The organism is Gottfriedia sp. S16(2024) (assembly GCF_050473765.1).
Taxonomy (GTDB): Bacteria; Bacillota; Bacilli; order Bacillales; family Bacillaceae_G; genus Gottfriedia.
Window position 1 is genome coordinate 1,553,530 of record NZ_JBFLUO010000001.1, and the last position, 115,343, is coordinate 1,668,872.

The following is a 115,343-nucleotide window of genomic DNA, read 5'->3' on the forward strand; positions in this document are numbered from 1 at the left end:
ATGGTAAATGGTACAAAGTGACTTATAGTTCAAAAACTGGTTGGGTAAGTGGTACTTATTTAAAGGAATATTATAAATATACTACTCAAGCGACTGCATATTATTTTACAAATAAAACTACTAAACTATATCCAACGCCTGATACCAAAAAAGCTGCAGTATATTCTGTAGTTGTTAATAATGGGTTTTATAGTACTCAAAATATTGTAAATAGCATTGGCCAAACATGGTTCCGCGTTAGTTACAATGGCAAAACATTGTATGTAAATAGCGCAGATGTTACGAAAAGTGCTGTAGCTACATTTGCCCAAACAAAATATAAAGCAATTAAAAATACAAGTTTATATCAAACATATGGTATATCATCTAAAGCGCTATCAAGTATTCCGGCTGGTACGGTTATTTCATCATCAAAACGTGTTGGTAACTGGTATATCGTCACGCTTAATGGTAAAACGGGATATGTTTATATTAATAACTTTACAAAAGTAAATGAAATAAAATATGAAACAACAAGTACTGCATATTATTTTACGAAAGCAGTCACGAACTTATACGCAACTCCAGATGCAACTAAACCTGTAGTAACTACAGTTAGTGGAGATAATGGCTTTGCTTCAACTCAAAAAGCAACAGATGTAGTAGGGAAGCTCTGGTATCGAATTAATTACAAAGGACAAAATCTTTATGTTAAGAGTGAAGATGTAACTGCAAATAGCTTTACAACGTTTACCACTACGAAATATAAAGCACTTAATGCAACATATTTATATGATTCGTTCGGTAATGCATCAAAACAGCTTATTCAAATTCCAAAAGATACAGTTATCCTGATTAGCAAAAAAATTGGTAATTGGTATAGTGTGACTTATAACGGTGTAAGTGGATATGTTCATATTAGCAACTTTACAAAAGTAAATGAAATAAAATATGAAACAACAAGTACTGCATACTATTTTACAAAAGCAGTCACGAACTTATACGCAACTCCAGATGCAACTAAACCTGTAGTAACAACAGTTAGTGGAGATAATGGCTTTGCTTCAACTCAAAAAGCAACAGATGTAGTAGGGAAGCTCTGGTATCGAATTAATTACAATGGACAAAATCTTTATGTTAAGAGTGAAGATGTAGCTGCAAATAGCTTTACAACACTTACTACTACGAATTATAAAGCACTTAATACAACATATTTATATGAATTGTTCGGCAATGAATCAAAACAGCTTATTCAAATTCCAAAAGATACAGTTATCCCGATTAGCAAAAAAATTGGTAATTGGTATAGTGTGTCTTATAAAGGTGTAAGTGGATATGTAAAAGCAGTGGATTTCGGAAAAAGTGATGTCGTGACAATAACTAATATAACAGATACGACATATATTACGACTTCAGAATTAAATATGCGTCAAACGTATGATGCTTCTTCATCATTACTTACAGTAATACCGGTTAATATGGTTTTAATTGCGACTGATAAAGCTTCTAACAATTGGTATAAAGTTAGTTACAATGGTAAAACGGGATATGTATCTGGATCATATATCAAGCAAGTAAAGACTGGTGACCCAATGACATCAAGAGATAGCTACCAGTTTATCGATCTGCGTACACCTTCGCCTGTAACTGCTGCGCAAATTAATACCTATATTGCTAGTAATGTGAAAAGCGGAGCTAAGAGTATACTGACTAATCAAGGACAATTATTTATTAATGCTGGAAATAAATATGGTGTAAATGCACTTTATTTAGCAGCACATGCCATTCATGAAAGTGGATTTGGTACTTCTCAAATTTCATTAGGAAAAAATAACTTATTTGGCTTTGGTTCATATGATGCAACACCATACATAGCATCATACAAATTTATGAGTGTACAAGAAAATATAGAGTATATTGCACGCTCAATTAAGTCTACCTATTTAAATCCAAGTAACTGGAAATATCATGGTGCATATCTTGGATTTAGTACTAAAGATATGAGTAATGTAAGAATAGATGCAGCGAGTGAAGGGATGAATTTTTATTACGCGACTGATCCAAACTGGGGTAATTTGATTGCGCAACATATGCAAAAAATTCTACCGTTTGATAAAGCGTATTATGATAAAGCTCAACCGAATACTACGATTCCGGGCAGTCCATCTACCCCTGTTGGTAGTGATGTATTCCCTGCTAATATCCAAGCAGTTGCAAAAGGAAACATTGATCTATACACTGCAAAGGGAGATGCGGCTAAAGTGAAATCGATCTCAGCTGGTACCGCCTTCCTTCTTCTTGAAAAAACAAATGATTATTGGATTAAATTATCAATTGATGGAAATGTTTTTTGGACAAACAGTATCAAGTTAAATGCCTATAGTCAAACTTTATCTGTTAAAAACTTAGGTAGAACAACAGATGCTTTAAACGTGCGCTCATCTGCAACTACAGCTGTAAGCAATATAATTAGTACGTTGAACCTTAATACTTATGTAAGTATTGTTACAAATACAGATGGTACTTTAACAATGGATAGTACAAAAAAATGGTATAAAATCCAATTAGCGGACGGAAGCTTTGGATGGGTATCTTCAAGTTATGTTAGACAAGAATTAAAATAAAAAAGTGACTCCTCGTGAGTCACTTTTTTACTAGTTTAATTGAGTAACAATTTTTAAGATAAATATGTTTATATGTTACAATGAAAAATAGAAAATTATTTAACTAGATTGGGGAGGAGTAAAATTTTGAAATCAACAATGTTAAAAGTAGGTTTATTAACGACGCTTTCCATTGGCTTAGTTGCTGGAAAAGCATCAGCAGCAACGGATTGGTCCATGAAATGTTTACCAATGGGCGCAATTAAACAAAATGTAAATCCATCTAATCAACAAATTAACTGTTTATTAACGAATGCAGCATTAAGTAAGAATATTCCACCTGAGGTTGTAAAATCAATTGCAATGAAAGAATCATCATGGAGACAATTTGATGAAAAAGGACAACCGGTTGTTTCTACAGATAATGGATTTGGAATTATGCAAGTGACGGATTCAAACATTGATACAGAGAAATTGAAAAGTGACATCGTATATAATATTGAAACTGGTGTTAATATTTTAGACCAGAAGTACAAATTATCGTCATTACCAAAAATAAAAGATGCAGGAAGAGAAATTATTGAAAACTGGTATTTTCCTGTAATGGCGTATAACGGTACAATGCCTGTGAATAGTCCGTTAAAAAGAAATGATGACCATTTAATCATAAGGAACTTGGAAACTTATCAAGATAAAGTATTTAACATCATTGAAGACCAAAGTTTATTAGGAAGTACAAAACTTGCTAAATATCCATTTGCATATGATGATTTTACTTATGATCCAAAACTAAACGAAAGTATAAAATTTAATAAGCCGGTTTATACAATGACAAGTGGATTACATGAGTCTGCTTATTTATTGAAAAAAGGCGATATCGTTAAAGTAACAATGGCTGGCACAAAGCTAAGAACTCAACCGAATACTTCATCTTCATATACAGCTCAACCTTTAAATCAGGTATTTGTTATTAATGGAGAATTTAAATACACTGAACCAAATAGTAGCTTAAATCATTTTGTATGGTTCCCAGTAAAATCAACTGATGGGAAAAAATCAGGTTATATCGCTTCTTCATATATTGCCAAAAAGAAAGATTTTGTAGCTCCAATCGTAACTGGGGTAAAAAATAATATTTCATATAATAAAGACGTAAAAATTACCTTTGATGAAGGTACTGCTTTATTAAATGGTGCAGGATTTAAAAATGGTCAAATAGTTAGTAAACAAGGCAAATACACTTTAGTTGTGAAAGATGAGGAAAGTAACACAACTACAATCACCTTTACAATTGATAAAACAAAACCTACAACACCAACAATGAGTACAGTTTCAGATCAATCAACTACTGTTACGGGAACGGCAGAAGCAGGTTCTACAGTTAAACTATACATTAATGGTAAGTTTCAAAAAAGCACAACAGCCGCATCAAATAAAAGCTATAAGTTTACAATTTCAAAGCAAAAAAGTGGTTCGACAGTTAGTGTAACTGCTACGGATAAAGCTGGAAATGTAAGTGCAACAAAGTCTTTAAAAGTATTAGATAAAACACCACCAGCTCTTCCAGTTGTTAATAATGTTACTTCAAAATCAAAAACTGTAACAGGAAGTGCTGAGAAAAATGCTTCAGTGAAGGTTTATCGAGGAAGTACATTAATAGGTCAAAGCTCCGTTAATTCTAGTGGTAAATTTTCTGTGTCAATAAAAGTACAGAAAGCAAACACGTATTTAAAGGTTTATGTCATTGATAAATCAGGAAACAAAAGTGTTCGTACGATTAAAGTTATAAAATAGCAAAAAGCGATGCAATAAGGTTTTTTCTTATTGCATTGTTTTTTTTTGATTTTTCAAGTTCTTATGGAAAGAGTAAATATATTTGTTACAAACTTTGAATTAATTGTTTCATTTCTAATGCTCGATAAATTAGAGACGAGCATCTGCTTTTTCATAATCTATTTAGGATGAATGCAATTTGTTTTTAATATGTGGATAACTTGTTAATAAAATTAGTATTTATCGACAGGAAGAAATGTTTAACATTTTTCATTTTGAAAGAATTTTGTCGTATCTTAATATTTCTTAGCTGCTTGTATTAATTTATAAACAAGTGGTTTGTGGATAAGTATTATATGTTATCCACAAATTGTTAATAAACTTCAGAAATTGTGGGTAATTTTCGGAATTTAAAGTGTTTTTTTACCTTAACAATTATTTAATGATTAATACAACTTATTATTAAAGAAATTAAAAGGCCTTTTCCCAAATGAGAAAAGGCCTTTTGTTAAATTATTCTTATTTTTAATTAAGAGAATTCTGAACTTGTCTTATATTACTTAACGAGCACCTTCACCAGTCAAGACAACTTTAATTGTTTTAAACATAATTCGAATGTCCAAAATGATTGATTGATGTTCTATATAATGTAAATCCAAGACTAACTTCTCTTTCGGTGTTAATTCATACCCGCCATTCACTTGTGCCCAACCAGTTAACCCTGGTTTGACTGTTAAGCGATTAGTGAAGCCTGGTACTTCGTGATTAAATTTGACTAAAAAAAACGCTCTTTCAGGTCTAGGACCAACAAGACTCATATCTCCACGTAAGACATTGACAAACTGCGGTAATTCGTCGATACGAGTTTTTCGAAGGAAGTGACCAAGTTTTGTAATGCGAGGATCATCCGTACTAGCCCATTGTGGTCCATTTATCTCTGCATCCATACGCATTGTTCTTAACTTATAAATATTAAAAATCTTCCCATTTAATCCAACTCGTTCTTGTATGAAAAGAGCAGGGCCAGGAGAATCAATTTTTATTAAAGCAATAAAGAACAATACAAATGGTAAAGAAATAACAAACGCGAGCGACGCAAAGACAATATCCAATGTTCTTTTTATAAATGAATAAAAAATACTTTTCTTTTTTAATGACTCAAGTTGTTGAATGGAATATCGGCTTTCAACCTTTTGTTGAGTATTCTGTAAGGCCATTTAAACACCCCAGTTTATAATTTAGGCCCATCCTTGCAAGTGCATTGCAACATGTCCTAATGTATAACGTTTACGTTGTATAACATCATAACAATTATAAATGTTCGCAGAAAAAAATCAAATTAATTTTATGTTACAGGCTTATTACTCCACATAAAAAGTTCACAAGGGTACCTTACACTTGTAGTGTGTGCAAGAATGATTTATTAATCGGCATTACATTAATTAGTAATAGATCAAGTTTTTGTCCAGGTCGACTTTTTAGTTATTATTATTTTAGCATAAAGTAAGTGGAAAAATACGTCGCTTTGAATAGCACTTTTCCAAAGAAATCAAAACCCCATATAGATGTCTCCATACTTAAATGCACTATCATACGTTATTGTAAGAAAATAACTAAATAAAATCATCTGATATAAGAACAAAAGAGGATTTTACTACCTTTTAATTACCTTTGTTTTGTAATTGGGTATGTAATAACAATATTTTGATGATTCTCCTTATAATTTATTATGAATAAATTTAGGTTTTTTATCCTTACTTTAAATCATAAGTAATCCTATTTTTATTTTCTTCCAAAAATCAACTCCCTCTTTTGTAATTGCCCAAAATTTTTAAACTTATGTCAAACATTCGTTTAGCACTTTTCATCGCTGTTCTATTTGGCTTTGAATTAAGTTAACGCAATTTATAATTTATAAAGTCTCATAAAGGACTATATATAATTTTCAGAGTGGAGTGTCCCTTTTAATTTTATGATGGTAAATAAAATGCTCTTATTAACCGCAGTTTTAATCACCGCATTATTAAACTTATTACCGCAGAAGAAATATGATTCTAATATTTTTTGAACGTTTAGATAATCTTCTTCCTCGAAAAAAGCGTAAGCCGAATAAACTTTTGTATAAAACTTTAAATAGTAAATGAAAAAACAAATATTAGTGGGGACATGACTAGATATGATTAAAGATGAAATGGATATCACTTAGTTTTCAATATGGTTAAATTTAATTTAAATTGAGTAGAAATCTCTTGATGTGGAAGCAGTAGATGATATAAATTTTTTTATGCATAGCGGATAGACAGTTTGAAATTCGTATGAATAAGAAAACTATACTTCTGTATGAAATGATTAGATCAAATCGGCTGATCATATTGTAGTTGCTTAAAGTTTCCTACTAGATAATTAAGCATTATTACTAATGTTACTGTATAAAATCTTGTCAGTAAATACTTACTTTTGAAGAATGTTAGTGTTTTTTAAGGAATGGAATGAATAATTGTAGTAATATATTGAAGTGAGTCGAAATTTTTGTTTAATTTAGTCGAAAGGTTAGGTGTTAAATGCTAGCGAATTATTTCACGGTTTGTGGCTTTGGTAGTCATGAGATTGAGATTGAAAAATCGAAATTTATTTGTTACATAAATGAAGCGAAAACTGAAGTTGATGCGCAACGATTCATTTCAGAAATTAAAAAAAAGCATTTTGATGCATCCCATAATTGCTCAGCTTATTTAATCGGTGAAAACGATGAAATTCAAAAAGCCAATGATGATGGTGAACCGAGTGGTACGGCTGGGGTTCCAATGTTAGAAGTTTTGAAAAAGAGAGGATTAAAAGATACTGTTGTTGTTGTAACAAGGTATTTTGGCGGTAAAAAGCTTGGAGCAGGAGGATTAATTCGTGCATATGGACAGGCAGTCAGTGAAGGGTTAAACGCTGTTGGAATTGTTGAGCGCTCATTAGTAAAAGTAATGAACATAAAGATTAATTATAAATTGTTAGGTAAAGTAGAGTTCGCTTTACGTAACTCACATTATCATTTAGAAAATGTTAACCACATGGAAGATGTAAACTTTGAACTTTGGATTAAGATTGATGAAGTAGATATCTTCAAAAACTGGATGATTGAGTTAACAAATGGTAGTTGCCATATAAATGAAAGTATTGTTAAATACATGTAGTAGTTTAGCTATTATAAATAGTGAATTTTTGACTAATTTCAAATAGAACAATCATACTAACTTTAAAGGAGGTCTCTTCGAACGTATGAATCAGAATCATTCTCGAAAAATGGCCAAGAAAAGAAGAAAGAAAAAGAGAGGCTTAATTGGTAGGCTATTATTACTTGTCATTGTAGTAGCCTTAGTGTTTGTAGGATATAAAGGCGTTAGAACATATCTAGAATTAAATAAAGCAACAAAAGGAGAAGACATTTCTTCAAACTTAAGAAGTGAAAAAGTTGCAATATCGAAAGATCCAATATCGATTCTCTTCTTAGGGATTGAGAACTATTCAACTGGTGGAAAGGGTGGACGAACTGACTCGATGATTCTTGCTACCTTTAATCCAAAAGAAGAGACAATTAAAACAATGAGTATTCCTCGTGATACATATGTAAGTATCCCTGGACATGCAGATAAAACTAAAATAAACCATGCATATTCATATGGCGGTTTACAATTAACAGTTGATACTGTTGAGCAATTCTTAAATGTACCAATTGATTATTACGTTACTGTCGACTTTAATGGATTTAAAAACATAGTTGACGCTGTTGGTGGAATAGATGTTGATGTACCTTTTGACTTCTGGGAAAATACAGATACTACACCAAGGAAAAAGGTTTACTTTACAAAAGGTATGATGCATTTAGATGGACAACAGGCATTAGCGTATTCACGTATGCGTAAACGTGATCCTCGTGGTGATTTTGGGCGTGAAGAAAGACAACAGCAAGTAATTAAAGCGATCTTAAATGAAATAAAATCACCTGAAACAATCATGAAAATGGATCAATATGCGAAAGTGTTCAGCAAAAATATTAGTACGAACATGAAAATGAGCGGTGGTATTTCACTTGCGAAGCATTTACCTAATATCTCTGAAAATGACTTAGAAACAATAAAACTAAAAGGTCACGACGATACGATTCACGGTATTTACTATTATGTTCCTGAAGAGGAGAGTGTAAGCGAAATTACTAGCAAATTCCGTGTTCACTTAGGTTTAGAAAAACCACCTGCAAAAAATACAACTAATACAATTAATTCAGATAGTAGTTCTGAAAATGAAAATAGTACCAATCAATAAATAGGCAAAAAGCTGATTCTTTTACGGGAATCAGCTTTTTTATTGGGTCAATCGTAATATATTTGTAACACTTGTTAACATTGTGTTAAGGATGTTATAGAAGGGTATGTATTTTTTTAAAAATATAATAAAATACCAATATGTATTGGAAAAATAAGGGTTGAATCGGAAAATATAAAAATTTTTGCTTATTTCAAATTTTTGTACAATTATAATCCTAATTACATTATAATATTAAATATACATAAATTTATTAGTCATTTAGTAATAGACTAATGGGGGAAAAGGTGAATGACAGCTAGGAAAATGGACAATCAGACACTAGACGAAATCATGGATAATATGCTCTCATCTGTTATAGATAGTAAGTCCCATGTGTTTGGAATTGTTGAAGATACTCGCTCTGAATACGAGACATTAAGAGTAGAGCTTGAAGAAGTAAAATTACAAGTAGTAGAGAAGATTGAAAATACGGTTAGATTAGACTTATTAGCACGAGCGGCACGCCAAAAATTAACTGAAGTAGATGGGGATTATACTAGATATACTGAATTTCAAGTAAAGGCAGTATATGAAACAGCCCAAAATATCCAGGAACAGCATTTTCTTTCATTAAAAGAAGAAAAAGTTCTAAACCATCGTAGAAAAGAATTAGAATATAAACTTCAGATTTTGTTAGAGAAACTACAAAAAGCCGAATTGTTAGTTGCCCGTATTTCAATTGTTTTAAACTACCTTAATACAGACTTTAAGCAAGTTAGTCATTTACTTGAAGATGTAAAACAAAAACAAGAATTTGGATTTCAATTGATACAAGCTCAGGAAGAAGAGCGCATAAAGTTATCACGTGAAATACATGATGGGCCTGCCCAAACGTTGGCTAGTATATTAATGCAATCAGATTTTTTAATTAAAACATATCGCCAAAGACCAGAAGAGGATGCAAGAAAGGAATTAGGTGATATAAAGGAACAAGTCCGTTGTGCGCTAGGGGAAGTAAGAAGAATTATATACGATCTACGCCCAGTGGCATTAGATGATTTAGGATTAGTTCCAGCCCTTAATAAATATTTAAAATCGCTTGAGTCGTATAAGCATATTGAAATTAAATTTGAATATTGCGGTCAAAGCAAAAAAAGACTTAATTCAAAAATAGAAGTTGCGATCTTTAGAATCGTCCAAGAGGCAGTTCAAAACGCATGTAAGCATGCTAATCCATCAACAATTTTTGTTAGATTAGAGTTTTTAAGAAATAAAATTAATGTTTTAGTACAGGATGATGGAGTTGGTTTTCCTGTTGAAGGTGGCCAAAGCGAAAACTCTTTTGGATTAATAGGAATGAAAGAACGCGTTGAGTTACTAAATGGTGATTTTAAAATCGAATCAATACTAGAAGTAGGTACGACAATTAGCATTACTTTAGATGTAGAAATAGAGAATGAGTTAGAAATGGTATTTCAAAATGAAACGTCTGAAAATTTTTAAAAGTAAAATTTTATTTCATGTTTTTGGATATTTGCGTCCAAACCACCCGTAAAACATGTTAGAATATACTATAATTTAGAAAAAAATACCAATTTATACAAATTTCGATAGATTAGCAAACTAGAACAAATAAACAGAGGAGTAATGAAATGAAAACTAGAATTGCAATTGTAGATGATCATAAACTGTTTCGTGAAGGAATTAAGAGAATCCTAGATTTTGAAGAGAGTTTTGATGTTGTTGCTGAAGGTTCAGACGGTACAGAGGTCGTAGGTATCATGGATCAACATCAAGTAGATGTATTAATTGTTGATATAAACATGCCGACAATGAACGGAGTAACTGCTACAAAAGCATTACTAGAAAAATATCCTGATGCAAAAGTAATCATTTTGTCAATTCATGATGATGAATCATATGTAACTCATGTCCTAAAGGTGGGTGCAAGAGGCTATTTATTAAAAGAAATGGACTCAGATACACTAATTGAAGCGATTAAAGTCGTTACAAAAGGTGGATGTTATTTACATCCGAAGATTACTCACAACCTAGTAGAAGAATTTAGAAGACTATCACTTAAGGAACAGTTATTTAAATCTCGTGAAGTAGAAGTACGCCGTCCATTACATTTACTTACTAGAAGAGAATGTGAAGTACTTCAAATGTTAGCAGATGGTAAAAGTAACCGTGCTATAGGTGAAGCTCTCTTCATTAGTGAAAAAACCGTCAAAAACCATGTAAGTAATATTCTGCAAAAGCTAGAAGTAAATGACCGTACTCATGCTGTAGTAACGGCAATTCGTAACGCTTGGGTTGAAGTGAAATAGTTGCAAAAACAGAGTATCGGATGATCGGTACTCTGTTTTATTTTTTAGACAAAGTACAATTAATTTGTTTTTTTACTTTTAGTCTGAAACATGGAATCAATAAAATGCCCACTTTTTCTTTTCAATAAATAGGCTTTTAAGTATAATAAGTCTTTCTAAGTCTAACTGAATTGTCGAATTGGCTCAGAGTAAAGAGAATGAAATACAATGATTTTACTTAATTAGTTGTGTAAAATTAAACCATTAAATACATAGATAAACGTTACTATATATAATAAGAAAGGATATGACAATGAGAACTGCAATTGTTACAGATAGTACATCTTATATCCCAAAGGAAGTAAGAGATTCTTTAGATATACATATGTTACCCCTTAATGTAATCTTCGGAGATGCGTCCTACCAAGAAGAAGTTGAAATTACAGCCGAACAATTTTTCCTCAAGGTCCGTGAACAAAAGGAGCTTCCAAAAACTTCACAGCCTGCATACGGCACGATAATTGAAAAATTTGAACAGCTATCAAAAGAATATGAGGCTGTTGTTGCAATCACTTTATCAAGTGGAATTAGTGGAACATATCAGAGTATTGTATCAGCTGGTTCAATGATTGATAACTTAGAAGTAGTCGCTTATGATTCAGAAATTAGCTGCATGGTCCAAGGGTTTTATGTCATTGAGGCTGCAAAAATGGCAAAGGAGGGTGCTGGACCAACTGAAATCATTGAGCGTTTAGATGAAATAAAAAAATCTGCAAATGCTTACTTCATGGTTTTTGATTTAGATCACCTACAACGCGGTGGAAGACTTTCTAGTGCACAAGCATTTGTAGGAAGTTTGCTTCAAGTAAAGCCAATTCTAACATTTGTAGACAAAAAAATTGTAGCCTTTGAAAAAATCCGAACTGAAAAAAAGGCAATGAAACGAATTACAGATTTATTTGGCGAAGTTGCATCAAAAGGCGAAAAAATGAAAGCAGTCGTTATTCACTCAAGTCGTGAAGAAGATGCAAAAAAATTAGCCCAACAACTTAGTGAAACATATCCGAATGTTGAATTAGAAACTTCATATTTTGGCCCAGTAATTGGAACGCATCTTGGTGAAGGTGCCTTAGGGTTGGGTTGGTATGTTGTTTGAGAAGGAGCTCCTTTGATTAGGGGCTTTTTTTGTTTTGTGCTGTGAAAATTTGTTATCGTAATGATTTTGGTATGCTTAACAAATGTAAAAGACACAAATTATTTATATAGCTGACAAGAAATTTTCACTAGTGTTCATGCTATTAGTGACTGATTGAATGTAATATTGAAAGATGCCCATATTGGGCAATTACTAAAAGAAAGTAGGTTAATAAATGGACAAATTTTACGGTAGAAAACTCCAACTTCTCCCCTCAACAAATCATCAGGATATCCCTCCAACCAGTCTAGTCATTCAAGCGGTTCAAAAAGTTAAAACTCGTTATCAATGCTTCCGTTGTGGTAATCAAAATCAACACTTTTTCGCTACTCACTTTTGTGCAAAATGTTCATCACTGTGTACATATTGTCGAAAATGTATCATTATGGGAAAAATGTCGACATGTACAGAGCTAGTCATTAATGAAGTTGATATGAAATTAGATTCATCAATTACTGGACTCGAATGGGATGGAAAACTTTCACCTCAGCAAAAAGAAGCATCTATTAAAGTAGTTGAAGCTGTGAACGAAAATCAGAATTTGCTACTTTGGGCAGTTTGTGGTGCAGGAAAAACAGAAATGTTGTTTGAAGGGATTGAAGCTGCACTTCAGCAAGGTAAATTCGTTTGTATTACAACTCCTAGAGTTGACGTTGTTTTAGAGCTAGCGACTAGATTCAGACAAGCCTTCCCTACTATTTCAATTTCAGTACTTTATGGAGGTAGTGAAGAGATATGGGATGGAAATAGGATAACAATTTGTACAGTACATCAGTTAATGAAATTTAGGCGTACCTTCCACTTATTAATTATCGATGAAGTTGATGCTTTTCCTTATAATATTGAAACACATTTGCACTGGGTTGCAAATGAATCAAGAACAATTAAAGGTTCTACAGTACAAATGACTGCTACCCCCTCTAGTGAACAACAACTACTTGCACTTAAAGATAAAATCAAAAATGTAATGGTCCCCGCAAGATACCATAGGCAACCCCTACCAGTACCGAGCTTTGAATGGATTGGTAACTGGCGTAAAACGATCCGCAAATCACAAGAACTTCCAACTTCTTTAGAAAAATGGATAAAATTATTTATTCAAAAAAGCTGCCCAATCTTTTTGTTTGTCCCTACAATTAATGAATGTATTTTTATAGAAGAGGCTGTTAAAAAGATAACAATTAAATCAGCATCAGTTCATAGTCAAGATCCTCAAAGACATGAAAAAGTAAGTGCTTTTCGAAATGGTGATACTCAAGTTTTAATCACAACGACAATTTTAGAGAGAGGCGTTACGATTTCGAATAGCCAAATTGCGGTAATAGGCGCTGATGAAGAGATCTTTACTGAAAGTGCACTAGTTCAAATTGCAGGGCGTGCTGGTAGGCATATTAAATATGCAAATGGAGAAGTTATCTTTTTTCACAATGGAATTAGCGAAGAAATGGTCAAAGCTAAAAAGCAGATACTTCTAATGAATCATTTAGGTTTCGAGAAAGGTTGGTTGGATCATAAGTGATTTGTGTATATTGTGGTGTTCGATTTATTGAGAAGTTCTCCTTGCATAAATTGTTTTTTCAAAGCAATGAATCAGTTTGTTCACAATGTCTAGCGAAATTTAAAAGAATTATTGGTCCTGTTTGTGAAATTTGTTGTGGTTATATTATGGAGAATCAAAAGCATTGTAAAAATTGTATAGAGTATATGAGGTTAAAGCCAGATATGCCGTTAATTATTAATAAGTCGATATTTCATTACACAAATGAAATAAAAGAATGGCTCAATAATTTTAAATTTTTTGGTGATGTTCAATTAGCATCTATATTTGCAAGTGATTTGAGGGAATACTATGAAAATTCTTACGAAAATTATAAAATAGTTCCAATACCTCTAAGTGATGCGAGACTAAAGGAAAGAGGTTTTAATCAAGTTGAAGTACTCGCACAATACGCAGGTTTAAACTTAACAAATTGTTTAGAAAGAATTCATACTGAAAAACAAAGTAAGTTAAACCGTTATGAGAGACTAAGCCGAGAACAAGTTTTTTCTTATTGTGGTGAGGAAAAATTCGATAACGAATCGATCGTAATACTTGATGATGTGTATACAACTGGTAAAACGGTACAAGATGCCGCAACAATATTGTTACAAAATGGTGCCACGGAAGTACATTCACTCACTTTGATTCGGGCATAAAACTAGGTAACTTGTCATGTATAAAAGGACTTAATTTTACCACTAGTTTTACCGATATAAATAGTGGTCATTGGGCAGAATAAAACAAAAATATAATTAATAATAAAGTGACGAGGTATAAAACGATTAGCGATGAGGTGAGAAAAGTGAAGGGTAATGCATCTGATGAGGATAAAGTTCATTTACATCAATACAACATAGAAAAAATCGAACTAAATAAACGAGAACAAGAAGGAAAAATAGAAATCTCCCCTCAAGCGAAGGATAATCTAATCGCCAATCAGATAATCGCAAAACGTGATGAACGTATACAGCAATTAAAAAAACAAATTGACGAGGGAACATACAAAGTTCAACCAATGAAAGTGGCTGAAAAAATGCTTAGTTATTTTAATAAGAAATAAAGATAAAACAAAAGACTAAAAAAAGAGATAAATTAAGAAGTTAAGCATTAAACTAGTTGGATCAAGGCCAACAATCGAATCGGGCTGTACTAAAATGGTTAACTATATAAGAAGAAAATAGGGAAGAACTTAGCAGATAGGTTAAGTTCTTTCTGTATGTTGGTAAGGAAATTAAAAAGGATTTTCATACAAAACGAAAGCTTCTATTATTTGAGTCGTAAAGTTTTTAAAGTGGCTTTTCATTTTATTGTATTTTAAATTGATTTGGAGGAAAGTTAATATTAATTATTTTGTCAAAACCTTAATAAATTTATGGAAAGATTTTCTTAATATATCACACAATTTTTTCTAATAATGTGATAAACTCAAATGGTTTAGTTTTTAACTTTTTATGTAGAGGTGCACATATGTTATCGATTTTAAAACGATACTTAATTGGTAAACCACTTAAGTCAACAGAGTTAAGTGAACAAAAGTTATCGAATACGAAGGCCTTGGCGATCCTATCGTCAGATGCGCTTTCTTCAGTAGCATACGGTCCAGAGCAGATTCTGATCGTTTTAACTACGGTTGGAGCGGTAGCGTATTGGTATTCGGTTCCGATTGGTATAGGCGTTCTGATTTTATTATTAGCATTAATTTTATCTTATCGCCAAATTATTTTTAGTTATCCACATGGTGGAGGCGCTTATGTCGTATCTAAACAAAACCTTGGTGTTATTCCAGGTTTAGTTGCCGGTGGATCTTTGCTAGTTGACTATATCTTGACAGTAGCGGTTAGTGTGTCAGCAGGAACGGACGCGATTACGTCCGCCTTTCCAGTTTTGCACGCTCATACAGTCTTTATTGCTGTTATTCTAGTTATATGTATTACAATTTTAAACTTACGTGGACTAACTGAATCTGCTTCGATCTTAGCATATCCAGTTTATTTATTCGTTGTAGCACTTGTTATTATCATTATCGTAGGTTTATATAATGTCTTTACAGGCCATGCGCCACAAACAGCGCATTCAGCTATTGGTACGGTTGTTCCAGGGATTTCGCTCTTTATTCTTTTAAAAGCATTTTCATCTGGTTGCTCAGCCTTAACTGGTGTAGAAGCAATTTCAAATGCAATTCCGAACTTTAAAGTACCTTCAGATAAAAATGCGGCAAAAACACTATTGTTGATGGGTTTGATTTTAGCAGTACTATTTTCGGGAGTTATGTTTTTAGCTTACTGGTATGGAATTGTACCAAATGCAGAAGAAACAGTTATGTCCCAATTAGGTTCCGATATTTTCGGACGAAATATAATCTATTTCTTTATACAAGGGACAACGGCGCTAATCCTTGTATTAGCAGCTAATACAGGATTTTCTGCATTCCCATTACTAGCTTATAACTTAGCAAGTGATAAATTTATGCCAAGAATGTACTTACTTCGAGGAGATCGTCTAGGATATTCAAATGGTATTATTACACTTGGTGTAGCTTCAATTTTATTAATTATTGCTTTCCAAGGTAAAACAGAAGCGTTAATTCCATTATATGCTGTTGGTGTATTTGTACCATTTACACTTTCTCAAACAGGTATGGTAATTAAATGGATTAGAGAAAAACCGGCTGGCTGGTTGCCGAAATTAACTGCCAACTTTGTTGGGGCATTTATCTCAGCAACAGTTTCGATTATTTTCTTAACGACTAAGTTAAATCAAGTTTGGTCAATATTTGTTTTTTTACCTATAATTGTTATTCTTTTCTTAAGAATTCGTAAGCACTATGAAGCAGTAGGTGACCAATTAAGATTAAATAATGATATTCCTGAAAAAATTAGTGGAAATATTATGGTTGTTCCCGTTGCTGGGATCACAAAAGTAGTTGAACGTACAATGCAATATGCTCAAGGTATTGCGGATGAAGTTTATGCTGTTTACATTTCTTTTGATAAAGAAAGTGAAGAGCAAATGAGAGAAAAATGGGAAGCTTGGAATCCTAACGTAAAACTCATTGTTGCTCACTCAGAGTATCGAGAAATTACTAGACCACTTTTAAAAGTAATAGATGAAATGGAAGCTAAAGCTCATGAGCAAGGCTTTGAAATTACAGTTTTAATACCACAGTTTATTACGAGAAAAAATTGGCATAATGTTTTACATAATCAATCAAGCTTGTTACTACGAGCGTATTTACTTCATAAACGAAGCGTTATTGTAACTACTGTACCATATAGATTTAAGGTGTAGGGTCAGAGGTTATGAAGAAGGAAAAACTTTAGTAGGAAAAATGATATAAATTTTCGTTTCATAAAACAGGAAAATAATAATAGGGCAGGTCAGAAGGTAAGCGAATATGATAGGTAAGGGAATAGTTAGAATTTTTCGTTATTTGTCGAATTCGTGAAAAAAAAGGCGATAAGCTACTTTTGACTTGTCCTAGTTTTATGATGTATAGTTGAATTGTGGAGAAGATTCACAAGTTTTCGACTGAAGGGAATGGATTTGAATGCAAGGTAAAGTAAAATGGTTTAATGCAGAAAAAGGTTTTGGATTTATCGAGCGTGAAGATGGAGACGATGTATTCGTACATTTCTCAGCTATCAACGCAGAAGGATACAAATCTTTAGAAGAAGGCCAAGCAGTTAGCTTCGAAATCGTTGAAGGTAACCGTGGACCTCAAGCTGCTAATGTTACTAAAATCTAATTTATCCGTTAATAAGTAAATATTTGCTTATATAGATTCGGAACACAAAGGCTTACTCATTTGAGTAAGCCTTTGTTTGTTTTAAATTATTATAAAAAATAATCTGATCTAAACCAAAAAAGTTCAATAAATGGACACAGAGATTTCTCATATTTGACAAAAATTTCAAGGAGGAAATTGAGATAGAAGTGTAGAATATAAATATGACAGCTTTCATTATTTGGAGCTTGATGAAGGAGGAAACCCATATGATGCTAAACATCCGAGGCGAAAATATTGAAATTACTCCAGCGATTCGTGATTACGTAGATAAAAAATTATCGCGATTTGATCGTTATTTTGACGAAGAGTTAACGGCGAGAGTTAATGCTAAAGTATTCCACGACAAGCAAAGAATTGAAGTAACTATTCCTGGAACGTATATGTTATTACGTGCAGAAGAAGAGCATGCAGATTTGTATGCAGCTGTCGATTTAGTTATTGATAAACTAGATCGTCAAATTAGAAAACATAAAACGAAAGTAAATCGTAAGTTAAGAGAAAAAGGTTCATTAAAATTCATGTTTGCACCATCTACTACTGAATCAGCTGTTGCAGTAGAAGAGCACGAAAATGATATTGAGTTAGTTCGAACAAAGCAATTTGATTTAAAACCTATGGATGCAGAAGAAGCAGTGCTACAAATGAATATGTTAGGTCATAACTTCTTTGTATTCTTAAACGGTGAAACGAATAAAACGAACATCGTTTACGCTAGAAAAGATGGTCGTTACGGTTTAATTGAAGCCAAATAAAATTAATAAAAATAATAATAAAAGGACTGAGCTGAAGAATTAGCTTAGTCCTTTTTTGGTCTTATTTACTTATTTTCAAAAAAATTAATTAATTCTAATAGAACAATCTCGACATAAGGTTGTCACTTATCTTCATTTAATGATAAAATTAGAAATAGTATCTACTAACTTAATGACATTTTAGTTTATGACTTTATAATAGAGGAGCGTTACGAATGCTTGGAATGATAAAAAAGGTTTTTGATCTTAATCAGCGACAATTAAATAAAATGCAAAAACAAGTTGATCAAGTTTTATCTTTACAGGATCAGTATACAAAATTATCTGATGATGAACTTAGAGGTAAAACATTTGAATTTAAAGAGCGTATACAAAAAGGTGAAACTCTTGATGATATTTTAGTTGAAGCGTTTGCCGTTGTTCGTGAAGGTGCTACTCGTGTGCTTGGTATGACTCCATATCCTGTACAGTTATTAGGTGGAATTTCTTTACATGAAGGTAATATCTCAGAAATGAAAACAGGGGAAGGTAAAACTTTAACTTCTACTTTACCTGTTTACTTAAATGCTTTAAGTAGCGAAGGTGTTCACGTTGTTACGGTCAATGAATACTTAGCTAGTCGTGATGCGCGTGAAATGGGTCAATTGTATGAGTTCTTAGGACTTACTGTTGGTCTAAATCTAAATAGTATGGAACCAGATGAAAAGCGTGAGGCATATGCTTGTGATATTACGTATAGTACAAATAATGAATTAGGATTTGACTATTTACGTGATAACATGGTTGTATACGCTGAACAACGAGTACAACGTCCACTAAACTATGCTATTATCGATGAGGTTGACTCAATTTTAATTGACGAAGCACGTACTCCGTTAATTATTTCTGGACAAGCAAAACAGTCTGCACAATCTTATATTGCAGCGAATGCATTTGTTGGAATGCTTAAACTAGACAAAGATTATACGTACGATGTAAAAACGAAATCTGTTTTATTAACTGAAGATGGTATTTCTCGTGCAGAGAAAGCTTTTGGCGTAGATAACCTATTTGATTTGAAAAATGTTAACTTAAACCATCATATTACTCAGGCATTACGTGCTCATGTTACGATGACTCATGATGTAGATTATGTAGTTCAAGATGGTGAAATTGTGATCGTTGACCAATTTACTGGTCGTTTGATGAAAGGTCGCCGATACAGTGAAGGTCTTCACCAAGCGATTGAAGCGAAAGAAGGATTAAAAATCCAAAACGAAAGTATGACGCTTGCGACAATTACTTTCCAAAACTACTTCCGTATGTATAAAAAGCTTTCTGGTATGACTGGTACAGCAAAAACTGAGGAAGAAGAGTTCCGTAATATTTATAATATGAATGTTCTAGTTATTCCTACGAACCGCCCAATCGCTCGTATGGATAAACCAGATTTAGTATATAAAACAATGGGTGGAAAATTTAATGCTGTAGTTGATGAAATCGTTGAGCGTCACAAAGCTGGACAACCAGTTCTAGTTGGTACAGTAGCGATCGAGACTTCAGAGTTAATATCTCAATTGTTAAAACGTAAAGGTGTTAAACACGAAGTATTAAATGCGAAGAACCATGAACGTGAGGCTGATATTATCGCATTGGCTGGTCACCGTGGCGCAGTTACTATTGCGACAAACATGGCTGGTCGTGGTACAGATATTAAATTAGGTGAAGGTATTCGTGAGCTTGGTGGATTAGCTGTTATTGGTACTGAGCGACATGAAAGCCGTCGTATTGATAATCAGTTACGTGGTCGTTCTGGTCGTCAAGGAGACCCTGGTGTGACAACTTTCTATTTATCAATGGAAGATGAATTAATGCGTCGTTTCGGTTCAGAAAATTTATCAGTTATGATGGACCGTTTAGGTTTAGATGATTCTCAACCGATTGAAAGTAAAATGGTTTCTCGTGCAGTTGAATCCGCACAAAAACGAGTAGAAGGTAATAACTTTGATGCTCGTAAACAATTACTTCAATACGATGATGTATTACGTCAACAACGTGAAGTTATTTATGCTCAACGTTCTGAAGTTATTGATTCAGATGATTTACAACCAATCGTTAAAAATATGATTGAAGGTACTATTAACAGAGTAGTTCAAGCTCATACTCCAAACGAGCAGCTTCAAGAAGAGTGGAATGTAGAAGGAATCATTGATTTCTTAGAAGCAAACTTATTAAATGAAGATGAAATTACAGTTGAACAATTACGTGTAATTGAACCAGATGAAATGGTTGAATTAATTCAAAAAACAGTATTCGAACGTTACGAAGAAAAACAGGTAGCTTTACCAATTGAACAAATGCGTGAGTTTGAAAAAGTTGTATTATTACGTACAGTTGATAACAAATGGATGGCTCATATCGATTCAATGGATCAACTTCGTGAAGGAATCCATTTACGTGCATATGCACAAATTGATCCACTACGTGAATATCAAATGGAAGGCTTCGCAATGTTTGAAGAGATGATTGCTTCTATTGAAGAAGAAGTATCTCGCATTATTATGAAAGCTGAAATTGAAGCTGACGTAGAGCGTGAAGCTGTACAAGGCGATGCAATTCATGTAAGTAATGATGGTGATGGTGAAGTAAAGAAAAAACCAATCGTAAAAGGCGAAGAGACTGGTCGTAATGAAGATTGTCCTTGTGGATCAGGTAAGAAGTATAAAAACTGCCACGGTAAAGGAATCTAATAAAATAGAAACTATATGAAAAGGGGCAAGGGCAAGTAGTTATTAAAAGAGAAGAGTAACTTTCAAAGGTTATTCTCACTTTACTACTTGTCTTTACCACCTTTTTATTGTTCGTAAAATTTAAACGAGGTGTTATGTAATGGAATTAGTAGAAGTAAAGCAAGAACTAGAAAAGATGGCGAAACGCCTTCAAGCATTTAGGGGGTCTCTTTGACGTCGAAACAAAACAGGCAAGACTAGATGAGCTTGAAGCATTTATGTCAGAGCCAGATTTTTGGGATGATCAAAAAGCTGCACAAGTAGTAATTAGTGAAGTAAATGGTTTAAAAGAGGTTATTAATGAATTCAATGATTTAAATGATGGATATGAGAATCTTGAAGTAACATATGAGTTAGTTAAAGAAGAAAATGACGATGAACTATTTGAAGAACTAATAACTGAAGTAAAATCTTTAACTGGAAAACTAAATGATTTCGAACTTCAATTATTATTAAGCGAGCCATATGATAAAAATAATGCAATTCTTGAGCTTCACCCAGGAGCAGGTGGAACCGAGTCTCAAGATTGGGGTTCAATGTTATTACGTATGTATACTAGATGGGCTGAAAAACGTGGATTTAAAGTCGAAACTTTAGATTATCTACCTGGTGATGAGGCTGGTATTAAGAGTGTAACTTTAGCGATTAAAGGTCATAATGCATATGGCTATTTAAAAGCAGAAAAAGGCGTTCATCGTTTAGTGCGTATATCACCATTCGATTCATCAGGTCGCCGTCATACTTCTTTCGTTTCTTGTGAAATAATGCCTGAGTTTAATGAAGAAATTGAAATCGATATTCGTACAGAGGATTTAAAAATTGATACGTATCGTGCAAGTGGAGCGGGTGGTCAGCATATTAATACAACTGACTCAGCAGTACGTATTACACACGTACCAACTAACACAGTAGTAACATGTCAAACAGAGCGTTCACAAATTAAGAACCGTGAACATGCAATGAAAATGTTAAAAGCAAAACTATATCAACGTAAAATAGAAGAGCAACAAGCTCAATTAGATGAAATTCGTGGAGAACAAAAAGAAATTGGCTGGGGAAGTCAAATTCGTTCATATGTTTTCCACCCATACTCAATGGTTAAAGACCACCGAACAAACACAGAGGTTGGTAATGTACATGCAGTAATGGATGGAGATCTTGATCCATTTATTGATGCTTACTTACGTTCTAAGATTTAATGTTGAAAAATGGGCTGATAAGATTGGGGGAAACTTCTTTCTTACCAGCCCTAATCTTTGAGGACAAAAGAGGTATATTTAATCATTTAGTTAGTCTGTAAATCCATCTTTTAACCTAAAACATCTTCTATCAGACTGCCCGCCAAACGCTTGCAATTAGTCTGAACATCAATTTTTTTGGACTTTGTCTAAACGGACATCTTCTAAATTAGGAGATGTTATTCTTTTGAGCTTTTTTACTTAGGGGGTAGTAAGGGTTTTACCTTACTAATGTGAGGGAGTTACATGAATCATATTTATTTTTAAGGTGTTTTACAAATGGAAGAAAGTAAATTTTGTTTATATGTAATTAAATCTTATTGTTTTTTTCATAATAAAAAATAGAGAGAGTATCCGATAAAAAGGATATAAAATAGAAAAGTTGTCTGTTAGTGAGAAATATTTGAGGGGGATAAGTTTGAAAAAGGTCAGATATTCTACTGCTCTAACTGTAGGGTGGGGAAAAACGTTTTTTGAGTACTTTTTTGTATTAGTTGGTTCTGCAATTATTGCTATCGCGTTTTGTGTGTTTTTATTACCAAATCATATTGCTTCTGGTGGAGTAAGTGGTATTTCGACGATTTTAAAGAGTACGATGGGATTTAATCCTGCATTTGTACAATGGGCATTTAATATACCTTTATTTATTGCAGGGGTATTTTTCTTAGGTAGACAATTTGGGGCTAAAACATTAGTTGGAACTATTTTTATTCCACTTGTTGTTTATTTAGTTGATTTATACAATATTAAACCAGCAACTGATAATCCACTTTTAGCATCAATTTTTGGTGGACTATTTATTGGTTTAGGTCTAGGAATCGTGTTCCGAGGGAAAGCTTCTACTGGTGGAACAGATTTAGCAGCTCAAATTGTTCATAAATATACTGGTTTATCACTTGGGATTTGTGTAGCATTTATTGACGGATTAATTGTTCTTACATCTGCAATTGTTTTTAATCTTGAAAGCGGTATGTATGCACTGATTGCACTTTTTGTTACGAGTAAAACAATCGATTTAGTTCAAATTGGCCTTGCTAGATCAAAAATGGCACTAATCATTACTTCAGAAGTGGAGCCTGTAACAACAGCAATAGTTCACGAATTAGATCGTGGAGTAACAAAGCTAACTGGTGTTGGTGGATATACAAATGAAGACCGTTTAGTATTAATGTGTGTACTTGATCAATCTGAATTTTCTTCTCTTCGTGATATCGTTCGGTCAGTTGATCGAAATGCTTTCATTACAGTCGTAGATGCAACAGAAGTTCTTGGAGAAGGTTTCACAAATTTGACATAAAAAGGTAAAATAAATATTTTTATTAGTAGTAGACTATAGTTATGGGATTTTTAAAGGGGCGATGATTTTTGTGAAAAAGCTACTTCTTGCTTTTATAACTGGTGGTATGCTGTTAACGATTACAGCGTGTGGTTCAAATAATAATACAAGTAAAAAGAATGATTCAGGTGAGCCGGTATCGGTTGCAAGTGGGGAAAAGTTGTTTAAACAAAGCTGTGCTAGCTGCCATGGTGGAGAACTTGAAGGTGTAATTGGACCAAGCTTAAAAAAGGTCGGAGCGAAATACTCTGAAAAAGAAATAGAAAATATCATTCATGATGGTAGAGGTTCAATGCCTAGTGGAGTTGTTCAAGGAAATGACGCGAAAAGTGTAGCGAAATGGCTTGCAACTAAAAAATAAAATGTTTTAAATTCTATAGAAAAAAATTAAAGAAACGGACAATTTTCTGTTAATTAGAAAAGGTCTGTTTCTTTTCATTTTAGTTACATTTTTCCATAATTTGTTAAACAAGCTCGTGAAACGTTCGGAAATAATCCTGTCTATTATTAAAATGTAACATAAATTTATCAATTTTGACATTTTTTAAGTGGTATAATAGAGGAGCTTAGCTGAATTTATCGAAATATGTAAATAGCAGGCGAAATAATAAGATCAAGTAAAGTTAAGTATAATTTCATCCAGAGTGGATCTTATATAGTTTGATAGAAGAAAACGGAACAAAAAATTAAGGAGAATGTCATGATTGAGTTAAAAGATGTTTATAAGACTTATCCTAATGGTGTTCTTGCGGTAGATGGTATTAATGTAAAAATTCGCCAAGGTGAATTTGTGTATGTCGTGGGACCAAGTGGTGCCGGGAAGTCGACATTCATTAAAATGATGTACCGTGAAGAAAAACCATCAAAGGGTGCGATCTTAATTAATGGAATGGATTTAAGCCATATGAAGGATAAAAAAGTTCCTTTATTACGTAGAAATATTGGGGTAGTTTTCCAAGACTATAAATTGTTACCGACTTTATCAGTTTATGAAAATATTGCATTTGCACTTGAAGTTATTGAAGAAAATCCGAAAACAATCAAGAAAAGAGTTATGGAAGTACTTGAACTTGTTAAATTAAAACATAAAGCGCGATTCTTACCAACAGAGCTTTCTGGTGGTGAACAGCAACGTGTTTCGATTGCCCGTTCTATTGTAAATAAACCACAAGTAGTGATCGCCGATGAGCCAACGGGTAACTTAGACCCTGAAACTACATGGGAGATTATGGACATATTTAAAGAAATCAATGATAGTGGAACAACTGTTGTAATGGCAACTCATAATAAAGATATTGTAAATACGATTAAGCGACGTGTAATTGCAATTGAAGCTGGAAAAATTGTACGCGACCAAGCGAGAGGAGTGTACGGTTATGAAAGCTAGAACTGCAAAAAGACATGTTCGTGAGGGACTACGTAGTTTAAAACGAAATGGTTGGATGACGTTTGCATCGATAAGTGCTGTAGCAGTTACTTTAATGCTTGTTGGTGTATTTTTAACCGTAATTATGAATGTAAACCATATTGGTACAACTCTAGAAAAAGATGTAGAAGTACGTGTTTTAGTGGATTTAACAGCAAACAAAGAGCAACAAGCTACTTTAAAAGAAGAAATCAAAAAATTAGATCATGTAACGACTGTTAAGTTTTCGTCGAAAGATCAAGAACTAAACAATCTAATTAAAAGTATGGGAGAAGATGGGAAAGCATTCCAACTGTTTGAACAGCAAAATCCATTAAATGATACGTATATTGTTAAAACAGATTCTCCAGAACAAATCGCACCAGTAGCCAAAAAAATTGAAGGCTTAAAATATATTGATGAAGTAATTTATGGTAAAAAACAAGTTCAAAAATTATTTAATGCAGTTTCGGTAGGGCGTAATATCGGTTTAGTACTGATTTTCGGTCTATTATTTACTGCGATGTTCTTAATCTCTAATACTATCAAAATAACAATCATGGCAAGACGACGTGAAATTGAGATTATGAGATTGGTAGGGGCAACTAATAACTTTATTCGTTGGCCGTTCTTATTAGAAGGTTTACTGTTAGGTGTGTTAGGATCCGTTATTCCAATTGTTTTACTATTAACAGGCTATAAAGTCATTTATAATATGCTAATGCCAAAATTAGCAGGAACAATGTTTACATTATTACCATTTTCACCGTTTGTGTACCAGCTATCTGCGATTTTAATAGGTATTGGTGCAGTAATCGGGATGTGGGGTTCTGTTATGTCAATTCGTAAGTTTTTACGTAAATAAGATTAAATTTTTCATTTATAGTTTTAATAGAGTAATACGATTGATAAGCTCTAGTTCCCAATTTAACGTCTGTCTGAGTTGATACAGGTACTAGGGCTTTTCTATATACATAAGGAGGGATCTTAGATGAATAAGAGAAAATCAACGAAAGTAATAACGATTATGTTATGCAGTACTTTCATCATCGGTGCTATCCCATCCGTTTCTTTTGCTGAAAGTAAATACCAAACTGAAATTGACCGCATTAAAAAGAAGCGTAGTGAGGTTAAGGATAAGACGGACGCAACAAACAACAAAATTGCTGATATAAAGCATGACCAGCATGAAGTTGTTGCGGAGCTTGAAAAACTTGATGCTCAAATGAAACTGACTAAACAAAAAGTTAACCAAACTGAAGATGCAGTTAGTGATGGGAAAAAGCAAATTTCAAAACTAAAGGAAGAAATTAAGTTTATTGAAGAACGTATTAAATCTCGTGAAGAATTATTGAAAAACCGTATGCGTTCTCTTCAAAAGTCCGGTGGAATGGTATCCTATATTGATGTCATTTTAGGTGCTAATAGTTTCGGAGATTTAATTCAACGAATGACTGCCGTACAAATTATTATGAAGGCTGACGAGGACATTATTAACAAGCAAAACTTGGACTTAAAAGAAGTTAGTGCTAAAAAAGATGATTTGACTATAAAGCAAGAAAAAATCGAAAGAGATTTAACGAACTTAAAGAGTCTAAATAATCAACTAGCAAGTCAGGTTAGCGAAAAGAACAAATTAATGGCTTCATTAAAAGCTAAAGAAAGCGAAGCTCATGCAGATGTTTTAGATTTAAAGGAACAAGATGAATTACTAGCAAGTCAGCAGGCTGCAATGCAAAAAGCGCTTGAAATCGCTAAGAAACAAGCTGCTGAAAGAGCTGCCGCAGAAGCTAAACGTAAAGCGGAGGCTAAACGTAAAGCAGAAGCTGCTGCAAAAAGTAAAAAATCATCTACTAGTACAAACCATTCAAGTGGATCTGAAAGCTCTAGTAGTTCAACTAATGCTAGTAATTCAGATAGTACTGGTAGTTCTGATAATACACCAACCGTGTCTAGTGGTAACTTTACAAGACCAGCAAACGGTTATATCTCTTCTGGATTTGGACAGCGTTCATTTGAGGGTGGAGAGTTCCATGAAGGTGTTGATATTGCTTCAGCGGGAAGTGTACCAGTTGTAGCGGCAGCTGATGGAGTTGTAATTCGTGCTTATGTCTCATCTTCTTATGGAAATTGTGTATTTATAACGCATAATATTGATGGACAAGTATGGACAACTGTATATGCTCACTTGGATAGTTTTAATGTATCAACTGGACAAACTGTTTCAAAAGGTATGCAAATTGGTTATATGGGAAATTCTGGTCATTCTACGGGACAGCATTTACACTTTGAATTACATAAAGGTGAATGGAATTATGCTAAATCAAATGCAGTAGATCCTATGAAATATATTAATTTTTAATTTACTAAAAACCTATCCTAAATTATTAGGATAGGTTTTTTTCTTTGTTTTTTGTGATTATTGAATACAAATAAAACAGATGAATAGTCGCAAATAAAACTGTGGAATGGCAAATAAAAATGGAGAATCGCAATTAAAATTTCCAAAACGCAAATAAAGCCAACTAAACTATTAAAAAGAACACATATTATCATAAAAAACTAATAAAATGGTTCGATTTGGAATGCTTAATGTTGAGTTATAGATGAATTTTAGTATTTATATGGCTCTTTTACGTTGAATTTATTAAATCAGCACCTTTTTTAATATAAGAACGGCAAGTCATACCTACATAGTGAAGAATTAATTAAATCAATTAATAGTTTATAATAATTATAATTTGATATTGATTTTCATTATAAGTCAGCTTATTATATAATTATTACTAGATTATAATTATTCTAATTAAGGAGAAATGATATGACAAATAACCGATTAACAACAAATCAAGGCGTGCCAATTGGAGATAATCAAAATTCACTTACAGCGGGACGTAGAGGTCCAACTTTATTAGAGGATTATCAATTAATTGAAAAACTAGCTCATTTTGATCGTGAAAGAGTACCTGAGCGTGTTGTGCATGCACGTGGAGCTGGAGCACACGGTGTTTTCATTACTAAAAATAGTATGAAAAAATATACGAGAGCTAAGTTTTTACAAGATGCCGGAACAGAAACACCAGTATTTGCTCGTTTCTCAACAGTTATTCATGGATTACATTCTCCTGAAACATTACGTGATCCTCGAGGATTTGCTGTAAAATTTTATACCGAAGATGGTAACTATGATTTTGTGGGTAACAATCTTCCTATATTCTTTATTCGCGATGCAATGAAATTCCCTGATATGGTTCATTCATTAAAGCCAGATCCTAGGACCAATCTACAAACACCTAACAGATACTGGGATTTTATGTCTCTAACACCCGAGTCAACAAATATGTTATTACATGTATTTTCTGATGAAGGTATTCCAGCGAACTATCGTCAAATGAGAGGTTCAAGTGTTCACGCATATAAATGGATAAATGAATATGGTAATACTGTTTATGTAAAACTTCGTTGGGTACCAAAGCAAGGAATTGAAAATCTTTCAATGGAAGAAGCCAGTGAAGTTCAAGGTAAAGATTTTAACCATGCAAGTCGAGATTTATATGATTCAATTGAAGACGGGGATTTTCCAGAATGGGACTTATATGTTCAAGTATTAAATCCAGCAGATATGGATGATTTCGACTTTGATCCTTTAGACCCAACAAAAGATTGGTTTGAAGATGTGATTCCTCGACAATTTGTTGGAACGATGGTCCTTAATCGAAACCCTGAAAATATATTTGCGGAAACTGAATCAGTGGGATTTAATCCAGGCGTGTTAGTTCCTGGTATATTACCATCTGAGGACAAGTTACTACAAGGAAGATTATTCTCTTATTCAGATACCCAAAGATATCGTATTGGGGCAAATTATTTACAACTTCCAATTAACTGTCCTTTTGCGAAAGTAGCGAATGGTCAACGTGATGGACATATGCCTTTTGGTCAGCAAACACATCAAATTAACTTTGAGCCAAATAGCTACTCGGATACGCCAAAAGAGGATACAGATTATGTTGAAGTAGCTCAGCCATTAAGTGGTGTTTCTGAGCGGAAAAAAATAGAAAAAACAAATGACTTCGGCCAAGCAGGAGAAGTATGGAATAGATATAGTAGAGCGGAGCAGGATGCTGTTATTAAAAATATTAGTGCTGATCTAGCAGATGTAGATGAAAAAATTAAGCTGCGTGCAGTTTGTAACTTCTATCGTGCAGATGCAAAATTAGGTGAGAGACTTGCTAGCATGATAGGTATTAATCTAACGCCATACTTACAGCATCTACCAAAATAAATTAAACTCTTCTAATAAAAATTTATTAAATCGTGTTCTACTTGCAAACATAAGTGATACAGGCTTATCATATAATAGAACAGAAATAGCATCGCACGTCTGTGTGATGCTTTTTCAGGTACATACACTATTTAATAGATTGGTACGTTCTTAAGGAACGAAAAATAGGAGGTTCTGCATGAATCGTAAAACAACGGCTCTACTTGCGACAGCAACATTTGTTGTTGGTTTGGGGGTAGGAAAATTTACATTTGATGATGGTACAAGTACAATCGTTTCTAAATTCTCTGAGAGTAAAGAAGTAAAAGCTTCTGAAGATGAAAATATTGCTAAAATACAAAAAGCATACGAAATTATTGCAAATCAATATGTGAAAAAAATTGATCCTGATAAATTAACTGAAGGTGCAATCCAAGGGATGGTAACAACTTTAGATGATCCGTTCTCTACTTATATGGATGGAAGGACAGCCAAACAGTTCCATGAATCATTAGGTTCATCTTTCCAAGGAATTGGGGCAGAAGTTTCTAAAGATGGTGACAAACTAATAATTGTATCTCCAATTAAGAACTCTCCTGCGGAAAAGGCTGGCCTGAAACCAAAGGATGAGATTTTATCAGTTGATGGTAAGAGCGTAAAAGGTTTATCTCAATATGATGCGGTGTTAAAAATCCGTGGTAAAAAAGGAACAAATGTTACGATTGAAATACAACGTCCAGGAGTTCCGGACCCAATTAAATTTACAATTAAACGTGATGATATTCCAATGTATACAGTGTTTAGTTCGGTGAAAGACGTAAACAACGAAAAAATCGGTTATATTCATATCACTTCATTTAATGAAAAAACGGCAGACGAGTTTAAGAAAGAATTGAAAAAACTAGAAGATCAAAATATTCAAGGTTTAACAATTGACGTTCGAGGAAATCCTGGCGGGTACCTACAAGCTGTAGAAGGCGTTTTAGGAGAATTAGTTGTAAAAAGTGAGCCATATTTACAAGTTGAAAATAGAAATGGCCAACGTGAGAAGTATTATACTAAATTAAATAAAGCGAAACCATATCCAATTGATGTATTAATTGATAAAGGAAGTGCATCTGCGGCTGAAATTTTAGCAGCGGCATTAAGTGAAGCAGGACATTATGAATTAATTGGTGAAAAATCTTATGGTAAAGGTACTGTACAATCCACATTAGATTTCAAAGATGGTAGTAATATTAAGTTAACGCAATTTAAATGGTTAACTCCAGATGGTACTTGGATTCACAAAAAAGGTATTAAACCAGATGTTGCTGTGAAACAACCTGATTATTTCTACGCAACACCAATTGATAAAAAGAAAACATTTAAATTCGATGACAATGATGAAAATATTAAACAAGCGCAAATCATGTTAAAAGGATTAGGATACGACCCAGGCCGTAAAGATGGATATTTCAGCAAGCAAACAGAGACAGTTGTTAAGAACTTCCAAAAAGCTGTTGGGATTACTGTTAACGGTAAAATTGATCCTCTAACTTCAGAAAAACTTGAATCATCATTAATTGATAAAATTAAAGATGAAAAGAATGATCTACAGTTAGAAAAAGCTTTAGATATGGTAGCTCAATAATAATACACAGAGAGGACAATTTTGAATTGTCCTCTTTGTATAGACAGAGTTCTAAGATTTGGTGGTCAATCTGAGAGAAGGAAATTTATTTCGCCCTCATTTGACATAATTCCCGGGAAATAGATTTGAAATTACAATCCATGCAGGAGTTTTAGTTTAGTATGTCGAAAGTACACTTTATGGAGAAGTGTGCTTTTTTTATTGTTTTGCAGCATATTCTCTTTGAAAAAATATCAATAAACCGATAACATAAGAATATCAATCTATTATATAAAAAAGGTGGTGAATGTTATGTGGTCAAATTTATTATCTGAACTCTTAGTTGGATTAGGTAAGCTATTTTTAAATCCATTTACTTATATATTTTTCATCGCATCAATTTTCTGTGGTAATTTACGTGTAAAACGAGAACGTAAGCATTTTTCAGTTCGAAATTTTAATGTAACGTTCGAGTGGAAAACTTCACTTTGGAATGGATTATTGATCGGATTAATTCTTTCAGTTATAACATTGGTAGTTGGAATTAGTATTCCGATTGAAATGGTTTATTTACTAAGTGTGTTAACGATTATTTGTGCACTAATTTTACAATTCAGATGGATGTCTCCTGCTTATCTTTTTGGACTAGCATTAGTTGCTCTTCCGTTTCTTAATAGAGGGCAAGATTCATTACCTTTTTTGAAAAACTTTATACCAAATGATTTGAATGCCATGCTTCCTGCTATAACAATTCTATTGGCTTTACTTTTATTGGCTGAAGGAATTTTAGTTCAACGTAATGCCGCAAATCATACAACTCCTTTATTTATTGAGAGTAAACGTGGTAAAAGAGTAGGGGCACATGAGGCAAATAGATTATGGATGGTACCATTATTTTTACTAATACCAAGTGGTTCGATCGTTAGTGACTATTCATGGTGGCCGACACTTGCTTTAGGTGATAGTGGTTATTCAATTCTTTTTGTACCATTTGGGATTGGATTTTACCAGTTAATTCAAGGAATGCTACCAAAGGAATCAGTTAAAACTGTGGGTAAACAAATAGTAGCTTTAGCAATTATAGTTTGTGTAGGTGGAATATTAAGTTATTTTATTGGATTTGTAGCATTCATAGCTGTAGCTATCGCAGTAGTGGGACGAGAAGCTATAAACTATATTCATAAAAATAGAGATATTAATACACCATCATACTTTACAGTTAAATCAACTGGCCTAATTGTTTTAGGGATTTTACCAAATTCTGTAGCAGATAAAATGAACATTAAAGTAGGCGAAAGCATTACAAAAGTAAATGGACAAAATGTCTCTACTGTTAATGAGTTTTATGAAGCACTACAAATTAACCGCGCGTACTGTAAATTAGAAGTAGTTGATTTCAATTCTGAAATTCGTATAACTCAATCTTCAGTCTATGAAGGTGAACACCATGAGTTGGGGTTTTTATTCCCAGAAGAAGAATCTAAATATAGTGGACAGGTCGGATAAGAGTAGTAAGATAAAAGCTTTCATTTCCACAATATAAAATCAAAAGGAACATATTCATATCTTGAATATGTTCCTTTTTTATTTCTATTCTTTATTCCGGTTTGTGGGCCTTATGTAGTGGTATTTTTATAGGTATCATGTCATGTTTTTGATTATGTTAAGAGACCTATTGCTCGTGTGAATGGAATCTAGCATTCTATAAAAGTAGCCATTAAAGAAAAAGGTTGTTTCCTTTTCTAAATCTTATTTAGCCCTTTTAAATTTTGTCACATTAGTAGGCGACAAATACGAATATTCATTTCATTGTATTGATACTGTAAGCGTTTTATCATTTATATATAAGCTTCACAGGGGAGGTAAAATATTGAATACAGAAAAAAATAACATAAAAGTAAAAATACAAAGCTTTGGTAGTTTTCTAAGCGGTATGGTAATGCCAAACATTGGTGCGTTTATTGCATGGGGATTAATAACAGCACTGTTTATACCTACTGGATGGTTACCTAATGCAAAGTTGGCGGTATTAGTAAGTCCAATGATTACTTATTTATTACCATTGCTAATTGGTTTTACTGGCGGAAGAATGGTCCATGATATTCGAGGTGGAGTTGTTGGTGCTATTGCAACAATGGGGGTAATTGTTGGTGCAGAGATGCCGATGTTCCTAGGCGCTATGATTATGGGACCACTTGGTGGTTTGGCTATTAAGAAATTTGACCAAGCTATACAAGGAAAAGTTAAGTCAGGATTTGAGATGTTAGTTAATAATTTCTCAGCGGGTATTTTAGGAGCAATTTTAGCAATAATTGGTTTAATAGGGGTTAATCCAGTTGTATCGACACTAACAGAAGTGTTAGCTAACGGTGTAGATATGATGGTAAAAGCAAATGTCATTCCATTGGCAAACATATTTATTGAACCAGCAAAAATCTTATTTTTAAACAATGCGATCAACCACGGAATTTTAAGTCCAATTGGTCTTGAACAAGCAAAATCAGCTGGAAAGTCACTTTTATTCTTACTAGAAGCCAATCCAGGACCAGGTTTAGGTGTACTATTAGCATATACAATCTTCGGAAAAGGTACAGCTAAACAAACAGCACCAGGAGCTGTGATTATCCATTTCTTAGGTGGGATTCACGAGATTTATTTCCCATACATCCTAATGAGACCTTTATTAATCCTTTCAGTTATTGCTGGCGGTGTGGCCGGTACATTTACTTTCAATATATTAGGCGCAGGTCTAGTAGCAGCAGCCTCTCCAGGAAGTATTATTGCAATATTAGCAATGGCTCCAAAAGGAGGATACTTACCGATTCTTGCAGGAGTATTTGTTGCAACAGCCGTTTCATTTATTGTTTCAGCTGTAGTTCTAAAATCATCTAAGTCAGTTGCATCGGATGATGATTTAGAAAGAGCAGCTCAAAAAACACAAGATTTAAAAGGTAAAGAAAGTAAAGTAGCTAGTCTATTACAGACTGAAAAAGAAGTAGCTAGTTCTCTTGGTATTGATAAAGAAGTAAAGAAGATTATTTTTGCATGTGATGCCGGTATGGGATCTAGTGCCATGGGAGCATCAATATTACGCAAAAAAGTAAAAACAGCGGGAATAGAATTAGAGATTACGAATGTAGCAATTAATAATTTGCCAAATGATGTAGATGTTGTAATAACTCATAAAGATTTAACTGATCGAGCAAAGGCAAAAGTACCGAATGCAGTTCATATCTCCGTAGAGAACTTCTTAAACAGTCCAAAGTATGATGAATTAGTGAATTCTTTATTAAAATAATAAAAATTTAAAGAGGTATATATGTATATATCAGCAAGAGAAAGAGAAATCATTAATTTGTTGTTGGATCATCCAAATGGAATCAATGTTCAAGAAATTGCAGAGAACTTAAATGTTAGCAGCCGAACTGTGCAACGGGAACTAAAAGGAGTCGAAAGCATTGCCTTGGCTCATAGTCTTTTCTTAAAAAAGATATTGGGTGTCGGAATGTATATTGAAGGGAAACCTGAGCAAAAAAATGAGCTTCAAATTGCAATATTAAAAAGTGGGCAAGAGTTTACTCAAAAAGAAAGACAGGAGTTAATTCTATGTTCCTTATTAAAAGAACCGGAGTCTATTAAACTAAGCTCACTAGCAAATGATTTGCATGTTACCGTTGCAACAGTTAGTAACGATCTTAATAAAGTAGAAGAATGGTTAAAAGACTTCAATTTGGAGCTAATGAGAAAGAAAGGGTACGGCATTGCTTTACTAGGTTCAGAACGAAAAAAAAGAAAAGCCCTAGGACATCTAATTGCACAGCAATTAAATGAATATGAGTTTTTATCTGTAGTAGAAGATGAGCATGAGTCAACGAATAGTTTCTCAAATGGATTATTAGAAATAATAAAACTCGAAAAACTCACCATGATTGGAAAAATGATTCGGGATATTGAGCAACAATTACCTTATTCTCTAGCTGATAGTGCATTTATGACATTTACGATTCACTTATCTTTAGCGATCGAAAGAATTATTGAAGGCGAAGTAGTACAAATGGATCAACAGGTTCTCGAGGAATTAAGTACCTCTAAAGAATTTAATATCGCAGGTCAGATTGTTAATGAATTAGAAGAAGTGTTCAAAGTTAATATTCCAAATGTTGAAAAAGGGTATATTACGATGCATTTATTAGGTGCAAGGCAACGTAAAGAGAAAAATGATTGGCTAGAAGAGAGCAGTACGGAAATCGTTGTAGGCTCAAAAAAGTTAATCAATTATGTATCTAAAGAACTTGAAATAAATTTTGAAGAAGACCAAGCATTATTTGAGGGACTAATTACTCATATTGAACCAGCAATCTATCGAATTCAAAAAAAACTAGATGCAAATAATCCTTTAGCAGGCCAAATTCAAGAGGATTATCCTGCAATGTTTAAGATCATTCAAGAAGGATTAAAAGAAGCTTTTCCATCGATTGTTTTTCCAACTGAGGAAATCGCTTATCTTGTCCTACATTTTGGTTCATCTCAAGTAATCTATGATAACAGTAAAGAAGTTAGAGCGCTTGTATTATGTTCAAGTGGGATTGGTTCTTCTAAAATGTTAGCGAGTCGAATCAAAAAAGAGATAAAAGAAATAACAGATATCGAAGTATCGTCTTTAGCAAACTTAAGAAATATTCAAATTGAACAATATGACATTATTTTATCTACAGTTGAGATGCCGGGATTTTCCAAAAAATATATTACCGTTAATCCTTTATTGCCAAAGAAAGAGGCTGAGCAGATTCGTGATGAAATAAAACGCAACTCTCTTACTACAGAAGCAACATTACTAGGAAAGCTCCATAGCAAAAAGTTTCAAAAGCAGATCAAGCTAGAAACGCCAGAATTAATTAAACAAAATCTTGAAGTAGTTCATCAGTACTCTGAAACTGTACTTCATATTTTGAATACTTTTGAGACAATTTCATTACCGTTTATTCCAACTTCTTCTATTTTATTATTGGAAGTATGCAAACAAGCAAATGTTAGAGGATTAATAGGTGATTATTTTGAGGTGACTAATCAACTCGCAGAAAGAGAAAAGAAGGGTGGCCTAGGGATACCAGGTACTAGCATAGCATTGTATCATTGTCGGTCAGAATATGTTATGCAACCAGTGTTTTTATCCTTTTTGCTTCATGAGCCAATGGTAGTCAAGGCAATGGACCACAAGTCAATAAAAATTAATACATTATTATTATTACTAGCTCCAGTTGAAATGCAGACAGGTCAGTTAGAGGTGTTGAGCACTATTAGTTCAACAATTATTGAAGATGAAGAATCAACTCGGATCTTTACATCTAATAACTATACAAATATATATAACAAATTAAGCTATGCATTATATGAAAATTTACAAAAAAGATTTAAGAATTGAGGGATTAATAAATGATTCAGACAGTATTACCAACAGATAATGTTTTATTAAATGTAGATGTAAAAACAAAGGTTGAAGCTATTTGTTTAGCAGGAAATCTTTTAGTAAAAAACGGTTATGTAAAAGAAAATTATATTGAAAAGATGATTGAAAGAGAAGAGTCTTTAACAACTTATATGGGGAACTTTATCGCGATTCCACACGGAACTGAGGAGTCAAAACAAGAGGTAATCTCATCTGGTATTTCGATTCTTCAAATTCCTAACGGAGTAGACTTTGGGAACGGAAATATTGTAAAGGTAGTATTCGGTATTGCCGGAAAAGATAATGAGCATCTTGAGCTTTTATCTCAAATTGCGATTCTTTGTTCAGAGGAAGAAAATGTACATAAATTAGTCGCAGCCACATCAAAAGAGGAACTAATTTTAATGTTTAGCGAGGAGGAGTAAGATGTTAGCTGTACACTTTGGCGCAGGAAATATTGGAAGAGGATTTATCGGACAATTATTACACAAGGCAGGATATGAGATTTGCTTCGTTGATGTAAACGAAGAGATTATTAATGAGCTGAATGAAAAGAAATCGTATGCTGTCATGTTAGCAGATCGTACCCAAGAAAAAATAAAGATAACAAATGTAAGAGGTATTAATAGTCTGAAAGATCCTCTGGAAGTAGCAAAAGTAATCGCACAGGCTGACATTGTAACAACAGCGGTAGGTCCATCAATTCTTCCTAAAATAGCAAAGCTAATTGCAGATGGATTAGTTGAAAGGGCTAAGAATTCAGATAAAGCGTTAAATATCATTGCATGTGAAAATATGATAGGTGGAAGTACTTTTTTAAGAGAAGAAGTTTATTTAAACATGACATTATCTCAGAAGAAAAAAACTGAACAGTCGGTCAGTTTTCCAGATGCTGCAGTAGATCGAATCGTACCGATTCAAAGTCATGAAGATAAATTATTAGTAGCAGTAGAACCATTTTATGAGTGGGTAATTGACCAATCAAATATGATAGGTGAAGTTCCAACAATTGATGGTGTAACTTATGTAGAGGATTTACTTCCATATATTGAAAGAAAACTATTTACCGTAAACACTGGTCACGCGGCGACTGCATATTTAGGCAATTTCTACGGATATAAAACGATTAAGGAAGCAATTTCTGATGAGAATATTAGAAGTATTGTTAATTCTATTTTAGATGAAACAGGAAAGTTATTAGTTAAAAAATATAACTTTGACTTAGAACAACATAACGCCTATATTAAAAAAATAATAGGTAGATTCGATAATGAATATATTTCAGATGAATTATCCCGTGTTGCTCGTTCTCCAATACGTAAATTAGGAGCAAATGACCGTTTTATTAAGCCAGCAAGAGAGTTAATAAACTTTGGAATAACACCTAACTATTTAGTTAAAGCAATTGCAGTTGCTCTATTCTATAAAAATAATGATGATCATGAAGCAGTTGAACTACAAAGCTTCCTCCAAGAGCACACTGTGGAAGAGTTGCTTGTTAAATATTCGGAATTATCAGATTTCATAGGGTTAATTAATTTAATTGTTGATGAATTCAATCAGTTAGAGAAGGACTTACTTGTACATTAATTTTACTAGAATGATAGACTAACTAAAATTCATTGTAAGGGACAGATTCAATAGAATCAGTCCCTTAATCTATTCTGTCTTACCCGTTTTAACTAATTACCATTAATAAACATTTCTCCAGCTTGAACTGCTCTCTCATATTGCTTAGTCTTAACATAGTACGAGTAGAGCAACTTAGCATACTTACTTGAATGTGTGACATGATGGTGTTCCTTAAAGAAAGGAAATGCAGTTTGTTCCATGAAATTATAATATTCATCAAAATTTTCGTTAAAACGTAAAATTAAAAGCTTAAAGAGAATTCTATATAAATCATTTGTAGCTTTTTCTGAAAGAGCAAGTCCTTCATATGCTTCTTCTAGCAATTCATTTGTAGATAGGAGCTTTCCTTCCCCAGCATTATCTAAATAGTTGTATAAACGATTCAAATATGGCAATGATTGTTTATCAGCTTCTTCAATGGATTTTTTATAAAAGATATGTGCATTTTTAAAGTCTTGCTTCCAAAAATACATTAGACCTAAATTATGTAAGATCATTCCACTCTTATCCAAAAGTCCTAAAGCTTCGCTATGCTCAATTAAACTTTCATACCTATTTACAATCTCTTCAAAATCTAGTTGTGCGCTGTCTTTTAATTGTACTAGCATTAATGATTCTGCCAAAATTGCTCTTGCGTAATTATTTGTTTTATTAAAATATCTAAATGCCTTTTCACCGTAGAAATATGCCATTACTTTAGACCGAGTCCAATGATAGGCTGAACCGAGATGATAGTAATATTCTTTATTTCCATATTCCTCTATATTGACCTTCTTTAATTCTTGTAGTGCAATTTGTCTATTTAGATTTCCAAGTCGTGTATATTGATTTAAATAATAGATCCCTCTAACGTGATGGAATAGGTTCCTTTCATATGCCGACATAGGAGGAGAATCTTTTTTGATCTGTTTAATAATGCGATCTGCTTTATCTGTATTTTTACTTAAAATAAAGTAGCGGGCTAATAATAGCTGATAATAGGTAGCATAGTTGGATGCGTTAATATAGTGAATACTTTCTAATTCTTCTTTAATTATTATGACATCCTTCATTCGCTCTAATATGATTGCATTATGCCATTTTTGTAATTTCTTTTCGATATCTTGAACAGTGGCTATCTCATTTTTAATGTCAATCTGAAGACGTTGAGAGAACAGTTGAATAATTTCTTCAGAATAACGGGTTTCCCCTCTTTCTATTCTACTTACATGGGTAGCGGTACAAATGTCTTTTCCTAATTCCTCTTGGGTTAGTCCTGCTTTTTTACGATAAAATTTAATGATTTCTCCTTCAAGCATATGTTCTCTCCTTTTCAAATCCCAGTTGCCTTACTATGAAGTTTTTTGCGAGCATAAATCTAAGAAACTAGAAAGTACAAAGACTTTGAAATACCTACTAATTTATTATAACTAGAATTTTTTAAAGTCAAATACTTTCAATTCAAATTAAAAATAACACAAAATTCATAGCAAAATTTCATGCTTTTTTAATATTTAATGAAATTTCCTTTCAAATTTCAATAGTTTTTAGGAAAAAAAACCTACAAAATGACCAAAATTTCGATAAAAATTAACACAATATGCTTTTTTCCTAAATGCTATTACTATTGAAATAGTAAGAATTTTTTAACTATAAAGATAAAAATGGGGGATGAAGTCTATGAAGGTAACAACATTAGCAAAGCACTCGGCAGTACTTGCCCTTTCAACGAGTCTGCTTATTGCACCTTTTAGTGCAAAGTCATACATAACGGCAAAAGCAGCAACTTCTAAAGCAGAAGAAATTTTAGCTTCAATTACTAAAGAGCAAAGAGAAGCATTAAAACAACTAGAATTGAACAATCAAGAGGGGCTTCAAGGCTTTCAAGAAAGTGAACTGAATTCTGATAAAAACATCTCTGTCATCGTTCAGTTTAATTCAGATCCAAGTAATGTTGCAGTATTAGAGGCAGCAGTTGATGGAAAGTCATTAACAAAATCATCAGCACAAGCACAAGTTGACAAAGAGCACAAAGTTTTTAAAGAAGATGTAGGCAAATTTGTTAAGGGTAAGGAAAAGAAAAACGCTCCTGTTATTACAAAAACGTATAAAACAGCATTTAATGGTGCAGCGATTACACTTCCTGCAAACCAAGTAAAAGAACTTTTAAAATCAGATGCTGTTAAAACGATATATAAAGATATAGCTTTTAATGTAGATCCAATTAAAGAGGATGTTCCAACAGATGTTGCTAGTAAAACAACTACATCAGTAGATAGTATTCCATATTTAAAAGTGGACAAGCTACATAAAGAAGGAATAACAGGTAAAGGTGTTAAAGTAGGGGTTCTAGATACTGGTATTGACTATAATCACCCTGATTTAAAAGACGCTTTTAAAGGCGGATACGATTTTGTAGATAATGATAATGATCCAATGGAAGCTACTTACAAAGACTGGCAGGCTTCAAACCAACCTGAAAGTAATGGTAATGGCACTTACTATACAGAGCATGGTACGCATGTATCGGGAACAATTGTTGGACAAAATAAAAATGATAGTGAAGTTTCGGTAGAAGGAGTTGCTCCAGATGCGGATCTATATATGTACCGTGTGCTTGGTCCATACGGAAGCGGATCATCTGAAAATGTAATTGCAGGTATTGATAAAGCAGTTCAAGATGGTATGGATGTTATTAACCTTTCATTAGGGGCGGGAATTAACGATCCGTATTATCCAACTAGTACGGCAATAAATTATGCTGTACTAAATGGCGTAACAGCGGTGGTTTCAGCAGGTAACAGTGGACCTAATGCTTATACTTTAGGATCACCAGGTACGGCAGCATTTGCTTTAACAGTAGGAGCGAGTGATGTACCAACGACAATTTCAACATTTGAAGGAAAAGTAGAAGGCGGATGGTCAACTGATCTTATAAGTATGGCTAGGAGCTTCGCTGATAACTTTAATAGTTTAGAAGGAAAATCTCTTGAACTAGTAGATGTTGGATTAGGAACATTAGATGATTACAAAAATAAAAATGTAGCAGGAAAAATTGCTTTCGTTCAGCGTGGAAACTTTGCTCTAGTAGATAAAGTGAAGTTTGCAAAACAAAATGGAGCAAAAGCTGTCATTATGTACAACAATGTTGATGGCCATGTTGGATATAACTTAGGTGAATCAATGGAATATATTCCTGCATTCTCAATGACAAAGAAAGCAGGAGAAGAATTAAAGGCCAAAATTGCAAATGGAAATACAACGTTCACTTTTACAAATTTAAAGGAAAAGTCTACTGAAGGTGATAAGCTAGCAGACTTCAGCTCAAGAGGACCAGTTAATGGAAACTACCAAATGAAGCCTGAAATCACATCACCTGGTGTGAGTGTTCTATCTACAGTTCCTTCTTATATTGCAAATCATGATACACCAGAAGACTATAAATACGCATATCAAAGAATGGATGGAACATCTATGGCATCACCATTTGCAGCTGGTGTGGCGGCCTTATTAATCGGACAAAATCCAAACCTTGAGCCAGCAGACGTTAAATCAATTCTGATGAACACTGCTGATCAACTTAATGGAGACTATAGCGTTTTTGAAGTAGGAGCAGGTCGCGTAGATCCATATCAAGCTCTTCACACTCAAACAGAAATAAAGGTACAAGATGAAACATTAATTCCAGTTGGTGATAAATTATTAAAAGCAGAGAATGAAACAGGTGGGTTAAGTTTCGGTAGACAATTTATTAAAGATAATTCTCAATTGAAATTAAAGAAAGATATTGAATTTACAAACAATAGTAATAAAAATCAAACATTCGATGTCAAGGTTGTAGATAACGCACAAGGAGCAAACGGATTAGAAGAGAATGGCGTAGTAGTAGATTTAGGTGACTCAATTAAAATTAATCCAAATTCTGCTAAAACAGTAAAAGCAACACTAACTGTGCCTTCTACAGCTAAAAAAGGTTTTTATGAAGGGTACATTTTAATCACTAATAGCTCAAATAAATCAGAGCAATACCGTATCCCATTTAGTTTCAAAAAATCAGATGAAGGCTTTGACACGCTTAGCATATCATCGCATGCGATCTCTCCATTATTTTATGGAACATATGACGCGTTTAAAACATCAGCAACATCGTTAAAGTTCAATTTAGGTTCTCCAGTTAACACGTTAGATGTTGTATTACAAGACGGTAATACAAATGAAGACTTAGGACTTGTTGGCACGCTTAATATGAAAAGTGCAACGTCAGATGTCGACTACTTTATACAACAAGCATTTACTGGATCATATTACAAGTTTACAGGTGATAAAAAACAACCTGTATCATCAGAGATGAGTCAGGCTAAACCTGGACATTATAAACTGAAATTTATTACAACATTACCAAATGGTAAACAGAAAGTTAATTATGACGATATCTTTATTGATATTGACACACCAACAGTAAAAAGTTCCCTAGATGGAGATTCACCTTTTATTGAGTATAAGCCAGGACAAGAGACTTACCCTTTTGAAATGGAGGTAAAAGATGCTGCTTTAACAGATATGCAACAAGCTGGTATTGATGTAGACGAAACATCAAACTTTGCAGTATATACGTATGGATTTCCTATTCCTAACGGTCCAATCCATATGGACAAGAACGGCAAGTGGGTTGATGAAGTACAAATGGATGAAAGTACACAATCACTGTCATTCAACTTAATTGGGTATGATGCTGCTGGAAATCAAGCAAATTGGAAAGAATACTACTTTGTTAAAGAAGGTACACCAGTTGCATATGCTAAGCATAACGTACAACTAGCTAGATCAGGAGATATTCTATCTGCATCTTTAGTTCTAGACAACGTACAAGGTGTAAAAGAAGCAACCTGGAATTTTGATGATGCTGGGGCTGTAGGTATTCCTTTCGTAAATCTTGTAGAGGCGTCTTTAACTAATAAATTTAAGGATAAAGCAGAAATTCAAGTAACTGGTAATAAAGTTAAAGTGAAGTTTAAAGAAGCAATGGTATTCGATCGCTCTGAAGTAATAAACGTAAAAGTAAAAGTACAAGATCAAGTTTTTTATCCAATCGGATATATTAACCCATCAGCTACTATCGTAGATGCTAATGGTCAAACCGTGAAGTTATTAAACGCAGGTAAACGATTCCAATTAAAACCAAAATTTAACCGTGTTCAAGGAAATATAATTCCTGAAGGGTATCTAGTGCAAGTAGAGGGTCAAGTACCTTATTTAGGATCTCGTGACTGGACAAAAGTAGGAGCAACATTAAAAGTAACAAATGGTGCTTATAGTTTAGATGCTACTAATTTGATTAGTAGAGGTAAATTTAATCTTGAACCACTTGCATTAAGCAAAGATGCCTATACATTTGAAATAAATGTTCCAGGTCACTTTATTACGAAGAAATCTCAAAAATTCGGTTTTGAATACAACAGCGTATTATATGGGAAATCAGAAACAACTAACATTAATTTAGTTGGTGGAGATGTTAACCAAGATAACGTAATCGATGTACAAGATGCACTTTATGTTCAAACTTACTGGGGAACAAACAAGCGAAGTGCTGATATCAATTTTGATGGTACTGTAGACGCAAAAGATTTCGCTTTTATTGAGAAAAATTACTTGCAGAAAAATCCATCAGTACAAAATGCACCAACACCGAAAACGATCTATAAAAACCAAACGTTAGAAACGATTAAGAGTCAATTAGGCTTATAATCTTAAAACCCAAAGAAGCTGCTATTAATATTACTTAATAGTAGTTTCTTTTTTTTTTTGAGAATAAACTCAAACTTTTTATTGGGCAAAAAAAGACTAATTCAATTAAATTGAATCAGTCTTTTTTAAATTCACCATTCATTTGGTTCATAATTTAATTCTCTAAACAACTGAGTTTTTTCTTTCTTAGATAAGTCTCTCCATTGACCCATTGGTAGATTGCCTAGATTAATATTCATAATTCGAGTTCTTTGCAATCGGTATACTTCATATCCAAGTGCCTCACACATGCGACGAATTTGACGGTTTAAGCCTTGTGTTAAAATGATTTGGAAATCAAATTTTGAAAGCTGTTTTACCTCACATGGTAATGTTTTTGTACCTAATATTTTTACCCCTTCAGACATTTTGGTTAAAAAGTCAGGAGTTATTGGTTTATCTACTGATACAATATATTCTTTTTCATGCCTATTTTCAGCTCGTAAAATTTCATTTACAATATCTCCATCATTTGTAAGGAGAATCAAACCCTCAGAGTCTTTATCAAGTCTTCCAATATTAAAGATACGTAATGGGTGGTTTACGAGATCAACAATATTGCCTTTAACACCTTTTTCAGTTGTACTCGTTATACCAACTGGCTTGTTTAAGGCTATATAAACATGGTTTCGAGCTAATCTAATATGTTCACCATTTACAATTACCTCATCGCCAGGTTCAACTTGGTCACCGACTTTGGCTACTCTACCATTTAATTTTACTCTACCTTCACTAATTAATTTGTCAGCTCCACGTCTCGAAGCCTTTCCAGACTCACTAATAAATTTATTTAAACGAATGTTAAACAACTCCTTAAATTCTAAATTATACTTTCAGAATAACATAGATAGCTTTTTAATGAGAATACCATTCGACTATTACTAAAAAGTACTTTTAAATAATTGTTGTTTACTACTATTTTATCCACATTCTTTGTATTATTTTCTAAATTATATAACAAAAATGTTTTTTATTGACAGACTGTAGGTCAGGTCGTATGATAGAAAAAATATATTAATATTTTCTCATATAAACTTGAAAATAAGGTTCAAGAGTTTCTACCTAGCGCCCGTAAACTGCTAGACTATGAGGAAGAGCTCTGGATTTTTGTTTTCTTTACATTGTAAAACTGCCTGCTTTTTCTCATGAAAAGCGGGCAGTTTTTTTTATTTTAATATAATAAAGGAGTCATCACATGTTTCAACTTAAAGAACGAAATACTTCAGTTAAAATTGAAGTATTAGCTGGTTTAACTACATTTTTAACTTTGGCGTACATCATTATTGTCAACCCTATGATTTTAAAGGATGCAGGTGTACCGTTTAACCAGGCATTTTTAGCTACTATTTTAGCGACGATTATTGGTACTTTAACAATGTCATTAATAGCAAATTATCCAATCGTTATTGCACCTGCAATGGGATTAAATGCCTATTTTACTTATTCTGTAATTGGAGGACATAATCTTCCTTATTCAGTCGGTTTTTCTGCTGTTTTTATTACCGGAATTTTATTTTTACTACTTTCTTTAACATCCTTCCGAACAAAATTAATACAAGCCATTCCTGCTAACTTAAAGCATGCAATCGCTGCTGGAATTGGTTTGTTTATTACTTTTATTGGTTTACGTTTATCAGGTATTGTCGCAGATCATCCTACTAATCTAGTTCAAATTGGTGATTTTAGTTCTCCTAAGGTCGCACTTACATTGATCGGTTTATTAATAACAATTGTATTTATGGCACTTAACTTAAATGGCGCATTATTTCTAGGGATGATTACGACAGGTTTAATTGCATATTTTACAGGTCAGTTAAATTTTGCAAATGGTTTTGTTGCGATGCCTCATTTACCAAAAGGAATTTTAGTATACAACCCAATTGATTCCATCAAAGACATTATTGAATATGGACTTTATAGTGTAATTTTTTCATTCTTACTCGTCATGTTATTCGATACAACAGGCGCTTTACTAGCAATCGTTAAACAAGCAGGTCTTATCAAAAATGGTAAGTTAAAAAAGGGTGGAAGTGCATTCTCTGCTGATTCAATTGGAACAATTGTTGGTGCAATGTTAGGAACAAGCCCGACTGCAGCAACAGTAGAATCCTCTGCTGGTGTTGGTGCTGGTGGAAAAACTGGTTTAACGTCATTAACTGTTGTGGTTTTATTTGTAATCGCAGCATTTTTTAGCCCAATGATTGGTTCTGTATCAGAAGTGGCCGCAATTACGGCGCCAAGCTTAATTATTGTTGGCTGTTTTATGATAAAGAGTATTTCGGAGATTAAATGGGATGATTTTGAAGAAGCATTCCCGGCATTTTTAGTCATCGTTACTATGCCATTAACATCAAGCATTGCAAACGGTATTGCTTTAGGCTTCATTTCTTACCCAATAATGAAAATCGTAAAACGTAAATTTAAAGATGTGCACCCATTTGTTTATTTATTTGCAGTATTATTCCTAGTTCAATTAGTATTTTTTGCACATAAGTAATAGTGAACAGAAAAAGCAGGTAAAAGATATTGAAATCTTTTACCTGCTTTTTATAAACCTTGATTCATACCTATCTATCAACTTGCTTTATATTTTTCATCGAATCTATTAGTCGACTTTAGTTTCCAATAAACAGGCAAACCAATAATTGCAATACCAATTGATACAAGTGCATCTATTGGTGCATTTATAATCGTACTACCAACGATGTAAAGTGTACCTATAATTGCCACAATCGGAGTGATCGGATATAAAGGCACTTTATATAATTTCTTTCCACCTTTATCTTTTTTACGTAATATGAAGATTGCATTAAATGCTAGTCCATAAAATAAGAAGACTGCAAATATAGCCATATCAGAAAGTCGATCAGGATTCCAAAATATCATCATTGCTAATGCTAAAACAATTTGAAAAACAGTTGAGCCTACTGGTGTATTAAATTTAGGATGAATACTAGATAATACTTTTGAACCAGGTAGGAAGTTTCGTTTTGCCATTGCAAATGTAACCCTCGGGAATGTAAGAATTTTTCCATTTAAACAGCCAAAAATAGAAACTAAAATTCCGATGGCAAGAATTTTTCCGCCAATATTACCAAATAGTGAAGAAGCTGCTGCTGTAGCTGCATTAGGACCTAATTCAACAATTTTACTTGCAGATAAAACATGTAGCATTGCGATATTAACAGAAAGATAAGCTAAAATAACAATCACAATACCAGAAATAATTGCTCTAGGAAGAGTCTTTGAAGGATTCTTCATTTCTCCTGCCATAAAGCCTACATTCATCCAACCGTCATATGCCCATAAAGTCGCTAATACTGCTGCGCCCATACTAAGTGCTTGAGTAGAACTACCACTCTCTGCATTAAAAACTGATACGTCCCCTTGAAGAATACCAAAAACAGCAATTAAAATAATAGGAACTAGTTTTCCAGCAGTTGAGATTGTTTGAATCAATCCACCAAGCTGAGTGCCTAGTATGTTTAGACCACCAAGTAATATAATCGTGATAATACCAATAACTTTGCTACTTCCCTGAAAACCGAAAAAATCTGCCAATAAAGAACCAAAATAAAGACTAAGAGCACCCATAACAGCTGGTCCGTAGACAAGGGTTTGTACCCAACCGCATAAAAATCCCCACTTCTCACCATAAACCTCTTCTATGTATGCATATAATCCACCAGTTCTCGGGATTTTTACACTTACTTCAGCGATCGTTAATCCACTTGCTAGTGTAATAACGCCACCGATAATCCAGGCTAAAAGAGCCATAGTGGAGTTAGCAGTTGAAGACAGCACGATCCCAGGTTTCATAAAGATTCCAGAACCAATTACTGTACCGATTACTAAAGACGTTGATACGAAAAAGCCAATATTTTTCTTTAAATTTACTTCTTTTTCCACATTATACGCTCCTTCCAGGACTATATTTATAAAATTAGAAAGATTATAGCATATTAATTTTCTAAACTATTTTTTTCTGAAAAGTTAAATTTATGTCTTATGTATTTTTGATATAGCGGATAAGACCTATTAATTCTAATAAATCTTTCATGCTATTTATACATTATGACTAGATAATATATTGATAAAAGGTTATTAGTCTTAAATATAGAACACTATAATGTAGGTATTTCAGACCGATTTTTAGTTAATCATGGAATGCTATCTATTCTGGAGGTGAAGACGTGGAGGTTTCTTTTGAACGTGTAGTAGATAACATATATGCTTTAGCGATATGGGATACCGAATGGAAGTCATATAATAATTGCTATTTTATAATTCAAGATAATGGAGTTACTCTCATTGATTCAGGAAAAGGGATCCACTCTAAGTATCTTAGGAAAGCTCTAGTTGAATTGGGGAAAACACCAGAAGACGTCCAACTCTTTTTAGCTACACATGGACATAAGGACCATATTGAAGGTTCTAGTATTTTTAAAAATGCTAAGAAATTTATCCATTCAAATGATAATGATTTGATTGATTCACTTGAATTAACTCAGTTTAGTAATGACCTTGAAGCTTTTGAAGTAATAAAGGAGTTTGAGCATGATTTAGTAGGGTACCATACTCCAGGTTCGGTCGTTTTTTACCATCGTCCATCAAAAATAGTTTTTACGGGTGATTTCTTATGTTTCTTCGGTGATCCATTATCAAAGGATGGTTTGGTCTCTAAAGGAGATGACCTTAGAAATGAGTGGGTAAAATATTTGAGAGATGGCGGAGTCTCAACAGAACACTTAGATCATTTTCTAGGTGGACTAAAAAAAGTAAATCAGTTTGATAGTAGTGTAATGTGTACTGGACATGGCGGTGTCCTAGTAGGAAATATTAGAGAGTTTATAAGTGATCTAATTGATGTCGGAGTTCAATCTAGTAATAGAGAATCAGATTGTTGACAAGTGTTTGCAATCAGTCCTTTTTTATAGGAGTGATCGTTTAGAAAGAGCTTAATTTTTGCACTTTAAAAAGGTTAGAATGGAATATTCTTACCAATAATGAACTATATAGACTGTAAAAAGGTTTCTATAAAGTACTTATAATTACTTTAATGGGAGTGCATTGTAATGAAGTTAAAATCATTAATTGGGCTATTATTAGGTTCATTGACAACATTCTTCATTTTAAGTCTTCTAAGTAATAAACTTACCAATAAAGAGTACTGGTTTTATGCAATAATCTATCTTGTCTTTATGGTTTTAGCATACTTAGCAATTAATTTCATACGAAAAGTTAAGTCATCAAAGAAGACTGATTCATTTTGAATCAGTCTAAGAGTGTTGAAATATAAAACGGTCAATAGAGAAAGCGGACATTAAATAAACATTTATTAATAATGAAATTATCATTGTTGGATGATCTATCTATTACTGGTTTTAATTTTAATATGTTTGAGGAATTTTATGATTCCAATAACACTAATGAGGGTTTTTTCAGAAGTTAAAAATATTATGAACTAATTTTTAGAAAAACAATTTCATTTGATTTGTTTATTAATTAATGTTCGATTCTTATTGATCTACAAACTGATTAATAAACATCTGTTAGGATACTCTTAGTAAAGGCTATTTGTTTAGGTTTTATTGCAGACTTTTTTTAATGAATAAGTTGATTGGAACGGAGGGGTGCTCGACTCCTATGGGATATGCGGGAAGGCTGAGACCCCGCAGGCTTGCCGAGGAGGCTCAGGTCTCGCCCCATGGAAAGCGAGCATCCTGTAGTGGAAATCAACATCACTCTACTTCTTTACGAAAATTTGGTAAGTTAATTGACAAGGTTGTTTTTCAACAGCGTGAGACTGATTCATTTTGAATCAGTCTTTTTTATTTACCTGTTTTATCAAATTTCTTATTATAAGAAAAATAAATGATGTTAATATTGATAATAAGTAAATCTGATACTAGGAGATAGAAAATGGATCAAATTCTTTTAGTTTTTATGGCGGTCGCTGAAAAAAGAAACTTTTCAAGAGCGGCTGAGGAGTTACATATGACTCAACCATCCGTTAGTCAGCAAATTCAATTACTTGAGAAGCATATCGGTGCAAAGCTTTTGATTAGAACGAATAAGTATGTTCAGTTAACGAAAGCTGGAGAAATCGTTTATTTGCATGCAAAGGAAATAACTAGTTTATACAAACGTATGTCGACACTTGTGAATGATCTGATGAATGAGGCTAGTGGTCATCTTAAAATAGGTGCAAGTTATACATTTGGTGAATATGTATTACCGCAAATTTTAGCGGAAATGAAGAGACTTTTCCCGAATGTCATCCCATCGGTGCAAATAGGGAATACTCGAGAAATTGTTCAGGCTGCACTTAGTTATCAAATTGATATTGGTATAGTTGAGGGAGAAGCGACGCATACAAATTTAAATATGCAACCTTTTGCAAATGATGAAATGTATATTATTGCTGGAACTAAAAGCGAAATTTATGCTATTGAAGCTGTGACATTGAATCAAATTGAAAATGAAACATGGATTGTTAGGGAAGAAGGATCTGGAACAAGGGAAGCGACTGAACGATTATTTGAATTATTAAAGATACGTCCTAAAAACATAATTGAATTTGGTAGTACACAATTAATTAAAGAGGCTGTAGAAGCTGGTATGGGAATTACCTATCTTTCTGAACTAGCAATAAAAAAAGAAAAGCAGTTAAATACCATTGATTACCTTAAAGTAGAGGGGACACCGATTCAACGGAATTTTTCAATTATCACAGATAAAATCGAACTTCAAATGAAATCGATGGAACTATTTATTGAGTTAGTGAAGAAATATTACGAGAAATAAAGTAGGAATCCTTTTTTTATTTAGTTGAACATATAGTAAAACAAAGTGTTCTTACGATAAAAAGATAAAGGATAATCATAATGACTTTCAAAAAACAAAAGGGTAAAACAGTATTAATTACCGGACCAACGGAAGGAATAGGCTACGAGTTAACTAAATTATTTGCAAAAGATCATTTCAACTTAGTTTTAGTAGCTAGGAATAAAATTAAATTAGAAGAAATGGCTAATTCATTGATGAAGCAATTCAATATAAAAGTAATGGTTATTGCTGAAGACCTTTCTAAAGTAATTTCTGCTAAGTCCATTTTTGATCAAGTTTCAAAGTCACAACTGGAGATTGATATTCTAGTAAATAATGCTGGAGTTGCTCTATACGGAGACTTTGGTCGGACTGATTTAAATAAAGAATTAAAGATGATTCAGCTAAATATTGTTACTTTAACAGCGTTAGTAAAATACTTCCTACCAAATATGCTTCAAAAAAAGTCAGGTCAAATTATTAATATTGCATCTACTTCAGCTTTTCAACCAGGGCCAAAAATGTCCGTCTATGCAGCTTCAAAGGCTTACGTACTATCATTTAGTGAAGCTCTTTCAGAGGAATTAAGACATACAGGAGTTACTGTAACAGCTGTTTGCCCAGGACCAACTAAAACGGGAATTATAAATTCATCCGGTGGAAATAATTCAAAGCTATTTAAAGGTAAAATTATGACCCCCAAAAAAGTTGCGAAGTTGACTTATGAGGCAGTTAGTAAGAAGAAAACCATTGTTATTACAGGTATTAAGAATAAAATTTTAGCGCAATCTGTTCGATTCATTCCAAGATCGATCATTAGAAAACTTGCAATAAAACTATTGGAAGAAAAATAAAAAAATACAGTCAACAGGCTGTATTTTTTAGTAACAATTTAATTACGCATTACCCATAATAATCTGTTCAAGTGTATTTGCTACATCTTGTGCACTATCAGAAACAGATTCTAACATTTCATAAATCTCTTTGAACTGAATTATTTTGATTGGATCTTTTTCATTTTTAAATAACTCTTTAATGGAAGTGCGTAATAACGCATCACATTGTGACTCATAATCCTTTACTTGGATTGCATGTACGCGCATTTCTAATAATTTCTTCCTTGAAAGTAATTGAATTGCTTTTAAAATTTCGTTTGCAGCACTACGGATATTTTTAACAAACTTCACCATGAATTCATCGATTTGAACGATGGAGTACATTTCGAATGTTGCTGAACATTGCTCCATTCCATCTAGTACATCATCCATTTTATTAGCAAGTTCTAGTATATCTTCACGTTCAATTGGTGTAATAAATGTTTTGTTTAATTCAACAATAATTTGATGAATATATGTATCACCTTTTGTTTCATAAGCCTTCATTTCTGCAGAGAATGTTTTTAAATCAGTAGCATTTTTTATTTTAAAGTCATCAAAATAAATCGAACATTCATTTACATTATTTGCGATATTTAAGAGCATTTCAAAGAATGTATCATTTTTTTTACCTAGTCTCAAAGTATGATTCCTCCTAAAAACAGATTGATTTCAAATCCTTACATTATGTTGCTCAAGAAATTAATCTATTATAAATATTATCCATTAAAAAACAGGTCCAGTTCGATCAATTTTTGCCTTAACGGAAGTTTTGAACTTAACATCCTTATAATCTTTCTTCCAATTTAATTTTTTCCATAAAGTTTGATGAGAGCTTGAAATTCTTCTTCCAATCCCAAATGCATCACAATTAGCTTCTAGCAATGAATTAGTGATTTCATTTGCCTGTTTAGTAAGGAATTGTGAAATTTCTTTATTTAACTTGTCCTTGTTAAGTTTTTCTCCCACCTTACCCGAGTAGCTAGTAATTGTTAAATCAAGATTTAGATTTAGTTTACAAGTAATTTTTGACGTTTTTTTATCTATTTTTAAATCTAAATTCCTCTTAATATCTTTTGCCCTAAATGAGATTGAACGATTTTTCCCTAAATTTATAGCCATTTCACTATACTTAGTTATTTGGTCCATCATCAATAATAACAGGCTTCCCTTTTCATCAGGCAAACTAATTCCTGAGAACCGATCCCCATCAAATAAGTCTATTCCACCAATTGTAATTTTATCATTCTCATCTTTTTTTACATAAGGTAAAACCATATCACGACCCTCATCAGTAATCTGATTCCAAGCTGAAAAAACAGTCTCTTTCGGAATTTTTGTCGTTTCTTCAGCAGCTTCTAATCCTTTTAAGATTTCGAATGCAATTGGACTAGTTCCAGGATCGAGTGAAATAATGTCAGATGCTTTATCTTCTGCAATAACAATTCTAGTAGAAGGGGAGGCTTGCCTAGGTCGATAAAAAACCTCTAAAAAAGGGTAAATTCCTTTTTTTGCAAGTTCACTTCCAATTAAGATAATATGAGCTTTACTTACATCAATTTGACCAGGTAGTTTATTATTAATATCAATTGCCATTCCAGCTACATTAGAATTCTTTATTTTGACAAGTTCGTCTTTCACTTCAAATTGGCCGCCACCTTTATTTTCGATATTTAATGCTCTAACTGTGGCTAATATAGTATTGTCTTTGTCTAAGTCCAAACTGATCCCATTCACCATTTTTTTATCTACTAATAGATTCTGATCCCAACAACTAGCTAAAAAAAAGGTAAACAAACATAAGGTGATTAAGAAGGATTTTCTTATAATTGCTCACTCCTTTCAGTCTTAGAGATGATGAAGGATAGGCAAAAGAGAATGAACGGAAGCCCAAATACTATTACATAACTCAAATAAGTTACATATTTGTTAAAAAGAGCTAGTTGTTCTTCACCGATTGGCAAAATTGTAATGATAAAAATAAGGATTCCATTTAATATAACAATTTTTTTGAATGAATTTTCATTGCTAATACTTTTCGCTGATAAAAACATGTAAATTATTACCGATGTTGTCATAGGCACGATCCAGACTGATAAAAAAATCAAATCTAAACGGTCGATCATTTCAAATGAAAGTACTTTAAATAGATATAAAACAGGTTCCCGAATTTGCAAAAGCTGTGTTGGACTAAAGCTTAATAGACAAAGGATGGTGAAATATGTATAGAATAGTGTCACCGTAATATTGGCAAAACTCGCAGTTTTAAAAATTCCTTTTTCTGAATCAAGAATAAAAGGAAATATTAGTAAAAGGCTTTCAAATCCTAACATTGAGAGTAATGATTTATGGCTTCCCAGTAGTATATTTTTCACACCAGAATGTCCAACTGGTAGAATAAAGCGAACTTCTTTTGGTAAATAAAAGGTAAAAAAGGAAAGAAAAAACAGTAAGATAATTAAGACGGAAGATATAACAAAAAATCTTGAAATGATTCTTAAGTCGCTAATTGTTAAATAAATACTCGATAAAACAATAATAAGCGATAATACCCACATAGGAGTAAGCGGGAGTAACCAGAGATTTATGGTTCTTATAAAAAGAATACAAGCCAAACTTCCAATCATAATAAAATAAATATAGATAAATAAATTACATAACTTCCCCACATATTTACCTAAAATTTTTTTTGTTATTTCCGTATAGATTTCATTTGGATATTTTCTTAGTAATAGCCAGTAGATGAATATTGTAATTTGAACTGCTAATCCTGCTACTAGCGTGGAAATCCAGCCATCACCTTTAGCTGTACTTTCAACCACATTTGGCAAGGAGAGTAATCCAATACCTATTTGACTTTGGACAATAAAAAAATAAAGCTGTAATTTAGAAATCGAATTACTATTCGTTATCATTTTTTCTTCCACACCCTAAACATTCTTTGCCGTTCAAGTTTTTGGGGAAGTGCATCAGTTGGTCTTGTATTTTGTTTCCATATAGGAAGTCTCATAAATGTATCCTTAATATCTTCCTTTCTAAAAGGTGCCATTGGTGAAAAGTACGGCATACCAAAAGATTTTAATTTACACATGTGCATAAAGATTAACATTAATGATAAAGTAATCCCAAAAAAACCTAGTACCGACGCCATAATCATAGTTGGGAATCCTAATAATCTCATACTAGTTCCCATTTCACTGACCGGGGCTACAAATGATGCAATCGCTGTAAAACCAATCACAACAATCATCGTATTTGATACTAAATGCGCTTCAACAATAGCCGTACCAATTACTAATCCACCTACTATTCCAATTGTTTGAGCGATAGGAGATGGTAGTCTAATAGCTGCTTCTTTCAACAGCTCCAATATGATTTGCATCATAAATGCCTCTGCAAGAGGAAGAAATGGTACAAACTCTAAAGAGACTCTAATTGAATAAAGAATTCCGATTGGTAGTATTTCAGAATGGAAAGATACAATCGCGATATAGATTGCAGGTAGACAGATTGCAATAATAAAGCTAAAAACTCTTATAATTCGAAAAAACGATCCAATCAGCCATCTATGAGTATAATCATCAGGAGCTTGATAAAAAGCAAAAAAGGTTATTGGTACAATTGATACGGTAGGATTCCCATCTACAAGTAAATTTATTTTTCCATCCAAAAGATAGGATACAGCCCGGTCTGGTCTTTCTGTATTTAATACTTGTGGAAATGGTGAAAAAGTATTATCCTCAATTAACTCTTCTAAATGCCCCGTTGATTGAAGACTGTCTAACTCAACACCTGAAATTCTTTCTTCTATGACCTCAACAAGTTTTTGATTTGCAATTGAATCGATATAAACCATAGCAACTCTAGTATTCGTAATCTTACCAATCGTAAAATATTTAACTTTTAGCTCGGGTGTACGGATTCGTTTTCTTAGTAATTGTATATTTGTATTTATACTTTCGACAAAACCATCATGAGCACCATTAATATTTTGTTCATTAGCGGGTTCTTGAATTGCTCGTCCTTTATCATCTGGGGCTGCTGCTAGAGTTCCGAATGAATTATTTTCTTCTAAAATAAGACAAAATCCGTCTAATAAACTATCTCCTAATTCTGAGATATTTGTTGAGTTTTTAATCTCATATGATTTGACAATATTGCCTGTTTCATCCTTTGTTTCTCTTAAAATAGGTTCAATAATAAATGATTGAAGTGCCTCAATTTTTATCATCGATTCAAGAAACAAAATAGCAAAAATTTGAGTGTTTTTATGGATAATCTTAACAACCAAATCTTCTGTATGACTTAAATATTCTTGAATCATTTCAATATTATTTTTAAGATTATTTGATAAAACTTCTTCTTTATTTGACTTCATTGTTGTTGTATTAGTTCTCATGTTGATACCTCTTTGATGGAAGGTCTAATTAGGTTTATTCTTTCCAAAATTAGGTTGTGTATGCGATTAATAAAAACGTATGATATTAGTTTTCTAAAAAGTTAAAAAATCGAATCTTGTAGAAATAAACTTGTTGACTTTTTATTTTTTGCATAATAATATAAGGACAATTAATTTAAATAAACATCCATATTTACTTTGCGTTGACGAAGAGTAGTAACGATTACGGAAACTAAAGAGAGCTGATGGTTGGTGCGAATCAGTGTGAAAGTAATCGCGAATGGACTTCTGAGCATTCAAACCGAACCTTAAATAAGTAGTAGGCTTTGGCGAGTAGTCTTCTCGTTACAAAAGACGGGTATTCAATGAAAAGTTGATTGGATACCGACAAAGCGAGCTGTTAATCAGCTAATGAAGGTGGCACCACGGGTCTCTCGTCCTTTTTAAGACGGGGGGCCCTTTTTGTATTTCTTTTAAATTATATAAACATAAATCGATGAGTAAGAAGAGTAAATATTGGTGAATGTCACAGAGAGTTAGACAATGGTGGGAGTCTAATACAGGAACCTTTATCGAATGGGCTTACGAGAGGCATCTTGAACAGTAAAGTAGGGATGCACGGATTTCCACCGTTAAAAGGATAGGGTATCGGAATTATATGCAACTAATTCTCGTATCCGAAAAGTGGGATTCAGTTAAATCTGATCCAATCTGAGGTGGTACCGCGGTAGCAACTAATCGTCCTCTATATGCACAATCTTTGTGCGTATAGGGGACTTTTTTTATACTCATCATTAAATTCCTGGAGGTCGAACAAATTGTCAGTACAAAACAAAGCAGAAATAATCATTGAAACGATAATGGGGGATTTGTTTACACCGATTTCATTATTTAAGAAATTGACCGATAGCAAAAAGTTTTTATTTGAAAGTTCGTTTAAGCATCAAGATTCTGGTCGTTATTCATTTGTCGGTTCAAAACCTGCTTTTGAATTAATTGGAACGAATCAAGGTGGCCAAATCATCCATAACAACGGTCAAAAAGAAGAGTTTATTGGAAATCCTCTTTTAAAACTGAAAGAGCTAATACCAAAGCAGGATTACTTGGAAGCACTTGAACTTCCTTTCATTGGCGGAGGAATTGGATATGTTGGGTACGATATGATTCGCCAATTTGAAGAAATTGGTGATGAGTTGGAAGACGTGATTGGAATGCCAGATCTCCATTTAATGTTTTTTGAAGTCATTATTGTATTTGATCATTTGGAACAGAAAATTCATTTGGTTGGAACAAAGCTTTCCGATGAAACAACATTAGAAGATTTGAAGAGCGAAATTCAGAAGTATAAGCAAGTAATTGTAGCTAACTCAAATCAAGAGGAGGAAGTAAAGCCAGTTGTATTTTCTACTTTCGAGTCTGAAGTTAGTAAAGCTGACTACATGTCCAAAGTAGAAAAGGCAAAGTCATTTATTCAAAAAGGAGATATTTTTCAAGTCGTTCTATCTCATCGAATGGGAGCAAAATTTGAAGGAAATCCATTTGACTATTATCGAAAATTACGAATCCAAAACCCTTCACCATATATGTATTATATCGATTTTGGTGATAGCGTTGTTGCTGGTACTTCCCCTGAAAGCTTAATAAAAGTTAAAGGTAATCAGGTCATAACGAATCCAATTGCTGGTACGAAACGAAGAGGGGAAACAGATGAACAAGACTTAAAAATTGAAAGGGATTTATTACAGGATGAGAAGGAGCTTGCCGAACATAAAATGCTTGTTGATTTAGGAAGAAATGATCTGGGCAAAGTTTGCGAGTTTGGAACAATCAAATTAGAAAAATATATGAACGTTGAGAGATATAAATATGTAATGCATATCGTTTCAGAAGTTAGTGGGGAAATAAAAAAACCACATACTTCACTTGATGCTCTTATTGCTTGCTTACCAGCTGGAACCGTTTCTGGTGCACCTAAGATTAGAGCAATGGAAATCATTAATGAATTAGAGCGTTCAAAGCGAGGGGTATACTCCGGTGCAGTCGGTTATGTATCCGTTAATGGAAATCTTGATTTTGCATTAGCTATTCGAACGATGATTATAAAAAATCAAATGGCCTATATTCAAGCAGGAGCAGGTATTGTTTATGACAGCAAACCCGAACACGAATATGAAGAAACCATTAATAAACTAAAAGCTTTTTTGGAGGAAAATCATGATTTTAATAATTGATCACTATGATTCTTTTACTTACAATCTTTATCAATTTTTAGGAGAGCTTGGCGAAGAAATGAAAATCGCTAGATATGACAAAATTTCAATTGATGAAATAAAAGAAATAAATCCAAAGGCAATTATTCTTTCTCCGGGACCAGGTAAGCCCGAAGAGAAGCAGGAAACGATTGAACTAATTGAAACTTTTCATAAGACTGTCCCAATACTAGGCATTTGCTTAGGGCATCAAGCAATCGGTTATGCATTCGGCGCAAAAATTAGTAAAGCTAGACAAATCAAACATGGAAAAACATCCAAAATTAGGCATGATGGTAGCAATTTATTTGCCTACATGTCCCAACCGTTAGAAGTTATGCGATACCATTCGCTGGTAATTGAAAAGGAAACGATACCGCCATTATTTGAAATTTTAGCATTTGCTATGGACGATCAAGAAATTATGGCTATTAAACACCGAAAATATCCAATTTACGGTATGCAATTTCATCCGGAATCTATTGGAACAGAATTGGGAAAACAGCTTTTATTAAACTTTTTAAATGAAATAAAGGAGGAATTAAAAGATGAAAGAGTACCTTCAACGCTTAGCTAATCGAGAGTCGTTTACAGCAGAAGAAATGCAAGTAGCTGTCGGTCGGATTCTACAGGATGATCAAATATCAGATAGTGAAATCGCAGCATTTTTAGTTGCTTTAAAAACAAAAGGTGAAACAGTAAACGAAATCGCAGGACTAGTAAACGCAATTCGAAATCATACGGTAGGATTTACTAGGAAGTTTCATAATGTCATTGATAATTGCGGGACGGGTGGAGATAACTCATCGAGCTTTAATGTGAGTACAACTTCGGCATTTGTTATTGCGGGAAGTGGAATTCCAATTGCGAAACATGGAAATCGTAGCATGTCCAGCAAAACAGGTAGCGCTGATGTATTAGAGCAGTTAGGTGTGGAGCTATCGATTCCAACACAAGCTTCCGAGGAGCTTATAGACGAAATAGGAATTACCTTTTTATTTGCACCATATGTTCATCCAAGATTGAAAAAAGTTATGAAGGTTAGACGTGAATTGCAAATTCCGACCATTTTTAACTTAATTGGACCTTTAACAAATCCAGTTGAATTAGAGACCCAACTATTAGGAATTTACAGAAGAGATTATTTAGAAGTATTTGCTGAAGTGCTAAATAAATTAGGACGTAAACGAGCGATTGTATTAAACGGTGCAGGTCATTTAGATGAAGCATCGTTAGCTGGTGAAAATCATATCGTCCTACTAGAAAATAATGAGCTGAAAAAGATGACCCTTCATCCGGAAGAAGTTGGATTAACTTATTACCCAAATACAGAAATCAAAGGTGGAGATGCAAAAAGGAATGCAGATATTCTTCTTCGAGTATTAAAAGGAGAAAAAGGAGCTTTTAGAGATACGGTTTTATTAAATGCTGGTTTAGCAATCTATACTTCAGGTATTGTCAATCAAATAACAGATGGTATTAAGAAGGCTGAAGAGAGCATTGATTCTGGCGCAGCTTATGAGAAATTACAAAAACTAGTCGAAAAAACTAGCAAACTGAAAAGAGAGGTTATATAAATGGAAACCATTTTAGATCGTATTATTTCTCAAAAACAAATCGAAATCAAAAGTTTAAGAGCGATTAGTCGGAAAATAGCGGATCAAAAAAAGAATTTATCATTAATTGAAAAGTTAAAAGCTGCAGACCATTTATCGATCATTGCGGAGTTTAAACGAGCGTCACCATCAAAAGGGGATATTAATACAAATCTTAATCCCGCAGAACAAGCAAAGAAATACGAAGAAAATGGAGCAGCCGCAATATCTGTTTTAACAGATACAACTTTCTTCAAAGGTTCCTTTAAAGATCTGAAAATCGTACGTGATTCCGTTAATATTCCGATATTATGCAAGGATTTTATTATTGATCCAGTTCAAATAGATATCGCAAAAGAGCATGGAGCAAACATTATTTTACTCATTGCTGCTGCATTACCTTATACAAAACTAAATCATTTATATCAATATGCTAAACAGCAAAATCTTGAAGTATTGATGGAAGTACATGACGAGGAAGATTTAGAAAAAGCACTAAAAATTGGCCCCCGACTATATGGCATCAATAACCGAAACTTAAAAACCTTTGAAGTGAACCTAGGAGTAACAGAAAGTCTAGCACCACTTATTCAAGCAACTGGGGGTTTCATTATTAGTGAAAGTGGCATTTTCAATGAGTATGATGCAAAACGAGTAAGAAATGCTGGAGCAAATGGAATTTTGGTTGGAGAGGCATTAATGAGGAGTAATGATTTATCATCCAACATGAGAGAGCTTATGGTTCCTATTCTAAAGGAGGCTAAGCAGTGAAAGTGAAAATTTGTGGCATCACCGATTTAAAAACAGCTCAAAGTGCAATAAATGCTGGAGCTGATGCAATTGGATTTGTATTTGCAGAAAGTAAACGTCGTATTGAAATTACTGAGGCAAAAAAGATCATCGAATCACTGCCAGATTCGGTATTGAAGATTGGCGTTTTTGTAAATGAAACAAAGGAAACATTAGAATCCATCTACCAGGAAGTTGGTTTAACACATCTTCAGTTACATGGAGATGAAACGCCAGAATTTTGTCGTTCATTATCCTTTCCAGTAATCAAAGCATTACGAGTTCAATCGGAAAAGGACGTTGAAAAAATCGCAGAATATGATTGTGATTATATTTTAGTAGATAGCCCGAGTGGAAAATATCGTGGTGGAAATGGAACAACATTTAACTGGGACCTTATGGGTTCAAAAAAAATAGATAACTTGATTTTAGCCGGTGGATTGACGATTGAGAATGTAATACCTGCTAGTAGCGTCGTAAAACCAAAAATGGTTGATGTAAGTAGTGGAGTTGAAACGAACGGGAAAAAAGATGAAGAAAAAATAAAAATGTTTATTAAAAAAGTAAAATTAGGAGGAATTTAAATGTCTACGTATACACTTCCAGATGTAAAAGGCCATTTCGGTATGTATGGAGGGAAATATATACCTGAAACGCTTGTTCAAGCCATAACTGAATTAGAAGAAGCTTATTCAAAAATTAAAGATGATCCAGCATTTAATGAGGAAATTGAAAGATTGTCAAAGGATTATGTAGGCCGCCAAACACCACTTTATTTCGCCGAAAATTTAACTAAGCATGCAAACGGAGCTAATATTTATTTAAAACGTGAGGACTTAAATCATACAGGTGCTCACAAAATTAATAACGCGATTGGTCAGGCATTGCTTGCGATTCGAATGGGTAAACGAAAAATCGTTGCTGAAACAGGGGCGGGACAACATGGCGTAGCAACTGCAACAGTTTGTGCCCTTTTAAATTTAGAATGTGTTATTTTCATGGGTGCCGAGGATGTTCGAAGACAAGAACTGAACGTTTTCCGAATGGAATTACTAGGCGCAAAAGTGATTAGTGTCGAATCAGGAAGTGCGACATTAAAGGATGCAGTAAATGAAGCCCTTCGTTACTGGGTTGCAAATGTAGATGACACTCACTATTTATTAGGTTCAGTAATGGGGCCACATCCTTTCCCTATGATGGTACGAGATTTCCAAAGTGTAATCGGAAAAGAAACAAGACAACAATTTTTAGCGAAGAACGGTAAACTTCCTGATGCAGTAGTAGCTTGTATTGGCGGAGGAAGTAATGCAATTGGTATGTTCCATCCATTTATAACGGATGAAAGTGTAAAGTTATTTGGAGTAGAAGCGGCTGGTCATGGAATCAATACAGATAAGCAAGCAGCATCTTTAACTAAAGGTGTACCAGGTGTATTACACGGTGCATTAATGTATTTACTTCAAGATGAAGATGGTCAAATACAAGAAGCCCATTCAATTTCTGCAGGGCTTGACTACCCAGGGGTAGGTCCTGAGCATTGTTATTTGAAAGATGTTGAACGAGTAAAATATGAATCAATCACAGATGAAGAAGCACTTGAAGCATTCCAATTATTAGCAAGATTAGAAGGAATAATTCCAGCATTAGAAAGCGCACATGCAGTAGCATATGCAATCAAGCTAGCAGCAACGATGAAGAAAGATGAAAATTTAGTCATTTGTTTATCTGGCAGAGGCGATAAAGATGTTCATACCGTTCGTGAGCGATTAAAGGAGGAAAAATAATGATGAATCGAATTGAATCCCAATTTTCTGAACGACTTAAAAAAGGGGAAAAACTATTTATTCCTTATGTAATGGCAGGAGATGGTGGTCTTGAAGTATTAGGAGGAAGGCTAGCTTTACTAGAAAAATTTGGTGCATCAGCGATTGAAGTTGGTATTCCGTTTTCAGATCCAGTAGCAGACGGACCAGTAATTCAACAAGCGGGAATTCGAGCATTACAAGCTGGTACAACTTTAAGAGCTGTACTTGAAAAGATAAAAGAAGTTCGTAAAATAATTTCTGTCCCTTTAATCGTTATGACTTATATGAATCCTATTTTAGCTTATGGAATTGACAAGTTCGTATCTGACCTTCAACAAGCAGGAGTAGACGGCTGTATTATTCCTGACCTACCAATCGAAGAAGAAGAAATTATCATTCATAAACTTGAAGAATTTGGTGTAGAACTAATTCGATTAGTCACAATGGCTACACCAAAAGATCGAATCATTAAAATTGCTGAAAAAGGGAGAGGTTTCTTATACACAGTAACAGTAAAAGGGATTACTGGTGTTCGAAATGAGCTAGATGCTAGCCTATCATCCTTTTTAAAAACTGTTAAAGAAATTAGTAATAAACCTGTAATAGCTGGATTCGGTGTATCTACCCCAGAACAAGTAAATGAATTAAGCCATGATTGTGATGGAGTCATTGTTGGAAGTAAAATTGTTGATTTATTTAATCAAAATAAGATAAATGAAATTAAACTTTTAATGGAATCAAGTTTAGTAAGCGAGGAAGTAAGTAAATAAAAAGTGAATCAGGCTAGATCAGTGGCCTGATTTTTTTATGTATTTAGGAGTATTCTTTCGAGCCTAGCTATGCTTAGCTCTAATAAATAGCTGAATCTAGGTAATAATTGGACTGTGTTAACCTTTTTAGATCAAAAAGATTGATTAGGATAGGTATTATCATCTGATTCTAGTGAAATTACACGTGAAATACGGTGAGCGGTATGGGGATAATAAACGTTTATTTGCGATTTTCATAATTTTAATTGCAGATTTACTATTTTTATTTGCGATTCCAGAAATTTAATTGCAGATTTGATCATTTTAATTGCGGTTATCGAAATTTACTTGCAGTTCCTCAAATTATTGCAGACTCTAGGAATTTAATTGCGAACCAATATACTTTATTTGTAGTTTTTTCACTAAATCAGAGTGTATTTCTTCATATAGTATCCGGACTTCAACTATTTAACAACAAGATATCCACAAAACTAGACACGCCTCAAAAAAAATGCAACAACAATTTATCCACTAATAGTTACAATTCTCCACATTTTTATTTGAGGTTTTCCACATAATAGCAGAGTATCCACAGAATTCCCACACTCCCAAAACTATATCTACAAACTATCCACAGAAATTTACATAATCTAAAAAATTTTCCACAATTGCAGAGATTGATTAATTTTCTCTTTAGGACATATGTCCTTCCCAAACAACCTTCAAATATCGTTTAATAATGAAGAAATCAATATGACAGGAGAGAAAAATATGAAAGGAATTTTATTAGCAATTGTTGGTGGAGCATTCATTACACTACAGGGTGTTGCTAATTCTCAAATAAGTAGTGATATAGGTACTTGGCAAGCAGCTACAATTACACAGTTTACAGGTTTTATTGTGGCTTTATGCGTACTACTATTAATAAAAGATAAAAAATTAGCTGAAGTTAAGAAAGTGAATCCAATTTATTTATTAAGTGGGGCACTTGGAGCATTTGTTATCTTTTGTAATGTGACATCAATTCATATTATTGGTGTGACATTTTCAATTTCTGTTCTTTTAATCGCACAGCTAAGTTTAACATTTATCATTGATAGTAGAGGCTGGTTCGGAGTCAAAAAGCTTACTATTAGTCCGTCACAATTTATTGGAATTGGTATGATGATAATCGGTGTGATTGTGTTAGGATCTTAAAAGTAAATTTACAGGAGGTGAAGTTAACTTGAAAATCACTAGTGATATTGAACAAATTAATCATTTTTTAGCTGAACATAATATTGAAGCAGTCTTTAATGAAGATTTAAAAGCTCATTTAACGCTTAAACGATTCATGCAAGGAGAACTTATTTGTTCTCAAGGAGACTCACCAAAAACTTTGTTTATTTTAGTAAAAGGGAAAATCAAAGTTTATACTTCTTCAGCGGAGGGTAAAACATTAATTCTATCATTTAAAACGCCTCTTGAAATAATTGGAGATATTGAATATGTAAGAGGCTCTAACTATATAAATACGGTTCAAGCTATATCTGCAGTTGAGATGATTGCTGTAGATTATCGCTGGTTAAAAAAAATTGGTAAAGACTATGCACCGTTTCTTCAATTCTTATTAGAAATCATAACGGAAAAGTTTCTTATTAAGTCGAATTCAATGAGCTTTAATTTAATGTATCCAGTAGAAGTTCGACTAGCAAGTTACTTATTATCGGTTTCATACCACGAAGCGGATTTTTTACAAAACGATAATTTAAATCCGATCAATCTTAAAGACGCAGCAAATTTAATCGGAACGAGTTATCGACATGTTAATCGAGTTATTCAACAGTTCTGTAAGGATGACCTGGTAGAGCGAAAAAATGGGGGTATCCTTATTAAAAATCGAGCCGGTTTGAGTATTCTTGCAAGAAATAATATATACGAATGATAATTTTAGGACTCATACAGAAATTTTTTGGAGGTGCAATTTATGCTTTATGGATTAATATTATCTTTAATAGCAGGATCACTAATTGGTTTACAAAACATATTCAATAGTAAAGTTAATGAACGGGCAGGAATATGGGTAACTACTACATTTGTATTAGGAATGGGCTTTTTAGCTTCTTTAGGAATGGGGCTTTTATTTGAAGGTAAGGAATTATTTGTTTTGCATAATATGAAAAATTGGTATTGGATTAGCGGAATAGTCGGTGTAGGTGTTGTTTTCTGCTTAACGAATAGTACTAAAATTCTTGGACCAACTTATGCGATCTCAATTGTTCTCACATCTCAATTATTGTTTGCAATGTTATTTGATTCTATGGGATGGCTAGGTCTTGAGAAAGTTCCGTTTTCTTCTAAGCATCTAATTGGTGTTTTGCTTATTATAAGTGGTATATTAATTTTTAAATTAAGCGGAATAAGTTTGAAACGTATTAAGCTAGTTAAAAATCAATCTAGTAAAATATGAATAAATAGAGATGGGGAAATGTTATGAAAACATACAAAACATTATTATTTGATGTAGATGATACATTATTAGATTTTGGTGCAGCAGAAAAAGTAGCATTACAATCTCTATTTAAAGATCAAAATTTACCATTAACAGATGAAGTTAAGTCACGATACAAAGAAATTAATCATGGACTTTGGAAGGCTTTTGAAGAAGGTAAAATAAGTCGAGATGATATAGTTAATACACGTTTTTCAACTTTATTTAAAGAGTTTGGTATTGAAGTTGACGGTTTTATGCTGGAACAGTCGTATCAAAGCTATTTAGGTGAGGGAAATCAATTAGTTGAAGGTGCGTTTGAATTACTGACAAGTCTTCAGAATGAGTTCGACTTATATATTGTTACAAATGGGGTTTCTAAAACACAATATAAACGATTGAATGCAGCTCATATTTATTCTTTCTTTAAAGATATTTTCGTGTCCGAGGATACTGGTTATCAAAAACCGATGAAAGAATACTTTCAATATGTATTTGATCGAATTCCAAATATTGAATTAGATAAAACCTTGATTATTGGAGACTCATTTAGCGCGGATATAATTGGTGGGGCTGGATCGGGGATCGATACTTGCTGGGTCAATTCAAAAATGCTTCCAAATGACTCGGATGTAATTCCTACTTATGAAATTCAAAAACTTGATGAGCTATACAACATTTTAAATATTGAACAGAAGGTTTTGGTTTCTTCATCTAACTAATGACCTCTTAAAAAGTAAAGTTTTCAATCAGACTGAATCGATGATTACTTTCTATAAACACTTAAAGCAAAAGGTTTTATACTTTTTGCTTTTTTATTTTGCTGAATGTTGATTTGTACATTAAAAATAGTTAATAAAAATTTAATTGACTGTGAAGCGAAAAAGCTTTATTATCAAGAGGTGATAATGATTATCATTTATATTTAAGGGGAAAATCAACGATGAAGCAGGCTCTTATTAAAGTAACTTTAACAGCTTTACTATTACTAGTTTTACCGTTTAAAACCTTTGCTGCAAGCCCTGAAGAGGATTTAACACATGCAAATGCTTTTGTGGAAAGTGCAATCCAATCTGCACAAAAAGGAGATTTTAAATCTGCTGAGCAGGAGTATAAAAAATTCAACGGCGAGTGGCTTGATAAAGAGGATGGAATAAAAAATAAATCGATTGATGCATATGGCAAAATCGAGGAAGCTATGGGAATGGTTCAGTATAACCTAGCACAAAAAACAGTGAATCAAAATGCACTTGTTACTGCACTTAAAGAATTAGAAGGGGTAAATGAAAAGTTTATTTCTCATCAGTTCGCTAGTTCAAAATTAGATTCAAAAGGTACAGGTAGCGTTGAAGATTTAATTGAAATATTAAATAAGGCACTAGCAGATTTAAAAGATAATAATGTATCAGGAGCAACTTCGGAGATTGATCAATTTAGAAAATCTTGGATCAATATTGAAGGTGTTGTATTAACACAATCTCAATCAGTTTACACTGACGCTGAAAGAGATATGGTTACTTCTTATGCAATGCTAACTGCTAAAACGCCTGATGTGAAAGCGGCTACAAAAACAATTACAGATATGCGTGATTATCTATTACCATTAGCGTCTAAAACTAGTTATACAATGCTAGATGCTATTACAATTTTACTTAGAGAAGGCTTAGAAGCATTACTAGTAGTTGTTGCATTACTAGGATTTATTAAAAAGTCAGGACAAGAAAAGAAAAGTAAGTGGATCTGGTTTGGTGTTGGAACTGGATTAGGTGTCAGTATCATTCTAGGTGTTATCGTAAACATTTTATTCTCAGCAGGTGCTTTTGGAAGTAATAACTTCTTAATTGCAGGCTGGACTGGGGTATTTGCTGCTGTCATGCTCTTATATATGAGTTACTGGTTACATAGCAAATCTAATACGAAGCAATGGCAACAATATATTAAAACTAAGAGTGATAAGGCGTTAAATACTGGTAGCCTATTATCTTTATCAATACTTGCATTTTTAGCAGTATTTCGTGAAGGAACTGAAACCGTATTATTCTTTATTGGAATGGCATCATCAATTAAATTATCAACTTTATTAATAGGAATCGGATTAGGATTTGCAATTTTAGCAATACTGAGCTATTTAATCTTAAAGGTTGGTCTAAAAATTCCAATGAGACCGTTTTTCCTTGTCTCAAGTATTTTAATGTTCTACTTATGTTTTAAGTTTGCAGGTATGGGAATTCATGGTTTACAACTATCAGGATTACTTCCGGCGACGCAAGCTCCTATTCCAACAATTGATTTCTTTGCGATATATTCAACTTGGGAGAGCTTTATACCTCAAATAATCTTGTTATTAATAGCTTGTATTGCTGTAATTTATAATAGATTCTCAAATAAAAACAATAAAAAAAGTAGTAAAAATTCAGGGGGAACGAAAAATGTTATCTAATAAAAAACTAGTCGCAGCAATGGCTTTAGGACTATCTTTAACTTTATCTGCATGTGGAACGAAAACAGACGATGCAATTAAAACTGGTTCTGATGATATGATCAAAACGATTTCAGAATTAAAAACACAAATTTCGAATAATGATGAAGCAAAGGCAAAAGATAGCGGAGAAGCGCTTGAAAAATCATGGGAAAAATTCGAAGACTCAGTAAAAGATAAAGACAAATCACTTTATGAAAAAGTTGAAACGCCACTTCATATTATAGAAGCAGGAGTAAAGGTATCTCCATTGAATGCGGATACACTTAACCAAGCTGGTGACGAGTTGGAAAGTGTATTAAAAGAAGTTAAAGATCTAAAATAATAAAGATATAATTACTCATTGTTTTCTAAAAAAGCCTACATCGAATTTTCTTTGTGGGCTTTTTTTTGCTTTTTTTTGCTCGATTTTGGGAATTTTTTCTTAGGTAAACCTTTTCATAAAATCAGGTAGACAATTAACTTGACTTAATTTAAGATAAAGATATTGATAAGGATTATCATTATTAATTGTTTATATATAATAAGTTTCGATCCGGGGGAATCACTTATGTTACTTTCAGAATTAAAAAAAGGCGAAAAAGCAAAAATAACGGACTTGTCATCACTAGGTGAGGCAGTGAAGAGACGTCTTTTAGATCTAGGGATAAGTGAAGGGGCTATGGTCTGCTTACAATGTACAATGCCGTTCAAAGGGCCTTGTATGATTGAAAATTGCGGACAATCACTTGGCATTCGATTTCATGATGCATCTGGGATAAAGGTAGAAAAAATATGTTAAATATAGCGCTTATTGGCAATCCAAATACAGGAAAAACTTCTCTATTTAATAATTTAACGGGTACATACCAATATGTAGGGAATTGGAGTGGCGTTACCGTTGAAAAAAAGGTAGGGAGTATTAAAAATAAAATTGGAAATCTAATTGATTTACCAGGTATCTATTCTCTGAGCCCTCTTTCAAAAGATGAGGCCGTTGTTTCACATTTTTTTGTAAATGAAACATTTGATGGGATGATTAATATTGTTGACGCTGCTCAATTAGAGAGAAATTTAATGCTCACTCTTCAACTTCTAGAGTTTAATAAATCAATGATTATTGGTCTAAATATGGTTGATGTTGCTAAAAGGAGAGGAATTTCAATTGATCCTTCTAGTATCTCAAAGATATTAAAAGTACCAGTTATTCCAATTGATGCTAGATCGGGTAAGGGAACAGACGAAGTAAATGAAGTATTAGCGACAATTCCTCAATCTGAAGTTGAGTTTGAAATTGATTATGGAAAAATTGTTGAAGATGGTATTAAAAATATTATGACATTATTACCTACAACTTTATCTATTCCTAAAAGATGGACTGCAATACAAATCTTAGAGGGGAATAAAGAGGTAATCGAATTTATAGCTTCATCTTACGATTTTAGTAAAATTGACCAAGTAATTAAAATAACAGCGGAACAATTAAACAGTGAACAAGGTGTAGCACCTTCAAAATGGATTTATTCTGTAAGAAAAGAAATGATTTCAAATTTAATTGGTAGTTCGGTAGAGAAAGAATCGAATGAAGCAGTTACATTAACTGATCGCATTGATCGATTTGTGACACACCCAATTTTGGGTATTCCTATTTTCTTAGTAACAATGTTTTTAATGTTTAAGCTTACTTTCGATTGGTTAGGGTTACCCTTATCCGACGCATTAGATGGTTTTTTATCAGGACCTGTAACAGACTGGCTTACTAACGGCTTAAATGCAATTCATGCATCTGATTTTATCAAAGCAGTTATTCTTGATGGAATTGTTGCCGGTGTTGGTGGAGTTTTAGTCTTTGTTCCACAAATTTTTATTTTGTTTTTACTAATATCATTCCTTGAAGATTTTGGATATATGTCTCGCGCAGCTTTAGTAATGGATCGTTCGATGGAGATGGTTGGTTTAACCGGAAAGGCATTTATTCCAATGATTATAGGATTTGGTTGTAATGTACCTGGGGTTATGGCCGCTAGAACAATAGAACAGCCTAGAGAGAGACTACTCACGATTTTGTTAACACCATTAATGTCTTGTTCGGCACGATTACCAGTATACGCACTATTCGTTGGAGCGTTTTTTGCGAAAAATCAAGCAATAGTTGTTTTTTCACTGTATATACTTGGAATCGTAGTTGCATTAATATTAGCTAAGGTTTTTTCATCTACTATATTAAAAGGTGAGTTTTCATTATTTGTCGTAGAACTTCCACCATACCGTATGCCACAAGGTAAAGCTTTGTTTAGAAGCACATGGGACAAAGGGAAGGGCTTTATTCGAAAAGCTGGTACGTTTATTTTTGGTGGTTCTGTAGCTATATGGTTATTATCTTATATGGGACCAAGTGGTTTCGGTGTTTCGATGGATGATAGCTTTTTAGCAATGATTGGGGGTATACTTACACCAATACTTGCACCTTTAGGATTTGGTACATGGCAAGCAGGTGCTTCTTTACTAACAGGATTTTTAGCTAAAGAGGTTGTCGTATCTGCTATGAATATTATCTATCACGTGCCAAATGCACATTCTTTACAAGGAATACTGTCAACACAGTTTTCTGCACTTTCCGCATTTAGCTTTATGGTTTTTGTCTTATTGTATGTACCATGTCTAGCAACAGTTGCGACAATTCGTAAAGAGACAGGTTCAGCTAAATGGACATATTTCTCAGTTGGATATGCATTAGTTATTGCATATATATTAGCATTAATTATCTATCAAGTTGGAAGTCTCTTAGGCTACTAGAGAAAGGGGTATCTACTTATGATTGTCAATATTATAATAGGAGCTCTTATTTTTGGATATGCAGGGTGGACACTTTTACGATATATAAAGAAAACGAAAAAAGGTAAATGTGGCTCTTGCTCGATCGCAAAAACTTGTAGTTCAAATTGTGATACAGTTAATTATTCAAAATAGCAATATGGTTTTCTTTAAAGACAAAATTTAAAGGAATCAGTCTAAATACTTGAATAAATTTAGAGGATTAATTAAGATGATAAAGTAATTAAAGTAAATAATTGAATAGTACTAGGGGTGCCGTAAATGGTCGGCTGAGATTAAGACACAGGTAGTCTTTGACCCTTTAACCTGATCTGGATAATGCCAGCGTAGGAAAGTGAACGGTAGAATACATTTTTTGTATTCATAACATTGATTTGTTCGAGCACAAGTCCTTATGGGATTTGTGCTTTTTTGTATTTAAAATCAAGTTTCATCTTCTATCTGTAAGATCAAAGAGTTCTATTCATGAAATAGGGGGAAGAAAATTGAAAAAAGTATTAACGATAGCCGGCTCTGATTCAAGTGGTGGTGCAGGTATTCAAGCGGATTTAAAGACATTTTCAGCTCATCATGTTTTTGGAATGAGTGTAATTACAGCTGTAACAGCTCAAAATACGCAAGGAGTGTTCGCTGTACAAGATATGACACCAGAGATTATTGCTAGTCAGTTAGATGCAATTTTTACTGATATAGAAGTAGATGCTGTAAAAATTGGAATGGTATCTCAAATAGAGACGATTAAAGTAATTGCTGAGAAACTTAAGCAATATAAACCAAAGCAGATCGTAGTTGATCCAGTTATGGTTTCAAAAAGTGGATTTGACTTATTAAGTCCAGATGCAAAGGAAGCTCTAATTCAAGAACTCATTCCTTTAGCAACTGTTATTACGCCAAATCTTCCTGAAGCAGAAGTGATTACTGGAAGAAAAATTACAACGATTGAAGAGATGAAAGAAGCTGCTATTCAAATTCACTCATTAGGTGCAAAGAACGTCCTTGTAAAGGGTGGTCATCTAGAAGGTGAAGCGACCGATATTTGTTTTAACGGTGAGGAGTTTACAAGCTTTAACAGCGTTAGAATTAATACAATTAATACCCACGGTACAGGTTGTACTTTATCTTCAGCGATCACATCTAATTTAGCAAATGAACTTGAATTAAATGAGGCAATTAGAGAGGCGAAAAACTATATAACATTAGCAATCCAACATTCCTTTTCAATTGGAAAAGGAGTAGGTCCTGTCCATCATTTCTACTCATTGTATGAAAAGGCAGGCGTTCAACATGTCTAAGCAAAATGCAAAAATGACGAAGTGGAACTTTACAACACTTTGGTTTGGTGCGGCAGTTTCTGTAGCGGAAATTATGACTGGTGCCCTAGTAGCACCACTAGGTTTTAAGAAAGGTTTAACGGCCATTTTAGTAGGGCATTTACTTGGAACATTATTGCTCATTTTAGGTGGAGTCATTGGTTCTCAGCAAAGATTGTCAGCAATGGAATCTACAAAAATTTCATTTGGTAGTTACGGTAGCTATTTGTTTTCGATTTTAAATGTTTTACAGTTACTAGGCTGGACAGCAATTATGATTTTAACAGGGGCTCGCTCTATCAATTTAGTTACAATAAAAGATTATAAATTCGATCACTTATGGGTTTGGTGTTTAGTAATTGGAGTATTAATCGCGATCTGGTTGTACTTTGGACAAAATGCTTCAAAAAAACTTAATAGTTTAGCCGTTTGTTTATTATTTGTTCTAACAATTGTACTGTGTTTTGTTATTTTTAAAAGTGATAAAATCTTAACTCAACCAAGCACTACTGGATTATCTTTTGGAGAAGCAGTTGAATTATCGGTCATAATGCCACTATCGTGGATTCCATTAATTAGTGATTATACTCGATTTGCAAAGACAACAAAGGATGGAGCAATTGGTAGTTTTATAGGTTATATGTTTGGAAGCTCTTGGATGTATATTATTGGGCTAGGCGCAGCACTGGCATTTAATGAAGTAGACCCGGTTGCTGTTTTAATGAGTGCAAATCTGGGATTATTTGCGGTTGGTATCGTCGTCCTAGCGACTGTTACAACAACATTCATGGATGCTTATTCTGCCGGAATATCAGTTACAACCATTTTTCCAAAACTAAATGGAAAACATATAGCCCTTATCGTTACAGCTATAGGAACATTATTAGCCGTTATTTTCCCAATTGAAAAGTATGAAGGATTTTTATATACAATTGGTTCATTTTTTGCGCCGCTATATGCAATTTTATTAACGGACTATTTTATCCTAAAAAGAACAAGTATAAGTAAATCGTTGAAAATTGATTGGATTGCGGTTATTACATGGATTTTAGGAGTTTTTATTTATCGTAAGTTTGTACAATTAGATTTCTTCCTTGGGGCTACTGTACCAAGTATGATTTTAATTTGTGTCATTTATATAGTTGTTCAGTTTGTTATTAATAAGCTTGTTCCAAAGCAAATCGGGGGAGAAAAAAATGTTAACTATGAATGAAATGAGTCAAATTCTTGAAAGCGTGAAAGAGAAAAAGCCTTTAGTTCATCACATTACAAATTATGTAACTGTAAATGATTGTGCAAATATGGTGTTAGCTCTAGGTGGATCACCAGTTATGGCAGATGATTTAGCCGAAGTAGAAGAAATGGTATCTTTTGCATCAGCTCTTGTTATTAATATTGGAACATTAAATGAAAGAACAATCCAATCAATGATTAAAGCTGGTAAAAAAGCTAATCAATTAGGCGTACCAGTTATATTAGATCCTGTTGGTGTAGGAGCAACTACTTTACGTACAGAAACGACTGCTAAATTATTGAAAGAAGTACGTTTTGCAGTAGTTCGTGGAAATATGTCAGAAATTAAAATGATTGCTGGCTTAAATGTTCAAATTAAAGGTGTGGATTCTGTAGCTGGTGAAGAAGACGGCGTTGAAATTGCGAAATCTCTATCAGCGAAATTAGGCTCAGTAGTTGCAATTACAGGTGCAGTAGATATTATTGCAGAACAGGACCGAGTATGTACCATTTCAAATGGAGATAAAATGCTAGCTGATGTAACTGGAACTGGATGTATGAGTACATCACTAATTGGAACTTATGCTGGTGCAACGACTGATTATTTCCTTGCAGCTGTTTCCGGTATTACTACGATGGGACTATGTGGAGAGCTTGCTAAGGCTCGCCTAACTGAAGGGCAAGGAATCGGTACATTTAAAATAAACTTATTTGATGAAGTATCTAAAGCTTCTGTTGATACACTTCTAACGGGAGGAAAAATCGAATGGCTATAACAAAAAGTAAAATAGATTATAAGCTTTATTTAGTAACTGACAGAGATGTATTAGGATCAAGAGATTTAGTTCAATCTATTGAGGAAGCAATTAAAGGTGGAACAACAATCGTACAAATAAGAGAAAAAAATTGTAGTAGTCTAGATTTTTACAAAATTGCTTTGCAAGTAAAAGAAGTAACTTCAAAATATAATGTTCCATTGATTATTAATGACCGTTTAGATATCGCTTTGGCGATACAGGCTGATGGATTGCATATCGGTCAAGAAGACTTACCTTTAACTGTAGCTAGACAGATTATTGGAGAAGATATGATTATTGGTGTATCTGCATCAACATTAGAAGAAGCAATGATTGCACAGGAACAAGGTGCGGATTATGTTGGAATTGGTTCAGTGTATCCGACGAGTACAAAACTAGATGCAAAATATTTAGCACGAGATGAGTTACGAAGAATACGTGAGGCAGTAAAAATTCCAATCGTAGGCATCGGTGGAATTAATGAAAAAAACGTTTCTGAATTAATGGAAACAGATATTGATGGTGTTGCAATTGTTTCTGCGATTTTAGGGAAAGAAGATATAAAATCGGCTGCTGAGCATTTGAGTATGTTGGTTAATAAAAAATAAATTTGTATCTGGGTATCTATTACATCGTTATTTGATGGATAGGTGCCCTTTTTTATATAAAAGTATGTATTATGGGGAGATATATTAAAATGTGAAAAAATTGACAAATTATTCAATTATATCCCAGCATTGTAACGATGTTTTCAGGTAAAATCTTCCTCAATGAGTAAATCAGTAGAAAGGGAGATTAGTAATGAAAAAGCTATTAGTCGAAGAAAAAATTATAATAGGGTTTATATTATGTATCGTTTGTTTAGGAATTTTATTACCAAAAGGCAAGGCAAATTCGTTTCAATTTAAACCGGGAGACATACTTATTTCAAAGAGTACAGCTCCTGGGGTAAGTGGAAAGGGGATTGTAGGTCATGCAGGGATCGTGATTGATTCTAAAACTGTGTTGCATATTGCTGGACCGAACAAAATGCCATCAAAGATTTCGATAACCGAATGGCTTAGTCAATCTAAGAATCCAAGTACAAAAGTAATTAGATCAAAAAATGCGACACTGGGAACAAAGGTAGCTCAAAAAGCTAAGGATAACTTTTTAAATAAAAATATACCTTATGATTTAAACTTTACTCCAAATCCAACTAATATTAAAAAAACTTATTGTAGTGAATTAGTATGGTATTCGTATTACAAAGCAGGTTTTGAATATAAAAAGCCTAGTACTTTATCAATGGGAGGTGGAGTTTTTAAAACAGTTTGGCAGCGTCCTTCAATTATCAAACCATACGACTTCTTAAATAACTTAGCTTTATCGTATAATAACTTTCATATTGTAAAAACATTTAATTGGTAAAAAGGAGGTCGCCTCCTTTTTTTAAGGGGTTTTACCTTTTATTTTTTCATATTCTCTAGCACTATATTCAACCCCATGTAAAATATAATAATCCAATTTTACTTTATTTTTTTGGTGGTCTTTATAATAATAATAAGTTCCCTGATCACCCAGTATTTCAACACAAACAAACCACTTTTTGTCTCCTTTTGCTTTAATCCAATCATAGACGGGTTTACTCACTTTAATATCTTTTTTAGCAACCCCTTTTTCTGTCACAAGATAATCTTCTACAGTATCCTTAGTTAAATCTAATTTAATATTTATATACAAATAAGAACTGATCACTTCAAATGCAATAACTACAAATATAACTACTATTTTCTTTCTCATAGCTAGACCTCCTTAGGATTAATAACTTAATAGTAAGGCATTAGTCTAAAATTAAAATGATATTTGGAAAACATTCATAAAGTATCCACTTATATACAAAAATTATTGTGTATTTTTGTTGAAACATACCGAAATAAATATAAAAGGAGGTAGAATTTTAGTGAAACAATTTAAGAAAAAAAGACTTGGATTAATTTTGTCATATGGAATTATTTTTTCTATCTTCGACCCATTATCTGCACTGGCAGCAGTTGTCCCTTCAAATAGTCGTCCTAGTGTTACTTATAGATCGACTAATGAATTTGGCAGTTCTGAACTTTTAGGTCCCTGGAAAGATAAAAAGTGGAATTATTACGCCTATTCTTATAAATATAATGGATGGGATAAAGATGCATTTGAAGCTGTAAATGCACAAGCGACAGTTACATTATCTTCTACTTCAAATTCTACTTATACCCTTTCCGGTTCTACTGAATTTGGAATTAAAAAAATTGCCGAAGCAAATCTAGGGGGAACATTTGGTAAGAGTTGGGGAAAAACATCAACTGTAGAATTTACTGCACAAAAAGGTTATATCTATGAATTATGGAGTGCTAATAAAATTAAGGTAGAAAAGTACAAATACACTTACAAACCTTTACTTGGCTCAAAAAAGACTTTGTACAGCAGGGCGAATGATCGTGACGGAACGTATAAATGGTTTTTCAGATATCCTCGCAAATAGTTTATTCTTTTTGAAATTTAAATTAGGAAAAAAAGAAGTGAGGAATATTATTGAAAAAACAGCTTTGTTTATTTATACTAACCGCTACACTCATTGCTATATTTACAGCATGCAACTCCCAAAAAAATAATCACCCTACGCATCCCATGCTTTCTGCTGTTGCTAAATTAGAAGGAGAAATTAAAAAAGAAAAAAATTATTTATTCTTTAATAAAAATGATTATACGAAAAGAATAACTTTATATTTCTACGATAATTACAATAAAGCACCAATTACAAATGTTAGATTATTTCGTGATAATGTATTAGTTAGTAAAAAAACGAAAGTAATTGATACATCAATTCATGATAATGGTATATTTACATTTGAATTGCGTGAGTATATACCTTTCTTTAATAGTATCGAATTAAGTAATCATAATGGTAGACTTTTAAAATTAAAAACAGGCGATTATCATTTTGAATTGGTCAATCTGGCAAATAATATAGAAAATGATTACCGGTGGTACTTAGAAAGTTATAACACAGGTGAAGGTAATTTTAAATTTGAAATGGATGCTAATTTTAGCAGGAAAAATTCTCAAAAAACAAAGTATGAGTTAAATTCTGCATATAAAAAGTTAAAAGGATTTAGTGTGGTAGAAATTCCCACGTTTAAAGAAAAGAGTAATACTTTATTCTTTAAATACTCTGCAACTAGTTCAACCAAAGAGGCTGGTTCCTATGAAGTTTTAGTAGTTCAGAAGAATAGTAGTGGACAAGAGTATTTAATGGGTTCTGTTATTGTTCCATTAAAGGAATAATTACTAACTAGAAATAAGTCACGTCATTAAAAATAAAGTGATTTTTGTTTTTTTATGAAAGTAAGAGCAAGGAAAAACTCTTTTAAGAGGAAAACATGGTTGTCATTAAAAGGGGCCATCGTTGGCCCTTTGTTTTTATTATTTACTTAACATCATAAAACCATAAGAGTAAATAGATTTTCCTCTCTTTTGCACTTGGTTCATAACCTCTTTTATACCAGTAATTTCTTGTTGGGATTCTTGTTTCCCTGTTAGAAGACTGTAAACATCTATTGTATACTTTTCGCTTTTAGGATTAAATCTAAAATAATAAACACGATCATCTTGGAAGTAAACTTGCTCGTTATAACCAACTTTAGTTTGATCAGCATCAACAAACGAGAATTTTTTTTGAATTTGTTCTGATTTTGTATTAAATGTATAAACATCACCTAATCCATCAACAAAATAAAGCTCATCTTTGAAGATATATGCAGATTGTCTAACATTAAATACGATCGTTTCAATTACGTCGTTCACTCCAGCATAATGCACAAGTGGAAAGATATCTTGTTTTTTTGTTTGTTTATTTACCCTTATTAAAAGGTCATCTTTATTATGATCATCTTTTGCTGCTCCCATAATGACATAAAAATAATTTTGATCAGCTAACACTTCTGATTCCGCAGCTACTTCACTAGGAGTTTCCACCTTAGCTAAATCCTTAAGGCTAAATTCATTATCTAAGATTACTTCCTTTAACTCAAACTCTTTAGGCTTAGTTTGGTCGTTAGCTAAAACGTAAACATTGTCACCTTCTACACCAGAAGACACAAGGTAACTAGGTATAGTACCTGTTTTAAATCCATTTGCATTTCCATATCGAACATCGGAATCATATCCGCCCTTTTTATTAAATCCTGTATTATAAATGCTAAAGAATAAATCTTTACCTGGTAAATAGCCAGAACGTTCTCCTGTATACTGACTTTTTTAAAATGAACAGTCTTATACTTCTCACCGATCAGTTGTATTCGATTTTTATCTTCTATAAATACTTGACTAGTGCTTTTAGTGATGTTACCCAACTCTAAACCGTCCATTTTAATACTGTTCGCTTGTCCTTTCTCATCAACGAACATTGCATAGCTAGTACCACCATCATTTGAATCTTGGTCAGCGGTAGTTGAAAAGAAAAGTACTGCTCGTTTATCTTTTAAGAAACCAGCATTTGTTAGTTCATCTTCATTTACCGAAACCTTTTCACTTGGATCCCATGCATACAAATAAAAACCATATCCCCCACTTATGATGAGTGCCAATATTAGAATTGTTAGTATAATTTTTAGTTTCATAATTCCTCCAACGTATGTTAGTAATACTTAGAAATATCCTGTATCTAATTATCTGTTCTAGGAAGTTTCGTTACTTCTGCAAAAGTCGAGTCGAACTAAATTTTATGAGAACAGATAGTACTTCCAGTAAGAACATTTTCTATTATATTAGTATTTTCTAATAAAACTACCATATTTTTTCAAAAGGGTAATGTTTTATCATTAATCATTCTCGTTATTAAGTATTTTAGTTAAAAAGGAGGAGGCAAAAAGGGATAACGGCGAAAGTAATAAATTGATATTATTCGTTCAACATTCTTAGAGGTAAAATAATAGTAAAGTGGCATTAGTGAGGTGGAGATAGTGAAAGCAGTTGTTGTGACCGAGTTTGGAAAACCAGAAGTTTTAAAGGTTGTTAATATGGAAGTACCATCAATTAATTCTAAACAAGTATTAATTAAAGTGGAAAAAGCCAGTGTAAACTTTGCAGATGTTAAGGCAAGATACGGAAAAAAGGGCAAAGGAAAATTCCCGTTTATTCCTGGTTTAGATGTAGCTGGAACAATTGAAGTCGTAGGTGCCGATGTGAAACAGTTTCAAGTTGGACAACGAGTAGTTGCTTTTCCAGTAGGTGGTTCATACGCTCAGTACGTTGTAGCAAATGAAAATTTAACATTCAATATACCTGAATCAGTTGGATTTGATGTAGCTGCAGCTTGTCCAACTGTATCATTTCTTTCGTATAAACTCTTAGCTGATTTAGCTAGAATTGAAAAAGGAGAAGCGGTATTAATTCATTCTGCTGCTGGTGGTGTAGGTACAACTGCTATCCAAGTGGCAAAGATTTTAGGTGCTGGTAAGATTATTGGAACAGTAGGAAGTGAACAGAAGATAGCGTATGCATTAAACGCTGGTGCGGATCATGTGATTTGCTATGAGAAAGAAAACTTTTCAGAAAAAGTAAATGAGTTAACTGATGGTATTGGCGCTAATATTATTTTAGATTCAGTTGCAGGTAGAATTTCAGAACAAAGCATTAATTGCTTAGCTAAATACGGGCGACTAGTTCATTTTGGAAATTCCAGTGGTGAAGTTGGCCATTTTAAAACAAGTGAATTACATTCAAGTTGTCGATCTGTCCTTGGTTTTAGTTTAGGTACAACTAGGAAAGAAAGACCAGAGTCATTGAAGGAAACGGCAAATCAAGTATTTCGATATATAAAGGAAGGACTTCTAAATATAAAGATAGGACACTATTTTTCGTTAGAAGATGTAGTTAGTGCCCATAGATTAATTGAAAGCAGACAAAGTACTGGTAAAATATTATTAGATATCAATAATTAATCAAGAAGGACATATCCCTGTAATAGGGGGTATGTCTTTTTTGTTTTTAATAGATAGGTCGCAAGTTAATATTGCTCAATCTGAGGATGTGAATAAACAGTAAGTGTATCTAATTGAAATGATTAATTTTTTGATAGATTATAAACAAAATGAGAGCAACTTGCTAGTTTTCCATTTGAAAGGACCAACTGTTATACGATTTTTGGTGAAAACCTTAACTGGTATGGGTAATTTTTCATTTTAATTGCAGTTTTGATGATTTTAATTGTAGTTTTAGTGTTTTTAATTGATATTGTTAATTTAATTGAAGATATGACATTTTTATTTGCAGCTCTCTGAGATTTATTTGCACTAACTGTCTTCATATTTGCACTCCCCCAAGACTTATTCACAGCCCACCGTTCAACAGTAATTCAGACTACATCCCCACGATCCTCCCACTTTTCCTAACCTTTCCTCTTTTGTCTCAATTTGTCGAACATAGATTAAAGGAAAATGGTAGAAAATATCGAATATTATCAATTGTAAGACTAAAATATTTATTTCTTATACACGAAATATGGGACTCCACTGCTATTTGCTGCAGTTGGAGACATTCTTACGTTTTTAAAAACGTACCTAAATATTAAAAGGAGAGTGACTAACACATGGATTTTTTATTATCTAAAGAACAGCAAATGATTCAAGAAATGGTACGAGATTTCGCAGCGAAGGAAATTGAGCCTTTTGCAGAGGAACTTGATCGTGATAGCAAATTCCCGATTGAAACGTTCAAAAAAATGGGTGAATTAGGTTTATTAGGAATTCCGTTCCCTGAAGAATACGGCGGTAGCGGTGGCGATACGATTAGTTATGCGTTAGCTGTAGAAGAAATAGGGCGTGCATGTGGAGGAACAGGTTTAAGCTTTGCTGCAACATGTTCATTAGGTGCTTCTCCAATTTATTATTTCGGTACAGAGGAGCAAAAGCAAAAATTCTTAGTTCCAATGGCGCAAGGAAAAACACTTGGAGCTTTCGGTTTAACTGAGCCAAATGCGGGTTCTGATGCTGGTGGAACACAAACAAAAGCGGTTTTAGACGGTGATGAGTATGTGATTACTGGTGAAAAATGCTGGATTACAAATGCTCAGTATTCTAACACAATTATCGTAACTGCTTATACTTCTATTGATGAAAGAGGAAAGAAAAATATTTGTGCGTTTATCGTACCAACTGACTCAGAAGGATTAACAATTACAGATCCTTATGACAAGATGGGTGTTCGTGCTTCTAATACGACTCAAATTGTTTTAGATGGAGTACGTGTTCCAAAAGAAAACATTCTTGGCAATCCTGATAAAGGTTTTGGCCAATTCTTATATACATTAGATGGTGGTAGAATTTCAATTGCAGCACTTGCTGTAGGTATTGCACAGAAGGCTTTTGATAAAGCATTAGTATATGCAAAAGAACGTAAACAATTTAAACAACCTTTATCTAGTTTCCAAGCTATTCAATTTAAATTAGCTGATATGGCTATGGGAATTGAGTTAGCAAGAAATATGGTGCATAAAGCTGCATGGTTAAAAGACAATGGAAAACCGTTTACGAAAGAAGCGGCATTCGCTAAGTTATACGCATCTGAAATCGCTTCCAAAATTGCGAATGAATCATTACAAATTCATGGTGGATATGGTTACATGAAAGAGTATGGCATCGAACGTTTAGTGCGTGATGCTAAGTTACTTGAAATTGGTGAAGGTACGTCAGAAATTCAACGTATGGTAATTGCACGTCAATTAGGATGCCGATAAGGAGAGAGAATATGATCAAAATACTTATTGCAAACCGCGGGGAAATCGCATGTAGAATTATTGAAACATGTAAAAAGCTTCGTTATCAAACTGTAGCAGTTTATTCAGATGCTGATAAGGAAAGTTTGCATGTTAAGTTAAGTGATGAAGCATTTTCTTTAAAAGGTAATCATACAAAAGATACGTATTTAAACGCAGATTTAATTATAAAAATTGCAAAAGAAAATAATGTAACAGCTATTCATCCTGGTTATGGTTTCTTATCAGAAAATAGTGATTTTGCTAGAAAATGTAAAGAAGCAGGTATTTTATTTGTAGGTCCTAAGCCAGAGCATTTAGAGATGATGGGCGAAAAAATTAGAGCTAGACAAATAATGGAGCAATTAAACATTCCATTAATTAAAGGAAACTCTCACCCAATTCAATCAGTTGAAGAAGCGAGAGAAATAGCAGAGCAAATTGGTTATCCTGTTATGTTAAAAGCTTCTAGTGGTGGCGGCGGAATCGGTATGAAGTTAATCGAAAACGAAGCACAGCTAGAAAAAGAATTTTTAACAACACAAACGAGAGCACTTCAATTTTTTGCGAATGATGATGTATTCATTGAAAAAGCGATTATTAAACCGAGACATATTGAAGCACAAATCGCTGCTGATTCTCATGGTAACGCTGTTTTCTTATTTGAAAGAGATTGTTCTATTCAAAGAAGAAACCAAAAAGTTGTTGAGGAAGCACCATCACCATTCCTTTCTCCACAAGGTAGAAAGAAACTTGAAGAATATGCCCTAACAATAGCTAATCAAATGAAATATGTAAACGTGGGAACAATTGAATTTTTAGTTGATGAAAAAGAAAATATTTACTTCTTAGAAATGAATACTAGATTACAAGTTGAGCACGGTGTAACGGAAGGAATTACAGGAATTGATCTAGTTGAATGGCAGTTCCGTATCACATTTGGTGAAACACTTCCAATTCGTCCAACTCATGTAGAAATGAATGGTCACTCTATCGAAGTAAGGGTGTATGCTGAGGATCCTAAAACTTTCTTCCCATCGCCAGGAACAGTTCAACACTGTAACTTCCCAGAGGAGATTGGTGTACGTATTGATACACATCTTTATGATGGATGGGTTGTATCACCGTTTTATGATCCACTATTAGCGAAAGTGATTGTTACGGCTAATACAAGAAAAGAAGCTGTAATTCAACTGCACAATTATCTTAAAAAGGTAGAAATTGAAGGTATTAAAACAAATCTGCCGTTTTTGATTGATATTCTATCAACGGATGCATTCCAAGAAGGCGACTATACAACAAGTTTTATTAGTGAATATCAAAAAGTGAAATGAGGTAATTAAAAATGGAAAACTTAACTGCAATGATGGCTGGAAGCGTATGGAAATGTCTTGTATCTGTAGGAGACGAAATTAGTAGTGATCAAGATTATGTAATCTTAGAATCTATGAAAATGGAAATTCCGCATACTGCTCCTTATAAATGTAAAGTCGTAAATGTTTTCGTTAACGAAGGAGATTTTGTAAACGAGGGCGATTCTTTAATTCAAGTTGAAAAACTAGGTTAGGAGCTATTAGTGATGAAGCTACCTCAATCGGCTTTTATAAGAGAAGTAGGTCCACGTGATGGTTTGCAAAATGAAAAAAAGTTTGTTTCCACTGAACAGAAGCTTGAGTGGATCAATTTATTAGTAGAGAGTGGTTTGTCTTATATTGAAGTTTCTTCATTTGTGAGACCAGACTGGATTCCTCAATTAAGTGACTCGGTAGATCTATTTACGAAGCTTAAGAAAAAAGATGGGGTTACTTATGCAGCTCTTGTTCCTAATAAAAGAGGGCTAATGAGTGCATTTGAAGTAGATGCAGATGAAATTAATTTCTTTGTATCTGCTAGCGAAACACATAATTTAAAAAACAAGAACGCGAGTATCGAGCATTCAATGAACGATATTCGCTCTATGATTACAGAATGTAAAAATAATAAAAAGACCACTAGAGCATATATTTCAACTGTCTTTGGTTGCCCATATGAGGGTGCTGTAGACCAAAAAAAGGTGATCAAACTTGCAAACCAATTACTTGAATGTGGAGTAGATGAAATTTCCTTAGGCGACACAATTGGAATTGCTAATCCTCTTCAGGTAAATCAATTTTTAGAAAATCTAGTTAAAGAAGTACCAATTAATCGAATTGCTATGCATTTCCATGATACTTATGGTCGTGCTATTGCAAACTTATATACTTCTTTACTATTTGGAATTGAAAAATTTGATTCATCAAATGGTGGACTAGGTGGTTGTCCATATGCACCAGGAGCTAGTGGAAATGTAGCTACTGAAGATGTTGTTTCATTACTACATAATTTAGGAATTACAACTAATGTGGATGAAAAGAAACTTCAACAAGCTACTTCATATATCTCTGAACAAATGAACTTAACACCAGTTAGTAAGCTATTTTCCGTATGGAATGGTTCAAAGGAGAGTATTTAAATGGAATCAAGTTTATTAGTAAGTGATATCGGTCATATTAGAATTCTTACATTAAATCGTACAAATGCAGCTAATTCATTATCACGTGAGTTACTAGATGCTCTTCATAGCCAAATGGATGAGTTAAAGAAATCATCTGTACGTGCTGTCATATTTACTGGTAGTGGATCATCTTATTTCTGTAGTGGTGCTGATTTAAAAGAAAGAAGAGGCATGACTGAGAGTGAGGCTCGAGAAACTGTTGAAAAAATCGGGACACTTTTTGAAAAAGTTGAAAGATTACCTATGCCAACAATAGCAGCAATCAATGGAGTTGCCTTAGGTGGTGGACTAGAACTTGCTTTAGCATGTGATTTAAGAATTGCTCATAAAGAAGCAATCGTTGGTTTACCAGAAACATCTTTAGCGATCATTCCAGGTGCTGGTGGTACACAAAGGCTTCCACGTTTAATTGGACTTGGAAGAGCGAAGGAACTAATCTTTACTGGCAAACGTTTAAATGCACTTGAAGCTGAAGGCTACGGAATTCTAGAACATGTTGTTGAAATAGATGAATTACAAAATAAGGCGCTTGAAATGTGCGAAACGATCGCAAGTAAAGGTCCTCTTGCAATCCGTGCAGCAAAAAAGGCGATTCAACGCGGTTTCGATCTTCCTTTAGATTTAGGACTAAGATTAGAAACTTATGAATATGAAACTTTACTACATACAAACGACCGTATGGAAGGTTTAGTAGCATTTCAAGAAAAGCGTAAGCCGCAATATAAAGGAGAGTAATTGCATGTCAAACGAAGCAACATATCAAGCTCGAAAAGAACAAATACTTTCTGGTGGGAAAGAAAAATATCATGAGAGCAATGCCAAAATTGGTAAGCTCTTTGCAAGAGAAAGAATTAATCAACTTTTAGATAAAGACAGTTTTGTAGAAGATGGTTTCTTTGCAAACTGTATGAATGACGAATTTCCAGCAGATGGCATCGTAACAGGAATCGGTAAAATTAATGGCCGTACTGTTTGTGTAATGGCGAATGATTCGACTGTAAAAGCAGGTTCATGGGGCGAAAAAACAGTAGAAAAGATTATCCGCATTCAAGAAACATGTATAAAAATGCTTGTACCTCTAATTTATTTAGTGGACTCTGCAGGTGCACGTATTACCGATCAAGTATTTATGTTCCCAGGTAGACGTGGTGCTGGACGTATATTCCACAACCAAATTAAGCTATCAGGTCAAGTACCTCAAATTTGTTTATTATTTGGACCTTCTGCTGCAGGTGGAGCTTATATTCCTGCATTTTGTGATTCTGTATTTATGGTTGAAGGTAATTCTTCAATGTACTTAGGATCACCTCGTATGGCTGAAATGGTAATTGGTGAAAAAGTTACGCTCGATGAAATGGGTGGAGCTAGAATGCACTGTTCAGTTTCAGGCTGTGGAGATGTATTATGTGAGTCAGAAGAAGAAGCGATTGCTAAGTTAAAAGATTATTTATCTTACTTACCGACTAATTTCAAGCAAGGGGCACCTGTTGTTGAGGCGAAAAATCCTGTACAAAAGGAGAAGTCTTTAGCAGAAATTATTCCAAGCAATCAAAACGTACCATTTTCTATTTATGAATTTATTGACCGAGTAGTTGATGAAGATTCATTCTTCGAAATTAAAAAGCTATTTGCACCTGAACTAGTGACTGGTTTTGCTAGATTAGATGGACGTAGCGTAGGGATTATCGCTAACCAACCGAGAGTTAAAGGTGGCGTATTATTCCATGATTCAGCTGATAAAGCAGCTAAATTTATTAATTTATGTGATGCTTACCATATTCCTTTATTATTCTTAATGGATGTACCTGGCTTCATGATTGGTACTAAAGTAGAGCGTGCAGGAATTATCCGCCATGGAGCAAAAATGCTTTATAGCATGAGTAATGCTTCTGTTCCAAAAATCTCAGTTATCGTTCGTAAAGCTTACGGTGCTGGACTTTATGCAATGGCAGGCCCAGCATTTGAAACAGACTGTGTAATTGCATTCCCATCTGCTCAAATTGCTGTAATGGGTCCTGAAGCTGCTGTAAACGCAGTATATGCAAATAAAATTGCAAGCTTACCAAAAGAAGAACAAGCTGCCTTTATCCAAGAAAAACGTAAAGAGTATGCTGAGGACATCGATATTTACCGTTTAGCATCTGAGCTAGTGGTAGATGTAGTCATTCAACCAGAAGAACTACGTACAGAGCTAATTAAACGCTTTGCATACTACTCAGAATCATATGAAACTCCTACTACGAAAAAGCATGGTGTTTATCCTGTATAAAAGATGATGAAACAGCCCTAGAGATAGGGCTGTTTTTTATAAAGCTCTTAGTGGGAAATCTTATAATTTAAACAAACGTTTGATTAAACATATTCTCCTAAAATTTTAGATTTAGAGGTAATTTATGTTTTATTAAGAAATTATAATAGTAATGGAAGTATTTTTATATACTGCTACTAAAAGGGGGGGGATTACATGAGTAAATTAGATCAGAAGCTAAAAGAATGGCACGAGAATAACTTACTAGATGAAGAATCATTAAATCGAATAGTTGAGTATGAAAGGCACCGGGCTAAAGCTGAAAAGCAATCATTTTTAGGGGATATTGTGCCATTTTTAATTGCCTTACTTGTAGCATTTTCAATTTTAGCGCTTGTGGGTAGTAACTGGAACGACTTTAGCCAAACCATGAGATTAGTCATTATTTTTATAACATTATTAGTTTTCCATGCAGTTGCTTTTATAAGCTATCAAAAGGGAAAAGAATTGTTTGGACATTGTTTAAACTTTATTAATGTAATTGGGTACGCATGTGCATTTGTTTTAATTGTACAAATGTATCAATTTACAAGTAACAGTCCAGTATTTTTGATCACTTGGACAATGCTCGCGTTTCTTTACTATTATGTGTTAAAGCATAAAATGTTTTATTATCTTTTCTTAGGAATCGGATTTTTTAGTTTGAGCTATAGTGCTGGATTAGAAACAGCACATGTTTATCTTCTCCAAATTCCATTGTTACTTTGCTCAATTTATTTCTTGAAAATAATGAAGAACAGGTGGAATGCTAGCTTTAATTATTCATTTATGGGATATATTGTCATTATGTTTTTCCAAACATTTTCAGATCGCCAATATATAACGCCGATTATTGTAGTAGTGTTTATTCTTTGGTTCTTAAATGAGCGCGGCGTTATAGATTATGTTCTTCTACCTGTATTTACAATATTTGTATGGCTATTTACTTTTATTACTTCAATTTTTGGAGGATCATATGATGCAGTTCACGAGATGCAAAAGGAATTTTCGCATGGATTTTTAAAGCCGATTGCAGTACCACTGTTTGATACGATCATTCTATTAATCCTTTTACTAGCAATCTATACTGTTTACAAGAAATGGAAGGACAATATATCGTTTAATAATTATCTTTGGATCTTCTTATTTATATTCTTATTACCGATTCTAGGAGTTCAAGATAAATTAGCAAATATGATTGTAGGGGTATTAATATTATTTGCTTATTCATGTATACGTTTATTTAAAGGTGTATCAGGTCAGGAAAAAGGAAGCATTATTATAGGCTTTATCACATTTGCTACACTCGTAATTGGAATTTATACAGGATTTGCCGTTTCGTTTATAAGTAAATCAATTGTGTTTATTATCCTTGCAGTAATTTTATATTTTGTCTATACCCAATCGAAAAAAGCAAGAGGTGATGAACATGCAAAATAAGAAGAAATTACTTTTGCTTTCAATCATTCAATTTGTTTTATTACTAGCTTTACTTGGAAACATAATGTACTTTAAGCAATCAGCCGATACGTTTAAAATAAATTCACAGAGTTTGGATCCAGTAGAACCTTTATTAGGACATTATGCAGCCCTTTCATATGATTTTGACTCAATAACAATGAAGGATTGGAAAGGTAATGGTAAGCCGAAAGAAGGGGAAAACGTTTATATCGTCTTTCAAAAAGGGCAAAACGATATCTATCAATTAATTTATGTAACGGATCATCGTCCAAAGCATTCAAAATACATTAAAGCTACTATTCAATACACATATATTGGAGAAGAAAAAGAAATTGTAATCAATCATAATCTAAGTCGTTTTTACATCCCTGAAAGCCAAATGGACAAATACAATAAAGGTGGGTCTAAGTATATTGTTACAGTCCAACAAAAAGGAGATCGATCAGTCGTTAAAGCTGTTGATGTACAATGAAGCAACCACTCAATTGAGTGGTTATTTTTTTAGTAACTTTAATGAGTTTTGCAGTAAAACAAATGGATTTTGAATTTAAGACATATTAATTGAGAAACCATCTATAAAAAATGGAAATATGTGGTATTATTTAATGTATAAAATGACGGAGATTTTAAAAGATGAATAAAATTATAAAAATAATATTATTACTATTAATCTGTTTGTATTTAATGATTCTTACTGAAAGAATTCTATTTAAATATTTACCAGTATCACAATTTATTAGCCATTTAGAATTTAATTTCACTAGAGATCATTGGTGGAGATCAAATAACTTTATTCCATTCAAAACGATTACTTTTTATTTGTTTTTGGCTGATATTAATTTTGGTATTAGAATTAGTAATTTGGCTGGCAATATTATCGGGTTTATGCCATTTGGCTTCTTGTTGCCGTTAATAGTTAAGAAGTATGATCGTTTGAAATCAATTTTAAAAGCGACTTTCATTTTAAGTTTAACTTATGAAATACTTCAGTTATTATTTGGGCTAGGTAGCTTTGATGTTGATGATTTGATATTAAATACACTTGGCGGTGGATTAGGTTATTTAGTTTTGAAAATAATAAAATTGATTTTTAATTTGAAGAATAAACAAAGGGTTAATACATCTAAAATGTATTGAAGAATTCTATTTCTAAACTCCCTTTCAACAATATAAAAAGAGCTCACATCATAAAAATGAGCTCTTTTTGTATTACGCTGAAATTTCATCACGTTTTAATAAATTAGCTTTTGCTAAACGTTTTCCAATAATAACACCTAATGCAGATGCTACATATGCTTTAACTAATCCAAGAATAATGAAAGGATAAAAACCGAAAGCCATTGCATCGTGCCAGCTTAGAGAAGCTGCAATTTTTAACCACACAGTACCAAAAATTAATGTAACAAACATTCCGATTATGTTTGCAATCATTGCATTTAAGACAGTGAACTTAGTTTTTTCGATATAGTAAGCGATGATGAAAATAGTTGGAATAAATCCAATTAAATAACCGCCCGTTGAACCGACTAGTACGCCAAATCCCGCAGCACCACCTGCGAAAACCGGAATTCCGATTGCTCCAAGTGCTAAATAAAGAAGTAACGAGATTGTTCCGTATTTTTTACCTAAAATCGTAGCCGCTAAGCCAATTGCTAATGTTTGTCCTGTGATTGGAACAGGAGAAAAGGGTAAAGGAATAGATACTTGAGATAGTATACCAATAATTGCTGCAAATAAAGCTGAATTAATAAGCATTTTTAATCTTTCTTGTTGCATTACTATATCTCCCTCTCTGTATGTTAACTTATTTTATTTGTTAGTTAACATATTATAAATTAATTATATTTTATATAAGAAGATTGTCAATATGTATGAATCTAAAGGTAAAATTTATTTAAGAATAGAAAAAAATTAATGATGAAGAGGTGTAAACGTGACAAGAGCAAATGTCTTGATAAAAAATTATGATCCTAATTGGGAACTACAATTTGAAGAAGAAAAGGGGAAAATTCTATCCGCCATACCCCAAAAAATAATTCAAATTGAACATATTGGAAGTACTTCAATTAAAGGATTAGGAGCAAAACCAATAATTGATATTATGATTGGGGTAACTAAATTAGAAGATTTTGAAGAGCTAATTCAACCGTTAAGCACAATTGATTTTGAATATGTACCAAAGCCGGAACTTACAGATAGAAGGTTTTTTAGAAAGGGTTTATGGGGACAAGGTACTTGTCATTTACATATTTGCGAACATACAAGTAAAGAATGGATTGAAAAATTATTATTTAGAGATTACTTGAGAGAGAATCCTAAAATTGCGGAAGATTATTTGTATCTAAAAAAGAGTCTCGTTAAGGAATATCAATATGATCGTCAAACTTATACAAAGAAAAAAGAACCATTTATAAGAGAAGTTATTAAGTGCGCTCGGAACGAAATATATTAATATAATGTTTTTTTGTTAGTTCTATGTGAGCATGAAATAAATATAAAAAAGTAAATATAACTTTTTCAATATGTTAATTGTTAAATCATTGTTTAGATTGTACAGAACGAAAGGGTAAATGTGTTGTTTTTATATAAATTAGGATACGAATTCTTGAATAAGTTTATGGGGTTAAATGGTGCATTTTGAACAGTCTTTTCTAAAGATAATGATTTGAAACTATATCCGGATAATAAAACTTCTGGAAAAATGGACATTAAAAAGTATTGACATTTACGGAAAATAGGAATAAAGTATGTATTAATTGAATCACGAAAAGCAATGATAGGAATTTTAGTAGTGTAGTTTTCCCTGTAACAGAGAGCTGGTGGTTGCTGCAAACCAGTACATAGAACACATGAATTACGATCCTAGAGCATCTTCCTCGAAACGAATTGTGAGGGGAAGACGGTGAAGAGCCGTTATGAAATGAAGATATTAGTATCGTTTTTAATACTAATAATTTAGGGTGGTACCGCGAATATTTCGTCCCTACTGTGCAAACAGTAGGGACTTTTTTATTTTAAGAATATAATTTAATTAAATAATAATAAGCAATGAATGGAACTAAAGTAGTGAAGTTTTCCCTGTAACAGAGAGCTGATGGTTGGTGCAAATCAGTACATAAAACGTCATGAATTACAATCCACGAGCTTCTTCTTCGAAACAAATTGTGAGGGGAAGACGGTGAAGAGCCGTTATGAAATGAAGATATTAGTAAGTTTTAGTAAAACAGCTAATAACTAGGGTGGTACCGCGAATTTAAAGTTCGTCCCTACTGTGCAAACAGTAGGGATTTTTTTATGTTCAAAAATCTTGGATTCATGTATAGATGTAACGGAATATGCTACTAGTGTGAGAAGAACTAAGGTAAAACATAAGCTTGTCTTTTTTGAGTTGTCTAGTTCCAGGCGTTAGCCCCTCGAGGTCATAAGCCAAAGTCCAATAAAGGTAAAAACCAACCTTTACCGGCCTTTGTCTTATGCTTGTCGGGGCTGAGCAAACGCCTTCCACATTTCGTGTTGTCTAGTTCCAGGCGTTAGCCCCTCGAGGTCATAAGCCAAAGTCCAATAAGGTAAAAACCAACCTTTATCGGCCTTTGTCTTATGCTTGTCGGGGCTTTAGCAAACGCCTTCCACATTTCGTGTTTGAAAGGAGTGATGTGTTTGGTTGATTATGACTATGTATACCGAAAAAAAAAAAATTTTGTAGAAAGAAGGAGTAATTTGGAAAAAGTAGAAATGGTTAAATGATGGAAACTTGCTTAAAAATGCTCAAAAAAGCTTTTAGCAAGATATAGATAGAACGGGTATTTTTAAGAAAGTAGAGTAATAGATTTTTAAGTGAAATAATTTTAAAAAGGGGAATTGATGACATGAAAGAAGCAGCCTTTGAAACAAAAATAATACCACCTCATTTGAAACAATACTTATCGGAGCAAAATTATGATCTTTACACGCCAATTGATCATGCTGTATGGCGCTATGTAATGAGACAAAATCATCACGCATTAAAAGATAAAGCACATTCTGCATTTGTCGATGGACTAAAAATGTCAGGAATTGAAACGGAAAAAATTCCAAATGTAGCTGAAATGAACGAGAGCCTTTCAAAAATCGGTTGGGGCGCAGGAATCGTTAATGGATTAATTCCAGGCGCTGCATTTTTTGAACTATTAGCAAATGGTATTTTACCAATCGCAACTGAAATTAGACAAATAACGAATATAGAATATACACCTGCTCCGGATATTATTCATGAGGCTGCAGGACACGCGCCAATATTATTTGATCCTGTATTTAGAGAGTACGTACAAAAAATTGGATCAATTGGTGCAAAGGCATTTGCTACAAAAGAAAAACAAGAACTATTTGAAGCAGTTAGAAATTTAACGATTGTAATGGAAGATCCAAAATCGACTCCAGAAGAAAAAGCTGCTGCACAAAGATTAGTTGAAGAAAGACAAAAAGCAATTGTTGGAATTTCAGAAGCTGAAAAAATTTCACGCGTATTCTGGAGAACAGTTGAATATGGTTTAATAGGTGAACTAGATAATCCAAAAATTTACGGTGCTGGTTTATTATCATCAGTAGGTGAAAGCACACATTGCTTTACAGATGCAGTTGAAAGATTACCTTTCTCTATTGAAGCTTCTACATTACAACCGAAAAATATAACTGAAATGCAAGCACAATTATTTGTATGCAAAGATTTCGATGAATTAATGCAAGGTGCTGAGGAATTAGCAAGCACTATGGCATTCCGTGTAGGTGGTACTGAAAGTTTAGATAAAGCTCTTAAATCGAAAACTGTTGCTACATTTGAATTAAATTCTGGATTAAGTGTAACTGGTATTGTTCATGCAATCGTTAAAGACGAAAATGGTGAAGCAATTTACGTTAATACAACTGGCGAAACAGCACTTTCAATAAACAATAAGCAATTAGAAGGTCACGGAAAAGACTACCATGCTAAAGGATTTGGTACGCCAATTGGACTTCTAAAAGGAAATATTGAATTAGAAGAATGTGATGATGCTGCACTTAAAAATTTAGGTATTGTCGTAGGGAACTTTGTTGATTTAGAATTCTTAAGCAATGTAAGCGCTTCCGGAAGAATTGTGAATATCATTAAAAATGAAGATAAAGTTGCATTAATCTCATTTGAAGACTGCACTGTTACTTACGAAGGAAAAGAATTATTCAAAAAAGAGTGGGGAACTTTTGATATGGCAGTTGGTTCTCGAGTTGAATCAGCATACCCTGGTGCAGCAGATCCAACGGCTTACTTTAGTGATTCAATTAAAGAAGTAGAGTTCGTAATGGAAACACCAGCCCAATTAACTGAATTAGAAAAATTATATAAAGAAGTTAGAGTAATTAGAGAAAAGAATACATTCTGTGATGACTGTATTTCTAAACTAATTGCTGTGCATAACGAACTTAATCGTGAACACCAAAGTGATTGGTTATTACGATTAGAATTACTTGAAATAGCTACAGTTAATGCTAAATTAGCGCAAATTGTTGAACCATTAAAAGCTGAATTGGAAGCATTAAGAAAAGAAGATTCTTTAAAGAATCTTATTACAAATGGCTTAAAGTTAGTTTGATAAGTTGGAATATTGGGAAAAGCGTTACTTCTATAGAGGTAATGCTTTTCTTATTTTTTAGTTCTGGTAATCTAAAGATATAAACTTTTCATAATGAGAGAGGTGCTAATCAATGGCATTTGAAGTAAAAGGAATTGACCATATTCAATTAGTTTGTCCAAAGGGTGGAGAGGACGAAGCTAGAAAATTTTATAATGGAATTTTAGGAATGAAGGAATTGCCAAAGCCGGAAAATTTAAAAGGCAGAGGTGGATGCTGGTTTATTTGTGGTAATCAAGAAATTCATATTAGTATTCAAGAAGATTTTATAGCACCTAAAAAAGCTCATCCTGGTTTAATTGTTACAAACATAGAGGCATTAAGAGAGCAACTCCTTCAACTCAACTTTGAAATCAAAGAGGAACCACCAATAGAAGGTCGTACTCGCTTTTTTGTTAATGATCCATTTGGGAACAGAGTCGAGTTTTTAGAATTTCATTAAGAAATAATTGCTAACCACTGTATATAAACAGTGGTTCAAAATGTTGAAATATAAAGCGGTCAATAGGGAGAAGGTATATTAAGTGTGAACATTTATTAATGATTAAATTATCACTTTTTAGAAAATCAATTAATAGTTTTAAATTTAAATATATTTGAGTTTTTTTAAGATTTCAATAACACTAGGGATGGTTTTTTCAGAGGTTAAAAATAAAATTCAATTTATTAGTTAATAAATGAATGTTCGATATTAATTGACCTACAAACTGAAAAAGCATTATCCAGCTATAAGCAGGAAGTAGTGAACTTTTTATGGAACTAGTAATGAGTGAATGAAATGATAATTTAAATAGTCGGAATTATTAAGTAGTTACACTTGTAAAAGTTGCAAGGAGGTTTGTTATGAAATTTATCGCATTCGAAAATATACACTTAGATGAAGCGGCTAGTCTCTTGGCTATCCGTCATATGTATGACCGAAGTATAAACCCTGAATTACCATCTAAATTTGAAGAGGCTACATATGCTAAGAAAGCTATTGAGGCGCTTTTTAATGAAAAGGATAGTTTTGGTATTGCAGCGATGAATGATTCTGAGTTAGTTGGCTATATGATTGGGTCAATTCAAACAGATAAAAATCGAGAACGTCATACTTGGATTAAGTATGCAGGGATGGCGATAGCAGAAAGTGAAGATGCAGAATTATATCGTGAGTTATATGTAGAGTTTGCGAAGAAAATGGTAGAGCTTGGTTCGTTTAATCATTATGTAATGGTTCCAAGTGGAAATAAGTCGACTTTAGATGCATGGTTTCACTTAGGATTTGCTTATGAGCAGGTTCATGGAATACGTGATTTGTCAGTTTCGTCGGAAAGAGTATTTGAAGATATACAGATTCGAGTGGCTACTAGTGAAGATGAAAAAAGAGTACGTGAATTAGCAACTGTGATCATGGAACACCAAGCAAAATCACCGGTATTTGCACCAGGGTTTATTGAAGAAAGAGAGGACTATCAGGAAGGTTACGCAGAAATCATTAATGATGAAGCCGCAACTTTATGGTTAGCTCTCTATAAAAATGAGATTGTAGGTTTTCAAGTATTTGAATCAGCGGCAGCATCTGATGAGAATTTATTAACACCTGAATCTTGCATTAGTTTAGTAGTGGGAGCAACGGTCGAAACTTCTCGCGGAATGGGCGTTAGCACGGCCTTACTACAGCATGGACTTACGTTTGCTGACAAAGAAGGCTATAAACTGTGCGAAACAGATTGGAGAATAACGAATTTAGAATCCTCGAGATTCTGGCCAAAAAATGGTTTTAAACCGATAGCGTACCGTCTAGTCCGTAAGATTGATCCAAGAATAATATGGGCAACAGGCGTTTAATGGGTCAGGAAAAGCAGGGAAATTAGGGAGTGTAGGAAACAGATGAAATTAGTTGGTAATAATATATATTTAAGACAGTTAGAAGTCGCAGATGCTGAGGATTTTTTATCATACGAAGTTCGAAATAGAGAGTTTTTTAAACCTTTTACATATATAAAAGACGAGAGTTTCTATACTTTGGAAGCTCAGCAGGATCGCATTAAGTCATATAAAGAGAAAAGCGACAATGATCTGTATTATGGCTTTGGTATCTTTTTAAAGGAAACAAATGCTTTTATAGGTTTTACGATGCTAGCAGAGGTTTTAAGAGGAGATTTACAAAGTTGTTTTGTTGGTTATTCTTTAGATGAACAACAAAATGGTAAAGGATATACAACTGAAGCTGCAAAGTTAGTTGTAGAATATGCCTTTAATGAATTAAAATTACATCGCATTGAAGCAGGTGTAATGCCTCATAATATTGGTTCAATTAGGGTATTAGAAAAGGCTGGTTTCCATAAAGAGGGCATTGCCAAGAAAAATGTCCGTATAAATGGGAAGTGGGAAGATCACCAAATGCTAGCTATTATTAATGAAAATGAATAACTATCTAACTTTTTGGAGGGATTAATATGAATATTATTAGTTATCCAGATTTATCGAATAGACCACATAGTCTCACTGTGGAACGAGTAATGGAAAATTCAATAGATGTATTGTATGAGGCTTGGACAAAAAGATTTGGAGATTGGTTTGCTGCGCCAGGTTCGGTGATTATGAAGGCAGAGGTTAATTCTGTATTTTTCTTTGAGACGCATTTTGAAGATAAACGTCATCCTCATTATGGTCGCTTTTTAAAGCTTGAGCACAATCAACTTGTAGAGATTACTTGGTTCACTTCAGGATCAAAAGCAGAGACTGTAGTCACTGTAGAGTTTTCTACAGATGAAAGTGGAGCAGCAGTTATTAAATTGACACATGCGGGTTTCCCAGATGAATTATCAAGAGACCAACACGAGCAAGCGTGGCCGATGGTGCTTGAACAACTTGATCGTCGAATGAAGGAATTAGCATAAGTATGAAAAAAGAATCATTTCTTTTAGAGCTACAAGTATTAAAAGAAATTGCAGAAATATTAAACGAGGGTACTGATTTACACAGTACCCTCAATTGTGCCTTAGCCAAATTAGTTCAAGTTACGGGTCTAGATACGGGATGGATTTTTTTAATTGATAAAAATGGAGATTTTGAATTAGTCGCTTCACATGAATTACCCCCAGCTCTCATGAACGAAGAAGCTAAGCCAATGTGCAATGGAGATTGTTGGTGTGTAAATAAATATAATACAGGCAGACTTAATAAGGCATCAAACATTATGGAATGTAAAAGATTAGAAGACTCAATTATTCATAATTGGGGAGAAACAAATGGTGTCACCCATCATGCGACTGTACCACTGCAAGCAGGTGAAGAATCTTTTGGTTTATTAAATGTTGCTGCTTCTAATAAATTAAAATTTGATCAGGAAGAATTGAATTTACTAGGTGCAGTTGCGTTGCAAATTGGAACGGCAATTAAACGAATTCAATTAACTGAAAAGGTAAAAGAGTTTGAGTTGATTCAAGAACGAAATCGTCTTGCTAAGGACTTACACGACTCAGTTAGTCAATTATTGTTTTCAATTAATGTAACTGCTAAAGCAGGTGCAAATGTATCCGACAGTCCGAAGTTAAAGGATACTTTTAATCATATTCAACAAATTGCCCAAGAAGCGCAAGCAGAAATGAAAGCTTTAATATGGCAGCTTAGACCACAAGGTATTGAAAAAGGAATAGTTAGCGCATTAATTAACTATGGTGAAATGCTAGGATTAAAAGTAATTACTAATATAAAAGGAACAGCGATCTTACCTTCTAAAATAGAAGAAACGTTATGGCGTGTAGGTCAGGAAGCGTTTAATAATTGTAGAAAACATTCAGGACAAAATACGGTATATTTACAGTTATCAATCAGTACTAAGATAGTAAAAATGACGATTCGAGATCAGGGGGTAGGTTTTATATGCCCAAAGGCCGTACAAATTCCAACATTAGGTTTGAAAAGCATGAAGGAAAGAGTCGAATCGATAAAAGGGTCGTTTTTAGTTGAAAGTGATTTGAATAAAGGAACAAAAATTACGACGAATATCCCTTTTTAAGAAGGAGAGTTTTATGTCTATTAAAATATTAATTGCTGATGACCATCATGTAGTTAGGAGAGGACTTATTTTCTTCTTAAATACGCAAGATGATATTGAGGTTATCGGAGAAGCATCGAATGGAGAAGAGGCATTAAGCTTAGTAAAAGAGTTAAGACCTGATATTGTTATCATGGATTTAGCGATGCCAGTTCTAGATGGTATTGAGGCAACCAAAAGAATAAAAATAGAGGGCTTAGCTGTTAAAGTAATGATATTAACTAGTTTTTATGATCAAGATCATATTTTACCTGCTATTGAAGCGGGTGCAGCTGGTTATTATTTAAAAGATAGTGACCCAGATGAGCTCGTTTCCGCAATCCGAAAGATACATGATGGGGAAAAACAGTTTCATTCAAAGGTTACGACGCAATTAGTTTCTGCTTTAACTGGGAAGATAGAAACGAAGAACGATGAGTCATTTCAAGATAAATTAACAAAACGAGAAATGGATGTATTGAAGGAAATAACGAGGGGAAAAAGTAATAAAGAAATAGCAGCATCTTTATTTATTACAGAAAAAACTGTAAAAACTCATGTTTCGAATATTTTAGCAAAGACTCAGCTTCAAGATCGAACTCAACTGGCACTTTACGCAGTTCGAAATGGGATTTTGAAATAGACATTAGCAAGTTCAGATTTTTAATTTTTAATAGAAAGGAAGAGTTTGATGCGAATTCTTGTATTAGGAGCTGGAGGAATTGGCGGCTATTTTGGAGGACGCTTAGTAGAAAAGGGTGAAAATGTTACATTTCTAGTACGAGCTAATCGGAAAAAGCAGCTAGAGGAAAATGGTTTGGTCATTCGTAGTGTTAATGGTGATTTTTCATTTCAACCGAATCTAATTTCGGCAAAGAGTCCTGCAGAGATTTTTGATATTGTGCTTTTCTCGACTAAGTCATATCATTTAAGCGATGCTATTTTGGATGTAAAACCGTTTGTAGGTGATCAAACTGTTATTTTACCTCTTTTGAATGGGATTGCTCATCTAAATCCTTTAAAACAGGCCTTTGGTGAAGAAAAGGTTATAGGCGGTTTATGTTTTATTGAAACAACTTTGAATGAAGCTGGGGAAGTTGCTCAAACAAGTAAAGCATCTAGACTTGTATTTGGTGAATTCTTAAGTAAAGAAACTGACCGTATTAAAAGAATTGCTGATGCATTTAACGGTTCAAAAGCTGACTTTGTCCATAGTAAACAGATTGAACGTGATATGTGGCATAAATATTTGTTTATTACTGTAATGTCTGGTGTTACATCACTTATGCGTGCTCCTATTGGTCCAATTAGAGAAAGTGATGGTGGAAGAGCTACGATCCGTGAATTATTTGAAGAATGCGCTAATATTATGAGGTCCCATGGTGCACCGATTTCTGAAAGTATTGTGGATGAGCATATGAAATCAATCGATGCACTTGGATATGATATGAAGTCCTCTTTGCAGAGGGATATGGAAAAAGGTTCCTTAGTAGAAGGGGATCATTTGCAAGGGTATTTACTAGAACTTGCAAAGGAAAAGGGTATAACTGCTAAATTACTTGAATTAGTTTATCAAAATATTAAAGTTTATCAAAAAATGAATCAAGAAACCGAACGTCTATCTATTTGAAATCTACAACTTTAGTTGTAGATTTTTTTTATTTTTATCTACTCCTAAACGTGTAGAAAAGTTCTATCAAACGACTGAAGTTTGGACCTTATTAATTGACTATACTAAAGGTACAAATTAAAGGAGTGGAAATATGAATATTATAATGATTAATGGTAGCCCAAGAAAAGAAGGTCGTACAGGTAAATTAACTACAATCATCTCGAAAAAATACAATGTAAAAACAATTGATTTAAGTGAACTAGTATTACCAATTTATAATGGTCAAGAAGAACAAAATGAAATAGCAAATATCCAAAAGCTAAGATCACAGCTAGAAAATGCTGATGCTATGGTCATTGCAACACCGGAATATCATGGTGGAATGAGTGGTGCATTAAAAAACGCTTTTGACTTTTTAGGTAGTAAGCATTTTAAAGATAAGCCAGTTGCAATATTGGCTGTAGCTGGTGGAGGAAAGGGTGGAATTAATGCACTTAACAATATGAGAATTGTTTTAAGAGCATTGTATGCAAATGTTTTATCGAAACAAGTTGTGATTGATCCATCAGATTTTATATCAGAAGGTACTGCGTTAGAAGAAAACACATCATATTCAGTAGATAGCTTATTTCAAGAATTGAAGCTCTATACACAAATATCAAAAAAGCTAAATGAAGAATGGGTAGCATCAAATTATTAAAGGATAAGGTGATGACAATGAAAAACTGGGTTCAGATTAGAATTGCAAGACCTACAAACCAATTAGCTGAAATAAGTAAATTCTATGGTGAAGGGCTTGGATTAAAAAAAGTGGGCAGTTTTCAAAATCATACTGGGTATGATGGAATCATGTTTGGATTACCTGATGTTGAATACCATTTAGAATTTACTCAACATATTGATGGAAGCCCATGTCCTGCCCCAACAAAGGATAATCTTTTAGTATTTTATATACCTAATAAAACTGAAATAGATCTTATCAAAAACCGATTAAATAATATGGGATATATAGACGTTGAACCTGAGAATCCTTATTGGCTTGGAAAAAGTATTACATTTGAAGATCCGGATGGATGGAGAATTGTGTTAATGAATACTGAAGGATTGAGAAATAGCTAAAGGACCTTCTATGGAAGGTCCTTTAGTTTGTTGAAATATCACATAGACAATATTGAAAAATACGAACACTTTTTGTTGATATAACGTTAAAATTTGTTGATAAGGAGTCGGAACATGAATTTAAAAAACTTATGTATATCAAGTTGAATAAAATATACATAAATTGAATTTTAATATTCCCCTATACTAATGGTCTATCTATTAAAGTAGCGAATTCAAGAGCATGTTCATGGTTATCAATGATCGTTGTCATTCCTTTGACAAAGTGAACATGCTTACCGTTTCCTACAGGAATAGGAGGGCCGGTTTCAATAATTACCTCGTGATGATGATCGAGAAAGTCCGTATTTACTACAATTCGATGTATATGACTGTGTCTTCCTACAGGAATGACCTCACTTGTAACTCCAGCAAAACGATGATTATGACGGTCGTCACCTTCTTCTGCCAGTTTAGTACTTGCTACAAACTCATGTACATGTGTTTGAGGCTTTTCTTCTTTGTGTTTTACTTCTTTCTCTTCATCAGGCTCTCTTTCATTTTCTTCATTAAGTTCTCTTTCTCTTTCTCTCTCTCTTAGTCTTCTTCGATATTCAAACGGGTCTCTTTTCATAAAATGACTCCCCCTTCGATAAAGATTGTCTTCTTTTTCATCTTATTAGTACCAGTAAATAAATATGTTTAATAAACACGCATATTTAGAATATATTTTTACTTGGGAATATTGAATTACTTTCAGAAAATAAGTAAAATAGGGTAAATACTTATAAAAAGAAGGTAGTTATAGATGGATGCTTACGATTTGAAAATTATTAATCATTTAATGGATAATTCTAGAATAAAGTGGGCTGATTTAGCTAGTGAGGTCGGTTTGTCAGCTCCGGCTACTGCTGAACGTGTTAATCGTTTAGTTGAACAAGGTGTAATTAAAGGATTTGGTGTTCTAGTTGATTCAGAAAAAGTTGGAAGTGAATTAACAGCATTTGTAGCTGTCTCACTTGAGCGACCTGAAAATCGAGCTCCTTTTTTAGAACTTGTTAATCAATTAGAGGAAGTACAGGAATGTCACCATATTGCAGGTGAAGATGATTATTTACTAAAAATAAGAAGTAGAAATACAAAAGACTTGGATCGTGTAATTAGCCATGAAATAAAAGGGTTAAAGGGAGTAATAAGAACAAAAACAACAATTGTAATGGATACAACGAAAGAAACCTTTCGACTGCCATTGCAAAAGCATAAATTTTCTATAGAGTAGGGAGGGCAACATGAATCTTGAATTTTATATTAAAGGCTTATTAATTGGTCTATCAATTGCTGCACCTGTTGGCCCAATTGGGGTACTGTGTATCCGTAGAACTTTAGCGTATGGAAGAATGGTTGGTTTAGTTTCTGGACTTGGGGCTGCTACTGCTGATGGTATTTATGGTTTAGTTGCAGGCTTTGGATTAACTATCATTATGAATTTTTTAATTGGTCAACATTTTTGGATTCAGTTAATCGGTGGTATATTCCTATGTTATTTAGGTGTAAAAACAATTATTTCAAAAGCCAGCTATACTCAATCTGATACACAGAAGAAAAATATGATTAATGCATTTTTATCGGTTTTATTTTTAACGCTGACAAACCCAATGACGATTCTATCATTTATCGCCATTTTTGCAGGATTAGGAATTTCGAATTCAGATAGCAATATTGCTTCGTCCATCATTTTAGTATTAGGTGTTTTTTGTGGTTCAAGTTTATGGTGGGTAATATTAAGCAGTGGGGTAGGGCTATTTAGATCTCGAATCAATGATCGGTCTTTAACATTAATTAACCGTTTATCAGGTATGATTATTATTATTTTTGGTGGTATAGCTTTGTATGGATTAATGTGAAATTTCACTTAGGATTAGTAAATAGCGGGTTTAATGATTGGTGTTTTAGGAATTATGTCACTTATTAAGTAAAGGAGGAAGCTATATACTAATAGCTCCCTTCTTATTGGTTCTTTGTGCTCTCTAGATTTGAATGGAAAGTCTTTTATTTATTGTAAAAAAACATAAGATACCAAATTCCAATCGTTAGGAATGCTCCTAATGCGATAAATATTGCCTTATATACCCAATGAGGAAGGAAGAACAAGATAGCACCTATTCCGCTTACGCCATTTCCTCCAACACCACTGTTTTTTAAATCTGCATGAGCTTCTTTTTTATACATGATACCAAAACCAAGTAAAAACAAACCTATAATCGTAAAGCAAATTAGATAAGCAAGATCATTTCCATTCATTTTCTTCACCCTTTTATTAATGTTTCTTAATAACTTAAGGATAAGTTAGCTATTATAATTGTTCAACCATTTTTTTCCATTTTCGAATAAATTTTAACTACTATGGCACTGGTGCAAGTTTACCTCTAATAGTAGCTGTTAACGATTTTCTGCTGTTTAACTTGGCTTTATTAAATAAAAAAATATAAATTGATCATAAGTTTGTGTAAAATAAATAGTATTGACATATAATAATTGTTGTAACTATAATGGTTACATCGGAGGTTGAATCCTATGAAAATCAGTAGTCGTTTTACCGTTGCTGTTCATATTTTATCTTTAGTTACGATGGAGAATAGCACTCTTTGTACTTCCGAATGGATTGCAGGAAGTGTAAATACGAATCCAGTCGTAATTAGAAGAGTAATGGGAAAACTTAAGAATGCTGGGTTAATTCAAGTCCGTCGAGGAACTGGTGGAGCTTCACTTCATAAGCCTTTAAGTGAAATTACACTTTTAGATGTTTATAGAGCGGTTGAAGTTGTAGATGAAGGAGAACTTTTTCAATTTCATGATAAACCGAATCCGAATTGTCCAGTCGGTGCAAATATTCAAGCAGTGTTAGAGCTGATCTTAAATCGAGCACAAGAAGCAATGGAAAAAATACTGGACGAAGTTACTATGGAAGAATTAGTTACAGTATTAAGCAAAAAAATTGGATAATATCATTCAATTTTTTTTGTTAACGATGTAACTAGAGTTGTTACATCTGTATATTATTTATTTTTTTTAAAGTGGTTGTAACCTTCTTTGTTACAACTGTGAGGTCAAAATAACTTAAATTTTAGGAGGAAGAAAAAGATGAAAATTGGTATAATTGGAGCAACAGGAAAAGCAGGAAATCTTATTTTAAAAGAAGCGGTAGAAAGAGGCCATGAGGTAACAGCAATCGTAAGAAGTGCTTCTAAATTAACGAATAAAGAAGTACCAGTGTTGGAAAAGGATTTATTAGATTTAAATTCAAATGACTTAAAGCAATTTGATGTTGTTGTAAATGCATTTAAAGCAGCGGAAGGTCAAGAGCATCTTTATATTGAAGCTGGGAATGTCTTAATAAATGCGTTAAAAGATGCCAAAGATACAAAATTAATCGTAGTTGGTGGAGCAGGAAGCTTGTATGTTGATGAAGACAAAACGATTCAATTAGTGGACACACCTGAATTTCCAAAAGAATATTATGCAACTGCATCAAATATGACAAAACATCTTCACGACTTACAAAAAACAACTGATATTAAGTGGACGTTTATTAGTCCAGCGGCATTTTTTGATCCGAATGGTAAGCGTACTGGAGCTTATCAAAAAGGAAAAGACAATTTTATTGTTAATAAAAAAGGTAATAGCTACGTAAGTTATGCTGACTATGCAATTGCATTACTAGACGAAATTGAAAATCCTCAACACTTAAATGAACGATTTACATTGGTTTCTGAAGCAGAATAAGCTTTTGTCTATGAAGCGATTCTTTATTAGAATCGCTTTTTGCTCTTTATAAAAATAAAAAGGACCTCATAATTTGAAGTCCACCAAGCTCAGGAGCGTACAATTAATATCTATATTTGTTTCTTTTTATAACTATAAAAATACATACTTAGAGGCCACCAAATAACTGCAAATATTGGATATACAGCCCAAATTGTATCTGGGGATGAAATGAGATTTACAATGATAAAGAAAATACTAATTAGAATGCTAGCTGTAAACGAAAAAGCTACAAACGCTTTTCTTTTTGCATGATAAATTGATAATGGCCACCAAATAATTGCGAATGCCGGATAAATGACCCAAGGATATTCTGGAGAAGCGATAAAATTCAATAACCCATAATATGCGATTGTAATGATACTGCCAAGGAGAGCAATCGGTAAAGTTCTAGCATTTTTACCTAAATACATGAAGACTGGCCAACTAATAATAGGGAAAGCAGCATAGAAAAACCAAAGATAATCAGGTGAGTGAATTAAGTTTTCCGTTAACAAGAATGCTAAGAGTACTATACTGCCAAAGAGTGAGAATTGCTTCATCGATCTTTTTCCAATGAAGTATAAACTAATTGGCCAAAATAAAATGAAAAAACATGGGTAAATGAACCAAATCGTGTTAGGAGATGTAATAAAATTTACGAGCATAAAAAAGACCATTGTCATAATACAGCCTGCAGTTGCAAAACCGATATAATTTTTCACTGATATTCACCTCACTTTTTACGTTGCCAGTAGAAATACATTGAAAGGGGCCACCATAATAATCCAAAGGTTGGATACACAAACCATATAGTCTTTGGAGTATAGTAAAAATTAATAAATAAGAAAAAAGCGATTAGTAAACCACTACCCCAAATTGAGTAAGATAAATTTAGCTTTGCAAAATTTGACTTTTTGCTATCTGGTTTTCTAACACCAAGTTCACTCTTTAATTCCTCAATATCACCAAATTCTACAATTGCTTTGTTTATAGCGTCTTCTTCTTCCTTACCATTTTCCATTAAAAACATGACTTTTTCTTCTAAGTTTTGAATGATCTCTTGCTTAACTATTTCTGATTGTTCAGTTTTAGGAACATCTTTAAATAGTTCTTCAATATGATTTCTAATTTTTTTCATTATATCTCCTCCATGAATAAATCAATTATTTCTTTTACTTCCTGCCATTCTTTTACTAATTCACTTAAATATGCTTTACCTAATGAAGTAATTTTGTAATATTTTCTTTTTCCACCGTGTGTAATATCGCCAAAATAAGCTTCTACTAATTCTTTTTTTTCTAAGCGCTGAAATACAGCGTATAATGTTGCTTCTTTTATTTGAAACCGATTGTCTGTCCGTAAACCAATTTCTTGAGAAATCTCATATCCGTAGCGGTCTTTCTCAGAAATGAGCTTTAATATGATTGAGTCAAGATGCCCGCGTATGATATCACTTCTAACCATAAATCCACCTTCTATAATATTATTCTATCTGATAGAGTAATGTTAACAATAATTACTCTATCTGTCAAAGTAATTTTGTGTAATTCTGTTTATCACTATTCGAGAGAAATGAAATAAGCCCGTCCGAAGCCAATATAAAATAATTATTTTTTCTTTGTCCTGCTCTACTATATGTCACATTTTTTGTATTTCATTCGTCTTAATTAATGAAGAAAAGGAAAGGGAGAGATAATATTATGAATTTAAATCAAATAGATGGTCATCAAAAATGGGATGTTACTGTATTTGGTGGTGGTATTGCGGGGTTAACTGCTTCGATCTACTTAGCTCAAGCAGGTAAAAAAGTACTTCTATTGGATAAAGCATCTAAATTAGGTGGGAGAGGTATTTCTAATACAATTGGCGATGCACATTTAAATCTTGGAGCACACGCACTATATACAAACTGTATCGAAATTTTAAATGAAGTAGGTGTTACTGTTTCTGGCAAACTTCCAAAATTGAGTGGGGCATTTATTCTTGGAGATCAATCTAAACAAATGAAAATAATAGAGGCAATTAATTTATTTTTGGGTAATCATTTAAAATGGAAAGAAAAAATGGAATTTATTCGATTTTACCGACATATTCGTAAAATGGACTTAGATGAGATCAATCATATTACTTTAGAAGAATATTTAAATAGAAAAATAACAAGTCACCGTATAAAGAATTTAATTTTAGCCTTTGTACGCGTATCTACCTTTACAAGTAATTCTGAAATGATAAGTGCCGGAGTGGCAATAGGCCAGCTTCGTAGTGCTAAAGTATTGTATATAAATGACGGATGGCAATCAATTGTTAACGACCTAATTAAAAAGGCGAATCAACTTGGTGTTACGATTCAAAATAGTACAGTAGTGTCTAAAATTACTGGCTCTTACCCAAACATAAACCTTATTTTGAAAAATGATACTATGATCAACACCAGCTGTTTGTTATCAACTATTAACCCAATTGATTTAGTTAAGTTAATAGATGAGCCAGTCTCAGATTCATTTTTACAAAAATGTAATCAAATGGTGCCAGTAAAAGCTGCATGCCTTGACCTTGTGATGAATGGTTTACCGAATCCAAAACTCAACTTTGCTTTAGGTGTAGATCAACCATGGTATTTTTCAAATCATTCAACAGTAGCTAAATTATCGAAAGAAGGCGAAAGTGTAGTCCATATAATGAAATATTTAAACTCGGTCAACGAAACAGATTCGGCAAAAGATGAGGAAGAGCTTGAAAGTTTACTTGATTTAGTTCAACCAGGTTGGAGAGAGTACGTCATTTCACGTCGCTATCTTCCTAAGCTTATTGTTTCCAACGACATAAAAAAGCCATTTGATAAATTAGGCAACAATTTATCAAATAATGAATTGGGCATAGAAGGTATTTACGTTGCAGGGGATTGGGTAGGGGAGACAGAACTTCTATTGAATGCATCACTAAAGAGCGCTAAAAATGCTACTAAACTTATAAATGAGAAGCTCGAACTTCAACTAATTTAAGATAGAGGAGAAGATACTCCATGGAAGTAGATTATCTATATTCTCAATATAAACCACTTTTATTTTCAATAGGATATAGTATGCTAGGTTCGGTTGAGGATTCGGAGGATTTGGTACAGGAAACTTTTCTCACAGTTCATAAGATAAATCAATCCATCACAAAAGAAGAGCCGAATAATATAAAAGCATTTTTATGTAAAGTTATGACAAACCGTTGCTTGGATTTATTAAAATCTTCAAAAAATAAACGTGAAGTTTATATAGGACCGTGGCTTCCAGAACCGATTATTCAGAACTTACCTGAAGATTTACATGATGATCCGATGGAAAAGATGATTTTAGATGAAACGATAACCTATGCATTCTTAGTTTTACTTGAACAGCTAAATCCAATCGAAAGGGCAGTATTTGTATTACGTGAAGCCTTTCAGTTTGACTTTCGTACAATCGCAAATATTTTAAATAAAACCGAATTGAATTGCCGTAAAATATTCAGTAGACTTCAACGCAAAGTCCAAAGTAAGGATGTAGTTGAAAAACGTAATCTAAATCAAGAGCTAACCATTGCAAAACGATTTATAGAAGCTGCTGAAACAGGTAATTTAGAAATGCTAATATCACTTTTAACGGAAGATATCGTACTAATTACTGACGCTGGTGGCAAAACGAAAGCTGCACTTCGCCCAATCAACCTACAGAAAAATGTTATTGCATTCCTTGTTGGAGTGAGGAAGAAGATAAACTCTCCATCCGAAATCGAAATTGCTTTGATCAATAATCAAATTGGATTAATTGTTAAAAGTGAAGGCGAGGAGCCAACCGTAATTTGTTTTGAAATAGAAGGAGATCGTTATCGAAGTATTTATATGCTTCGAAACCCGGATAAGATAAGATTTTTAGGTTGATTATGAAGATCATTTTAAACATTAGAACAGGGTGTCCCACTTTTTATGGGATACCTTGTTTTTTAGAGGTAAGAAAATGAAAGCATCTTACTTATAGAGGGTTCATGAGTAAGTAAAAATGTGAAAATGAGGAATTTAGTAACTCTTAGAGGGTTGATGAGTAAGTACAAAAGCAAAAATAAGAAAAAAGCTAACTCATAAGGTGCTCATGAGTAAGTAAAATAGCAAAAATAAGAAAAATACTAACTCAAAAGAGTAAAAGGGGTAAGTCTAAGAACAGCCCTTTTTTATTTTTGGTTTTTTTCACAAAAAGCTTTATAGTTTTAGTAGTCACTATGTTCAGATTAAAAATTTTAGGAGTGTTTATGGAAACGAAAGAGTATCTAATAATGCAGCTTAATGAAATTGAAAAATGGGAAAAAGATCAAAAAAGCGTATTTTTTTGGGAGAAAATTGGTAGAATTCCATTTATGATTTTGGATAAAATTACACCTAAGTTCATTCATGATAAGATTGGAGTTATTTTAGATGAGCTATCTAAGTATGTGAATGCTGGTGGTCAATATTTAGTTAGTGTTCCTTCAACTCTAACTAGGATGCGTAAGGAGCTTTCAATTCAAGAATTAACCGAAATGGAAATGGTCAATCAACTTAGTCTTGAACAAATGGATCTTGTTTCGAATGGTTTTATTGCTAGTCGTAAACAATTTGCAAAGGTCCAAGGAGCGACAACAGGTTTTGGTGGAATGTTTACGATTGCGATTGATATACCAATTTTATTAGGACTTACATTAAAGACACTTCAAGAAATAGCGATTTCTTATGGTTATGATCCAAATGATCAAATGGAGAGAGTCTTCATTATTAAATGCTTGCAATTTACATCTGCTGATATAGTTGGTAAAAAGGCTATATTAGAAGAGTTAACAAATATTGAAGGAAAAAAAGCCTTTTCTCAAATTGAAGGTTGGAGAGAAGTATTTTATACATATCGAGATAACATGGGCTGGAAGAAACTGTTTCAGATGGTCCCGATTGCAGGTTTAATATTTGGTGCATATGTAAATAAACAAGCAATTGAAGATGTTGGCGAGGCTGGAAGAATGCTTTATAAAAAAAGACGGATCATGGAAAGATTGCATGATTTAAAATAAACAGAAAAAAGATGAATTTAGTTTAGAGCTAAATTCATCTTTTTTGTTGAATTCATAAATCAAACGTTTGTTTAATTTTTAAATTTATTTGGGAATTGCTTAATAATACCTGAAGACAATGCATCTGCTATAACGATAATGTGATCAAGACCATCATCAAATGCTTTTGCATTTCCGTCCCAATTCATTTGTATTCTTGTTACAACTTCATTTGTTACCATTTTTAGATGCTTGTATAGCAAGTCTTTTAAAGCTTGATTTGTCCAATTTGGATTTGCTTTACTCAAAAATGCAGCAATATCATCTGCATTTTTAAACCATTGATCGTTTAACGTTTTTAAAGTTGCCATATCATTCGCTTTAGCAGCATCAACAATTTTACCAGCCAGTACAATGTGTTCGGTTAGTAGTTTAGCAAGCTGATCTCCTGCCGCAGCACCATAATAAGGTTTAACTGCATTTCCAGTATCTTGTTGATTTCTTAATAATCGAGCAAGTACTACATCTTTATCTGGCAATCCAGCAACGGCGCTAACAATATACTTACTAGTCCAAATCGTATGATCCATCCAAAGCTTTCTCATATCACCTTGGAATTTACACGCTGATTTACTAATGTATCTTCCATGAGCTCGAGTATCCATTTGTTCGGCACTGGATTTAATAGGGGATAAAATTAGTGCAAAACATAAAAATAGAGATGTGAATTTTAGTAATTGTTTCTTCATCTAGATGTCTCCTTTGAAATGTTTTCAAAATGTACCAGTATTATTTTGGATTTTTTTTCAAGTAATATTCAAAGTTTTATATTTATCTCAATTGTGAAAGTAATAATAAGCACCTGACTTATATGGAAATATCAAAATTGATTCGATGAACTATATAAAATAAAGTGATTTTGATATAGTATAATAAATTGTGGTAAAAAATGGTAAAAACGAAACACTGCAAGATGTTTCTTATTCCTTGGAAGGTGAAGGGGAGGAAAGTATTGTTAAATTATTTATATCCAAGTATCTTTATCATGACTGTAATCATTTTATTTTTTGGTTATAGATACTTTAAAGGTTACATTACTCTACTAAAATATTTATATTGGATCATCTTTGGAATCTACATTACATGTATCGTCGATATTACTTTGTTTCCATTTCCTTATCAAAAATATCTAATTCAGGTCATGATTGAGGATCACTTGGGATATACAAATAATTTTGTCCCTTTAAAAGTAGTTGTAGATTCAATAAGATATGGATCATTTTCAATTGCTCTCAAGCAAGTTGGCGGAAATATTGTATTATTTATGCCATTAGGATTTGCTTTGCGAGTCCTATATCCTAAAATTATGAAAAGTAAAACGATATTAGTTGGTTTTACTGTAAGTTTAGGGATTGAAATAATCCAAGGAACCACAGGAATTTTCCTCGGATACAATTATCGATCATGCGACATTGATGATATATTATTAAATACATTTGGCACTGTGTTAGGAGTTTTAGTCTTTAGTTTAAGCACTAAATTTTCCATAAAGAAGAAAAACGATAATCAATATATAAAAAGACAAGGAGCTTGATGCTACTTGTCTTTTTGTAACTTCTGAAGCTCTTTCACTGTCACAAATTTATATCCATCTTTCGATAATAAATCCAATATCCCCTTAATTGTTGCTAATTCTTTACCAGTTTTATCGTACATCGGATGAATTAAAATAATTGAACCCGGTTTAATATTTTTCTTTACGTAGTTTATTTTGTCTTCAGGATTTGTGTAAAAAGTATCTGGCTCCAAATTCCATGTAATCGTTTCTCGGTTATGTTTATGCATGTAATACGGTAACCCAAATAGTTTTTTACCATTTGGTGGACGGAACTCAATATCCCCTTTATAGCCAACTTTTCGAATTAGTTTATCTGTCTTTTCTATTTCATTTTTGATAAATGAAGGTGATTTTAGCACCATTCTTTCGTGAGAATATGTATGATTTCCAACTTGTTGTCCCGCATCCACAATTTTTTTAGTTTCCTCGGGATTCTTTTCAATTTCATTACCGATTAGAAAAAAAGTAGCTTTTGCATTGTATTGATCTAAAAGTGGAAGAATGTTATCAACGTTTTTGGTTGGACCGTCGTCAAATGTTAAAGCCACTACTTTTTGGTTAGTGTGTACTTCGTTTGTTAACCCACCAAAAAGCTGAAAAGATCTTGCATTCATTAGCTTGTACGATCCAAATAAAATAACAAACAAAAGTAGAATACATACGCTTATTTTCAGTAGTCTTTTTTTCATATACTATACCTATCTTTCAAAATTGTTCGAGCAAAATATATTATATATCATCACTAGTTACTAAAAGAATAAAAATAGGTAATTAAAGGGAATTTAAGAGTGTTGAAAGAATTAGAGTAATAAAGAGTTTTAGTTGTATTAATTGAAATCATTATTCATTCGCTTTTTGGCAGTCTTGCTTTAGAGAAGTTTATTGGAGCGTAAAGCTGCTCGACTTTTGTGGGATATACGAGGAGGCTCAGGTCTCGCCTACGGAAAGCGAGCATCCTGGAGCGAAAATCAACGTTCTTCTTTTATAGAGCAATCTTTTATTATGATAAAACTATCTACTTGCTAATTTATCAGTTTAATATTAAACTGATAATATGATCGATCAAAGAGGTTTAAGGCAGTTTATTTAGATCTACTAAAATTTATAAAAGTATCACTATTTGTTCTAAATGCAAATCATCCATTGTGTTTAAATATACATGAGGTGAGAAATTTGAATGTTGATTCGATAAGTGGAACTGAAGAAACTCTTAAAAATTTGAAAAAAACATTGATACTTGCGAAGAGAGTAAGATTAAGACCAACTAAAGTACAAGAAGCACAATTATGGAAATCAGTGGGAACTGCTAGATGGGCTTATAACTGGGCATTGTACAAACAAGAAGAAAGTTATAAAAACGGTGGGAAATTTATTTCTGATGGACTGTTAAGAAAAGAATTAACGGTATTAAAACAAACTGATGAATTTTCTTGGTTATATGAAGTATCGAATAATATTACAAAACAAGCAATAAAAGATCTTTGTAATGCATATGAAAAGTTCTTTAAAGGGTTAGCAGATAAACCACGATTCAAAAGTAAAAGAAAATCCAAACCATCCTTTTATAACGATAATGTGAAGTTGAAAGTAAAAGGAAATAAAGTGTTGATTGAAAAAGTCGGTTGGGTTGTAGTTTCAGAAATGATACTAGTTAAAAAATACTATAATCCGAGAATTAGCAATGACGGAAAATACTGGTATCTTTCTGTTGGTGTGGATGTTTTAAAAGAAATAGTTGAACTGACAAATGTCTCTCTTGGTATTGACATAGGGATAAAAGAATTAGCCGTATGTTCAGATGGCATCAAGAAGAAAAATATTAATAAAACAGGCACTGTGAGAAAGGTAGAGAAACGTCTACGTAGGTTGCAACGTCGAGTTTCTCGTAAATATGAAATGAATAAGGAGGGAAACCGTTACGTCAAAACAACCAATATTATAAAAATCGAAAAAAAGATACAACACCTTTATAGAAGATTGACAAATATCAGACTAGATCATCTTCATCAATCCACGAGCGAGATTGTGAAAACCAAACCTTATCGCATCATAATGGAAGCCATAAATATCAAAGGAATGATGAAGAATAAGCACCTTTCAAAAGCAATTTCAAAGCAGTGTTTATTTAAATTCAAATGCCAAATTCAATATAAATGTGAAAAATATGGCATTGAATTTGTTGAAGCAGATAAGTGGTATCCATCTTCTAAAAAGTGTTCAAGTTGTGGAATTATAAAAAGCGATTTAAAACTATCAGACCGATTGTACAAATGTGAATGCGGACATGAAATCGATCGAGATTTAAACGCAGCGATCAACTTGTCACGATATAAATTAGTAATCTGACACCTAGACGTCATTACTGATATGTAGGATTCGTTGTATCCGAATTTACGCCCTTGGAGTGTTAGAGCAAACGAAAGTAGCTATCTAGGCAAAATCGGACACGTAGAATGGGGAAATAAACGAAATCTATAAAAATAAAAGAAGATTATTGATTTTTATAAATTTTTGGCAACGGTGAAAAAATGTTAAATAGTCATAATGAAGCTTCTGCAAACAAATCAAAAAATTTAGCAGTATTACTTTGGTTTCGATTAGCTCGTTTTTATCTTAAAAATGTTAGAGAATCAAATAATCAATTGAAAAAATGGGGACTGACGACTGCTCAATTTGATGTAATAGTCCATGTTGGGAGAAATAAGCGTCTTACTCAGCAAGAATTAGCCGATAAATTAGTTGTTACAAAAGGAAATGTGACTCATCTATTAAAGAAAATGGAAGAGCTTCAATGGATTAAACGAGAAGTAGAATGGAAAAACAAATATCTCTCTTTAACAGAGATCGGTCAAAAAATGTATGAAGAAATCGTTCCTACACAGGATGAGTTTCAACAAGCACAATTCAGCAAATTAACTGAAGAAGAGCAATTACAATTACTTACTTTATTAAGGAAATTAAATAAATAATGAATTAGAACGGAGGAGAGTTTATGGAAAAAATGAAAGGTATACATCATATCACTGCGATAGTTGGTGATCCACAAGAAAATATGGATTTCTACGCTGGGATTTTAGGCTTACGCTTTGTGAAAAAAACAATTAATTTTGATGATCCAGGTACGTATCACTTTTATTTTGGAGATGAATCTGCAAAACCAGGAACGATCATGACTTTTTTCCCTTGGGCTAATGCATATAGAGGAAAAGTAGGAAGTGGGCAAGTAGGAATCACAACATTTTTAATCCCAGCTAACTCAATGGGATTTTGGGAAAATCGTTTAGCATCTTTTAAAATTCAAACAAAAAAAGTAAGTCGATTTGGAGAAACATTTCTTCAATTTGAAGACTTTCATGGCTTACAGCTTGAATTAGTAGGAAGGGATGCTGGCCAGGAAAATACTTGGGAATTTAATGGTGTTACAAAGGATGTAGCAATTAAAGGGTTTGGTGGTGCAGTTTTATATTCTGGAGCACCAAATAAAACAGCTGAATTATTGGAAAACGTAATGGAATTAGAATGCTTAGGTCAAGAGGGTAACTATTTACGTTTTAAGGCTGCTGGTGATATTGGAAATATTATCGATATTGAATTAGCAGCAGTAGGAAGAGGCGCTATGGGAGTAGGAACTGTCCATCATATTGCATGGAGGGCAAGTAATGATGAAGAACATGTAAAATGGCAAGATAAGTTATATGACAATCATTATGGAGTTACTGAAGTAAAAGATCGAAATTATTTTAATGCTATTTATTTTCGTGAAAATGGTGGCCTATTATTTGAAATTGCAACTGATCCACCAGGATTTATGATTGATGAGGATATTGACCATTTAGGAGAACAGTTAATGCTACCAAAGTGGCAGGAACCACATCGTGAAATAATAGAAAATCACTTACAACCAATTGTTGTTAGAGAAGTGAAAGGAGAATGACGATGAAGCACGTATTTAATAGAGGAAGTAATCCATCAAAACCAACATTTTTATTATTACATGGTACAGGTGGAAATGAACTGGATCTATTACCTATCGCAGGTATGATCGATGATGAAGCTTCTGTTTTATCTGTAAGAGGTAATGTGAGCGAAAATGGAATGCCACGTTTTTTTAAGCGATTAGCTGAAGGTGTATTTGATATGGAAGATTTAGTTTTCCGTACAAAAGAATTAAAAGAGTTTATTGAATCGGCTTCCGCAGAACATGGATTTGAACCAAACAATATGATCGCAATTGGTTATTCAAACGGTGCAAACATTGCAGGTAGCTTACTGTTCCATTATGAAAATGTATTTAAAGGAGCAATGCTATTGCATCCAATGGTACCGATTCGTGATCTAGAATTACCAAATATGAAAGATG

General features: G+C 33.2%; 109 protein-coding genes, 2 riboswitches and 4 other annotated features (2 of these 115 only partly in view). Of the genes, 89 read left to right on the plus strand and 20 right to left on the minus strand.

Features of this window, described 5'->3' with window-relative positions:
- Both AB1282_RS07325 and AB1282_RS07330 read left to right on the plus strand, forming a co-directional pair.
- Nucleotides 1-2,603, plus strand: the 3' portion of a protein-coding gene (locus AB1282_RS07325; RefSeq protein ID WP_429898793.1) for an SH3 domain-containing protein. Its footprint begins 232 nt before the window's first position; 2,603 of the gene's 2,835 nt are visible here — the last part of the coding sequence; the start codon falls outside the window, past its left edge; the stop codon is at nt 2,601-2,603.
- A 126-nt stretch (nt 2,604-2,729) separates the two neighbouring features.
- Nucleotides 2,730-4,376, plus strand: a complete 1,647-nt coding sequence (locus AB1282_RS07330) for an Ig-like domain-containing protein (RefSeq protein ID WP_429898794.1) — start codon at nt 2,730-2,732, stop codon at nt 4,374-4,376.
- 539 nt (nt 4,377-4,915) lie between these two features.
- Here the strand turns inward: AB1282_RS07330 and AB1282_RS07335 are convergent.
- A complete protein-coding gene (locus AB1282_RS07335; RefSeq protein WP_429898795.1) occupies nt 4,916-5,572 on the minus strand; it encodes a sugar transferase in 657 nt (218 codons plus the stop codon).
- Between the two features lie 1,344 nt (nt 5,573-6,916).
- On the opposite strand from AB1282_RS07335, the gene AB1282_RS07340 reads away from it, so the two are divergent.
- From AB1282_RS07340 to AB1282_RS07460, 25 genes are all read left to right on the plus strand, one after another.
- Entirely contained in the window at nt 6,917-7,537 is a 621-nt protein-coding gene (locus AB1282_RS07340; RefSeq protein WP_429898796.1) for a YigZ family protein, read from the plus strand.
- Between the two features lie 85 nt (nt 7,538-7,622).
- Nucleotides 7,623-8,666: an LCP family protein gene (locus tag AB1282_RS07345; protein WP_429898797.1), complete on the plus strand. Its 1,044-nt coding sequence runs from the start codon at nt 7,623-7,625 to the stop codon at nt 8,664-8,666.
- Nucleotides 8,667-8,957: 291 nt separating this feature from the next.
- The gene (locus AB1282_RS07350; protein ID WP_429898798.1) at nt 8,958-10,151 is read left to right on the plus strand and encodes a sensor histidine kinase; all 1,194 of its coding nucleotides are present in this window, start codon (nt 8,958-8,960) and stop codon (nt 10,149-10,151) included.
- Between the two features lie 149 nt (nt 10,152-10,300).
- Entirely contained in the window at nt 10,301-10,978 is a 678-nt protein-coding gene (locus AB1282_RS07355; protein ID WP_056469515.1) for a response regulator, read from the plus strand.
- Nucleotides 10,979-11,270: 292 nt separating this feature from the next.
- Nucleotides 11,271-12,113: a DegV family protein gene (locus tag AB1282_RS07360; protein ID WP_429898799.1), complete on the plus strand. Its 843-nt coding sequence runs from the start codon at nt 11,271-11,273 to the stop codon at nt 12,111-12,113.
- Nucleotides 12,114-12,327: 214 nt separating this feature from the next.
- On the plus strand, nt 12,328-13,671 hold the full coding sequence (locus AB1282_RS07365) for a DEAD/DEAH box helicase (RefSeq protein ID WP_429898800.1): 1,344 nt from the start codon (nt 12,328-12,330) through the stop codon (nt 13,669-13,671).
- A gap of 146 nt (nt 13,672-13,817) precedes the next feature.
- Entirely contained in the window at nt 13,818-14,348 is a 531-nt protein-coding gene (locus tag AB1282_RS07370) for a ComF family protein (RefSeq protein WP_429898801.1), read from the plus strand.
- Nucleotides 14,349-14,494: 146 nt separating this feature from the next.
- The gene (locus tag AB1282_RS07375; RefSeq protein WP_056469527.1) at nt 14,495-14,752 is read left to right on the plus strand and encodes a flagellar biosynthesis anti-sigma factor FlgM; all 258 of its coding nucleotides are present in this window, start codon (nt 14,495-14,497) and stop codon (nt 14,750-14,752) included.
- Between the two features lie 407 nt (nt 14,753-15,159).
- The gene (locus AB1282_RS07380) at nt 15,160-16,980 is read left to right on the plus strand and encodes an APC family permease (protein WP_429898802.1); all 1,821 of its coding nucleotides are present in this window, start codon (nt 15,160-15,162) and stop codon (nt 16,978-16,980) included.
- A 259-nt stretch (nt 16,981-17,239) separates the two neighbouring features.
- Entirely contained in the window at nt 17,240-17,437 is a 198-nt protein-coding gene (gene cspD, locus AB1282_RS07385; RefSeq protein WP_056469532.1) for a cold-shock protein CspD, read from the plus strand.
- Nucleotides 17,438-17,685: 248 nt separating this feature from the next.
- Nucleotides 17,686-18,231: a ribosome hibernation-promoting factor, HPF/YfiA family gene (hpf, locus tag AB1282_RS07390; protein ID WP_056469534.1), complete on the plus strand. Its 546-nt coding sequence runs from the start codon at nt 17,686-17,688 to the stop codon at nt 18,229-18,231.
- A 215-nt stretch (nt 18,232-18,446) separates the two neighbouring features.
- Entirely contained in the window at nt 18,447-20,960 is a 2,514-nt protein-coding gene (gene secA / locus AB1282_RS07395) for a preprotein translocase subunit SecA (RefSeq protein WP_056469537.1), read from the plus strand.
- Between the two features lie 139 nt (nt 20,961-21,099).
- Nucleotides 21,100-22,198, plus strand: a protein-coding gene (gene prfB, locus AB1282_RS07400) for a peptide chain release factor 2 (protein WP_286131654.1) whose coding sequence is annotated in 2 segments (ribosomal slippage) — nt 21,100-21,162 and nt 21,164-22,198 — 1,098 coding nt in all. Because the reading frame shifts where the segments join, the coding sequence is not laid out codon by codon here.
- Nucleotides 22,199-22,655: 457 nt separating this feature from the next.
- A complete protein-coding gene (locus AB1282_RS07405) occupies nt 22,656-23,534 on the plus strand; it encodes a YitT family protein (RefSeq protein ID WP_335407933.1) in 879 nt (292 codons plus the stop codon).
- Between the two features lie 61 nt (nt 23,535-23,595).
- Nucleotides 23,596-23,934, plus strand: a complete 339-nt coding sequence (gene cccB, locus AB1282_RS07410) for a cytochrome c551 (protein WP_056469543.1) — start codon at nt 23,596-23,598, stop codon at nt 23,932-23,934.
- 339 nt (nt 23,935-24,273) lie between these two features.
- Entirely contained in the window at nt 24,274-24,960 is a 687-nt protein-coding gene (ftsE, locus tag AB1282_RS07415) for a cell division ATP-binding protein FtsE (RefSeq protein ID WP_056469546.1), read from the plus strand.
- Nucleotides 24,950-25,843 (plus strand): permease-like cell division protein FtsX, encoded by an 894-nt coding sequence (ftsX, locus tag AB1282_RS07420; RefSeq protein WP_056469549.1) that lies wholly within the window; start codon nt 24,950-24,952, stop codon nt 25,841-25,843. The genes ftsE and ftsX overlap by 11 nt, the downstream gene beginning before the upstream one ends.
- Nucleotides 25,844-25,969: 126 nt before the next feature.
- Nucleotides 25,970-27,340 carry a murein hydrolase activator EnvC family protein gene (locus tag AB1282_RS07425; protein ID WP_056469552.1) on the plus strand — a complete coding sequence of 457 codons (1,371 nt, stop codon included), beginning with the start codon at nt 25,970-25,972 and terminating at the stop codon, nt 27,338-27,340.
- A gap of 459 nt (nt 27,341-27,799) precedes the next feature.
- Nucleotides 27,800-29,263 (plus strand): catalase, encoded by a 1,464-nt coding sequence (locus tag AB1282_RS07430; protein ID WP_429898803.1) that lies wholly within the window; start codon nt 27,800-27,802, stop codon nt 29,261-29,263.
- 178 nt (nt 29,264-29,441) lie between these two features.
- Complete coding sequence (locus AB1282_RS07435; RefSeq protein WP_390310067.1) at nt 29,442-30,875, plus strand: S41 family peptidase; 1,434 nt, start codon at nt 29,442-29,444, stop codon at nt 30,873-30,875.
- Nucleotides 30,876-31,166: 291 nt separating this feature from the next.
- Nucleotides 31,167-32,360, plus strand: a complete 1,194-nt coding sequence (locus AB1282_RS07440; protein WP_056469562.1) for a PDZ domain-containing protein — start codon at nt 31,167-31,169, stop codon at nt 32,358-32,360.
- Between the two features lie 361 nt (nt 32,361-32,721).
- Nucleotides 32,722-34,152 carry a PTS mannitol transporter subunit IICB gene (locus AB1282_RS07445; RefSeq protein WP_056469565.1) on the plus strand — a complete coding sequence of 477 codons (1,431 nt, stop codon included), beginning with the start codon at nt 32,722-32,724 and terminating at the stop codon, nt 34,150-34,152.
- Nucleotides 34,153-34,173: 21 nt separating this feature from the next.
- Entirely contained in the window at nt 34,174-36,276 is a 2,103-nt protein-coding gene (locus AB1282_RS07450; protein ID WP_429898804.1) for a BglG family transcription antiterminator, read from the plus strand.
- A gap of 11 nt (nt 36,277-36,287) precedes the next feature.
- Nucleotides 36,288-36,725, plus strand: a complete 438-nt coding sequence (locus AB1282_RS07455; protein WP_056469571.1) for a PTS sugar transporter subunit IIA — start codon at nt 36,288-36,290, stop codon at nt 36,723-36,725.
- 1 nt (nt 36,726) lies between these two features.
- Nucleotides 36,727-37,890, plus strand: coding sequence for a mannitol-1-phosphate 5-dehydrogenase (locus AB1282_RS07460; RefSeq protein ID WP_056469575.1), 1,164 nt, complete (start codon nt 36,727-36,729; stop codon nt 37,888-37,890).
- A gap of 92 nt (nt 37,891-37,982) precedes the next feature.
- Here AB1282_RS07460 and AB1282_RS07465 read toward each other — a convergent pair whose 3' ends face one another.
- Nucleotides 37,983-39,230, minus strand: coding sequence for a helix-turn-helix domain-containing protein (locus AB1282_RS07465; RefSeq protein ID WP_056469578.1), 1,248 nt, complete (start codon nt 39,228-39,230; stop codon nt 37,983-37,985).
- A 361-nt stretch (nt 39,231-39,591) separates the two neighbouring features.
- Between AB1282_RS07465 and AB1282_RS07470 the strand changes: the two genes are divergently transcribed.
- Complete coding sequence (locus tag AB1282_RS07470) at nt 39,592-43,656, plus strand: S8 family serine peptidase (protein ID WP_429898805.1); 4,065 nt, start codon at nt 39,592-39,594, stop codon at nt 43,654-43,656.
- A gap of 131 nt (nt 43,657-43,787) precedes the next feature.
- Here the strand turns inward: AB1282_RS07470 and rluF are convergent, their stop codons facing one another.
- Complete coding sequence (rluF, locus tag AB1282_RS07475) at nt 43,788-44,504, minus strand: 23S rRNA pseudouridine(2604) synthase RluF (protein ID WP_172795404.1); 717 nt, start codon at nt 44,502-44,504, stop codon at nt 43,788-43,790.
- Nucleotides 44,505-44,700: 196 nt separating this feature from the next.
- Nucleotides 44,701-44,802: riboswitch (purine riboswitch) on the plus strand.
- Nucleotides 44,803-44,890: 88 nt separating this feature from the next.
- On the opposite strand from rluF, the gene AB1282_RS07480 reads away from it, so the two are divergent.
- Nucleotides 44,891-46,192, plus strand: coding sequence for an NCS2 family permease (locus AB1282_RS07480; RefSeq protein ID WP_429898806.1), 1,302 nt, complete (start codon nt 44,891-44,893; stop codon nt 46,190-46,192).
- 77 nt (nt 46,193-46,269) lie between these two features.
- On the opposite strand, the gene AB1282_RS07485 is transcribed toward AB1282_RS07480, so the two are convergent.
- Nucleotides 46,270-47,604: an APC family permease gene (locus AB1282_RS07485; protein ID WP_429898807.1), complete on the minus strand. Its 1,335-nt coding sequence runs from the start codon at nt 47,602-47,604 to the stop codon at nt 46,270-46,272.
- Nucleotides 47,605-47,888: 284 nt separating this feature from the next.
- Here AB1282_RS07485 and AB1282_RS07490 point away from each other — a divergent pair, with 284 nt between their 5' ends.
- The 4 genes from AB1282_RS07490 (at nt 47,889) to AB1282_RS07505 (ending at nt 51,377) form a co-directional block, all read left to right on the plus strand.
- Complete coding sequence (locus tag AB1282_RS07490) at nt 47,889-48,602, plus strand: MBL fold metallo-hydrolase (protein WP_429898808.1); 714 nt, start codon at nt 47,889-47,891, stop codon at nt 48,600-48,602.
- A 168-nt stretch (nt 48,603-48,770) separates the two neighbouring features.
- On the plus strand, nt 48,771-48,968 hold the full coding sequence (locus tag AB1282_RS07495) for a hypothetical protein (RefSeq protein ID WP_056469593.1): 198 nt from the start codon (nt 48,771-48,773) through the stop codon (nt 48,966-48,968).
- 649 nt (nt 48,969-49,617) lie between these two features.
- Nucleotides 49,618-50,502, plus strand: coding sequence for a LysR family transcriptional regulator (locus AB1282_RS07500; RefSeq protein WP_429898809.1), 885 nt, complete (start codon nt 49,618-49,620; stop codon nt 50,500-50,502).
- Between the two features lie 80 nt (nt 50,503-50,582).
- Nucleotides 50,583-51,377 (plus strand): SDR family NAD(P)-dependent oxidoreductase, encoded by a 795-nt coding sequence (locus AB1282_RS07505; RefSeq protein WP_429898810.1) that lies wholly within the window; start codon nt 50,583-50,585, stop codon nt 51,375-51,377.
- Between the two features lie 42 nt (nt 51,378-51,419).
- Here AB1282_RS07505 and AB1282_RS07510 read toward each other — a convergent pair whose 3' ends face one another.
- The 4 genes from AB1282_RS07510 to AB1282_RS07525 form a co-directional block, all read right to left on the minus strand.
- On the minus strand, nt 51,420-52,040 hold the full coding sequence (locus tag AB1282_RS07510; RefSeq protein WP_156339646.1) for a DUF47 domain-containing protein: 621 nt from the start codon (nt 52,038-52,040) through the stop codon (nt 51,420-51,422).
- Nucleotides 52,041-52,124: 84 nt separating this feature from the next.
- Nucleotides 52,125-53,228 (minus strand): Ger(x)C family spore germination protein, encoded by a 1,104-nt coding sequence (locus AB1282_RS07515; protein WP_429901079.1) that lies wholly within the window; start codon nt 53,226-53,228, stop codon nt 52,125-52,127.
- Nucleotides 53,222-54,313, minus strand: coding sequence for a GerAB/ArcD/ProY family transporter (locus tag AB1282_RS07520; protein ID WP_056469601.1), 1,092 nt, complete (start codon nt 54,311-54,313; stop codon nt 53,222-53,224). The genes AB1282_RS07515 and AB1282_RS07520 overlap by 7 nt, the downstream gene beginning before the upstream one ends.
- Nucleotides 54,310-55,797: a spore germination protein gene (locus AB1282_RS07525; protein WP_056469604.1), complete on the minus strand. Its 1,488-nt coding sequence runs from the start codon at nt 55,795-55,797 to the stop codon at nt 54,310-54,312. The genes AB1282_RS07520 and AB1282_RS07525 overlap by 4 nt, the downstream gene beginning before the upstream one ends.
- 194 nt (nt 55,798-55,991) lie before the next feature.
- Nucleotides 55,992-56,242: a binding site (T-box leader), on the plus strand.
- A 42-nt stretch (nt 56,243-56,284) separates the two neighbouring features.
- Nucleotides 56,285-56,546: a binding site (T-box leader), on the plus strand.
- Between the two features lie 111 nt (nt 56,547-56,657).
- On the opposite strand from AB1282_RS07525, the gene trpE reads away from it, so the two are divergent.
- The 21 genes from trpE to AB1282_RS07630 all read left to right on the plus strand — a co-directional run bounded on the left by trpE (nt 56,658) and on the right by AB1282_RS07630 (nt 75,497).
- The gene (gene trpE / locus AB1282_RS07530; protein ID WP_056469971.1) at nt 56,658-58,028 is read left to right on the plus strand and encodes an anthranilate synthase component I; all 1,371 of its coding nucleotides are present in this window, start codon (nt 56,658-56,660) and stop codon (nt 58,026-58,028) included.
- Complete coding sequence (locus tag AB1282_RS07535; protein ID WP_056469607.1) at nt 58,012-58,623, plus strand: anthranilate synthase component II; 612 nt, start codon at nt 58,012-58,014, stop codon at nt 58,621-58,623. Before trpE ends, AB1282_RS07535 begins: the two co-directional genes overlap by 17 nt.
- The gene (trpD, locus tag AB1282_RS07540) at nt 58,595-59,623 is read left to right on the plus strand and encodes an anthranilate phosphoribosyltransferase (protein WP_056469610.1); all 1,029 of its coding nucleotides are present in this window, start codon (nt 58,595-58,597) and stop codon (nt 59,621-59,623) included. Before AB1282_RS07535 ends, trpD begins: the two co-directional genes overlap by 29 nt.
- Nucleotides 59,624-60,412, plus strand: a complete 789-nt coding sequence (trpC, locus tag AB1282_RS07545; RefSeq protein ID WP_429898811.1) for an indole-3-glycerol phosphate synthase TrpC — start codon at nt 59,624-59,626, stop codon at nt 60,410-60,412.
- On the plus strand, nt 60,409-61,014 hold the full coding sequence (locus AB1282_RS07550; protein WP_429898812.1) for a phosphoribosylanthranilate isomerase: 606 nt from the start codon (nt 60,409-60,411) through the stop codon (nt 61,012-61,014). Before trpC ends, AB1282_RS07550 begins: the two co-directional genes overlap by 4 nt.
- Entirely contained in the window at nt 61,015-62,214 is a 1,200-nt protein-coding gene (trpB, locus tag AB1282_RS07555) for a tryptophan synthase subunit beta (RefSeq protein ID WP_056469614.1), read from the plus strand.
- Between the two features lie 2 nt (nt 62,215-62,216).
- A complete protein-coding gene (trpA, locus tag AB1282_RS07560; protein ID WP_429901081.1) occupies nt 62,217-63,005 on the plus strand; it encodes a tryptophan synthase subunit alpha in 789 nt (262 codons plus the stop codon).
- A gap of 750 nt (nt 63,006-63,755) precedes the next feature.
- Nucleotides 63,756-64,181, plus strand: a complete 426-nt coding sequence (locus AB1282_RS07565) for a DMT family transporter (RefSeq protein ID WP_056469624.1) — start codon at nt 63,756-63,758, stop codon at nt 64,179-64,181.
- Nucleotides 64,182-64,209: 28 nt separating this feature from the next.
- The gene (locus AB1282_RS07570; RefSeq protein ID WP_429898813.1) at nt 64,210-64,908 is read left to right on the plus strand and encodes a Crp/Fnr family transcriptional regulator; all 699 of its coding nucleotides are present in this window, start codon (nt 64,210-64,212) and stop codon (nt 64,906-64,908) included.
- A 42-nt stretch (nt 64,909-64,950) separates the two neighbouring features.
- Nucleotides 64,951-65,433, plus strand: a complete 483-nt coding sequence (locus AB1282_RS07575; protein ID WP_056469641.1) for a DMT family transporter — start codon at nt 64,951-64,953, stop codon at nt 65,431-65,433.
- Between the two features lie 23 nt (nt 65,434-65,456).
- On the plus strand, nt 65,457-66,176 hold the full coding sequence (locus AB1282_RS07580) for a YjjG family noncanonical pyrimidine nucleotidase (RefSeq protein ID WP_429898814.1): 720 nt from the start codon (nt 65,457-65,459) through the stop codon (nt 66,174-66,176).
- A gap of 221 nt (nt 66,177-66,397) precedes the next feature.
- A complete protein-coding gene (locus tag AB1282_RS07585) occupies nt 66,398-67,894 on the plus strand; it encodes an FTR1 family iron permease (RefSeq protein ID WP_429898815.1) in 1,497 nt (498 codons plus the stop codon).
- Nucleotides 67,884-68,258 (plus strand): hypothetical protein, encoded by a 375-nt coding sequence (locus AB1282_RS07590; protein WP_025568318.1) that lies wholly within the window; start codon nt 67,884-67,886, stop codon nt 68,256-68,258. Before AB1282_RS07585 ends, AB1282_RS07590 begins: the two co-directional genes overlap by 11 nt.
- A 225-nt stretch (nt 68,259-68,483) precedes the next feature.
- Entirely contained in the window at nt 68,484-68,714 is a 231-nt protein-coding gene (locus AB1282_RS07595) for a FeoA family protein (protein WP_056469652.1), read from the plus strand.
- Nucleotides 68,708-70,708 carry a ferrous iron transport protein B gene (gene feoB / locus AB1282_RS07600; RefSeq protein WP_429898816.1) on the plus strand — a complete coding sequence of 667 codons (2,001 nt, stop codon included), beginning with the start codon at nt 68,708-68,710 and terminating at the stop codon, nt 70,706-70,708. The genes AB1282_RS07595 and feoB overlap by 7 nt, the downstream gene beginning before the upstream one ends.
- 18 nt (nt 70,709-70,726) lie before the next feature.
- Complete coding sequence (locus tag AB1282_RS07605) at nt 70,727-70,882, plus strand: FeoB-associated Cys-rich membrane protein (RefSeq protein ID WP_056469655.1); 156 nt, start codon at nt 70,727-70,729, stop codon at nt 70,880-70,882.
- Nucleotides 70,883-70,985: 103 nt separating this feature from the next.
- Nucleotides 70,986-71,097: riboswitch (TPP riboswitch) on the plus strand.
- Nucleotides 71,098-71,232: 135 nt separating this feature from the next.
- Nucleotides 71,233-72,039: a bifunctional hydroxymethylpyrimidine kinase/phosphomethylpyrimidine kinase gene (gene thiD, locus AB1282_RS07610; protein WP_429898817.1), complete on the plus strand. Its 807-nt coding sequence runs from the start codon at nt 71,233-71,235 to the stop codon at nt 72,037-72,039.
- A complete protein-coding gene (gene cytX, locus AB1282_RS07615) occupies nt 72,032-73,270 on the plus strand; it encodes a putative hydroxymethylpyrimidine transporter CytX (RefSeq protein WP_056469657.1) in 1,239 nt (412 codons plus the stop codon). Before thiD ends, cytX begins: the two co-directional genes overlap by 8 nt.
- Nucleotides 73,254-74,066: a hydroxyethylthiazole kinase gene (gene thiM / locus AB1282_RS07620; protein ID WP_056469658.1), complete on the plus strand. Its 813-nt coding sequence runs from the start codon at nt 73,254-73,256 to the stop codon at nt 74,064-74,066. Before cytX ends, thiM begins: the two co-directional genes overlap by 17 nt.
- Complete coding sequence (thiE, locus tag AB1282_RS07625; protein ID WP_429898818.1) at nt 74,057-74,695, plus strand: thiamine phosphate synthase; 639 nt, start codon at nt 74,057-74,059, stop codon at nt 74,693-74,695. The genes thiM and thiE overlap by 10 nt, the downstream gene beginning before the upstream one ends.
- Nucleotides 74,696-74,888: 193 nt before the next feature.
- Nucleotides 74,889-75,497, plus strand: coding sequence for a YiiX/YebB-like N1pC/P60 family cysteine hydrolase (locus AB1282_RS07630; protein ID WP_429898819.1), 609 nt, complete (start codon nt 74,889-74,891; stop codon nt 75,495-75,497).
- A gap of 21 nt (nt 75,498-75,518) precedes the next feature.
- On the opposite strand, the gene AB1282_RS07635 is transcribed toward AB1282_RS07630, so the two are convergent.
- Nucleotides 75,519-75,869, minus strand: coding sequence for a DUF3139 domain-containing protein (locus AB1282_RS07635; protein WP_056469668.1), 351 nt, complete (start codon nt 75,867-75,869; stop codon nt 75,519-75,521).
- Nucleotides 75,870-76,029: 160 nt separating this feature from the next.
- On the opposite strand from AB1282_RS07635, the gene AB1282_RS07640 reads away from it, so the two are divergent.
- The gene (locus AB1282_RS07640; RefSeq protein WP_056469669.1) at nt 76,030-76,593 is read left to right on the plus strand and encodes a hypothetical protein; all 564 of its coding nucleotides are present in this window, start codon (nt 76,030-76,032) and stop codon (nt 76,591-76,593) included.
- Nucleotides 76,594-76,643: 50 nt separating this feature from the next.
- Nucleotides 76,644-77,396 carry a hypothetical protein gene (locus AB1282_RS07645; RefSeq protein WP_429898820.1) on the plus strand — a complete coding sequence of 251 codons (753 nt, stop codon included), beginning with the start codon at nt 76,644-76,646 and terminating at the stop codon, nt 77,394-77,396.
- 138 nt (nt 77,397-77,534) lie between these two features.
- Here AB1282_RS07645 and AB1282_RS07650 read toward each other — a convergent pair whose 3' ends face one another.
- Together AB1282_RS07650 and AB1282_RS07655 are read right to left on the minus strand one after the other, a co-directional pair.
- A complete protein-coding gene (locus AB1282_RS07650) occupies nt 77,535-78,209 on the minus strand; it encodes a hypothetical protein (RefSeq protein ID WP_429898821.1) in 675 nt (224 codons plus the stop codon).
- A complete protein-coding gene (locus AB1282_RS07655; protein WP_429898822.1) occupies nt 78,194-78,730 on the minus strand; it encodes a hypothetical protein in 537 nt (178 codons plus the stop codon). Before AB1282_RS07655 ends, AB1282_RS07650 begins: the two co-directional genes overlap by 16 nt.
- 342 nt (nt 78,731-79,072) lie before the next feature.
- On the opposite strand from AB1282_RS07655, the gene AB1282_RS07660 reads away from it, so the two are divergent.
- Nucleotides 79,073-80,053 carry a quinone oxidoreductase family protein gene (locus tag AB1282_RS07660; RefSeq protein ID WP_429898823.1) on the plus strand — a complete coding sequence of 327 codons (981 nt, stop codon included), beginning with the start codon at nt 79,073-79,075 and terminating at the stop codon, nt 80,051-80,053.
- Nucleotides 80,054-80,244: 191 nt separating this feature from the next.
- On the opposite strand, the gene AB1282_RS07665 is transcribed toward AB1282_RS07660, so the two are convergent.
- Nucleotides 80,245-80,418, minus strand: a complete 174-nt coding sequence (locus AB1282_RS07665; RefSeq protein WP_429898824.1) for a hypothetical protein — start codon at nt 80,416-80,418, stop codon at nt 80,245-80,247.
- Nucleotides 80,419-80,700: 282 nt separating this feature from the next.
- On the opposite strand from AB1282_RS07665, the gene AB1282_RS07670 reads away from it, so the two are divergent.
- From AB1282_RS07670 to AB1282_RS07710, 9 genes are all read left to right on the plus strand, one after another.
- Nucleotides 80,701-81,846, plus strand: coding sequence for an acyl-CoA dehydrogenase family protein (locus AB1282_RS07670; protein ID WP_056469671.1), 1,146 nt, complete (start codon nt 80,701-80,703; stop codon nt 81,844-81,846).
- Nucleotides 81,847-81,857: 11 nt separating this feature from the next.
- Complete coding sequence (locus tag AB1282_RS07675; RefSeq protein WP_056469672.1) at nt 81,858-83,198, plus strand: acetyl-CoA carboxylase biotin carboxylase subunit; 1,341 nt, start codon at nt 81,858-81,860, stop codon at nt 83,196-83,198.
- Between the two features lie 11 nt (nt 83,199-83,209).
- Nucleotides 83,210-83,431 (plus strand): acetyl-CoA carboxylase biotin carboxyl carrier protein subunit, encoded by a 222-nt coding sequence (locus tag AB1282_RS07680; RefSeq protein ID WP_056469678.1) that lies wholly within the window; start codon nt 83,210-83,212, stop codon nt 83,429-83,431.
- 12 nt (nt 83,432-83,443) lie between these two features.
- Nucleotides 83,444-84,355, plus strand: a complete 912-nt coding sequence (locus AB1282_RS07685; RefSeq protein ID WP_429898825.1) for a hydroxymethylglutaryl-CoA lyase — start codon at nt 83,444-83,446, stop codon at nt 84,353-84,355.
- Nucleotides 84,356-85,132 carry an enoyl-CoA hydratase-related protein gene (locus AB1282_RS07690; protein ID WP_429898826.1) on the plus strand — a complete coding sequence of 259 codons (777 nt, stop codon included), beginning with the start codon at nt 84,356-84,358 and terminating at the stop codon, nt 85,130-85,132.
- Between the two features lie 4 nt (nt 85,133-85,136).
- Nucleotides 85,137-86,666, plus strand: coding sequence for an acyl-CoA carboxylase subunit beta (locus AB1282_RS07695; RefSeq protein ID WP_429898827.1), 1,530 nt, complete (start codon nt 85,137-85,139; stop codon nt 86,664-86,666).
- A gap of 195 nt (nt 86,667-86,861) precedes the next feature.
- Entirely contained in the window at nt 86,862-88,124 is a 1,263-nt protein-coding gene (locus AB1282_RS07700; RefSeq protein ID WP_056469691.1) for a DUF2157 domain-containing protein, read from the plus strand.
- A complete protein-coding gene (locus AB1282_RS07705) occupies nt 88,114-88,617 on the plus strand; it encodes a GDYXXLXY domain-containing protein (protein WP_429898828.1) in 504 nt (167 codons plus the stop codon). Before AB1282_RS07700 ends, AB1282_RS07705 begins: the two co-directional genes overlap by 11 nt.
- A 161-nt stretch (nt 88,618-88,778) precedes the next feature.
- Nucleotides 88,779-89,282, plus strand: coding sequence for a VanZ family protein (locus AB1282_RS07710; RefSeq protein WP_429898829.1), 504 nt, complete (start codon nt 88,779-88,781; stop codon nt 89,280-89,282).
- A 72-nt stretch (nt 89,283-89,354) separates the two neighbouring features.
- Here AB1282_RS07710 and AB1282_RS07715 read toward each other — a convergent pair whose 3' ends face one another.
- A complete protein-coding gene (locus tag AB1282_RS07715; protein ID WP_056469694.1) occupies nt 89,355-89,921 on the minus strand; it encodes a biotin transporter BioY in 567 nt (188 codons plus the stop codon).
- Between the two features lie 157 nt (nt 89,922-90,078).
- Here AB1282_RS07715 and AB1282_RS07720 point away from each other — a divergent pair, with 157 nt between their 5' ends.
- The 11 genes from AB1282_RS07720 (at nt 90,079) to AB1282_RS07770 (ending at nt 100,542) form a co-directional block, all read left to right on the plus strand.
- On the plus strand, nt 90,079-90,597 hold the full coding sequence (locus AB1282_RS07720) for a GrpB family protein (RefSeq protein WP_056469695.1): 519 nt from the start codon (nt 90,079-90,081) through the stop codon (nt 90,595-90,597).
- A 312-nt stretch (nt 90,598-90,909) separates the two neighbouring features.
- Nucleotides 90,910-91,133: a binding site (T-box leader), on the plus strand.
- 51 nt (nt 91,134-91,184) lie between these two features.
- Nucleotides 91,185-91,416: a binding site (T-box leader), on the plus strand.
- A gap of 595 nt (nt 91,417-92,011) precedes the next feature.
- Nucleotides 92,012-93,748: an aromatic amino acid hydroxylase gene (locus tag AB1282_RS07725; protein ID WP_429898830.1), complete on the plus strand. Its 1,737-nt coding sequence runs from the start codon at nt 92,012-92,014 to the stop codon at nt 93,746-93,748.
- A 112-nt stretch (nt 93,749-93,860) separates the two neighbouring features.
- Nucleotides 93,861-94,229 carry a VOC family protein gene (locus AB1282_RS07730; protein ID WP_025568995.1) on the plus strand — a complete coding sequence of 123 codons (369 nt, stop codon included), beginning with the start codon at nt 93,861-93,863 and terminating at the stop codon, nt 94,227-94,229.
- A gap of 401 nt (nt 94,230-94,630) precedes the next feature.
- Nucleotides 94,631-95,617 (plus strand): GNAT family N-acetyltransferase, encoded by a 987-nt coding sequence (locus AB1282_RS07735; RefSeq protein ID WP_429898831.1) that lies wholly within the window; start codon nt 94,631-94,633, stop codon nt 95,615-95,617.
- Between the two features lie 42 nt (nt 95,618-95,659).
- Nucleotides 95,660-96,202: a GNAT family N-acetyltransferase gene (locus AB1282_RS07740; RefSeq protein WP_429898832.1), complete on the plus strand. Its 543-nt coding sequence runs from the start codon at nt 95,660-95,662 to the stop codon at nt 96,200-96,202.
- A 26-nt stretch (nt 96,203-96,228) separates the two neighbouring features.
- A complete protein-coding gene (locus AB1282_RS07745; RefSeq protein ID WP_056469704.1) occupies nt 96,229-96,672 on the plus strand; it encodes an SRPBCC family protein in 444 nt (147 codons plus the stop codon).
- Nucleotides 96,673-96,674: 2 nt separating this feature from the next.
- Nucleotides 96,675-97,793 carry a GAF domain-containing sensor histidine kinase gene (locus AB1282_RS07750; RefSeq protein WP_429898833.1) on the plus strand — a complete coding sequence of 373 codons (1,119 nt, stop codon included), beginning with the start codon at nt 96,675-96,677 and terminating at the stop codon, nt 97,791-97,793.
- 13 nt (nt 97,794-97,806) lie between these two features.
- Entirely contained in the window at nt 97,807-98,454 is a 648-nt protein-coding gene (locus AB1282_RS07755; protein ID WP_056469707.1) for a response regulator, read from the plus strand.
- A gap of 48 nt (nt 98,455-98,502) precedes the next feature.
- Nucleotides 98,503-99,441 (plus strand): 2-dehydropantoate 2-reductase, encoded by a 939-nt coding sequence (panE, locus tag AB1282_RS07760; protein WP_429898834.1) that lies wholly within the window; start codon nt 98,503-98,505, stop codon nt 99,439-99,441.
- 133 nt (nt 99,442-99,574) lie between these two features.
- Nucleotides 99,575-100,123 (plus strand): NADPH-dependent FMN reductase, encoded by a 549-nt coding sequence (locus AB1282_RS07765; RefSeq protein WP_390310137.1) that lies wholly within the window; start codon nt 99,575-99,577, stop codon nt 100,121-100,123.
- A gap of 17 nt (nt 100,124-100,140) precedes the next feature.
- Entirely contained in the window at nt 100,141-100,542 is a 402-nt protein-coding gene (locus AB1282_RS07770; protein WP_429898835.1) for a VOC family protein, read from the plus strand.
- Nucleotides 100,543-100,723: 181 nt separating this feature from the next.
- Here the strand turns inward: AB1282_RS07770 and AB1282_RS07775 are convergent, their stop codons facing one another.
- Nucleotides 100,724-101,155, minus strand: coding sequence for a YmaF family protein (locus AB1282_RS07775; RefSeq protein WP_390310139.1), 432 nt, complete (start codon nt 101,153-101,155; stop codon nt 100,724-100,726).
- A gap of 174 nt (nt 101,156-101,329) precedes the next feature.
- Here AB1282_RS07775 and AB1282_RS07780 point away from each other — a divergent pair, with 174 nt between their 5' ends.
- The gene (locus tag AB1282_RS07780) at nt 101,330-101,800 is read left to right on the plus strand and encodes an Lrp/AsnC family transcriptional regulator (protein WP_429898836.1); all 471 of its coding nucleotides are present in this window, start codon (nt 101,330-101,332) and stop codon (nt 101,798-101,800) included.
- 10 nt (nt 101,801-101,810) lie between these two features.
- Nucleotides 101,811-102,425 carry a LysE family translocator gene (locus tag AB1282_RS07785; protein WP_390310142.1) on the plus strand — a complete coding sequence of 205 codons (615 nt, stop codon included), beginning with the start codon at nt 101,811-101,813 and terminating at the stop codon, nt 102,423-102,425.
- Between the two features lie 145 nt (nt 102,426-102,570).
- Here AB1282_RS07785 and AB1282_RS07790 read toward each other — a convergent pair whose 3' ends face one another.
- Complete coding sequence (locus tag AB1282_RS07790) at nt 102,571-102,822, minus strand: hypothetical protein (protein WP_429898837.1); 252 nt, start codon at nt 102,820-102,822, stop codon at nt 102,571-102,573.
- A gap of 273 nt (nt 102,823-103,095) precedes the next feature.
- On the opposite strand from AB1282_RS07790, the gene AB1282_RS07795 reads away from it, so the two are divergent.
- The gene (locus AB1282_RS07795; protein ID WP_056469736.1) at nt 103,096-103,524 is read left to right on the plus strand and encodes an Rrf2 family transcriptional regulator; all 429 of its coding nucleotides are present in this window, start codon (nt 103,096-103,098) and stop codon (nt 103,522-103,524) included.
- A gap of 138 nt (nt 103,525-103,662) precedes the next feature.
- Nucleotides 103,663-104,304, plus strand: coding sequence for an NAD(P)-dependent oxidoreductase (locus AB1282_RS07800; protein WP_056469737.1), 642 nt, complete (start codon nt 103,663-103,665; stop codon nt 104,302-104,304).
- Nucleotides 104,305-104,414: 110 nt separating this feature from the next.
- Here AB1282_RS07800 and AB1282_RS07805 read toward each other — a convergent pair whose 3' ends face one another.
- Genes AB1282_RS07805 through AB1282_RS07815 form a run of 3 tightly spaced genes read right to left on the minus strand, consistent with a single transcriptional unit; the run spans nt 104,415 to nt 105,789 of the window.
- Nucleotides 104,415-105,047, minus strand: coding sequence for a hypothetical protein (locus AB1282_RS07805; RefSeq protein ID WP_056469740.1), 633 nt, complete (start codon nt 105,045-105,047; stop codon nt 104,415-104,417).
- 11 nt (nt 105,048-105,058) lie between these two features.
- Nucleotides 105,059-105,463 (minus strand): permease prefix domain 1-containing protein, encoded by a 405-nt coding sequence (locus AB1282_RS07810; protein WP_056469743.1) that lies wholly within the window; start codon nt 105,461-105,463, stop codon nt 105,059-105,061.
- A complete protein-coding gene (locus tag AB1282_RS07815; protein WP_056469746.1) occupies nt 105,463-105,789 on the minus strand; it encodes a PadR family transcriptional regulator in 327 nt (108 codons plus the stop codon). Before AB1282_RS07815 ends, AB1282_RS07810 begins: the two co-directional genes overlap by 1 nt.
- A 236-nt stretch (nt 105,790-106,025) precedes the next feature.
- Between AB1282_RS07815 and AB1282_RS07820 the strand changes: the two genes are divergently transcribed.
- The 3 genes from AB1282_RS07820 (at nt 106,026) to AB1282_RS07830 (ending at nt 109,386) form a co-directional block, all read left to right on the plus strand.
- Complete coding sequence (locus AB1282_RS07820) at nt 106,026-107,327, plus strand: NAD(P)-binding protein (RefSeq protein WP_429898838.1); 1,302 nt, start codon at nt 106,026-106,028, stop codon at nt 107,325-107,327.
- A 20-nt stretch (nt 107,328-107,347) separates the two neighbouring features.
- Entirely contained in the window at nt 107,348-108,232 is an 885-nt protein-coding gene (gene sigJ, locus AB1282_RS07825; RefSeq protein WP_429898839.1) for an RNA polymerase sigma factor SigJ, read from the plus strand.
- Between the two features lie 365 nt (nt 108,233-108,597).
- Nucleotides 108,598-109,386: an EcsC family protein gene (locus tag AB1282_RS07830; RefSeq protein WP_429898840.1), complete on the plus strand. Its 789-nt coding sequence runs from the start codon at nt 108,598-108,600 to the stop codon at nt 109,384-109,386.
- 71 nt (nt 109,387-109,457) lie between these two features.
- Here the strand turns inward: AB1282_RS07830 and AB1282_RS07835 are convergent, their stop codons facing one another.
- A complete protein-coding gene (locus AB1282_RS07835) occupies nt 109,458-110,114 on the minus strand; it encodes a glycosyltransferase (protein ID WP_429898841.1) in 657 nt (218 codons plus the stop codon).
- Between the two features lie 263 nt (nt 110,115-110,377).
- On the opposite strand from AB1282_RS07835, the gene AB1282_RS07840 reads away from it, so the two are divergent.
- The gene (locus AB1282_RS07840; protein ID WP_056469760.1) at nt 110,378-110,959 is read left to right on the plus strand and encodes a VanZ family protein; all 582 of its coding nucleotides are present in this window, start codon (nt 110,378-110,380) and stop codon (nt 110,957-110,959) included.
- A 2-nt stretch (nt 110,960-110,961) separates the two neighbouring features.
- Here AB1282_RS07840 and AB1282_RS07845 read toward each other — a convergent pair whose 3' ends face one another.
- The gene (locus AB1282_RS07845; protein WP_429898842.1) at nt 110,962-111,672 is read right to left on the minus strand and encodes a polysaccharide deacetylase family protein; all 711 of its coding nucleotides are present in this window, start codon (nt 111,670-111,672) and stop codon (nt 110,962-110,964) included.
- 541 nt (nt 111,673-112,213) lie between these two features.
- On the opposite strand from AB1282_RS07845, the gene AB1282_RS07850 reads away from it, so the two are divergent.
- From AB1282_RS07850 to AB1282_RS07865, 4 genes are all read left to right on the plus strand, one after another.
- Entirely contained in the window at nt 112,214-113,329 is a 1,116-nt protein-coding gene (locus tag AB1282_RS07850; protein WP_429901083.1) for an RNA-guided endonuclease InsQ/TnpB family protein, read from the plus strand.
- Nucleotides 113,330-113,511: 182 nt separating this feature from the next.
- A complete protein-coding gene (locus AB1282_RS07855) occupies nt 113,512-113,952 on the plus strand; it encodes a MarR family winged helix-turn-helix transcriptional regulator (RefSeq protein WP_429898843.1) in 441 nt (146 codons plus the stop codon).
- A 23-nt stretch (nt 113,953-113,975) separates the two neighbouring features.
- Nucleotides 113,976-114,917 (plus strand): ring-cleaving dioxygenase, encoded by a 942-nt coding sequence (locus tag AB1282_RS07860; protein ID WP_056469780.1) that lies wholly within the window; start codon nt 113,976-113,978, stop codon nt 114,915-114,917.
- A gap of 2 nt (nt 114,918-114,919) precedes the next feature.
- On the plus strand, nt 114,920-115,343 hold the 5' portion of the coding sequence (locus tag AB1282_RS07865) for an alpha/beta hydrolase (protein WP_429898844.1). The gene runs 182 nt beyond the window's last position; the window shows 424 of its 606 coding nt (coding positions 1-424); its start codon is at nt 114,920-114,922; the stop codon falls past the right edge of the window.

Coding starts and splice junctions, on each gene's coding strand:
- AB1282_RS07335 (WP_429898795.1), bottom strand. CDS start 5,572: ATGGCCTTACAGAATACTCAACAAAAGGTTGAAAGCCGATATTCCATT.
- AB1282_RS07340 (WP_429898796.1), top strand. CDS start 6,917: ATGCTAGCGAATTATTTCACGGTTTGTGGCTTTGGTAGTCATGAGATT.
- AB1282_RS07345 (WP_429898797.1), top strand. CDS start 7,623: ATGAATCAGAATCATTCTCGAAAAATGGCCAAGAAAAGAAGAAAGAAA.
- AB1282_RS07350 (WP_429898798.1), top strand. CDS start 8,958: ATGACAGCTAGGAAAATGGACAATCAGACACTAGACGAAATCATGGAT.
- AB1282_RS07355 (WP_056469515.1), top strand. CDS start 10,301: ATGAAAACTAGAATTGCAATTGTAGATGATCATAAACTGTTTCGTGAA.
- AB1282_RS07360 (WP_429898799.1), top strand. CDS start 11,271: ATGAGAACTGCAATTGTTACAGATAGTACATCTTATATCCCAAAGGAA.
- AB1282_RS07365 (WP_429898800.1), top strand. CDS start 12,328: ATGGACAAATTTTACGGTAGAAAACTCCAACTTCTCCCCTCAACAAAT.
- AB1282_RS07370 (WP_429898801.1), top strand. CDS start 13,818: ATGGAGAATCAAAAGCATTGTAAAAATTGTATAGAGTATATGAGGTTA.
- AB1282_RS07380 (WP_429898802.1), top strand. CDS start 15,160: ATGTTATCGATTTTAAAACGATACTTAATTGGTAAACCACTTAAGTCA.
- cspD (WP_056469532.1), top strand. CDS start 17,240: ATGCAAGGTAAAGTAAAATGGTTTAATGCAGAAAAAGGTTTTGGATTT.
- hpf (WP_056469534.1), top strand. CDS start 17,686: ATGATGCTAAACATCCGAGGCGAAAATATTGAAATTACTCCAGCGATT.
- secA (WP_056469537.1), top strand. CDS start 18,447: ATGCTTGGAATGATAAAAAAGGTTTTTGATCTTAATCAGCGACAATTA.
- cccB (WP_056469543.1), top strand. CDS start 23,596: ATGATTTTTGTGAAAAAGCTACTTCTTGCTTTTATAACTGGTGGTATG.
- ftsE (WP_056469546.1), top strand. CDS start 24,274: ATGATTGAGTTAAAAGATGTTTATAAGACTTATCCTAATGGTGTTCTT.
- ftsX (WP_056469549.1), top strand. CDS start 24,950: ATGAAAGCTAGAACTGCAAAAAGACATGTTCGTGAGGGACTACGTAGT.
- AB1282_RS07425 (WP_056469552.1), top strand. CDS start 25,970: ATGAATAAGAGAAAATCAACGAAAGTAATAACGATTATGTTATGCAGT.
- AB1282_RS07430 (WP_429898803.1), top strand. CDS start 27,800: ATGACAAATAACCGATTAACAACAAATCAAGGCGTGCCAATTGGAGAT.
- AB1282_RS07435 (WP_390310067.1), top strand. CDS start 29,442: ATGAATCGTAAAACAACGGCTCTACTTGCGACAGCAACATTTGTTGTT.
- AB1282_RS07440 (WP_056469562.1), top strand. CDS start 31,167: ATGTGGTCAAATTTATTATCTGAACTCTTAGTTGGATTAGGTAAGCTA.
- AB1282_RS07450 (WP_429898804.1), top strand. CDS start 34,174: ATGTATATATCAGCAAGAGAAAGAGAAATCATTAATTTGTTGTTGGAT.
- AB1282_RS07455 (WP_056469571.1), top strand. CDS start 36,288: ATGATTCAGACAGTATTACCAACAGATAATGTTTTATTAAATGTAGAT.
- AB1282_RS07460 (WP_056469575.1), top strand. CDS start 36,727: ATGTTAGCTGTACACTTTGGCGCAGGAAATATTGGAAGAGGATTTATC.
- AB1282_RS07465 (WP_056469578.1), bottom strand. CDS start 39,230: ATGCTTGAAGGAGAAATCATTAAATTTTATCGTAAAAAAGCAGGACTA.
- AB1282_RS07470 (WP_429898805.1), top strand. CDS start 39,592: ATGAAGGTAACAACATTAGCAAAGCACTCGGCAGTACTTGCCCTTTCA.
- AB1282_RS07480 (WP_429898806.1), top strand. CDS start 44,891: ATGTTTCAACTTAAAGAACGAAATACTTCAGTTAAAATTGAAGTATTA.
- AB1282_RS07495 (WP_056469593.1), top strand. CDS start 48,771: ATGAAGTTAAAATCATTAATTGGGCTATTATTAGGTTCATTGACAACA.
- AB1282_RS07500 (WP_429898809.1), top strand. CDS start 49,618: ATGGATCAAATTCTTTTAGTTTTTATGGCGGTCGCTGAAAAAAGAAAC.
- AB1282_RS07505 (WP_429898810.1), top strand. CDS start 50,583: ATGACTTTCAAAAAACAAAAGGGTAAAACAGTATTAATTACCGGACCA.
- AB1282_RS07520 (WP_056469601.1), bottom strand. CDS start 54,313: ATGATAACGAATAGTAATTCGATTTCTAAATTACAGCTTTATTTTTTT.
- AB1282_RS07525 (WP_056469604.1), bottom strand. CDS start 55,797: ATGAGAACTAATACAACAACAATGAAGTCAAATAAAGAAGAAGTTTTA.
- trpE (WP_056469971.1), top strand. CDS start 56,658: ATGGGGGATTTGTTTACACCGATTTCATTATTTAAGAAATTGACCGAT.
- AB1282_RS07535 (WP_056469607.1), top strand. CDS start 58,012: ATGATTTTAATAATTGATCACTATGATTCTTTTACTTACAATCTTTAT.
- trpD (WP_056469610.1), top strand. CDS start 58,595: ATGAAAGAGTACCTTCAACGCTTAGCTAATCGAGAGTCGTTTACAGCA.
- trpC (WP_429898811.1), top strand. CDS start 59,624: ATGGAAACCATTTTAGATCGTATTATTTCTCAAAAACAAATCGAAATC.
- trpB (WP_056469614.1), top strand. CDS start 61,015: ATGTCTACGTATACACTTCCAGATGTAAAAGGCCATTTCGGTATGTAT.
- trpA (WP_429901081.1), top strand. CDS start 62,217: ATGAATCGAATTGAATCCCAATTTTCTGAACGACTTAAAAAAGGGGAA.
- AB1282_RS07565 (WP_056469624.1), top strand. CDS start 63,756: ATGAAAGGAATTTTATTAGCAATTGTTGGTGGAGCATTCATTACACTA.
- AB1282_RS07575 (WP_056469641.1), top strand. CDS start 64,951: ATGCTTTATGGATTAATATTATCTTTAATAGCAGGATCACTAATTGGT.
- AB1282_RS07580 (WP_429898814.1), top strand. CDS start 65,457: ATGAAAACATACAAAACATTATTATTTGATGTAGATGATACATTATTA.
- AB1282_RS07585 (WP_429898815.1), top strand. CDS start 66,398: ATGAAGCAGGCTCTTATTAAAGTAACTTTAACAGCTTTACTATTACTA.
- AB1282_RS07590 (WP_025568318.1), top strand. CDS start 67,884: ATGTTATCTAATAAAAAACTAGTCGCAGCAATGGCTTTAGGACTATCT.
- AB1282_RS07595 (WP_056469652.1), top strand. CDS start 68,484: ATGTTACTTTCAGAATTAAAAAAAGGCGAAAAAGCAAAAATAACGGAC.
- feoB (WP_429898816.1), top strand. CDS start 68,708: ATGTTAAATATAGCGCTTATTGGCAATCCAAATACAGGAAAAACTTCT.
- AB1282_RS07605 (WP_056469655.1), top strand. CDS start 70,727: ATGATTGTCAATATTATAATAGGAGCTCTTATTTTTGGATATGCAGGG.
- cytX (WP_056469657.1), top strand. CDS start 72,032: ATGTCTAAGCAAAATGCAAAAATGACGAAGTGGAACTTTACAACACTT.
- thiM (WP_056469658.1), top strand. CDS start 73,254: ATGTTAACTATGAATGAAATGAGTCAAATTCTTGAAAGCGTGAAAGAG.
- thiE (WP_429898818.1), top strand. CDS start 74,057: ATGGCTATAACAAAAAGTAAAATAGATTATAAGCTTTATTTAGTAACT.
- AB1282_RS07630 (WP_429898819.1), top strand. CDS start 74,889: ATGAAAAAGCTATTAGTCGAAGAAAAAATTATAATAGGGTTTATATTA.
- AB1282_RS07635 (WP_056469668.1), bottom strand. CDS start 75,869: ATGAGAAAGAAAATAGTAGTTATATTTGTAGTTATTGCATTTGAAGTG.
- AB1282_RS07655 (WP_429898822.1), bottom strand. CDS start 78,730: ATGAAACTAAAAATTATACTAACAATTCTAATATTGGCACTCATCATA.
- AB1282_RS07665 (WP_429898824.1), bottom strand. CDS start 80,418: ATGAAGACAGTTAGTGCAAATAAATCTCAGAGAGCTGCAAATAAAAAT.
- AB1282_RS07670 (WP_056469671.1), top strand. CDS start 80,701: ATGGATTTTTTATTATCTAAAGAACAGCAAATGATTCAAGAAATGGTA.
- AB1282_RS07675 (WP_056469672.1), top strand. CDS start 81,858: ATGATCAAAATACTTATTGCAAACCGCGGGGAAATCGCATGTAGAATT.
- AB1282_RS07680 (WP_056469678.1), top strand. CDS start 83,210: ATGGAAAACTTAACTGCAATGATGGCTGGAAGCGTATGGAAATGTCTT.
- AB1282_RS07685 (WP_429898825.1), top strand. CDS start 83,444: ATGAAGCTACCTCAATCGGCTTTTATAAGAGAAGTAGGTCCACGTGAT.
- AB1282_RS07690 (WP_429898826.1), top strand. CDS start 84,356: ATGGAATCAAGTTTATTAGTAAGTGATATCGGTCATATTAGAATTCTT.
- AB1282_RS07695 (WP_429898827.1), top strand. CDS start 85,137: ATGTCAAACGAAGCAACATATCAAGCTCGAAAAGAACAAATACTTTCT.
- AB1282_RS07700 (WP_056469691.1), top strand. CDS start 86,862: ATGAGTAAATTAGATCAGAAGCTAAAAGAATGGCACGAGAATAACTTA.
- AB1282_RS07705 (WP_429898828.1), top strand. CDS start 88,114: ATGCAAAATAAGAAGAAATTACTTTTGCTTTCAATCATTCAATTTGTT.
- AB1282_RS07710 (WP_429898829.1), top strand. CDS start 88,779: ATGAATAAAATTATAAAAATAATATTATTACTATTAATCTGTTTGTAT.
- AB1282_RS07715 (WP_056469694.1), bottom strand. CDS start 89,921: ATGCAACAAGAAAGATTAAAAATGCTTATTAATTCAGCTTTATTTGCA.
- AB1282_RS07725 (WP_429898830.1), top strand. CDS start 92,012: ATGAAAGAAGCAGCCTTTGAAACAAAAATAATACCACCTCATTTGAAA.
- AB1282_RS07730 (WP_025568995.1), top strand. CDS start 93,861: ATGGCATTTGAAGTAAAAGGAATTGACCATATTCAATTAGTTTGTCCA.
- AB1282_RS07735 (WP_429898831.1), top strand. CDS start 94,631: ATGAAATTTATCGCATTCGAAAATATACACTTAGATGAAGCGGCTAGT.
- AB1282_RS07740 (WP_429898832.1), top strand. CDS start 95,660: ATGAAATTAGTTGGTAATAATATATATTTAAGACAGTTAGAAGTCGCA.
- AB1282_RS07745 (WP_056469704.1), top strand. CDS start 96,229: ATGAATATTATTAGTTATCCAGATTTATCGAATAGACCACATAGTCTC.
- AB1282_RS07750 (WP_429898833.1), top strand. CDS start 96,675: ATGAAAAAAGAATCATTTCTTTTAGAGCTACAAGTATTAAAAGAAATT.
- AB1282_RS07755 (WP_056469707.1), top strand. CDS start 97,807: ATGTCTATTAAAATATTAATTGCTGATGACCATCATGTAGTTAGGAGA.
- panE (WP_429898834.1), top strand. CDS start 98,503: ATGCGAATTCTTGTATTAGGAGCTGGAGGAATTGGCGGCTATTTTGGA.
- AB1282_RS07765 (WP_390310137.1), top strand. CDS start 99,575: ATGAATATTATAATGATTAATGGTAGCCCAAGAAAAGAAGGTCGTACA.
- AB1282_RS07770 (WP_429898835.1), top strand. CDS start 100,141: ATGAAAAACTGGGTTCAGATTAGAATTGCAAGACCTACAAACCAATTA.
- AB1282_RS07775 (WP_390310139.1), bottom strand. CDS start 101,155: ATGAAAAGAGACCCGTTTGAATATCGAAGAAGACTAAGAGAGAGAGAA.
- AB1282_RS07780 (WP_429898836.1), top strand. CDS start 101,330: ATGGATGCTTACGATTTGAAAATTATTAATCATTTAATGGATAATTCT.
- AB1282_RS07785 (WP_390310142.1), top strand. CDS start 101,811: ATGAATCTTGAATTTTATATTAAAGGCTTATTAATTGGTCTATCAATT.
- AB1282_RS07790 (WP_429898837.1), bottom strand. CDS start 102,822: ATGAATGGAAATGATCTTGCTTATCTAATTTGCTTTACGATTATAGGT.
- AB1282_RS07795 (WP_056469736.1), top strand. CDS start 103,096: ATGAAAATCAGTAGTCGTTTTACCGTTGCTGTTCATATTTTATCTTTA.
- AB1282_RS07800 (WP_056469737.1), top strand. CDS start 103,663: ATGAAAATTGGTATAATTGGAGCAACAGGAAAAGCAGGAAATCTTATT.
- AB1282_RS07810 (WP_056469743.1), bottom strand. CDS start 105,463: ATGAAAAAAATTAGAAATCATATTGAAGAACTATTTAAAGATGTTCCT.
- AB1282_RS07815 (WP_056469746.1), bottom strand. CDS start 105,789: ATGGTTAGAAGTGATATCATACGCGGGCATCTTGACTCAATCATATTA.
- AB1282_RS07820 (WP_429898838.1), top strand. CDS start 106,026: ATGAATTTAAATCAAATAGATGGTCATCAAAAATGGGATGTTACTGTA.
- sigJ (WP_429898839.1), top strand. CDS start 107,348: ATGGAAGTAGATTATCTATATTCTCAATATAAACCACTTTTATTTTCA.
- AB1282_RS07830 (WP_429898840.1), top strand. CDS start 108,598: ATGGAAACGAAAGAGTATCTAATAATGCAGCTTAATGAAATTGAAAAA.
- AB1282_RS07835 (WP_429898841.1), bottom strand. CDS start 110,114: ATGAAGAAACAATTACTAAAATTCACATCTCTATTTTTATGTTTTGCA.
- AB1282_RS07845 (WP_429898842.1), bottom strand. CDS start 111,672: ATGAAAAAAAGACTACTGAAAATAAGCGTATGTATTCTACTTTTGTTT.
- AB1282_RS07855 (WP_429898843.1), top strand. CDS start 113,512: ATGTTAAATAGTCATAATGAAGCTTCTGCAAACAAATCAAAAAATTTA.
- AB1282_RS07860 (WP_056469780.1), top strand. CDS start 113,976: ATGGAAAAAATGAAAGGTATACATCATATCACTGCGATAGTTGGTGAT.